99 protein-coding genes and 1 pseudogene are annotated in these 115343 nt (G+C 48.7%); 54 read left to right on the plus strand and 46 right to left on the minus strand.

What is annotated here, in order from left to right:
* Nucleotides 1-179: 179 nt before the first annotated feature.
* Nucleotides 180-728, plus strand: coding sequence for a cytochrome b (locus CWI73_RS10805; RefSeq protein WP_126752793.1), 549 nt, complete (start codon nt 180-182; stop codon nt 726-728).
* 2 nt (nt 729-730) lie between these two features.
* Nucleotides 731-1312 (plus strand): YceI family protein, encoded by a 582-nt coding sequence (locus CWI73_RS10810; protein WP_053953476.1) that lies wholly within the window; start codon nt 731-733, stop codon nt 1310-1312.
* A 15-nt stretch (nt 1313-1327) separates the two neighbouring features.
* Here CWI73_RS10810 and CWI73_RS10815 read toward each other — a convergent pair whose 3' ends face one another.
* Genes CWI73_RS10815 through hemC form a run of 3 tightly spaced genes read right to left on the minus strand, consistent with a single transcriptional unit; the run spans nt 1328 to nt 5305 of the window.
* A complete protein-coding gene (locus CWI73_RS10815) occupies nt 1328-2491 on the minus strand; it encodes a heme biosynthesis HemY N-terminal domain-containing protein (RefSeq protein ID WP_126752794.1) in 1164 nt (387 codons plus the stop codon).
* A complete protein-coding gene (locus CWI73_RS10820; protein ID WP_126752795.1) occupies nt 2488-4380 on the minus strand; it encodes a uroporphyrinogen-III C-methyltransferase in 1893 nt (630 codons plus the stop codon). The genes CWI73_RS10815 and CWI73_RS10820 overlap by 4 nt, the downstream gene beginning before the upstream one ends.
* Nucleotides 4367-5305: a hydroxymethylbilane synthase gene (hemC, locus tag CWI73_RS10825; protein WP_126752796.1), complete on the minus strand. Its 939-nt coding sequence runs from the start codon at nt 5303-5305 to the stop codon at nt 4367-4369. The genes CWI73_RS10820 and hemC overlap by 14 nt, the downstream gene beginning before the upstream one ends.
* A 90-nt stretch (nt 5306-5395) precedes the next feature.
* Between hemC and lptM the strand changes: the two genes are divergently transcribed.
* The 8 genes from lptM to CWI73_RS10860 all read left to right on the plus strand — a co-directional run bounded on the left by lptM (nt 5396) and on the right by CWI73_RS10860 (nt 12697).
* The gene (gene lptM, locus CWI73_RS12605) at nt 5396-5542 is read left to right on the plus strand and encodes an LPS translocon maturation chaperone LptM (RefSeq protein ID WP_420843943.1); all 147 of its coding nucleotides are present in this window, start codon (nt 5396-5398) and stop codon (nt 5540-5542) included.
* A complete protein-coding gene (gene lysA / locus CWI73_RS10830) occupies nt 5539-6801 on the plus strand; it encodes a diaminopimelate decarboxylase (RefSeq protein ID WP_126752797.1) in 1263 nt (420 codons plus the stop codon). The genes lptM and lysA overlap by 4 nt, the downstream gene beginning before the upstream one ends.
* A gap of 2 nt (nt 6802-6803) precedes the next feature.
* On the plus strand, nt 6804-7631 hold the full coding sequence (gene dapF / locus CWI73_RS10835; protein ID WP_126752798.1) for a diaminopimelate epimerase: 828 nt from the start codon (nt 6804-6806) through the stop codon (nt 7629-7631).
* Nucleotides 7628-8323 (plus strand): DUF484 family protein, encoded by a 696-nt coding sequence (locus CWI73_RS10840; protein WP_053953471.1) that lies wholly within the window; start codon nt 7628-7630, stop codon nt 8321-8323. Before dapF ends, CWI73_RS10840 begins: the two co-directional genes overlap by 4 nt.
* Nucleotides 8310-9206, plus strand: a complete 897-nt coding sequence (xerC, locus tag CWI73_RS10845; protein ID WP_053953470.1) for a tyrosine recombinase XerC — start codon at nt 8310-8312, stop codon at nt 9204-9206. The genes CWI73_RS10840 and xerC overlap by 14 nt, the downstream gene beginning before the upstream one ends.
* 18 nt (nt 9207-9224) lie before the next feature.
* Nucleotides 9225-9935, plus strand: coding sequence for an HAD-IA family hydrolase (locus tag CWI73_RS10850; protein WP_126752799.1), 711 nt, complete (start codon nt 9225-9227; stop codon nt 9933-9935).
* A 93-nt stretch (nt 9936-10028) separates the two neighbouring features.
* On the plus strand, nt 10029-12200 hold the full coding sequence (uvrD, locus tag CWI73_RS10855) for a DNA helicase II (RefSeq protein ID WP_126752800.1): 2172 nt from the start codon (nt 10029-10031) through the stop codon (nt 12198-12200).
* 74 nt (nt 12201-12274) lie between these two features.
* Nucleotides 12275-12697, plus strand: a complete 423-nt coding sequence (locus CWI73_RS10860) for an OsmC family protein (RefSeq protein ID WP_126752801.1) — start codon at nt 12275-12277, stop codon at nt 12695-12697.
* On the opposite strand, the gene rarD is transcribed toward CWI73_RS10860, so the two are convergent.
* On the minus strand, nt 12674-13606 hold the full coding sequence (gene rarD, locus CWI73_RS10865) for an EamA family transporter RarD (protein ID WP_126752802.1): 933 nt from the start codon (nt 13604-13606) through the stop codon (nt 12674-12676). The two genes, CWI73_RS10860 and rarD, sit on opposite strands and share 24 nt — an antisense overlap.
* Before the next feature lie 22 nt (nt 13607-13628).
* On the minus strand, nt 13629-14093 hold the full coding sequence (locus tag CWI73_RS10870; RefSeq protein WP_126752803.1) for a thioesterase family protein: 465 nt from the start codon (nt 14091-14093) through the stop codon (nt 13629-13631).
* Between the two features lie 68 nt (nt 14094-14161).
* On the opposite strand from CWI73_RS10870, the gene recQ reads away from it, so the two are divergent.
* Genes recQ through CWI73_RS10885 form a run of 3 tightly spaced genes read left to right on the plus strand, consistent with a single transcriptional unit; the run spans nt 14162 to nt 19044 of the window.
* Entirely contained in the window at nt 14162-16015 is a 1854-nt protein-coding gene (gene recQ, locus CWI73_RS10875) for a DNA helicase RecQ (RefSeq protein WP_053953490.1), read from the plus strand.
* Complete coding sequence (locus CWI73_RS10880; protein ID WP_241968892.1) at nt 15960-16280, plus strand: DUF3630 family protein; 321 nt, start codon at nt 15960-15962, stop codon at nt 16278-16280. The genes recQ and CWI73_RS10880 overlap by 56 nt, the downstream gene beginning before the upstream one ends.
* A complete protein-coding gene (locus CWI73_RS10885; protein ID WP_126752804.1) occupies nt 16264-19044 on the plus strand; it encodes an EAL domain-containing protein in 2781 nt (926 codons plus the stop codon). The genes CWI73_RS10880 and CWI73_RS10885 overlap by 17 nt, the downstream gene beginning before the upstream one ends.
* Nucleotides 19045-19085: 41 nt before the next feature.
* On the opposite strand, the gene CWI73_RS10890 is transcribed toward CWI73_RS10885, so the two are convergent.
* A complete protein-coding gene (locus CWI73_RS10890) occupies nt 19086-19559 on the minus strand; it encodes an Hsp20 family protein (protein ID WP_126752805.1) in 474 nt (157 codons plus the stop codon).
* 227 nt (nt 19560-19786) lie between these two features.
* Here CWI73_RS10890 and CWI73_RS10895 point away from each other — a divergent pair, with 227 nt between their 5' ends.
* Together CWI73_RS10895 and CWI73_RS10900 are read left to right on the plus strand one after the other, a co-directional pair.
* Complete coding sequence (locus CWI73_RS10895) at nt 19787-20794, plus strand: hypothetical protein (protein WP_126752806.1); 1008 nt, start codon at nt 19787-19789, stop codon at nt 20792-20794.
* 11 nt (nt 20795-20805) lie between these two features.
* The gene (locus CWI73_RS10900) at nt 20806-21624 is read left to right on the plus strand and encodes a mechanosensitive ion channel family protein (protein WP_126752807.1); all 819 of its coding nucleotides are present in this window, start codon (nt 20806-20808) and stop codon (nt 21622-21624) included.
* A gap of 2 nt (nt 21625-21626) precedes the next feature.
* Here the strand turns inward: CWI73_RS10900 and CWI73_RS10905 are convergent, their stop codons facing one another.
* The gene (locus CWI73_RS10905) at nt 21627-23459 is read right to left on the minus strand and encodes an ABC transporter ATP-binding protein (RefSeq protein WP_126752808.1); all 1833 of its coding nucleotides are present in this window, start codon (nt 23457-23459) and stop codon (nt 21627-21629) included.
* A gap of 114 nt (nt 23460-23573) precedes the next feature.
* On the opposite strand from CWI73_RS10905, the gene CWI73_RS10910 reads away from it, so the two are divergent.
* Nucleotides 23574-24005, plus strand: coding sequence for a DUF6746 family protein (locus tag CWI73_RS10910; protein ID WP_126752809.1), 432 nt, complete (start codon nt 23574-23576; stop codon nt 24003-24005).
* Here the strand turns inward: CWI73_RS10910 and CWI73_RS10915 are convergent.
* Together CWI73_RS10915 and CWI73_RS10920 are read right to left on the minus strand one after the other, a co-directional pair.
* Complete coding sequence (locus CWI73_RS10915) at nt 24002-25108, minus strand: threonine aldolase family protein (protein ID WP_126752810.1); 1107 nt, start codon at nt 25106-25108, stop codon at nt 24002-24004. The two genes, CWI73_RS10910 and CWI73_RS10915, sit on opposite strands and share 4 nt — an antisense overlap.
* A 7-nt stretch (nt 25109-25115) precedes the next feature.
* Nucleotides 25116-25367, minus strand: a complete 252-nt coding sequence (locus CWI73_RS10920; RefSeq protein WP_053953456.1) for a hypothetical protein — start codon at nt 25365-25367, stop codon at nt 25116-25118.
* 94 nt (nt 25368-25461) lie between these two features.
* On the opposite strand from CWI73_RS10920, the gene CWI73_RS10925 reads away from it, so the two are divergent.
* On the plus strand, nt 25462-27315 hold the full coding sequence (locus CWI73_RS10925; RefSeq protein ID WP_126752811.1) for a DUF885 domain-containing protein: 1854 nt from the start codon (nt 25462-25464) through the stop codon (nt 27313-27315).
* A 1-nt stretch (nt 27316) separates the two neighbouring features.
* On the opposite strand, the gene CWI73_RS10930 is transcribed toward CWI73_RS10925, so the two are convergent.
* Together CWI73_RS10930 and CWI73_RS10935 are read right to left on the minus strand one after the other, a co-directional pair.
* Nucleotides 27317-27967: a response regulator gene (locus tag CWI73_RS10930; protein ID WP_126752812.1), complete on the minus strand. Its 651-nt coding sequence runs from the start codon at nt 27965-27967 to the stop codon at nt 27317-27319.
* Entirely contained in the window at nt 27964-29109 is a 1146-nt protein-coding gene (locus tag CWI73_RS10935) for a sensor histidine kinase (RefSeq protein ID WP_126752813.1), read from the minus strand. The genes CWI73_RS10930 and CWI73_RS10935 overlap by 4 nt, the downstream gene beginning before the upstream one ends.
* A gap of 125 nt (nt 29110-29234) precedes the next feature.
* Here CWI73_RS10935 and CWI73_RS10940 point away from each other — a divergent pair, with 125 nt between their 5' ends.
* The gene (locus tag CWI73_RS10940; RefSeq protein WP_126752814.1) at nt 29235-29981 is read left to right on the plus strand and encodes a hypothetical protein; all 747 of its coding nucleotides are present in this window, start codon (nt 29235-29237) and stop codon (nt 29979-29981) included.
* Nucleotides 29978-30838: a tetratricopeptide repeat protein gene (locus CWI73_RS10945; RefSeq protein ID WP_126752815.1), complete on the plus strand. Its 861-nt coding sequence runs from the start codon at nt 29978-29980 to the stop codon at nt 30836-30838. The genes CWI73_RS10940 and CWI73_RS10945 overlap by 4 nt, the downstream gene beginning before the upstream one ends.
* A 2-nt stretch (nt 30839-30840) precedes the next feature.
* On the opposite strand, the gene CWI73_RS10950 is transcribed toward CWI73_RS10945, so the two are convergent.
* Complete coding sequence (locus CWI73_RS10950; RefSeq protein WP_126752816.1) at nt 30841-31950, minus strand: sensor domain-containing diguanylate cyclase; 1110 nt, start codon at nt 31948-31950, stop codon at nt 30841-30843.
* Between the two features lie 84 nt (nt 31951-32034).
* Nucleotides 32035-32649, minus strand: a complete 615-nt coding sequence (locus tag CWI73_RS10955; protein WP_126752817.1) for a LysE family translocator — start codon at nt 32647-32649, stop codon at nt 32035-32037.
* Nucleotides 32650-32756: 107 nt separating this feature from the next.
* Here CWI73_RS10955 and recC point away from each other — a divergent pair, with 107 nt between their 5' ends.
* The 5 genes from recC to CWI73_RS10980 all read left to right on the plus strand — a co-directional run bounded on the left by recC (nt 32757) and on the right by CWI73_RS10980 (nt 46188).
* Complete coding sequence (gene recC / locus CWI73_RS10960; protein ID WP_126752818.1) at nt 32757-36212, plus strand: exodeoxyribonuclease V subunit gamma; 3456 nt, start codon at nt 32757-32759, stop codon at nt 36210-36212.
* Entirely contained in the window at nt 36209-39898 is a 3690-nt protein-coding gene (recB, locus tag CWI73_RS10965) for an exodeoxyribonuclease V subunit beta (protein WP_126752819.1), read from the plus strand. The genes recC and recB overlap by 4 nt, the downstream gene beginning before the upstream one ends.
* On the plus strand, nt 39895-41811 hold the full coding sequence (gene recD, locus CWI73_RS10970; protein ID WP_126752820.1) for an exodeoxyribonuclease V subunit alpha: 1917 nt from the start codon (nt 39895-39897) through the stop codon (nt 41809-41811). Before recB ends, recD begins: the two co-directional genes overlap by 4 nt.
* Nucleotides 41804-44962 (plus strand): DUF3427 domain-containing protein, encoded by a 3159-nt coding sequence (locus CWI73_RS10975; protein ID WP_198675190.1) that lies wholly within the window; start codon nt 41804-41806, stop codon nt 44960-44962. Before recD ends, CWI73_RS10975 begins: the two co-directional genes overlap by 8 nt.
* An 86-nt stretch (nt 44963-45048) precedes the next feature.
* The gene (locus tag CWI73_RS10980; protein ID WP_126752821.1) at nt 45049-46188 is read left to right on the plus strand and encodes an alpha/beta hydrolase; all 1140 of its coding nucleotides are present in this window, start codon (nt 45049-45051) and stop codon (nt 46186-46188) included.
* A gap of 23 nt (nt 46189-46211) precedes the next feature.
* On the opposite strand, the gene CWI73_RS10985 is transcribed toward CWI73_RS10980, so the two are convergent.
* Nucleotides 46212-46877, minus strand: coding sequence for a hypothetical protein (locus CWI73_RS10985; RefSeq protein ID WP_126752822.1), 666 nt, complete (start codon nt 46875-46877; stop codon nt 46212-46214).
* 291 nt (nt 46878-47168) lie between these two features.
* Here CWI73_RS10985 and CWI73_RS10990 point away from each other — a divergent pair, with 291 nt between their 5' ends.
* The 3 genes from CWI73_RS10990 to CWI73_RS11000 all read left to right on the plus strand — a co-directional run bounded on the left by CWI73_RS10990 (nt 47169) and on the right by CWI73_RS11000 (nt 49710).
* Nucleotides 47169-47657: a DNA-binding protein gene (locus CWI73_RS10990; protein ID WP_126752823.1), complete on the plus strand. Its 489-nt coding sequence runs from the start codon at nt 47169-47171 to the stop codon at nt 47655-47657.
* A gap of 68 nt (nt 47658-47725) precedes the next feature.
* Nucleotides 47726-49006: an anti-phage deoxyguanosine triphosphatase gene (locus tag CWI73_RS10995; RefSeq protein WP_198675191.1), complete on the plus strand. Its 1281-nt coding sequence runs from the start codon at nt 47726-47728 to the stop codon at nt 49004-49006.
* Nucleotides 49003-49710, plus strand: a complete 708-nt coding sequence (locus tag CWI73_RS11000; protein ID WP_126752824.1) for a ZIP family metal transporter — start codon at nt 49003-49005, stop codon at nt 49708-49710. The genes CWI73_RS10995 and CWI73_RS11000 overlap by 4 nt, the downstream gene beginning before the upstream one ends.
* Before the next feature lie 60 nt (nt 49711-49770).
* On the opposite strand, the gene CWI73_RS11005 is transcribed toward CWI73_RS11000, so the two are convergent.
* A complete protein-coding gene (locus CWI73_RS11005) occupies nt 49771-51720 on the minus strand; it encodes a S8 family serine peptidase (RefSeq protein ID WP_126752825.1) in 1950 nt (649 codons plus the stop codon).
* A gap of 227 nt (nt 51721-51947) precedes the next feature.
* Here CWI73_RS11005 and CWI73_RS11010 point away from each other — a divergent pair, with 227 nt between their 5' ends.
* Both CWI73_RS11010 and CWI73_RS11015 read left to right on the plus strand, forming a co-directional pair.
* Nucleotides 51948-52424 carry a nucleoside deaminase gene (locus CWI73_RS11010; protein WP_241968893.1) on the plus strand — a complete coding sequence of 159 codons (477 nt, stop codon included), beginning with the start codon at nt 51948-51950 and terminating at the stop codon, nt 52422-52424.
* A gap of 69 nt (nt 52425-52493) precedes the next feature.
* Nucleotides 52494-53150 carry an epoxyqueuosine reductase QueH gene (locus CWI73_RS11015; protein ID WP_053953439.1) on the plus strand — a complete coding sequence of 219 codons (657 nt, stop codon included), beginning with the start codon at nt 52494-52496 and terminating at the stop codon, nt 53148-53150.
* Nucleotides 53151-53213: 63 nt separating this feature from the next.
* On the opposite strand, the gene CWI73_RS11020 is transcribed toward CWI73_RS11015, so the two are convergent.
* The 3 genes from CWI73_RS11020 to CWI73_RS11030 form a co-directional block, all read right to left on the minus strand.
* Nucleotides 53214-55367 (minus strand): TonB-dependent siderophore receptor, encoded by a 2154-nt coding sequence (locus CWI73_RS11020; RefSeq protein WP_126752826.1) that lies wholly within the window; start codon nt 55365-55367, stop codon nt 53214-53216.
* Nucleotides 55368-55437: 70 nt separating this feature from the next.
* The gene (locus tag CWI73_RS11025) at nt 55438-55908 is read right to left on the minus strand and encodes a hypothetical protein (RefSeq protein ID WP_126752827.1); all 471 of its coding nucleotides are present in this window, start codon (nt 55906-55908) and stop codon (nt 55438-55440) included.
* Nucleotides 55908-57053, minus strand: a complete 1146-nt coding sequence (locus CWI73_RS11030; protein ID WP_126752828.1) for a PepSY-associated TM helix domain-containing protein — start codon at nt 57051-57053, stop codon at nt 55908-55910. The genes CWI73_RS11025 and CWI73_RS11030 overlap by 1 nt, the downstream gene beginning before the upstream one ends.
* 147 nt (nt 57054-57200) lie before the next feature.
* On the opposite strand from CWI73_RS11030, the gene ctlX reads away from it, so the two are divergent.
* The 5 genes from ctlX to CWI73_RS11055 all read left to right on the plus strand — a co-directional run bounded on the left by ctlX (nt 57201) and on the right by CWI73_RS11055 (nt 60681).
* Complete coding sequence (gene ctlX / locus CWI73_RS11035; RefSeq protein WP_126752829.1) at nt 57201-58124, plus strand: citrulline utilization hydrolase CtlX; 924 nt, start codon at nt 57201-57203, stop codon at nt 58122-58124.
* A 33-nt stretch (nt 58125-58157) separates the two neighbouring features.
* Nucleotides 58158-58991, plus strand: coding sequence for a putative RNA methyltransferase (locus tag CWI73_RS11040; protein WP_126752830.1), 834 nt, complete (start codon nt 58158-58160; stop codon nt 58989-58991).
* Between the two features lie 96 nt (nt 58992-59087).
* A complete protein-coding gene (locus CWI73_RS11045; protein WP_126752831.1) occupies nt 59088-59324 on the plus strand; it encodes a DUF4160 domain-containing protein in 237 nt (78 codons plus the stop codon).
* Nucleotides 59305-59544, plus strand: a complete 240-nt coding sequence (locus CWI73_RS11050) for a DUF2442 domain-containing protein (protein WP_053953435.1) — start codon at nt 59305-59307, stop codon at nt 59542-59544. Before CWI73_RS11045 ends, CWI73_RS11050 begins: the two co-directional genes overlap by 20 nt.
* A gap of 3 nt (nt 59545-59547) precedes the next feature.
* Nucleotides 59548-60681 (plus strand): GNAT family N-acetyltransferase, encoded by a 1134-nt coding sequence (locus tag CWI73_RS11055; protein WP_126752832.1) that lies wholly within the window; start codon nt 59548-59550, stop codon nt 60679-60681.
* On the opposite strand, the gene CWI73_RS11060 is transcribed toward CWI73_RS11055, so the two are convergent.
* Nucleotides 60678-62453, minus strand: coding sequence for an SLC13 family permease (locus CWI73_RS11060; protein ID WP_126752833.1), 1776 nt, complete (start codon nt 62451-62453; stop codon nt 60678-60680). The two genes, CWI73_RS11055 and CWI73_RS11060, sit on opposite strands and share 4 nt — an antisense overlap.
* 170 nt (nt 62454-62623) lie before the next feature.
* On the opposite strand from CWI73_RS11060, the gene CWI73_RS11065 reads away from it, so the two are divergent.
* A complete protein-coding gene (locus tag CWI73_RS11065) occupies nt 62624-63649 on the plus strand; it encodes a Vgb family protein (RefSeq protein ID WP_126752834.1) in 1026 nt (341 codons plus the stop codon).
* Here the strand turns inward: CWI73_RS11065 and CWI73_RS11070 are convergent, their stop codons facing one another.
* Genes CWI73_RS11070 through CWI73_RS11080 form a run of 3 tightly spaced genes read right to left on the minus strand, consistent with a single transcriptional unit; the run spans nt 63650 to nt 67656 of the window.
* Entirely contained in the window at nt 63650-64480 is an 831-nt protein-coding gene (locus tag CWI73_RS11070; protein WP_126752835.1) for a DUF4198 domain-containing protein, read from the minus strand.
* 2 nt (nt 64481-64482) lie between these two features.
* A complete protein-coding gene (locus CWI73_RS11075; protein ID WP_126752836.1) occupies nt 64483-65553 on the minus strand; it encodes a PepSY-associated TM helix domain-containing protein in 1071 nt (356 codons plus the stop codon).
* A gap of 3 nt (nt 65554-65556) precedes the next feature.
* Complete coding sequence (locus tag CWI73_RS11080; protein WP_126752837.1) at nt 65557-67656, minus strand: TonB-dependent siderophore receptor; 2100 nt, start codon at nt 67654-67656, stop codon at nt 65557-65559.
* A gap of 118 nt (nt 67657-67774) precedes the next feature.
* Between CWI73_RS11080 and CWI73_RS11085 the strand changes: the two genes are divergently transcribed.
* Both CWI73_RS11085 and CWI73_RS11090 read left to right on the plus strand, forming a co-directional pair.
* The gene (locus CWI73_RS11085; RefSeq protein WP_126752838.1) at nt 67775-68557 is read left to right on the plus strand and encodes a ferredoxin--NADP reductase; all 783 of its coding nucleotides are present in this window, start codon (nt 67775-67777) and stop codon (nt 68555-68557) included.
* 14 nt (nt 68558-68571) lie between these two features.
* On the plus strand, nt 68572-69153 hold the full coding sequence (locus CWI73_RS11090) for a uracil-DNA glycosylase family protein (RefSeq protein ID WP_126752839.1): 582 nt from the start codon (nt 68572-68574) through the stop codon (nt 69151-69153).
* On the opposite strand, the gene CWI73_RS11095 is transcribed toward CWI73_RS11090, so the two are convergent.
* Complete coding sequence (locus CWI73_RS11095) at nt 69154-69615, minus strand: methyltransferase family protein (RefSeq protein ID WP_126752840.1); 462 nt, start codon at nt 69613-69615, stop codon at nt 69154-69156.
* A 30-nt stretch (nt 69616-69645) separates the two neighbouring features.
* Here CWI73_RS11095 and CWI73_RS11100 point away from each other — a divergent pair, with 30 nt between their 5' ends.
* From CWI73_RS11100 to CWI73_RS11110, 3 genes are read left to right on the plus strand one after another with little or no spacing between them, the layout of a single operon-like run.
* A complete protein-coding gene (locus CWI73_RS11100; RefSeq protein ID WP_126752841.1) occupies nt 69646-70185 on the plus strand; it encodes a DUF1415 domain-containing protein in 540 nt (179 codons plus the stop codon).
* A gap of 60 nt (nt 70186-70245) precedes the next feature.
* Nucleotides 70246-71634, plus strand: a complete 1389-nt coding sequence (locus CWI73_RS11105) for a sensor domain-containing diguanylate cyclase (protein WP_126752842.1) — start codon at nt 70246-70248, stop codon at nt 71632-71634.
* A 50-nt stretch (nt 71635-71684) separates the two neighbouring features.
* Complete coding sequence (locus tag CWI73_RS11110; protein ID WP_126752843.1) at nt 71685-72341, plus strand: SDR family oxidoreductase; 657 nt, start codon at nt 71685-71687, stop codon at nt 72339-72341.
* Here CWI73_RS11110 and CWI73_RS11115 read toward each other — a convergent pair.
* On the minus strand, nt 72315-73172 hold the full coding sequence (locus tag CWI73_RS11115; RefSeq protein WP_126752844.1) for a LysR family transcriptional regulator: 858 nt from the start codon (nt 73170-73172) through the stop codon (nt 72315-72317). The two genes, CWI73_RS11110 and CWI73_RS11115, sit on opposite strands and share 27 nt — an antisense overlap.
* A gap of 149 nt (nt 73173-73321) precedes the next feature.
* On the opposite strand from CWI73_RS11115, the gene CWI73_RS11120 reads away from it, so the two are divergent.
* A complete protein-coding gene (locus CWI73_RS11120) occupies nt 73322-75295 on the plus strand; it encodes a ligand-gated channel protein (protein WP_198675194.1) in 1974 nt (657 codons plus the stop codon).
* Nucleotides 75296-75298: 3 nt separating this feature from the next.
* On the opposite strand, the gene CWI73_RS11125 is transcribed toward CWI73_RS11120, so the two are convergent.
* Nucleotides 75299-76330, minus strand: a complete 1032-nt coding sequence (locus CWI73_RS11125) for a phospholipase A (protein WP_126752846.1) — start codon at nt 76328-76330, stop codon at nt 75299-75301.
* Between the two features lie 102 nt (nt 76331-76432).
* On the opposite strand from CWI73_RS11125, the gene CWI73_RS11130 reads away from it, so the two are divergent.
* Complete coding sequence (locus CWI73_RS11130) at nt 76433-79183, plus strand: EAL domain-containing protein (RefSeq protein WP_126752847.1); 2751 nt, start codon at nt 76433-76435, stop codon at nt 79181-79183.
* A gap of 54 nt (nt 79184-79237) precedes the next feature.
* Here CWI73_RS11130 and CWI73_RS11135 read toward each other — a convergent pair whose 3' ends face one another.
* The 13 genes and pseudogenes from CWI73_RS11135 to CWI73_RS11190 form a co-directional block, all read right to left on the minus strand.
* Nucleotides 79238-80419 carry a BaiN/RdsA family NAD(P)/FAD-dependent oxidoreductase gene (locus CWI73_RS11135; RefSeq protein ID WP_126752848.1) on the minus strand — a complete coding sequence of 394 codons (1182 nt, stop codon included), beginning with the start codon at nt 80417-80419 and terminating at the stop codon, nt 79238-79240.
* Nucleotides 80419-80910, minus strand: a complete 492-nt coding sequence (locus CWI73_RS11140; protein WP_126752849.1) for a peroxiredoxin — start codon at nt 80908-80910, stop codon at nt 80419-80421. The genes CWI73_RS11135 and CWI73_RS11140 overlap by 1 nt, the downstream gene beginning before the upstream one ends.
* Nucleotides 80894-81685, minus strand: coding sequence for a class I SAM-dependent methyltransferase (locus tag CWI73_RS11145; protein ID WP_126752850.1), 792 nt, complete (start codon nt 81683-81685; stop codon nt 80894-80896). The genes CWI73_RS11140 and CWI73_RS11145 overlap by 17 nt, the downstream gene beginning before the upstream one ends.
* The gene (locus tag CWI73_RS11150) at nt 81682-82134 is read right to left on the minus strand and encodes a GNAT family N-acetyltransferase (protein ID WP_126752851.1); all 453 of its coding nucleotides are present in this window, start codon (nt 82132-82134) and stop codon (nt 81682-81684) included. The genes CWI73_RS11145 and CWI73_RS11150 overlap by 4 nt, the downstream gene beginning before the upstream one ends.
* Complete coding sequence (locus CWI73_RS11155) at nt 82131-83003, minus strand: Dam family site-specific DNA-(adenine-N6)-methyltransferase (protein WP_126752852.1); 873 nt, start codon at nt 83001-83003, stop codon at nt 82131-82133. Before CWI73_RS11155 ends, CWI73_RS11150 begins: the two co-directional genes overlap by 4 nt.
* 69 nt (nt 83004-83072) lie before the next feature.
* Complete coding sequence (locus CWI73_RS11160; protein ID WP_126752853.1) at nt 83073-84644, minus strand: SPOR domain-containing protein; 1572 nt, start codon at nt 84642-84644, stop codon at nt 83073-83075.
* A 46-nt stretch (nt 84645-84690) separates the two neighbouring features.
* Nucleotides 84691-85764 (minus strand): 3-dehydroquinate synthase, encoded by a 1074-nt coding sequence (gene aroB, locus CWI73_RS11165; protein WP_126752854.1) that lies wholly within the window; start codon nt 85762-85764, stop codon nt 84691-84693.
* 18 nt (nt 85765-85782) lie between these two features.
* A complete protein-coding gene (gene aroK, locus CWI73_RS11170) occupies nt 85783-86316 on the minus strand; it encodes a shikimate kinase AroK (protein WP_126752855.1) in 534 nt (177 codons plus the stop codon).
* Between the two features lie 136 nt (nt 86317-86452).
* Nucleotides 86453-87457: pseudogene (pilQ, locus tag CWI73_RS11175) on the minus strand (type IV pilus secretin PilQ); the annotation flags it as partial.
* 15 nt (nt 87458-87472) lie between these two features.
* Nucleotides 87473-87724 carry a hypothetical protein gene (locus tag CWI73_RS12610; RefSeq protein ID WP_241968895.1) on the minus strand — a complete coding sequence of 84 codons (252 nt, stop codon included), beginning with the start codon at nt 87722-87724 and terminating at the stop codon, nt 87473-87475.
* Nucleotides 87721-88545, minus strand: a complete 825-nt coding sequence (locus CWI73_RS11180) for a hypothetical protein (protein ID WP_126752856.1) — start codon at nt 88543-88545, stop codon at nt 87721-87723. The genes CWI73_RS12610 and CWI73_RS11180 overlap by 4 nt, the downstream gene beginning before the upstream one ends.
* The gene (locus CWI73_RS11185) at nt 88542-89060 is read right to left on the minus strand and encodes a hypothetical protein (RefSeq protein WP_126752857.1); all 519 of its coding nucleotides are present in this window, start codon (nt 89058-89060) and stop codon (nt 88542-88544) included. Before CWI73_RS11185 ends, CWI73_RS11180 begins: the two co-directional genes overlap by 4 nt.
* Entirely contained in the window at nt 89048-89860 is an 813-nt protein-coding gene (locus CWI73_RS11190) for a hypothetical protein (RefSeq protein ID WP_053953396.1), read from the minus strand. Before CWI73_RS11190 ends, CWI73_RS11185 begins: the two co-directional genes overlap by 13 nt.
* Nucleotides 89861-90014: 154 nt before the next feature.
* Between CWI73_RS11190 and CWI73_RS11195 the strand changes: the two genes are divergently transcribed.
* Nucleotides 90015-92465, plus strand: coding sequence for a penicillin-binding protein 1A (locus CWI73_RS11195; RefSeq protein WP_126752858.1), 2451 nt, complete (start codon nt 90015-90017; stop codon nt 92463-92465).
* A 22-nt stretch (nt 92466-92487) separates the two neighbouring features.
* Here CWI73_RS11195 and CWI73_RS11200 read toward each other — a convergent pair whose 3' ends face one another.
* Complete coding sequence (locus CWI73_RS11200; protein WP_126752859.1) at nt 92488-94929, minus strand: bifunctional aspartate kinase/homoserine dehydrogenase II; 2442 nt, start codon at nt 94927-94929, stop codon at nt 92488-92490.
* Between the two features lie 187 nt (nt 94930-95116).
* On the opposite strand from CWI73_RS11200, the gene metJ reads away from it, so the two are divergent.
* Nucleotides 95117-95440, plus strand: coding sequence for a met regulon transcriptional regulator MetJ (gene metJ / locus CWI73_RS11205; RefSeq protein WP_053953393.1), 324 nt, complete (start codon nt 95117-95119; stop codon nt 95438-95440).
* Here metJ and CWI73_RS11210 read toward each other — a convergent pair.
* Complete coding sequence (locus CWI73_RS11210) at nt 95437-96681, minus strand: malic enzyme-like NAD(P)-binding protein (RefSeq protein WP_126752860.1); 1245 nt, start codon at nt 96679-96681, stop codon at nt 95437-95439. The two genes, metJ and CWI73_RS11210, sit on opposite strands and share 4 nt — an antisense overlap.
* 242 nt (nt 96682-96923) lie before the next feature.
* Entirely contained in the window at nt 96924-97136 is a 213-nt protein-coding gene (gene rpmE, locus CWI73_RS11215) for a 50S ribosomal protein L31 (protein WP_126752861.1), read from the minus strand.
* A gap of 167 nt (nt 97137-97303) precedes the next feature.
* Between rpmE and priA the strand changes: the two genes are divergently transcribed.
* From priA to hslU, 5 genes are all read left to right on the plus strand, one after another.
* Entirely contained in the window at nt 97304-99514 is a 2211-nt protein-coding gene (gene priA, locus CWI73_RS11220; RefSeq protein WP_126752862.1) for a primosomal protein N', read from the plus strand.
* A gap of 107 nt (nt 99515-99621) precedes the next feature.
* Nucleotides 99622-101364 (plus strand): arginine--tRNA ligase, encoded by a 1743-nt coding sequence (gene argS / locus CWI73_RS11225; protein WP_126752863.1) that lies wholly within the window; start codon nt 99622-99624, stop codon nt 101362-101364.
* Between the two features lie 6 nt (nt 101365-101370).
* Entirely contained in the window at nt 101371-101940 is a 570-nt protein-coding gene (locus tag CWI73_RS11230; protein ID WP_126752864.1) for an SPOR domain-containing protein, read from the plus strand.
* Nucleotides 101941-102032: 92 nt separating this feature from the next.
* On the plus strand, nt 102033-102590 hold the full coding sequence (gene hslV, locus CWI73_RS11235; protein WP_058578528.1) for an ATP-dependent protease subunit HslV: 558 nt from the start codon (nt 102033-102035) through the stop codon (nt 102588-102590).
* Nucleotide 102591: 1 nt separating this feature from the next.
* Entirely contained in the window at nt 102592-103944 is a 1353-nt protein-coding gene (gene hslU / locus CWI73_RS11240; RefSeq protein ID WP_126752865.1) for an ATP-dependent protease ATPase subunit HslU, read from the plus strand.
* A 15-nt stretch (nt 103945-103959) separates the two neighbouring features.
* Here the strand turns inward: hslU and CWI73_RS11245 are convergent, their stop codons facing one another.
* Complete coding sequence (locus CWI73_RS11245) at nt 103960-106029, minus strand: putative bifunctional diguanylate cyclase/phosphodiesterase (RefSeq protein WP_126752866.1); 2070 nt, start codon at nt 106027-106029, stop codon at nt 103960-103962.
* A 160-nt stretch (nt 106030-106189) separates the two neighbouring features.
* Here CWI73_RS11245 and rraA point away from each other — a divergent pair, with 160 nt between their 5' ends.
* Both rraA and CWI73_RS11255 read left to right on the plus strand, forming a co-directional pair.
* Nucleotides 106190-106675, plus strand: coding sequence for a ribonuclease E activity regulator RraA (gene rraA, locus CWI73_RS11250; protein ID WP_053953384.1), 486 nt, complete (start codon nt 106190-106192; stop codon nt 106673-106675).
* Nucleotides 106675-107721 carry a formimidoylglutamase gene (locus CWI73_RS11255; RefSeq protein WP_126752867.1) on the plus strand — a complete coding sequence of 349 codons (1047 nt, stop codon included), beginning with the start codon at nt 106675-106677 and terminating at the stop codon, nt 107719-107721. The genes rraA and CWI73_RS11255 overlap by 1 nt, the downstream gene beginning before the upstream one ends.
* Here the strand turns inward: CWI73_RS11255 and hutI are convergent.
* The gene (hutI, locus tag CWI73_RS11260) at nt 107672-108898 is read right to left on the minus strand and encodes an imidazolonepropionase (RefSeq protein WP_126752868.1); all 1227 of its coding nucleotides are present in this window, start codon (nt 108896-108898) and stop codon (nt 107672-107674) included. The two genes, CWI73_RS11255 and hutI, sit on opposite strands and share 50 nt — an antisense overlap.
* Before the next feature lie 113 nt (nt 108899-109011).
* Between hutI and hutC the strand changes: the two genes are divergently transcribed.
* Genes hutC through hutH form a run of 3 tightly spaced genes read left to right on the plus strand, consistent with a single transcriptional unit; the run spans nt 109012 to nt 112932 of the window.
* Nucleotides 109012-109713, plus strand: a complete 702-nt coding sequence (gene hutC, locus CWI73_RS11265; protein ID WP_100691270.1) for a histidine utilization repressor — start codon at nt 109012-109014, stop codon at nt 109711-109713.
* A gap of 3 nt (nt 109714-109716) precedes the next feature.
* The gene (gene hutU, locus CWI73_RS11270) at nt 109717-111393 is read left to right on the plus strand and encodes a urocanate hydratase (protein WP_126752869.1); all 1677 of its coding nucleotides are present in this window, start codon (nt 109717-109719) and stop codon (nt 111391-111393) included.
* Nucleotides 111394-111402: 9 nt separating this feature from the next.
* On the plus strand, nt 111403-112932 hold the full coding sequence (gene hutH, locus CWI73_RS11275) for a histidine ammonia-lyase (protein WP_126752870.1): 1530 nt from the start codon (nt 111403-111405) through the stop codon (nt 112930-112932).
* Nucleotides 112933-112948: 16 nt separating this feature from the next.
* On the opposite strand, the gene CWI73_RS11280 is transcribed toward hutH, so the two are convergent.
* The 3 genes from CWI73_RS11280 to CWI73_RS11290 are packed head-to-tail and all read right to left on the minus strand — an operon-like array spanning nt 112949 to nt 115204.
* Complete coding sequence (locus tag CWI73_RS11280) at nt 112949-113851, minus strand: bifunctional GNAT family N-acetyltransferase/hotdog fold thioesterase (protein WP_126752871.1); 903 nt, start codon at nt 113849-113851, stop codon at nt 112949-112951.
* Between the two features lie 4 nt (nt 113852-113855).
* Complete coding sequence (dtd, locus tag CWI73_RS11285; RefSeq protein ID WP_126752872.1) at nt 113856-114293, minus strand: D-aminoacyl-tRNA deacylase; 438 nt, start codon at nt 114291-114293, stop codon at nt 113856-113858.
* A gap of 56 nt (nt 114294-114349) precedes the next feature.
* On the minus strand, nt 114350-115204 hold the full coding sequence (locus CWI73_RS11290; RefSeq protein WP_088767245.1) for a virulence factor BrkB family protein: 855 nt from the start codon (nt 115202-115204) through the stop codon (nt 114350-114352).
* Between the last annotated feature and the right edge of the window lie 139 nt (nt 115205-115343).

A 115343-nucleotide genomic window follows, 5' to 3' on the forward strand; every position in this document is an offset into this window, starting at 1 on the left:
TCAGCTGATGCTGGGGGCTTTTTTTATGCCCGTATTCTGGGTGGGACTCCCATCACACCTGCTGCAATAGCATTCGGCTACTTCATTCTAATAAATCGAAGATCGCATCCCATTTATAATTAATTTCTAAAACGAAATATTGAACTAGACTATTTGTAAGTAAATAAGGAAAGGTTTCTATGTTTCGAAATACGTCAAAACGTTACGGACTAGTGTCTATTCTCATACACTGGCTATCTGCACTTATAGTTTTCGGGCTTTTTGCGCTTGGCTGGTGGATGTTGACGCTTACCTATTACGATCAGTGGTATCGTCTAGGGCCTTGGTGGCACAAGTCTTTTGGTATTTGCCTCCTTATTCTGACTGTTCTAAGGGTATTGTGGGTGATGGCAAATCCAAAACCAGCGGCTTTAGGTAATAAAATAGAAGTTATCGGCGTTAAATTGGGTCATGCCCTACTCTATCTACTGTTATTTACGGTCATGGTAAGCGGCTATTTAATTTCGACGGCTGATGGAAGCTCTATATCTGTATTTGACGTATTTTCTGTTCCGGCGACGTTAACGGACTTGCCAAGCCAAGAAGATACTGCCGGAGAAGTTCATTGGTACTCGGCATTGGCGTTAGTCATTTTAGCCGGAGGACATGGATTAGCCGCATTAAAACACCACTTTATAAACCGAGACACAACTTTAGTTCGTATGTTTGGAAAAACTGAGAGGAAATAGATATGAAAAAGACATTATTAGCAGCTGCAATTGCAGGTACAGCGATGTTTAGTACGTCAGCTTTAGCTGCGGATTATAAAATAGACACCGAAGGCCAACATGCCTTTATCGAGTTTAAAATTAGCCACTTGGGTTACAGCTGGCTCTATGGCCGTTTTAACGACTTCGAAGGCTCCTTTAGCTATGACGAAGACGCGCCTGAAAATGCGTCAGTCAATGTAACTATTGATACAGCAAGCGTCGATACTAATCACGCCGAGCGAGACAAGCATTTACGCGGTGAAGACTTCCTAAATGTGTCTGAGTTTCCACAAGCGACTTTTAAAAGCACCAAGTACGTGCCGGATAGCGACGATGACGGTGAAGGCACGTTGTACGGTAACTTTACGTTAAACGGCGTGACTAAAGAAATTGCTATTGAGATTGAGCATGTGGGTGCTGGTGAAGATCCTTGGGGCGGCTTCCGTCGTGGCTTTTCTGGCGAAGTCGACTTAACCTTAGCTGACTACAATATCGACTACAACCTTGGTCCGGCAGCTAAAGAAGTCGAGCTGGAGCTCTCGATTGAAGGCGTTCGCCAATAAGGAACGCCCTTTCAGTCAGTCTGCTAACGCTTGTTTATAAGCGTTAGCAGCTAATTGACTGTCTCCTAATGCATAATAAGCATCGCCCAGTAGGCGGTATGCTTTATCGTTCGGTTGAATATCGACGAGCTTCTTAAGCGCTCGTTGAGCCAGAGAATAGTCCTGATTATCTATTGCTATCAACGCAAAAGCGTATAAATAGTCTTTGTCATCTGGGTTTTGCTTCAACTTTTCTTGTACGAATTCCACAAGCTTTCCGTGCTTACCGTTGAACAACTTCAATGCGTTAACACCCGCCGGGTGTATATCTTCGCGCTTAAGCCCTTTTAATATTACTTTTGCAGACAGCTCTTGTTCACCTAGATGTTTTAAAGCTGCAGCATAAGCCAAACGAATGGTCGCATCGCTTCGTTGTTTGCTAGGTAACCCTTGCCAAGCATCCTTTAGCGTGTCGTTGCCATTACGGCCAACGGATACAAAGTAATCAAAGTAAACATCGTATTCCAGCCGCTCAAAATCAGCCGGACTTAACTCAGAGTGCTGTTTTAACTTGGGAAGCAGATCTTTTAGTGCTTTATAGTTTCCAGAGCCCTTAAACGCTGTTTTCGCTAAAAATGCAACATGGGCGGAGTCAGGGTGTTTGTTTAATAGGTCCTGGGCCGCTTTATCGGCATTATGAGGATCGTCGCTGACTTGCTGAGACACCTTAAGAATATTCAGCAATGTATCTGAGCCTTTAACAAAGCCTCCTGCTTCATCATGCCAGTACTGAGCTTTTCCTGTATCTTTGGCTAAACAGGCAGCTAAAGCGGCCATGGCTGCTGTTTCCGGAGCACCACGTTTTTTGTATGCAGCTGAAAACTTTAACGAGGCGTCTTCAGGGGAGTCATCCAGTAACAAACGAATACCTTCTTCGTAAAGCTGTTTGGCTTTTCTGTCTGAGCGATTCGAAAACCAAGCTGCGCCTTTTTGCGTTTTGTTCAATAGACGACGCAGGACAGATACGACCACGGTAGTAATTAAAGCGATAGCGACAAGGACAACGATAAGCCCTACAACAGTGGCTTCTATTGACCAACCTGCAAACTGGATGAGTACGTAACCGGCGTTACCAGACGCTGTAGGACCCAAAATAGCGCCAACAATTAGTAAAACAACGAGAGCAATTAACCACTTCATAGTGCATCCCCTTGCTCAATTGCCCGGCTTATAAAGTCTAACGACTCAAGCGAATCGACTGTTGAGCGTGTTTTCGGAGTCTGTTCAAGGCTCTTAAGTCTTTCGACCACATCGGAGGTTGCGGCATTGTCGCCTTTTACCAGCATAATTAACTGAGGCAACTGATTGACGTATCGTTTAAACAGCTCATTATTTCCTTTAAGGGCAGCATCTTGCGCTAACGTGAATGTCAGCGAGATACGTGCATTAATGGCCGCTCTGTGCGACTTGTTTAATAAGGGCTCTGGGTCTGCTTCGACAGGTTGAATGCGAATAAAGTTATCCAGAAAGTCATTCCAGTTCGACTCCAAATTGGCTTGCCAGTTTTTGCCAGTTGCCGAACTTTCGGAGTTTTCACCTTCAATACGGTATTCGTTGTTGATGTTGTCCGGTAATTTACTAATACGATCCTGCAAACCTATTAGCGTCATAACCACATCGGTGTTATCGACCGACGACAACGCACTGACTTTTTCGATATCTTTTGCAAGCAGTTCGCGGGTGCGCAAAGCCTCGCGGCTGTCCATACCTGAAAGCTGATTATCAGCTAAGCGAAGCAGTTTGCCGGCTAAATCGTAATCTTCCTGTATCCACAACATACGAGCCGCTGTTGCGAGCATTTGTTTTACTTCCAGCAGACGCCAGTGGGCTGCGCGATCTGCCGGACTTTGGCGCACTTCATCGCGCAGACTTTCTAAGTCAGAACGAAGTGCAACATAATCCTGGCGCAATTGTTGAGCTGAGTTAGATAGTTTGTTTAAGTCTTGAGAATTAGGCGTTTCCTGCAGCTGTTGTTCAAAACTGGCAAGCGACTGCTCCAGCTGTTGAAGCCTCGTTTCAAGTGGATCTTGCTTTTCTTCCGGTTCTGTCTTTGCCGGTTGCTGTTCAGACGACGTTACTTGTTGGTCATTGTCAGCTGAGAACAGTCCGGGGAAACGCGTATAGCCATAATAGGCCGCGGCGACAATCGCAATTAGTATAACAAGCCATAGCAACCGCTTGAAAAAGCGTCGGCTGCTTTTCTTAGCCGTGACGACCTCGTCTTTTTCCTGCTCTACCTGTGGCTCTACATTATTATCTTGTGTCGTTTCTTCGCTGTTCATGTGTGCGTTTCCGTTTGCTACAAGCGCATCTAGAATAATAGCATCCGATGCGCTTTCTGTGACTTCGATACTGTCTGATTGTTTAATAGGAATCAAACTTTTCAGGCGTTCACTGGGTACTATCCACTGGCAATTTTCCAGCCACGGGTTTGCGGACTCTGGTAATTCCGATAAAAAATGATTCAGTTGTTCAGCGCTGGTGACAACAATGGTATCGACAGAGGAAACCCAGTTATCCACAATGGAAGAGTCTGTCAGAGAAATAGGTTGCCGCTCGTATACTTCCCAATAGCTGACATCAGCGCCATTTTTTTTGAGGTGCTCAGCAAGTACTTCGCGGCCGCCTACGCCTCTTATTATTAACCATTTTTGTTCATGTACATTACTGAATTCTTCCAGTGCCAGCAGCCCTTCTGAACGGTGAGCAAAAGCCGGGCTGGTCACTGGCTCTTTTAGCGTATCGGCGGCGTATCTGGCAGTACCTGAACCAACAGCAAAGAAGCGACTCTTTTTCGGTTTGAAACCGTTATCCAATGCGTAATCAACAGCGGCCTTACTCACCAGGATAATACCGTCCCAGGTGGTTTCGTTAACGCGCTGCACCTCACTTTTATCCACTTGCTTGGGTGTTACCCGAACAAAACTGTGAATAAAGTGAGCTATACCCGCTTTTGTTAGCCCTTCAGATATGCGCTGCGCACGCTCTTCGGGACGTAACAATAAAACGGTCTTATTATTTTTCCGCATCGCTGTCATATACCGCTGACAAAATGTCACCTGCGCCTTTCTTAAGCAAGCGCTCAGCTAATTCGGTGCCAAGAGCTTCTGCGTCACTTGCAGGACCTTCTATTTCATCACGCAGTACTTGCTTTCCGTCAGGGTCTCCAACCAAGCCACGCAGATAAACATTGTCACCTTTAAGTTCCGCATAGGCACCAATAGGCACCTGGCAACCGCCTTCTAAACGACGGTTCATGGCTCGCTCTGCCAGCACGCGTGTACGTGTTTCCTGACACTGCAGAGGCTGAAGCAGTTGTTTCATGGCGTCATCGTCGCTACGACATTCAATACCTAAAGCGCCCTGTCCGTTTGCCGGCAATGACTGCTCTACGGGAATGAACGATGTAATGCGGTCACCAAGTTCCAGACGAATAAGCCCAGATGCAGCTAAAATAATGGCATCAAACTCACCGTCGTCGAGTTTGCGTAACCGTGTTTGTACGTTACCGCGTAAGTCCTTAATAACCAGGTGTGGAAACTGCTCCATAACCTGACAACGGCGGCGCAAACTACAAGTACCGACAACCGCCCCTTCCGGCATTTCATCTAAGTTGTTGTACTTACCTGAAACAAAGGCATCGCGCGGATCTTCACGTTCGCAAATAGTATGCAGCTCTAAACCGTCAGGAAACTCAACGGGTAAGTCTTTCATGCTGTGTACCGCAATATCGGCTCGACCCTCAAGCATGGCAACTTCCAGCTCTTTGACAAACAAGCCCTTGCCGCCAATTTTGGCTAATGGCGTATCGAGAATTACGTCGCCTTTTGTGGACATTGGTAAAAGCTCTACCGTGAGCCCCGGGTGTAGCTCTTCAAGACGCTGCTGAATGTGCTCAGCCTGCCATAACGCCAGCTTACTTTTACGTGTTGCAATTCTTACAGTTTGAGTCATGGTTTTCCTTACAACGCTTAATGACTTTTTCGGGCTCGGGTGCGATGATAGACACTATAGAACCCTTAAGAGAATAGTCATAGTTTAGCGATGTTTAGTCGAATTGTAATCAAGACGCTGGTATTAACCACGGTTTTTATGATTGTGGTCGGTTGTGGTCAAAAAGGGCCGCTTGAGCCAGCGCCAATGCCTGAAAAAAATGACGTGGAAACGATACCAACGGATACAGAAGAATGAGTGAGTCTATTTCTTACAAAAATAATCAGCTTCATGTTGAAGGTATCGGCTGCCAAAGCCTGGTCGAGCGATTCGGTTCACCTTTGTATGTGTACTCAAAATCTCAGCTGATGAATAACTGGCAGCAGTTTCAGCAACACTGGCCTAGCCCTCATAAACTGTGTTACGCGGTTAAAGCCAATAGTAACCTTGCGGTGCTGCAAGTCTTGGCTCACCAGGGGGCAGGGTTTGATATTGTGTCGGGCGGCGAGTTACAGCGTGTGCTGGCCGCCGGTGGTAAGCCGCAAAGCATTGTTTTCTCAGGCGTGGCTAAGTCAAAAGATGAAATTATATTGGCGTTGGAGACTGGCATTGGCTGCTTTAACGTAGAGTCTGAAGCTGAGTTGGAACGCATTCAGGATATTGCAGCGGCAATGAATAAGCAGGCACCGGTGTCGCTGCGCGTTAACCCAGATGTCGATGCGAAAACGCACCCATATATTGCGACTGGTATGAAAGCCAACAAATTCGGAATTGGCATGGCGCAATCAAAGGCGGTTTTCAAAAAGGCGGCTCAGCTGGTCAATATTCGCCTTATTGGTGCCGATTGCCACATTGGCTCACAAATTATGACGCCAGAGCCATTTTTAGACGCCGCCAAGCGCATGTTCGAGCTGCTCGTCGACCTTAAAAAAGACGGTATCGAACTGACACACTTAGATTTAGGCGGCGGTTTTGGTGTGTCTTATCAAAACGAGACGCCATTAGACAAAGCGCAGTACCTGACCGAACTGGTCGAAATGGCTAAAGACTTTCCCAACGTTACTCTAATGTTAGAGCCCGGCAGAGCCATAGCTGCGAATGCGGGGATACTTCTGACCTCTGTTGAATATATTAAACCGTCAGAAGATAAACGCTTTGTTCTGGTCGACGCTGGAATGAACGATATGTTGAGACCGTCGTTGTATCAAGCTTGGCATGACATTGTTCCGGTCAAAGAGAAAACTGACGATGCACCGCAAATTAGCGATATTGTCGGGCCTGTTTGTGAAACCGGTGACTTTCTGGGGCATGCGCGACATCTGAATGTTGCCCAAGACGATATTCTTGCGGTAAAACACGCCGGCGCTTATGGTTTCACTATGGCCTCCAATTATAATTCGCGTGGACGCCCTGCGGAGGTTATGGTCTCCGGGAGTGACGCACGTTTGGTCAGGGAACGTGAAAGCTTCGATGACCTTATTCGCGGCGAGCATTTGCTAGATAAGGATTACATCTAACTATGTTATTGCACTTTTCTAAAATGCACGGGCTCGGCAATGACTTTATGGTCGTCGACAATGTCACGCAGAATTTATACGTAAATCCTGATCAAATTCGCCAATGGGCAAGTCGCCATACCGGTGTGGGGTTTGATCAGCTGCTGTTGGTTGAGCCGCCATACGACCCGGATTTAGACTTTCATTACCGCATATTTAATGCCGATGGTAGCGAGGTGTCACAGTGTGGCAATGGCGCACGGTGCTTTGCGAAATTTGTGAAAGCTAAAGGCCTGAGTAACAAAAACCACCTTAAAGTCAGTACGAAAGCCGGGAAAATGGTTTTGCATTTGGAAAAAGACGGTCAAGTGACTGTCGATATGGGGGAGCCTTTATTTGAACCCGCGCAAGTGCCGTTTAAAGCGCAAAAAGCTGAGCAAACTTACGTGTTGCGCGTTAACGATGAAACCGTGATGTGTGGTGTTGTTGGTTTGGGTAACCCACATTGTGTTATCGCTGTTGATAGCGTTGATACAGCGCCAGTGGACACCCTAGGCGCAGCTGTCGCTGCGCATGAACGTTTTCCGGAGAGTGTCAATGTCGGTTTTATGCAGCAGCTGTCAGCCGATGAAATAAAACTTCGGGTATTTGAACGTGGCGTTGGTGAAACCCAGGCCTGTGGTAGTGGCGCTTGTGCCGCGGCTGTTGCAGGTATACAACAAGGCTTATTGAATGAGCGTGTAAAAGTATCGCTGCCAGGTGGTGACTTACTGATTCGCTGGCAACAAGGACAGCCTGTTAAAATGACGGGCCCGGCAGAGCTGATTTACGATGGACAAATGGTGTTATGAGTAACGAATTGAACTCGATGTTAAACGAAAAAATTGATGACAGCCTGATACGCGAGTATTTGCAGGAAAACCCGGACTTTTTCACGCGTAATGAGGACCTGTTAGCGCAGCTGCAATTTCGTCATAGCGAGAAAGGTGCCGTGTCGTTAATTGAAAGGCAGCAGCAAAAACTCAGACAGCGAGTTCAGCAGCTGGAAGAAGAAATTACTGAGTTGATGATTAATGCTCGCCGTAACGAGGCTATTTTTAACGCCTATAGCAACCTCTATGTTCAGTTACTGCGCTGCGACAGCCTGAGCGACGTGCTCTCACAATTGAAAAACACCTTTGAAAATGAACTCGATATGCCGGTGTTAACGCTCAAGTTTTTTGAAAGCCCGGTAGAGCTCGATGAACAATACACGTTTGCGTCTGATACTCATAAACAACTACTGAGTAAGCGTTTTAGTGACGAGTCGATCTACTTAGGACGGTTAACCGAGCAAGAACATAAGCTGCTGTTTAACGACGAAAGTATTCAGTCAGTAGCCCTGCTGTTACTGGGTGAAAACGGTGAGCTAGGCATGTTGGCCGTGGGAAGTAGCAGCGCGGGGCACTTTGAGCCGGCAATGGATAAGCTGCTTATAAAGCAGCTGCAAGCTCTGTTGGGTGCGGTTTTGCCAGAGCTTATTAAACGCCATGACGCTGCTTGAGTGGCAAGATAAGTGGCTACAGCAATTGCGCGGCGAGCGCGGTCTCGCCGAATTAACGCTTAAAAACTATCAACGGCTTATAGCGGCCGATCTTCAAGAGCTCGAGCAGCAAAAAATAACTGATGCTAAGCAACTGAGAGTGCCTGTCATAGAACGGTTGCTCGTCGGTTGGCGGCGTTCTGGTCTGGGCGAGCGCAGTATTGCGCTAAAATTGTCGGCGTGGCGCACATTCTGCCAGTTCCTTGTTGAGTCGGATGCTTTAGACGACAACCCCGCAAGTTCAGTTTCTGCACCGAAAGTGCCGAAAAGGCTACCTAAAAACCTTGATGTCGACAGTATCTCCCACTTACTGGATTTACCGGCTGACGACGAAATAGCCATTCGTGATGCGGCTATGATGGAGCTGTTATATGCCAGCGGTATTCGTTTGGCTGAGTTGGTGAGTCTGAACCGGGACGACATCGACCACCGTATGATGCAGTTAAGAGTGACCGGTAAAGGCAGTAAAACGCGTATAGTGCCTTTTGGTCGGTGTGCGGAGAAAGCACTGAAACAGTGGCTGAAAGTTCGCCAGGTGTGGCTTGCCGATAAACCCGAGTTGGCGCTATTTGTCAGTAAACGATTACAACGGATAAGCCCCAGAACGGTACAGCAACGGCTAAACTACTGGGGTAAGCAGCAGGGCATCGTCGGGGATTTACACCCTCATAAACTGCGTCACTCATTTGCATCGCACATGCTTGAAGCAAGCGGTGACTTACGTGCTGTGCAGGAAATGTTGGGCCATGCCAACTTATCCACAACTCAGGTGTATACGCACTTAGATTTTCAGCGACTGGCCAGCGTTTATGACAGTGCTCACCCCAGAGCCAGAAAGAAATAGTATTGGGAGTTTAACTTTATGCAGTTTTTCCGCCGTTGGCAGCCGCCTAAAATCATCAGCTTCGACCTGGATGACACGCTTTATGACAATGTACCGGTGATGCAAACTGCAGAGTATTCGGTGCAACAGTACATTGTGGACAAGTTTCCGGAAACCGCTGCGTGGGATGTCAGCCATTGGCGCCAGTTACGAGACAAAGTCAGTCAGAGTGACCCGGCGCTTGCCAGTGACATGACAGAGCTGCGCATTCGCACGTTACAGCATGGCTTAGAGCAGTTTGGTGTGGTGAATGCAGCGACCCATGCACACGACATTATGGATCATTTTCTACTTCACAGAAGTAACTTCGAGCCGCCAAAAGAAAGCCTTGAGCTATTGCAACAATTAGCCGAGCGATATGAGCTTATTGCGTTGAGTAATGGCAATGTGGATACGCGAAAAATAGGCTTGTCCGACTATTTCAGTTTAATCGTGCAGCCGGGAAATGGCGTTCGAGGTAAGCCATTGCCAGACATGTTTTTAAAGGCACAGCAACACTTCCCGGCGATTAAGCCAGAGGAGTTTCTCCATGTGGGTGACCACCCCTATTCCGATGTGCTTGGTGCGCAGCGGCATGGCTGGCAGTCAGTATGGCTGACCTCTGGTTTAGGGCGAGTACAACATCTGTCGATATTACCGACCGTCAAAATTGACCACTTAGCCCAGCTTACGTCGTTGCTGCTTTCGTAAAAGGTCCTGACACGACACTACTGGTTGCTTATACAGTGATTCGTTATTACACTGGCGGCAGATCTTTGAATTGAATACATCAGGTGAACGTTAATGAGTACACACCCTCTTCTGGCAGAACTGAATGAAAGGCAGCAGCAAGCTGTATCGGCACCCGACGGGCATATGCTGGTGCTGGCTGGCGCCGGAAGTGGTAAAACTCGGGTGCTGGTACACCGTATTGCCTGGCTCATTCAACAACAAAACTACTCTCCATTCAGTATCTTAGCGGTCACCTTTACCAACAAAGCGGCGGCGGAAATGCGTGGCCGGGTTGAGCAGCTAGTAGGCAGCTCCGTGCGAGGCATGTGGATTGGCACCTTCCATGGTTTAGCGCATAGGTTGTTAAGAGCGCACTATATGGATGTCGGGCTACCACAAAACTTTCAAATACTCGACAGTGATGACCAGCAGCGACTGATTAAACGCCTGATAAAAAGCCTCAACCTAGACGACAAGCGTTGGCCGGCAAAACAAGCGCAGTGGTACATCAACGGCAAGAAAGACGAAGGGTTACGAGCCGAGCATATCGAAACTTACGACCCAACCGAGCAGACACTGAAAGAAATTTACCAGCTGTACCAGGAAAGCTGTGACCGCGCTGGTTTGGTGGACTTTGCCGAGCTGCTGTTAAGGGCGCACGAGCTGCTGAGAAATAACCGTATTGTACGAGAGCATTACCAGAACCGCTTTCGTCATATTTTGGTGGACGAATTTCAGGATACCAACTCCATTCAGTATGCCTGGGTGAGGTTGTTAGCAGGCGCGCAGAACAGCGTGACTATTGTTGGTGATGACGACCAGTCTATTTACGGCTGGCGCGGCGCCAAAGTCGAAAATATTCATCAGTTCTTAGAAGACTTTGCCGGCGCACAAACCATTCGTCTGGAGCAGAACTACCGCTCAACCAGCACTATTTTGAAAGCAGCAAACTCAGTCATTTCTAATAACTCGGGCCGCCTGGGCAAAGACTTATGGACTGAAGGGAACGAGGGTGAGCCCATTAGCCTTTATGCGGGCTTTAACGAAATGGATGAAGCTCGTTATATAGTATCGCAAATCGAAGGCTGGCGAGATAATGGCAATTCGCTACAAGATGTCGCTATTTTGTATCGAAGTAACGCACAGTCGCGTATTTTAGAAGAAGCTTTGCTGCATGCAAGGCTGCCGTATCGTATTTATGGTGGTTTGCGCTTCTTCGAGCGTCAGGAAATTAAGGATGCGCTGGCTTACTTGAGAATTTTAGGTAACCGGGACGATGATGCTGCGCTTGAACGTGTCATTAATACCCCTGCCCGTGGCATTGGCGGACGCACCATGGACATTATTCGTCAGGCGTCACGGGAGCGCGCTGAGTCATTGTGGAACGCGGCTAAGTACATGGTGAACGAAAAACAGTTGGCCGGACGTGCACGAAACGCAGTAGGCAGCTTCCTCGACTTTATTGAAGAGCTTGATGATGAAACCGAAGAATTCAGCTTAGGCCGCTTAAGTGACGAAGTTATAAAGAAAAGCGGCTTAATGGCCATGTACGAGGCAGAAAAAGGCGAAAAAGCAGAAACACGGGTAGAAAACTTGAAAGAGCTGGTTACTGCGTGTGAGAACTTCACCCTGGATGACGCTGAAGAGGAAATGACGCCACTTAACGCGTTTCTGGCGCATGCAGCCTTAGAGGCGGGTGAAGAGCAAGCGGATGAGTATCAGGATGCTGTCCAGCTCATGACATTACACAGCGCAAAAGGTCTGGAATTTCCTTTGGTGTTCATGACGGGCGTTGAGGAAGGTATGTTTCCGTCGCAGCAGTCGATGGATGAACCGGGCAGACTCGAAGAAGAGCGCCGTCTTTGTTATGTAGGTATGACTCGGGCTATGCAAAAGTTAGTGCTTACTTACGCAGAGCAGCGTCGTATTTATGGTCAGGAGTTGTTTCACAGAATCAGCCGGTTTATTGCGGAAATCCCACCCGATACGCTACACGAAGTTCGTGCGCAAACCAGTGTTGAAAAGCCATCGAGTTACAGCCGCTTTAATAACGCGGCCAGCCACGAAGCTTTTGATCAGACCGGTTACACGCTGGGTCAGCGCGTTCGCCACCCGAAATTTGGGGAAGGCACCGTGCTCAATTATGAAGGTACCGGCCCGCAGTCACGTGTTCAAATTAACTTCGACAATGTGGGCAGCAAGTGGTTAGTTGTTGCCTACGCTCGGTTGGATCCTGTGTTCTAAGTGTAAAGTAGTGATCAAAAAGTGCATTTTTCAACTATGTTTATAGTACATACATGAAAATTTGGAGGTGCTTTATGAAACGCACTGCAAATGCACAGTGGAAAGGCAGTATTAAAGAAGGTTCAGGTGTTGTATCAACACAAAGTGGCATATTGGACAACACCCAATATTCGTTTAAAAGTCGCTTTGAAGACGGCAAAGGCACCAACCCCGAAGAGCTCATAGGTGCCGCTCATGCGGGCTGTTACGCCATGGCGTTTTCCTTAATGCTCGGAGAAGCGGGTTATGAGCCTGACAATATTGATGCAAAAGCAGAGGTCTCTCTGGTAGAACAAGACGGCGGCTTTGCGATTGATAAAATTCATCTAACGGTAAAAGCCAGTATTCCGGATATTAGCGAGGACAAGTTTCAGGAGTTGGCAAACAACGCCAAAGAAGGTTGTCCGGTCAGCAAGGTGCTAAACGCTGACATCTCAATGGATGCCAGCCTCAGCTGAAGCTAATTTCTTCGCTTTTCTATCTCGCTGGCGCTGTATAATAGAGTCAAAGCTATACAGTGCCAGTGCACTCCAGATAATAATAAATGTGACCAGCTTACTCTCATCCAGAGGCTCGCCGTAAATAGCGACCGCTAGTATGAACATAAGCGTTGGCGCAATGTACTGAAAAAAGCCTAAGGTCGCATAGCGGAGCCGTTGCGCGGCTGCGGTAAAGCAAAGCAGTGGAATGGTTGTCACTAAACCGGCTGCTACCAGTAATAAATTCAGCGTCCATGGGTTGGCCGTTAAGTCACTGGATGCCGAGCTGGCAAACCCGAACAAATAAATCAGCATAACCGGCAGTAATATGGCGGTTTCCAGCCACAATCCACTAATTGAGTCGACAGGCAAACGCTTACGAATAGCGCCGTAAGTGGCAAAGCTGGAGGCCAATGCCAAAGCAACCCAAGGCACCGAACCGAAGGTAATAACCTGAATAGCGACACCAACCACGGCTAAACCAATAGCAACCAGTTGCAGGCGACGCATACGCTCTGAGAAGAAAATCATGCCTATGGCCACATTCAGCAAGGGGTTGATGTAATAACCAAGGCTGGCGTCCAGCATGTGGTCGCTGTTAACTGCCCAAATAAACAAGAACCAGTTACCACCGAGCAGACAAGTGGCTAGAGTGAGCCGAATGACGAGCTTGCGGCTTTTTAAAATGGGGCGAATGCGGTCTAGTCGTTTCATAGCAACAATTAACACAAAGACCATCACAAAAGCCCAAATAATACGATGAGCGAGTATCTCAAAAGCCGGAACTTGCTTTACGAGTTTGAAGTAAACAGGAGCAACGCCCCAAAATGTGTAGGCAGCAAGTGCGAAGAAAACGCCCTGCCGGGCCCGAACAGCGTCATCGGACATACTGGCTTTCCTTAATCAGAGATTAACCGACCAGGTAGGTGCCGGTTCCAAAAGCGATGTGCGTGCCTTCCTCGTTATGCAGCTCCATACGAGCAACGGCCACTTTGTTTCCTGAACGAATAATAGTGGCACTGGCGATAAAGGTTTTACCTCGGCCTGGGCGAAGAAAATCAACACGCAAATCAATTGTACCACAACGGCTGAGACGCTCCATAAGGTAACTTTCGCTGGGGTCTTCTAAACGGTCAACCATGCCCGCTATCGCAACCAGGCCACCGGCGGTATCTAACGCTGTTGCAGTGACACCACCGTGCAAAATACGTTGTGGAACATTACCTAATAACTCGTCTTTCCATTGGAACTTTAGTTCGCCCCGGGCCGGGTTAAACTCCGTAATTTCGAAGCCAAGTAACTGTTGAAACGGCACCAGCGTGTTCATAAAGTCGGAAACTTTTGTCAGTATTGTTTGTGTATCCATTTTGGGCATGGTTATTAATGAACAGGACGCTTACAATAAGAGGATGTTACTTAATAAGTCAATAAACGATGCCGACCATGAGTAGTAGCGCAGTCAGCACTGCAGAACAACTGGCGCCAAATCCGCTTCAGTCCAAGCTTGAATCTGTCTTTGGCTATCACGAATTTCGTGAAGGTCAGGAGGCGATTATGCAGGCGGCACTGGAGGGGCGCGACTCGCTGGTGCTTATGCCAACGGGAGGTGGCAAGTCTTTATGTTACCAGCTGCCGGCTATTTGTAGCGACGGGGTTGCGGTGGTTATTTCTCCGCTATTGTCCCTGATGCAGGATCAGGTCGAGGCGTTAAACGCGCTGGATATAAAAGCAGCGACTTTGCATTCAGGCGTGTCAGCAGAACAATCGATGAGTACATTGCAGGCGTTGCAACGAGGCGACATTAAGCTGCTTTACGTCAGCCCCGAACGCATATTACAGCCGAGCTTTATTGAACGCTTACAAACGCTGAACCTGTCGTTTATCGCTGTTGACGAAGCGCATTGCATTAGCCAGTGGGGACATGACTTCCGGCCTGAGTACGGGCAGCTGGGTGTGTTACGCAGCTATTTGCCCAATACCCCTTTTATGGCGTTAACCGCCACAGCGGACTCTGCCACCCAGCACGACATTATTGAGCGATTGCATTTGAATGCGCCATTGGTTCATCGCAGCTCGTTTGATCGCCCCAATATTCGCTATGTTGTTCAGGAAAAGTATAAGCCGCTAAAACAGGTTAAAGACTACGTCAAAAAGCAAAAAGGCGCGGCCGGTATTATTTATTGCGGTAGCCGAAAGAAGACAGAGGAATTGGCGGAAAGCTTGCAGCAGTCCGGTGTTCGGGCGGCGCCGTACCATGCGGGCTTAGAGCATAAGCTTAAAGAGACAACGCTACGACAGTTCCTGCGTGACGATATTGATGTCGTTGTGGCGACTGTTGCGTTTGGTATGGGTATTAACAAGCCAAATATCCGTTTTGTCGTGCATTTCGACATTCCGCGCAGCGTCGAGTCTTACTATCAGGAAACTGGGCGTGCCGGGCGTGACGGTCTTCCTGCTGAAGCGATGATGCTTTACGATCCGCGAGATGCTCAGTGGATCCGGCGCATGATAGACGAGCACGATAATGAACAGCGCCGAGCGGTGGAAGCGCAGAAATTCTCAGCCATGCAGGCCATGGCGGAAGCTCAGACCTGCCGCCGCCTTGTTGTATTGAATTATTTTAACGAATATTCCGACAAAGAATGCGGAAACTGCGACTTGTGTCTGGATCCGCCCACTCGATACGACGCACTTGAAGACGCTCAGAAAGCGCTAAGCTGTGTGTACCGGGTCGGACAACAGTTTGGTATTAATCATGTCGTTGAGGTACTGCGCGGCTCAAAGGCTCAACGGATTATCGAGTTAGGCCATGACCAGTTAACAACCTACGGACTGGGGCGGTCAAAACCCCAAGAGCATTGGTTTTCGGTATTGCGGCAACTTATTCACCGCGGGCTTATTATTCAGGATATCCGCCGGTTTGCCGCCCTGCAGCTGACTGAGGCGGCACGACCTGTTTTAAAAGGTGAAGTGCCGTTAGAATTAGCCAAGCCAAGGCTAGAGCTGACCGCAACAAAAACCCGAATTACCGACCGTGGTGACTACAATAAAATACTGTTCAGGCGGTTGCGGAAACTACGCAAAGATATTGCTGACAAAGAGCAAGTGGCACCGTTTGTGGTATTCAGCGATGCTGCGTTAGTGGAAATGTGTGTACATTATCCGACCACGGCTGATGATATGCTCGATATAAACGGTGTTGGTGACGTGAAACTGGCTCGGTATGGTCAGGAATTTATGAGTGCAATTGAAGCGTTTTTGTCAGGAGCAAGTGAGCGGCAGCTATTTAATGGATGAAGCAAACGGCCATTCAGTCATTACTTTAAACAGTAAACCGGCAGAGCAAGAGCTCGATAGCTGGGTGGCTGCGTTATGCGACACATTGGATGCGCGTATTCGCGAAAAAGAAATTGCAGCTGATCAGTTTTGCTGGCGTCTGACTATTAATAATCAGCACTGGCTATTATTCTATTCAGACATTTGCGATGCGGTATGGTTGCAGGCTCTAGAAGAGATGAGCGAAGAGGTTATAACGAACTTACGACATGCAGACTATATTTAAACACGCGCTATGGCTGTTACTGTTGCTTCCGCTGCTGGCTGGTGCAGAAGTTCGCACGCCCGTTTCTGTGTCAGCTCAAACCTCTAAAGTTACGCTGAATCAGCATTTCAAATACCGTGTCGTCGATGCGTCAGTACCGGTTGATAGACTTGCCGTTAATGAACCGTCGCGTTGGTTAAGTCCCGCGGAGCTCAGTGAACATAATTATGCAGGTACCAAGCCCAATATATGGAGCAGTGTTCCGCTTTATAATCGGAGTAATCGGTCTCAAACCTTTTATGTGAAATTCAGTGACCCGTTTTTATCGTCGGTGAGTGTGTTTGTGCTCGACTCCAGTGGCACTCCCTTGAGTCAGTTATCTAATAGCTTTTCAACGCCATTGATGCAGCGTCCACACTTATCTCATGAGCACGTGTTGCCGGTTACCCTGCCTGCTAATCAAACCGTCTGGCTGGTGACTGCAGTGCAACAATGGCCGGAGCAAATGCCGACTATTAGTTTGTGGCAGTCGACCGAACTAGAGCTGCGCCAACAGCAACAACAAACCGCATTGGGTGTAAACGCTGGTATCCTTATTCTGCTGGCTTTGGCTGCTTTTGTCTCCGCACAGCTTTTCAAAAGCCGGCTATTGCTGACGTTTGGTTGTGTCAGTGCTGCATTTACCTTGTCTCTGCTACTTCACAGTGGTGTCTGGATAACTTATTTCTCTCCTTATTCTCCGGACTTGGCTGCAGCGTTAAAAACTTATGTCAGCCAATTGCTGGTACTGACACTTTGTTGGTTTATTTGGGAATGGGGGCGCTTTCGTTTCCGGTTGTCCCGTTTTAACCGTATTGGTTACGTGGTTTTGGCGGCTGCTCTGGGTTTCACTATTAGTTTACCGTGGCTGGATGACCGCTGGCAGAGCGCATTGCTTATTGCGCAGGTTAATGGTGTGTTGATATGGGCTGCGGTTGTTGTGCTTCGCAGTATCCAGAAACAGCCAATTTCCGGCTTTCGTTGGCAAACATTCTTGTTGGCGATAACGGTTATTGTTGCTTGGTTACTCATATCGCCACGTTATAACCCTATCTGGGAAGGTGTATCTGGCTTACTACTCTACAGTGCCATGACGATAACCACGATGATGTTTTTGCTGGCGCTGGAAAGACACCGATTGAACCGATTAATGCGCCGTATTGTCGGGCTTAAAAAGAATAGAAAGACGCTAAGAAGAAGGTTGTGGCAGTTGCTGCAACGTACGGGTGAGGGCTGGTTCCGACTTAATGACGATGGTTCGTTTAAACAGGTAAACCAGCAAATGTTAACGATTTTGGCGGCGCACTCGTTCGACCAGGTTAAAGCCCACTGGCCCAAAGGGTTTGTTATTGAGGGTAAGAGGCAGCTTACTTCTGTCGACCGGTTAGACGGTCGGAAAATTTGGCTCGATGTCGAATATTTTGGTGATAACACCGGCCGTATTTCTGATGTTACCAAGTGCATGGAAGCTGAAATTCACCTCGATTTTCTGGCTCACCATGATGCAGTAACCGGCTTATTAAATGTACGCGAGCTTAGGCGTTTATTGCAGTCTCGGCTCGACGCCCAAAAGGCGGCCTGCGTAACTATTATTAAGCTGTCTGGTTTGGAAGTTATTGCCGATCAGGCCGGTGCTGATGCCAAAGACCAAGCCATTTTGCAGCTTGCTATAAACCTGAAGAAAAAGGCGCCTAAGTACTCGCGCATTGCAAGGGTTAGCGAGCATGAGATTGCGCTGCTGAATACCGACGATGAGCAATCCGTTTTCGCACAGGCGCATCGGTTGGTGCAATATTGTAAAGAGTTTCGCTTCAACAGTGACAGACGTATTTATCAGATCACTGCCCATGCCGGTATTGCTTATTCGGACTCCTCTGAAGTGTCTGCCAGTACATTACTGCGGCAAGCTCGGGAGGCGTTAAAACTTGCTATGCAGCAAGGTGATTACAGAGTTCACTCATACAGTGAAGCTGACCAGAAACGCTTATTAGGCGAAGCCGAGTTAGAGTGGGAGCAGAAGCTTAAGCAAGCATTAAGAGAGGAAAACTGGACGCTCTATGTCCAGCCCATAGTCAGTGCGGCGCGTAACGCCGACAAACACTGTATCGAGTTACTGCTCCGCTTGCCCGACTCGAATACGGATGAGCCTATAGCACCCCAGCAATTTTTGCGTGCTGCGTTGCGGGCAGGCGTCATGGGCAAGGCTGATCGCTGGCTAGTGCGGGAGGCCGTCGAGCATTTCAATGAAAACCCATTTGAGGCAACCCGAACCTGGCGTTGTCACATTAATTTGTCGACTCAGAGTCTTGAAGATGACGGCTTTATTCAATTCATTGAAGCGGCGCTTAAAAACTCGGTTATCCAGCCTAACCAGTTGGTGTTTGAGGTGTCTGAGCCCGATGCTTTCAAACATTTCGACCAAACGTATCAGTTGTTTAAAAACTTAAAAGAGCTGGGTATTGGTACGGCAATAGATCAGTTTGGCAGCAGCTATAACTCGTTTCAATTATTAAGGCAGTTACCGTTAACGCAAATAAAAGTGAATCGGTTCTGGGTTCAGAATATGCTTATCGACACTATAGATGCTGAGCTTGTCGCAAGTTGCGTTCGCTTAGCCAAAGCGGCCAACGTGGAGGTTTGTGCCGTTGGTGTAGAGAGTGACGAAGTTCGAATTAAACTCACTCAGCTGGGCGTAGACTATATCCAGGGCTTTGTCTGTGGGCACCCAGTCGAGTGGCAACGTTAAAAAAGGGCGGTTATTCACCGCCCCTCATCCAGTGCATTAATTTACGCAGCACTTTCTTTGCTTTTAGAACGATCTTCCAGCAGATCTTTAGTCGAGCTGCCGATGCTAATGCGTTTTGGCTTCATGGCTTCGGGAATGTTCTTCACTAAGCCAATAGTCAACAGACCGTTTTTCAAAGCAGCGCCAGTGACTTCAATGTGTTCAGCTAAGCTGAACTTACGTTCGAAGGCACGGTTTGCAATGCCGCGATGCAGAAATTCACGTTTTTCGTTTTCTTCGGCTTTTTTACCGGTCACACGAAGAACGCCGTTTTCTACTTCAATTTCTAAGTCACTATCCTCGAAACCTGCAACCGCCAAGGTAATGGCGTATTGGTTCTCTGCTACCAATTCAATGTTGTAGGGAGGATACCCAGTTGCACCAGTATCTGAGCGTAGTGCCGAATCCAGCAAAGATGCCATACGGTCAAATCCTACACTGCTACGATATAGAGGGCTTAAGTCGATAGTTGCCATAGTCATTCTCCTTAGAAGCAATAACTGTTAAATGGTTAATAAATTGACACAGCGTGTGTCGTTACAAGGCGGCTCTCTTTGAGACACCAGCCTTACCCTTTAAATGTGTACTGGCAAAATGGCTTTCAAGAGGTTTTTTGAAATTTTTTGATTGGACTCTGCGCAAAGGCACTCTATTATCGACTGATAGGAAGTTATTTTCTGGCGAACATAACAGGGAAACAACTATGGCTGAAGCGCCTAAAAAAGCCTGGCAATGGGTAACAGTTAACGAGTTTGAACGCCCTGCGGTTCCAACCGTTATTACTGTAAAAAAATGGTGGCAGAATTTTACCCATTGGTTATCTCCAAAGTCAGAAAATGACGAACAAGACGAGCATGAAAACGCGTTCGAATTAAAGCTGGATGAGGCAATAAAGGAGTTAGATAGCGTATTTTCAGACTGGCTGAATGACAAGGATGATAACAGTTTGCGCTGGGTTATTGCGCCGCCTCGTTCGGGCGTTGCTGAAGCCGTTCAGCAGTGGGCGCAGCAGAACAATGTGTCGACCATGAAGCTGCCGGACAGAGACACACTGTGCCAACCGAGTGACCCACCCTCTCCTAAATTCACCAAAACCAAAGTGTGGCTAATGCCGCAATTGGCTCATACCTTTTTACGACAAACCAATGGCTTGCGCTGGACTCGCGAGTTTTTCGCAAAAGCTTTGTCGGGAGAGGCGGGTAAAGGCCTCATTGTTTGTGACAGCTGGGCATGGGCATTTTTAGAAAAAGTTTGGCCAGTGCCGGTTTCGGAACTGTGGACTTTGCAAGGGCTCGACGACCAGGCATTGGAACGAATAGGGCTGGCACGCGGCGAGGGGCGTTTACGCGCATTGGCAGCGCTCAGCCGAGGCAACCCGGGTATCGCCGCCGCATACTCTGATCGCTACCATCGCAATAGCGATAAGGCTTTTGAGCTGCCGCAGTTGCCACAAGTGGTGGAAGATGCCACTGCGTTCGTATGCTACGCCTTATTGGTTCATCATGGCCTAACCAGTAGTCAGCTTGCTCAAGTATTGCCTATCGTTTCAGCGAGCCAACTGCAGATACAGCTGCAAATTTTGCAACAGCAGTCACTTATCTCAAAGCAGGACACTGCCTCTAAGGACAGCCTTTGGTACATAACTGCGCGAGGGTATCCGGTTGTTAGAGACTTTTTGGCCTCTCGTGGTTTTTGGCTTGATAAATTCTAGGATGCTTAAAAATGGAAACTGAATCGGTCAAAAACGTTGCTGGCATATTTAAGTCGCTAGACACATTTGCCATTTTAGAAATTGTCATCGTTATCGCTGTAGCTGTCGGTTTAGTATGGCTAACGCAGAAGCTGATACCTTGGGTCGCGTCACATCTGCACGGCAAGCAAAGGCTTTACACACTGGCGCTGGTGCCTATGCTACGAATTGTGATTCTGGTATTAGCCCTGGTCATGATAGTCCCTCTGGTTATAGAGCCCACATTACAAAACATGGTAGCGGTGTTGGGTGCGGCAGGCCTAGCCATTGGTTTTGCATTAAAGGATTACGTCAGTAGCCTCATTGCCGGTATCGTGGCTATTCATGAAATGCCCTACAGACCCGGAGACTGGATAGAAGTCGATGGCAGTTATGGTGAGGTTGTACACATAGGCATGCGTACGGTTGAGCTGGTGACCAACGATGACACGGTTATTTGGGTGCCTCACCTGAAGTTGTGGGATAACCTAATACACAACGCCAATAACGGCGGCCCAAGTTTAATGTGCATTGCCGAGTTTTACACCCAGCCAGAGGCAGATGCTTATCAAATTCGCGACGCGCTGGAAGAAGTTGCTTTAACCAGCCCTTACCTGCAACTTGGTAAACCTATGGCGGTAACGGCCGCTGAACAGCCCTGGGGTACCAAGTACCGCTTAAAAGCCTACCCAATTGACCCCAGGCAGCAGTTTCAGTTTATTACAGATATGACGGCCAGAGGTAAACGACGGTTACTTGAGCTAAACGTAAAATTTGCAAAGGTAGAGTCAGGGGAAGCACTGGAAATATAAACTTAAGTCTCTTCTGCTAAAAATCCGCCAGACTGGTGGCGCCACAACTTCGCGTATAAACCATCCTGGGCAAGCAGCTGTTCGTGGCTGCCTTGCTCAATAATTGCCCCCTGATCCATCACTACCAGTCTGTCCATTGCGGCAATGGTCGACAAACGGTGAGCAATAGCTATAACGGTTTTGCCCTGCATTAGTTGGTACAGGTTTTCCTGAATGGCGTTTTCCACTTCGGAGTCGAGCGCTGACGTAGCTTCATCTAAAATGAGAATGGGTGCGTCTTTAAGCATCACACGAGCTATGGCAATGCGCTGGCGTTGTCCGCCAGACAGTTTTACGCCCCGCTCACCGACATGAGCATCCAGCCCTTTACGCCCCTTGCTGTCACTTAACTCTGCAATGAACTCTTCACAATGGGCGCGGCGCACTGCGTTCATTAAGTCTTCTTCGGTCGCATCCGGGCGGCCGTATAAGATGTTGTCACGTACAGAGCGGTGTAACAGAGAGGTATCCTGGGTGACCATTCCAATATTGGCGCGCAGACTGTCCTGCTGTACTTTGTGAATGGCTTGACCATCAATACGAATTTCGCCGCTTTCAACATCGTAAAAGCGCAACAATAGGTTCACCAGGGTCGATTTACCCGCACCTGAGCGTCCCACAATACCGACCTTTTCGCCTGGCTTTATGTGTAAGTTGAAGTCGTCCATAACCCCATGGCCTTTGCCATAATGGAACTGCACGTGGTCGAAGTGAATATCGCCTCGTGACACCTTAAGCGCTGGTGCGTTAGGTTCGTCAACAATACGCTGAGGAACCGCTATTGAGCCTATACCATCTTGTACAGTACCGATGCTTTCAAACAGCGTCGACATTTGCCACATAACCATTTGCGACATACCAAACAAACGAAGAACCAGACCAATAACGACCGCAACAGCACCTAAAGTAACGGCATTATCCATCCACAAAATAATAGCGGTTGCTGCTGAACCAAATAGCAGCGCACAATTAATAAAGTAAAGGAATCCGTAAAGTTGAGTGACTAGCCTCATTTGTTTATGGACTGTACCTAGAAAGGTGTCCATACCGTCATGGGCGAACGCTGCTTCGCGCTGAGAATGCGAAAACAGCTTAACGGTCTGTATATTAGTGTAAGAGTCGACAATGCGGCCGGTCATGATAGAGCGGGCGTCGGCCTGCTCTGCTGATACCTTGCCTAGCTTGGGTACAAAATAACGCAGCAGTAGCGCATAAAGTACGAGCCAGCAGGCAAGCGGCAGCATCATTCGCCAGTCGGCGCTGCCAATAATGACAAACATTCCCAGGAAGTAGACAACCACATAGTTTACAATTTCAATGAAAGTCATAATGCACTGGCGCAATGCCAGAGCTGTTTGCATGAGCTTGGTTGCAACTCGGCCGGCAAATTCATCTTGATAATAGCTCATCGATTGCTTCATGAGGTACCGGTGACCTAACCACCGGATACGCATAGGAAAGTTACCCAGCAGCGTTTGGTGTGTCAGTAACGAGTGAAACCAAACGAGTAGTGGTAAACCAATGAGAACCAGTGAACTCATACCAACAAGTGGCCAGAATTGGTCACTCAGGAATGTTTCCCTATTTTGAGCGGCGAGCCAGTCAACAATTTGCCCGAGAAAGCCAAATAACCAAACTTCAGCAATGGCTATAGCAGCCATGAGTATGGCAGTAACGGCAATAAAGGGAGTCGACCCTTTCGTGTAATGCCAGCAGAAGGCAAAAAAGCCGGTGGGTGCTTGTGTCGGCTCTTCCGTTGGGAAAGGGTTTAGTCGGCGCTCAAACCAGGAAAACATTGCGGCACTCCTTGATATGTATCAAGCTAAGAATATCAGATTCATACGTATTCGGCTTGTAAAAAAGAGACGAAAGAACAATAATGAGAACCATTAACAATCAATGGGGTTTTTATGAAAGCGTTAACAATGATTTTAGCAGGTGCGGCGTTGCTGTTTAATGTTGCGGCTGTTGCCGACGATGATGACCAGCGTTATCAGCATTTTAAGCCAGAGCCTTCTGACAACTTGCATCAGGCAATTATGAACCTGACAAAATACAATGCGAAACTGCAGGAAATTATTGAAGGAGATATGCCACCCAAAGATATGGCAAAAGTGCATGAACTGACATATACCCTGGAAGTTGCCCTAGCACGTCTGAGTAAAGAGCTCGACGTTGCAGCAAATTCGCTGGAAGAAGTGCATTTAGGCTCTGAGGCAATGAACAAACAACGTGTTGAAGGCTTTGGTAAAAGCTACCTTGAAACACTGAATCATGTGTTAGGTAAGCATGCTGAGCACCATGAAAACGGGCATGACGAAGAGCACGAGAATCACCATTAAAGTGTTTCTATAAACGCTTTAAAATGTCGTAGCCAGAAACTGTGGGGCTGCGACATTGCATTTCTCCCAATCGGTATTTCACAAATCGCTTCGCCGTTTATTTCGGCTCGTGGCAGCGGCAAAATAACTACACCGGTGTTGTTGACGTAATCAATGATTTTTTTACTCAAGTCTTCTGCGTTTATAGCGAAGTGTAAGTGAAACATGGCGGTTTGCGGTTTTTCCGGGTTGACCCGAATTCCATTCAGCTCATTGAGCGCATCACCTAACGCCCGAGAGTAACTCACAGCATCACCCATAAGCGGAAGGTTTTCTCGTAAGCCACGGCGTGCAGAGATTATCTGCGGATACTGAGTAATAACATTGCCGCCGGCTCGACGAGCCCAGACTTTAGCTTGTTCAATAAAAGCTTCAGAGCCCGCAAGTACAGCGCCAGAAATAGCACCTAAGTCTTTGTAAAAACTGACGTAAACAGAGTCAAACAGCTCACAGACTTCGGCTAGCGAACAGTCATAAGCTGCCGGCACTTGCCAAAGTCGGGCGCCGTCTAAATGCATGGCAATATCATTAGCTCTTGCCCACTCCGATTGCGAAACTAAGTCGTCCCAATTTGGCAGTTGACCGCCAATTTCGCGCATTGGCAGCTCTGACAGCACACTACCAAGGTCGGCAGTTTGAACGTTTTTCAAGTCTTCTGATGTGATTGGACTGCCTGCTTCACCTGTTGTTGTACCGTTGAGTCCCCACAGTGCTTCAAAACCCATTTGCTCGTGCAGCATTAAATGCGAGGTCGGATGCAGAGCAACGCCATTGCGTTGGCGTTGGTCTGCATGAATACGTAACGCCAGTGGCTGAGCTAAGGTCCCGGTCGGTAAAAATAACGCAGCAGGCTTACCCAACAGCCGAGCAACTTCATCTTCAAAGTCATTAATAAGCGCGCCACTGCCGTAGACATCGCGTTTTTCGTTTTGCTCGACCTCATCGGCTAATAAGTGCAGTTCATCCGCCATACTCCGTTGTGGCTGACGCAGCAGAGACGAGCTTGCTTGCTCGGCCACTCGAGAATACGCGTGTTTAGTTTTTTCGGTAATAGAAACTGTCATTAGTTGCCTACTTTGAGTGAACTTTGCCGCCAATAATTTTGTAGGCAGGGGTGCCGCGAATCATGGTCTCGCGTGCAAACTCCTGCCCACAACCAGGACAATGGCACGGTTTGGTGGTGTGGTCTTCAACAATACGCTCAATAAAGCATTTTACTAAAGCGCCTTTACCACCCTTGCGGTATTTAAATATGGGCGTTTTGCACTGCAGACAAGAAATCTGCACGGTGCGAACCGGCCCTTTCTTGTTAGGTTTTGCCATAAAATAGTCGGTTACAATTTAAGCATTTCCATTAGTGTAACAAGCACGCTATAGTTTTTCTTCCTGCATCAAAAGAAGAATAAAGGACATTGCTATGCGTTATTCCATTGTCGCCCTGGCTGTTTTGGGCTTATTAACGGCCTGCGGACAACCCCAGCAAAACAATTCTGAACAAAATTCACAAACGGCGGTTGAGCAAACCGCGCAGTCGGAAACCGAGCGCCTGAACCAGTGGTTTGAAGAAAAATACGAAGAACAGCTTCAACAAAGCCCCATTCAAATGACCTTTTTGGGTCGCAAAGACCGCTACGGTGACATAGATGACATGACCGTGGCCGCTGAAAAGAAGCAGCTTCAGTGGCTGGAAAATAGCGTTGAAGAGCTGAAAGCGAACTTTGACTACGACAAGCTGAACCTTGAAGCTCAGACATCGTATGATGTTTGGGTTTACCAATACGAACAAGCCAAGCGTAATGCGGAATTCCGTGGCATGGACTATGTATTTGATCAAATGCGTGGCGCACACACCTTCTTACCGCAGTTTTTAATCAATTTCCATCGGGTGGATGACGCGGAAGATATGGAAGCCTATATTTCTCGTATCAAGGGCGGTGCAACGGCCATTGAGCAGCTATTGCAGCGTGCGAAAGCGCAAGTTGAGAATGGCGTTCGTGCCCCACGTTTTGCTTACGAGGAAGTTATTGAAGAAGCTAAAGGGCTTATTTCAGGCGCGCCGTTTGATGAAGATGGCGACTCAAGCTTATTGGAAGATGCTAAAAACAAGCTCAGCGCCCTTCAGGAAAGTGATGCGATCTCCGCTGAACAAGCTGACAAATACGAAAAAGAAGTGCGTAAAGCCTTATTGGAGCGTTTCCGACCAAGTTACGAAGCGCTTATTAGCTTTCTTGAAAGTGATATTGAAAATACCGACGAAGTAGCAACTGGTGTGCATCGCCTGGAAAACGGTAAAGCCTACTACAACGCCTTACTGAAGAATTATACGACGACCGACCTGACCGCAGACGAGATCCACCAAATTGGTTTAAATGAAGTGGAACGACTGACTCAGGAAATGATAGCGATTAAAGATAAAGTGGGATTTGAAGGTGATTTGCAGGAGTTTTTCACCTTTATCCGCACTGACGAGCAGTTCTTCTATCCGAACAACGACGAAGGCGCGGAAATGTATCTGGAAGACTCTCGTGAGTACTTAGCGTACATTAACGAAAAGCTGCCTGAATATTTTGGTATTTTGCCAAAAGCCGACTTGGTGGTGAAACGGGTTGAGCCTTTCCGTGAACAAGATGGCGCCGCCCAGCATTATTACCCTGGTTCGCCTGACGGTGAGCGTCCGGGTATTTACTACGCGCATTTGTCGGACATGAGCTCTATGCCGAAAAATGAGATGGAAGCCATTGCCTATCACGAAGGTAATCCGGGTCACCATATGCAAATTTCTATCGCTCAGGAGCTGGAGTCCGTACCAGAGTTTCGCACTCAGGCTGGCTTTACGGTTTACAGTGAAGGTTGGGGCTTATATGCAGAACAGTTAGCGAAAGAAATGGGTGCTTATGAAGACCCTTACTCTGACTTTGGTCGCTTAACTACTGAAATCTGGCGCGCGGTGCGCTTGGTTGTGGATACCGGCATGCATGCTAAAGGCTGGACTGAAGAGGAAGCGGTTAAGTACTTCCAGGAGCACACCCCAATTGCTGAAGGCGCGGTGCGTTCAGAAGTTCGTCGCTACCTGGTCATGCCGGGCCAGGCAACGGCCTATAAAATTGGCATGATCCGCATTCTGGAACTGCGTGAAGAAGCCAAAGAAGCATTAGGCGATAAGTTTGATATCCGTGGCTTCCACGACACCATTCTGGGCGGTGGCGCATTACCGCTGCATATTCTGGAACGTCGTGTCGACCAATGGGTTGAAAAGCAGAAGAACGCCTGACTTACAATAAACCTAAATCAATGGCCTTTAACACAGCTCGGGTGCGGTCTCGCACCCCGAGCTTGGCCATAAGTGACGACACCTGATTCTTAACGGTTCCTGTCGATTTAAATAAGCTTTCCGCTATTTCATTATTGCTAAGCCCCGCTGCTATTAACCGTAAAACGGCAATTTCTTTATCTGTCAGCGGCTCAACCAGAGTCTGTTCATTATCACCTTCAGGAGCTTTGCTTTCTTTTAGGCCTTGCACGATACGCTCAGTGATAGCGGGCTGAAGCCAAGTTTTACCCTCGGCTAAAGCTTCAATGGCGTCAACCAACACCTCCAGCGACACATCTTTTAATAAGTAGCCTTCGGAGCCGGCTTGAATGGCTTTCATTATAGATTCGTGGTCATCAAAGGTTGTCAGCATTAAAACCGGTGTGTGGAAGCCTTTTTCTCGTAAAAGCCCGACGGCTTCAATACCATTCAAGTCAGGCATGCGAATATCCATGAGAATTACATCAGGTTCACTCTCCGTCGTTAGCCTAACCGCCTCTCTGCCAGAGCATGCTTGCGCAACCACCTCTATTTTTTCAGACAAAGACAACAGCGAGTTGAGACCTTCCCGAACCAGTGTTTGATCATCAACGAGCATGACCTTTATGCTCATAATTCATCCTGTATGGTTAACTGAATACTAAAGCCGTCAGCTTGTGTCTGTATCTTTAGGTCTGCGCCGACTGTATCTGCCCGTTCTTTTATGCCAAGCAGGCCATTTCCGGTTTTAATTGATCGGACCTTGCCGTTGTCGTTAATTGCCAAGCTAAGCAAGTGACCCTGACGAGATACGACTAAGGTTTGCTTACTTCCATTGGAATGCTTCAAGAAATTAGTGACGGCTTCTTGCGAGACACGCAGTATCGTGTCGGCAATATCCACTCTTTGTATATTAAGATTGTCATCGCACAGTACATGAATGGTTTTGTCACCCGACGATCCGGAAAGAGCCTCTAAGGCTTCTTTTATATTCAGCACTGCAGAGTCACGTAAATCGGAAACCGCTTCACGAACATCGGAGAGCAATAACTTGGTAATACTCTGGCTCTTTTCTAACGTCGGCTTTAGGTCATCGCTGGCTTTTCGGGAAGCCACCTGCAAGTTAATAGAAAGTGCCGTTAAGTGATGGCCTATTAAATCATGAATATTACGAGCAATTCTCGTACGTTCGTTTTGTTTACTGGCTTCTTCCAGCAACATTTGTGTTGCGCGAAGTTCCCGGTTTATTGCCTGCTCTCGTTCAAGTGCCTCTGTTTCTCTCAGCCGGGTGCCCATGGTCACAATCGAAAACAAATTAAATGCCCAGAACAAAAGAGCGGATATCCACGCATAGTTTTCGTCCCAGACAAATTGATAAATCAGCCAAAGTGGCAATGACAGCGGAACAGCAAGTAAAACGGCGTTGCGCATAGATGTGTAATATGGCAACTGAGCCACATAAATGGTCATCAATATGGCGACAAAGCTGTATGGCACTAAATAATAAAGGCTATAAATAGCCACAAGTTGCATAACCATAAGGGCAAGACGCAGCCATGGCTCGTTCTTGTAAGGTTTTTCACGGGTAGCAATAGTCCAGCTGACAATGAAGCCTAAAAAGGCCGCTGCGGACATTATCCAATGTGCGCTAAAGAAAGGGCTTGAGGCTCTTTGCCCTAAAAGGTACAAGCAAAATGACGCTAAGAGTGCCCAAGTGAGCACCGCTATCCACTGTTCTTTATCGATATATTCTTTAACTAATGACTTTATATTCATGGTCTTAGTATGACCGACCCGATTCTTTTCGCAATAGGCCAAAAGTCACGTTTCATAAAGTGACTTCTTGCACTAACTGACGCTGTTGAACCGCTCTAACCTGTATAAAAACAGGAGGGCTTTTTATGTTGACGCTACACAGCTTTTTACTCTATTTACATATCGTGTTTGGGGCCATAGCAATGGCACTATTTTGGGTGCCGGTAGTGACAAAAAAGGGAGGTTTGAATCATCGCCGCTTCGGCAAGGCGTATGTCTGGATCATGAATACGGTTGCTGTTTCGGCTATCGTCATGTCAGTAATGGTTCTGGTGGCTCCTGCTTATTTTAAAGCGGACATCATTGCCAATAGCCAAAGACCTGACGCCGTTACAGAGGGGATTCGGTTCTTTTGGACTTTACTGTTGTTCTTGTCTGTATTTACCTTTGCCTCGGTTCGGAACGCAGTGGTAGTTTTGCGGTCGAAACGAAGTCGCGATAACTTGCGTACATTCCGCTATTTATCGATGATTGGGTGTTTAGCGGTGATGTCTCTGGTGCTGTTATGGCAGAGCATGAATACGCCTGCTATTCAGTTTGTCAGCCCTTGGTTACACATTATTTTTGGCATTTTAGGGTTAGTAAACGTGTATCAAATGTTGCGTTTTGCATTTTCGCCCTCAGTTAAGAAGAATGCCTGGCTGATAGAGCATTTAAGTTCAATGTGTGGTTCAGGTATAGCAGTTTATACAGCGTTTTTTGCTTTTGGCGCGCGGCATGTGCTGGCTCATTTAGGGCATTGGCAATTGTTATTCTGGGTAGTGCCGGGTGTTGTAGGTACGGTGCTTATATTTTTATGGTCACAAAAATACGAACAAGGAGAACTCTCGTGAGGTGGCTTTTATTCTTACTTACAACATTAATTTTTGCGCCCGGCGTTTATGCCGAAGTGGAAACTAAGCAGGTCATTCAGCAGCAGTTGGCTGATGGCTCACTCGATAGTGCTGAAGACAGCGTTGAAGAGTGGGTGAAAAAAGAACCGGAAAACGCGGAAGCCTGGCATACCCGTGGGGTGGTGATGGCGCAACAGGCGCAGAACGCCTTTTTCAGTGCGATGAGCTACGCCGGTAAGTCGGTGGATTCTTTTGAGAAAGCGGTTGAGCTAGAGCCTGATAGTATTAAATACCGTAGAGCTCTTATGCAGTTTTACCTAATGGCGCCTTCTATTGCCGGCGGTGACGACGAAAAAGCATTAGCTCAAATTGAGAAAATGATGGCGTTAGACCCGGCACAAGGTTCGCTCGCGAAAGTCGGTTATTTTCGTAAACATGAAAAAATGGCTGAAGCAGAGTCGCTGCTGGAAGAAACCATAGCAGCACACCCTGATAATTCGGATGTTTTGCTTTATGCTGGCCTACAGAAACAGCGCGCAGAAGAGTTTGATACGGCTCTCAAGCTGTTTGACAGAGCGGTAAATGGCGTCTCAGATGACGGTTCTGCAGTCAGTATGGCGTTGTATCAGATAGGAAAGACTGCCGTTTTAGCCGAGAGTCATATTGATGCAGGCATTACTGCTCTCAATAACTATTTGGAGAAAGCGTCGTTAGAGAACTTGCCTGAACCTCACTGGGCACAGTTCAGAAAAGCACAGTTATTGGCGTTAAAGGGCGATACAGAAACGTCAGAACAACTGTTGGCAGAACTTAAAGGTGTTGATGATAAAGAGTTGCAAAAACAGTTAGCACAATAACGCTAGTCGTCTAAATACCCTTTATTTCGACCATTGGATTTGGCGCGATAAAGTGCTGAGTCTGCTTTTGCTATCATTGTATCGGTTAGAGAGTCAATGTTGTCACCAGTTTTGGGTGTGTGAATAAAGCCACCCACGCTGACGGTTAAGTAAGGTGCAATGTCAGAGTGTTCGTGGGGTATTTGCAGTGCACGAACCGACTCTAGTAAATGATTAATGCTAGCTTCCGTTTTTTCTTTATCCGTTGCTGAAATGACGGAGACAAACTCTTCTCCACCATAACGAGCAACAAAGTCGGTGTTGCGCTGGAATAAATCGAACATTGCGTTAGCAACAGACTTTAGTGCTTGATCACCTTGTAGGTGACCGTAGTGATCGTTGTATGATTTAAAATGGTCGATATCGATAATCAGTAAGCTTAACGGCGACTGCTCTCGCATTGAACGCTGTATCTCGTTATGAATACGTTCGTCAAAAGCACGGCGGTTGGCAATGCCGGTTAAGCCGTCCTGAGAGACTTGGGCATGAAGAAGGCGGTTGGCTTTTTCCAGTTCACGCTGAGTATGAATAAGCTCTGCGTAGGTGCGTTGCCGCTCTAGCGTATTGGCAATAATATTGGCGACCAATTTTAAACAGCGAACTTCTTCTGGTGTCCAGCTGTGTTTTTCCTGGACTCTGTCACAGCCGACAAAACCAAGTAATTGGTGCTTAGCTACTATGCCCACACAGATAACAGACTTAATTTTTTCGCGCTGAAACTCTTGTTTTTCAGCCTTGGCTTCAGGTGGCAGTATATCGACGTCATTAACAATGAATATTTGGTGAGTTTTGATTTCATTAAAAAACCATGGGAGGTCGTTAATGCCAACAGACTGAAGGTCGTTAATGTGTGCTTCAAAGCCATCGCGAACCCACTCATGAGTGTTTGTCATGTTAGCAACGGCGTCGTCAAACTCAAACACATAGCATCGATCGGCTCCGGCGTAGCTGCCAAATGCTTCTATTACTTCTTCTATACACTCGTAGGTTTCAGCCGGTTCGCTGTTAATTAAACGAGACGAAAGCTCTGATATTAACTGATTAAAGGTAACTTGCGTGTCTATGGCGTTCATATGTCCTTCCGACTGTGTACAGTTTCAGTTAAGCACAGACTTCGCATTAGGTAAATGTTATTTTTGTGTTATTTGAAGAGTTGTTCAGTCTGTGTAAAACGTCCAGATATCAAATACGACCGGTAATACTGAAAAGACCAACAGGAGAGCCATTGAAACATTAAAGATGCGCTGTGCTGTATGGTTGGTCAGTAGTTGACGCAAGCCGGCACCGGCAACCAGCCATACGCCAACACAGGGAAAAGCAACTGCTAAAAACGCCGCCGTAATTTCAAAAACTTCTAGCCAAAGAGAACCTGCGACTGTAGTAAAAGCGGCCACGGCACCCGTTGCCATAACCCAGGCTTTTCCATTTACCCACTGGAACAGAACTGCCTGCCAAAACGTCAGTGGTTTACGATCGCCCTTTTCTATTGCTTTGGGCGTTTGCGAACCAATAACCCAGGCGAGCCAAAGCAAATAGAGTGTCCCGGCAACTTTAATCATTTGGTGCAGCAACGGGAATTGTTCCAGTACGGAACCAAAACCCATACCGACTACCAGCACCATAGCCGGGAAGCCAAAGCAAATGCCGAGAAAGTGCGGCAAACTCGACTTTACGCCGTAGTTAACACCAGAGGACATGATCATTATATTGTTTGGGCCTGGCGTAATAGTGGTCGAAAACGCAAAGAAAAATACCGCGATAAAAATGTCCATACTCGTCCTTTTACGACATAAATTGACGCATGACGTCTTATACTGGTGTCTGTAAAAAGATACGATACCATGGAATTTCATGGAAACCATTTTAAGGAGAGCAGCGAGTGAGTGAATTAACCCCCGGCTTTATTGTCGCGCACGGACACCGTTTGGAAGACTTAACGGATGTGGCTGTCAAATTCACTCAAAATTATCCGTTGGCGCCGCTAGAACAGGAAACGGTACTGGTTCAAAGTAACGGTATTGCGCAGTGGCTTAAAATTAACTTAGCGCAAGCCAGCGGCATTGCTGCCATGGTCGATGTGACCTTGCCCGCGCGCTTTCAGTGGCAAGCCTATCGAGCCGTGTTGGGCGACGATATCCCGAAAACCTCGCCATTCGATAAAGACCGTCTGACCTGGCGGTTAATGCGTTTATTACCCGAGCTTATTGCCGAAAACCCACACTTTGCGCCGCTGAAGCACTACACTTCGGACGATAACGACGGGCGTAAGCTCTATCAGCTCAGTGGGCGTTTAGCCGATTTGTTTGACCAATACGCGGTGTATCGCGCTGACTGGCTCGACAACTGGGTTAAAGGTCATGACGTTTTGGAAAACAATGAGCCGCTTGAAGCCGAGCAATTGTGGCAGCCGGAACTCTGGCGCGCTATCAGTAACGACATTGGCATTGATGACTACTGGAACAACCGGGCTGAGCTGCACCAGCGTTTTATTGATACTGCAAAGGCATTGCAGAGCCGCCCTGCAGGCTTGCCGCCCAGAGTGGTTGTGTTCGGTATATCGTCGCTGCCGCAGCAAATGTTGCAAGTGCTGGATGCCATAAAAGGCTACACGCAGATTTTGTTATGTGTGCACAACCCGTCGCAATTTCACTGGGCCGACATTGTTGACGGCAAAGAAGCGCTGCGAGAGGCGGTTAAAGCTTCTTCTCGACTTAAACATAAGCCTGATCTGCCTGAGCAGCCAGACGATGATGAATTGCATCAGCTGGCGCACCCGCTACTAGCGTCCTGGGGCAAGCAAGGTCGAGACTATATTCGTCTGCTCGATTTATACGACGAAACGCTCGCCAAGCAGGAAGCCTTTAATACCGTAAAGCTGGAATTATTCGAGCCTCACGACACTCATCACCTGTTAGGTCAGTTACAAGACGATATCTTAAATCTGCGACCAGTTCAGGAAACGCGGGAGCACTGGTCGACACCGGCTAAAACGGACAAGTCGTTGCAGTTTCATGTCTGCCATAGCCCACAGCGAGAGCTCGAAGTACTGCATGACCAGCTACTGGATGCATTTGCGAACGATCCGGATTTAAAGCCCCGTGACGTTATGGTGATGCTGCCTGATGTGAACACCTACGCACCTTACATTGACGCGGTATTTGGACGCTATCATCAACGCCCGGGCGAACGTGATCCGCGCGCCATTCCTTATACCATCGCCGACCAGGGGGAGCGCCATCAGCGACCATTAATGATAGCGCTGGAATTGTTGTTGCAGGCGGACCAGCTGCGCTTTACCCAAACGGATTTGTTCAATTTATTGTCGGTGCCCGCTGTACAGCAGCGCTTCGACATTCATGACGACGACCTGCCGCAGTTGAAACGCTGGGTCAGAGAGGCCGGTGCGCGATGGGGCCTGAACAGTCAGCAGCGTGAACAGTTTTATATGCCTCCGGCGGAGGAAAGAAACAGCTGGTGGTTTGCGCTTAAACGCATGATTGCAGGCTATGCCATTGGCGAGCTTGAAGCAGATCATTCATCTCCCTGGGCTGAGGTTGAGCCCTATCCGGAAGTATCGGGCCTGAGCGCTGCTCTCGTTGGTTGTCTGGCCGATGTTGCGCGCGCGCTCGAGTCATGGTGGCAGCGTACCCAAACTGCGCAGCCATTGACGGACTGGGTGCTGCATGGCGAGTGGCTGTTACAGCAATTCTTCGAGACCGACGACGATAGTGATCACTTACTGTTAGCCAAGCTTAGTGACGAGCTGTATCAGTTACGGGATATTGGTGTTGAAGCCGACAATGAGTCATTGTTGCGGTTACCGATATTTAAAGATGCGTGGCTCGAACGCGTTGACCAGCAAAACCTTAACCAGCGGTTTTTAGCCGGTGCAGTGAACTTCGCCACGCTCATGCCCATGCGTGCCATTCCTTTTAAATACGTTTGTGTGTTGGGAATGAACGAAAGTGACTACCCGCGCTCGGTGCCGCGCGTGGACTTTGATTTGATGACGGATCGTTATCGTCCGGGCGATCGCTCCCGCCGTGACGATGATCGTTATCTGTTTTTGGAAGCAATGCTGTCGGCGCGGGACTGCTTTTATTTGAGCTGGGTGGGTTACAGTGCCAAAGATAACAGCGAGCGCACTCCGTCAGTATTAGTCGCACAGTTGCGCGACCATATCCAGCAAGGCTGGGGTGTTGACGTTAACAACCTGACCGTAGAACATAAGCTGCAACCCTTTAACACGTCTTACTTTAGCCAGGAGCAGCCGGGGTATTTCACTTACGCCAGTGAGTGGGCTTTGGCGCATGGTGGTGCACAAAAGAATCATCGGGCGGTACAGCAAGAAAAGTCGCAAAACGCTGAACGAACCCTCAGCATTAATGACATTAAACGCTTTATCGAGGAGCCCGCAAGGCTTTATTTTAACTGGCATCTCGATACCTATTTTGGCAGCGAAAGCGAAGATCTGGACGACAGCGAAGCCTTCGTGATGGATAACCTGCAAAGCTGGACGCTCATTACGCGTTTGGTGGACTGTGGTAAGCGTGCCTTGTTGCAAGGCGGGGGCACGGAAGCGGCCTTGTTAAAAGAGCTGAATCGAATCAACCGCGAGGGCGCCTTGGGTATTGGCGCTATCGCCGAGCAAAATGGTCTGGAGTTGCTTGAACAAGCCGACAAAATACTGGGCTCTTATCAGCAGGGTATTACCGGTTACAGCCAGTTTAACGAGTTCCCCATTGAGGTAGGCTTCGAGCATAACGGCCTGATTATCGACGACACCATTACCGGCTTACACACCAATGAACAGGGCGAGCGGCTGTGGGTGGTAACTTCAGCGAGTAAAATCGCAAAAAATACTAAAAAGGGCGGTGTTGAAGACGGTGGCTGGAAACATATCAGTGCGTATTACATCGGCTTAATGCTGCTGAATTTGCAGCAACCCACCCGTTTACTCATAGTTTCCAAAGGGGGGTGTCAGTTGCCGGTAGCCGCTATACCGGCAGAGTTGGCGCTGCAACAACTCGAGCAACTGCTTGAACTGGTGGCATTGTCGGTGCAGCAACCACAACCCATGCATTTGGATATTGCCTTAACCTGGCTGAACGCCCTGGATAAAAAAGACAACGACGAAGCGTTGGCGCACGAGGCAGCCCGGCAGAAATACGAAGAAGATCAGCATAAAAGACCGGCCATAGTGACAAAAAGTGATTACTGCGGCCGGGTTGCCGACACTTACGAGGCCATTATGACGTCGCCTCATTTCCGCCGGTTTTTGAATGAACTCTACGACCCGCTGCGTTTAACCATGGTGCCGGAGGATAAGTCATGAGCCAATCGACAACGCATATTTTGGAGAACCCGCTCGACTTTCCGCTGAATAGCAGCCGCTTGATTGAAGCGAGCGCCGGTACCGGTAAAACCTACACCATTGCTGCACTTTATGTGCGTTTGGTCATTGGTCACGGCACGCAGGACACCGCCTTTGAGCGCGAGCTTGTGCCCAAAAATATTCTGGTCATGACTTTTACCAAAGCAGCGACAGAAGAGCTGAGCGACCGTATTCGCGAACGCTTAGCCGAAGCCGCGGCTTATTTTCGTGATCCGGACTCGGTCGACAGTGACCCGTTCTTAGCCAGTTTGCGCGAAGACTGCGTAGCGAAAGAACAGAACTTAAAACACTTAGCGCGATTACTGGATTTAGCGTCCCAGTCGATGGACGAAGCGGCGGTTAAGACCATCCATGGTTGGTGTCAGTCGATGCTAAAAGAGCACGCTTTTGCCAGCGGCAGTTTATTCAGTCAGGACGTCGAAACCGACAATGAAGAACTACGTTTGCAGGCTGCTGAGGACTATTTCCGCCGGTTTATTTATCCGGCCGATGCCGAGTTGAGTGAAAAATTGCTGGCAGACTTTACCTCGCCTGAAGCCTTATTAGGTTTGACCTACAGCTTAAGTAAAAGCGGGCAGGCACCGGTTGAGGGAAACCTGCAAACTCTATTAATTGAGGCGGAAAATGGGCATAAGCAACGAATAGCCGCGATAAAGCAAGAAGTTGCGCCTATTTTCAACGAATTGGTTGATAAGACATCGCAAGCCAAAGGCACTGCTACCAAACTTAAGCAATTTCAGAAATTTGCCGACTGGTGCGCGGATGCTGAGTTGGTTGAACCGGACGTCACGGCAGCAAACTGGAAAAACATCCGTACAGATGAGTTACAAAAGTTTGCTGAGAGTAAGCTGGGCGGCATGCCGGACAGTTGGAACGTCTTAGGTCAGTTGCAGGAGCGCCTAAAACAAAGCAAAGTCCAGCAAACGCAAGAACTGGCAAAGGTAAAACAACACGCTGCATTTTGGGTGAATAAACGCTTTGCCGAGCTGCAAAACCAGCGTGCAGAAATGGGGCATGACGACATGCTGACACGCTTACGCGATGCGTTAAAAGGTCCCAGTGGCGAAGCGTTGGCGGCCGCTATTCGTAAGCAATACCCCATCGCCATGGTGGACGAGTTTCAGGACACCGACCCGGTGCAGTATGAGATATTCAACCGCATTTATAATCTGGCAGAGCCGCATACCGGCACCGGCATTTTCCTGATTGGTGACCCAAAGCAGGCCATATACAGCTTCCGAAATGCCGACATTTATACCTATTTAAAAGCCCGGCGAGACACTGAAGGGCGGCACTATAACCTGGCGAAAAACTTCCGTTCGTCACAGGCGATGGTGGACAGCGTCAATGCGCTGTTTGAGCGCGCGGAAGAGCTACCGCGCGGCGCGTTTTTGTTTAAAACCGAAGACGACAACCAACTGCCTTTTAACCGCGTGGCTGCCAATGGGCTGAAGCGTACGTTCAAACACTGCTTGTTATCCAGCAATGTAAAAACCGCTCCGGCGCTTCTGTGGTCGGTATCGAGTAAAGAAAAACGCAATAAAGATACCGTATTCAGGGCAGCAGCGAACCATCATGCCAACCTAATAGCGTCGTTACTGAATGATCCGCAAGCCGGTTATTACAATGAAGACGACGTGCTGGAGCAGCGCGTGAAAACCAGCGACATTGCCGTGCTGGTGAATAACTTCAGCGAAGCCAATGCCATAAAAAAAGCACTGAATGACCGTGGCCTTAAAAGCGTTTATTTGTCAGACCGAGAGTCGGTATTTGCACAGCGTGTAGCTAAAGACTTGCTGGCACTGGTCAGCGCTTGTGCGGAACCACGTGACCCGTCGCTTATTCGCAGCGCCCTTGCAACAAGGCTGTTAGGGCTGCCGTTTGCTGAACTGGAGCATATTCACAGTAACGAACAAGCCTGGGAAGCGCGTGTCGAGCAGTTTTTAAGTTATCACGACCAATGGCTGCGCCAGGGCGTATTGGCTATGCTGCACAATGTGTTGCACGACCATCAGGTACCAGCGACGTTGCTGGAAGACCGCATTCATGGCGAACGACAGCTGTCAGACGTGCTTCATATTGCCGAATTACTGCAACAACAAAGTCTGGTTTTAGACGGTATTCCGGCGTTAGTGAACCATTTCGCCGAGCAGGTGAATGAACGCCACGGCTTTGGTAGCAACAGCCGCACGCAAAGTGACGAGCAGCAGCTACGCCTGGAAAGTGACGATGAACTGATAAAAATTATCACCATTCATAAGTCTAAAGGTTTGCAGTATCCGCTGGTGTTCATGCCCTTTGTGGCTTACACCCAGTCGGAGACCCACCGCATAAAGCCACCAGCGGTATATCATGATGAAAATGGCGAGCTGCAAGTGCTCTGGTCCAAAGACGATGACAATAAACAGCGTTTAAGCGACGAAATTCTCGCAGAAGATTTACGCAAAATGTACGTCGCAGTGACCCGGGCTCAGTACGCTACCTTCATTGCGCTGGAGGCTATGAGCGAGCACCGAAATAATCCGCTGTTTTACTTATTGAACGGCGGTGAGGCGTTGTCTGACGAGCTTTACAAGGTCGTTAATGAGCGCTGGCAGCAGAGCGCGCATACGCAGGTGACACGCCTGGAAGAGGATGAACCCCTGGTCCGCGCGCTTGAGCAGGAGCAAAAAACACCTAAGTTGACGCCTAAAACGATGCTGGCTGGCCGAAAACTTGAACGTTGGTGGGTGGCCAGCTACAGCGCGCTTAAGTATGAGGGCGCGGTCACGAAAAGTGCAGAGGCACCGCAGTCGCCCGACGAAATGAACCTGCTGGATGAGCGAGAAGACGAAGAAGAGCAAGTCGCCAGTGTCGCAGAGCCGAGTGTGGACAGCATTCACCACTTGCCTAAAGGCGCTGGTCCGGGCACCTTTTTGCATAACTTACTGGAAGAGTCGGCGAATCGGGGTTTTGAGGTAATCGCTCACGACGCCACCGAGCGCACTGAGCTGGTACAGCGCTTTTGTGTCAGCCCTTTGTGGCAGGAGCATGAGCAGAGTATTGAGCGTTGGTTAAATGCCTACTTGCAGACAGAGTTTGTGATTAATGGGGACGGGGAGACTGTCAGCCTGGGTCAGTTGCATCACTATAAAGCGGAGCCGGAGTTTTGGTTTGGTGCCAGTGGCGTTAACGCACAAAGACTGGATAGCCTGGTACAACAACACACATTACCCGGTTACGAGCGCCCTGCACTAGAGCCTAACTTGCTGAATGGCATGTTAAAGGGCTTTATCGACTTGGTCTTTGAGCATAACGGAAAGTATTACGTAGCAGACTACAAGTCCAATTGGCTGGGTGAAGACGACCATGCCTACAGCGAGGAGACCATGCGCGAGAAAATACTGCACAGCCGTTATGACCTGCAATACGTGATTTATACGCTGGCATTGCACCGTCTGCTAAAAGCACGGCTGGGCGATGAATACGATTACGATACCCACGTTGGCGGCGCAGTTTATCTCTTTTTACGCGGGCACAGAGCCGACACTGGCGGCGCATTTTGTGACAGACCACCGAAAGAGCTGATAGAGCAGCTGGACAGCCTATTTGCCGGAGAAAGCGTCAAAGACAAGGAGTCAGTATGAGCAATGTAACTACCCACACCCTGTTCGAAGCTCTGAGTCAGTGGCGGGATGCCGGCTGGATACGCTCTATTGATTTGGCGTTTGTCGAGTTTCTGCAGCAAGCGGGCGAGCGTAGCGATGCGGTGTTACTGGCCGCCTGCTGCGTGTCGCATCAAGCCGGGCGTGGGCATACGCAAGTTGATCTAAAGGCTTTGATGGATACCCCGGAAACGCTGCTGAACCTGCCACCGGAGAACCGTCATGCCGCGGACTGCGCCTTACCAAGTGAGCTTTTTAAGCAATACGGATTAGACCTGACCGACGCACTGGCAGCCAGTCAATGCGTCGATGTGAACGGTCACGGAACCGAGCCGTTGGTGCTCAGCGAACACACCTTGTATTTACGCCGCTATTGGCAGTACGAAACCTTTATTGAGCAAAGTGTTCAGGCGCGCATGCAAGACCGGCCGGTTATTAACGACGAGCTACTAAAGAGTACGCTGGCTAAGCTGTTTGCGCCGACCGAAAACGGCGATATTAACTGGCAGCGGGTAGCCTGCGCCAATACCGTGCGTAACCGCTTTAGTGTCATTACTGGCGGGCCCGGAACCGGTAAAACCTATACCGTGGTGCGCTTGTTGACGGCATTGCAGCATCAGGCGTTGACGCTCGGTTTGCCACCGCTGCGGGTGTCACTGGCGGCGCCCACCGGTAAGGCAGCGGCGCGCCTGACTGAGTCCATTGAAAATGAGCTGGAGCAATTGGTTCAGAATGAAAAACTCTCCAGTCTGAAGGACGCATTACTTTCGATTCAGCCCGAAGGGAAAACGCTGCATCGACTATTGGGTGTGAAACCCAATTCCCGCGCCTTTAAACACAATGCGGAAAACCCGCTGCGAACGGATGTAGTGATTGTCGATGAAGCCTCGATGATAGACATTGAAATGATGACCGCATTGCTAAAAGCAACACCGAAACACGCTCGGTTGGTACTCATTGGCGACAAAGACCAGCTAGCATCGGTCGAAGCTGGCGCCGTGCTCGGTAACTTATGCGCCGGCGCCGACGAAGGGCATTACCACAGCGACACTGCTAAGTGGCTGCAGGACATTGCTGACACACCAACATTTCCGTCAGAGCTTATCAATGACAATGGCGGGCAGCGCCTGCAACACGTGGTTAAATTCCGCAAAAGCTATCGCTTTAAAGGCCCTATTGCCGACCTGGCAAACGCTATTAACCGTCAGGATGATGCCGCCACACAACAGGAAATTGAAAAAGCCAAAGCCGCTGAAAGCGAGCATCCGGTCAGTGTTTACGAAGTCGACAGTTTAGACGACCCAGCCTTCGAGGCTCTTATCAGGGGTAGCCTGACGTTACACGTCAGGAGCAATGAAGCCGTCAACGACAATGCTACTACAAACATCGACGCTGGTTCCGCCGACAAACTCGCCCTGGAAGCCCTGCAAAACCTAAGCAACTTCCAAATCCTAACCGCCCTGCGCGAAGGCCCCTGGGGCATGAAAGCCGTTAACCAAAAAGTGGGTGACATACTCGGCGTAAACGCCAACAGCTGGTACGAAGGCCGCCCCGTTATGGTCACCAAAAACGACTACGGATTAAAGCTCAACAACGGCGACATTGGCATCGCCCTAAAAGACCCTGAACACGGACACCTGCGCGTTGCCTTTCCCGACCAGGAGCACGGCGTACGCTGGATACTCCCGAGCCGCCTCACCCACATAGAAACCGTCTACGCCATGACCGTACACAAGTCACAGGGCTCGGAGTTCAAACACACCGTCATGGTACTACCCGACCACGACAGCCCAGTGATGAGTAAAGAGCTGCTGTATACCGGTATCACCAGGGCTAAAGAGCGGTTGAGTTTGGTGGGGAATAAACTGTTCAGTCAGGGAGGCAAGCGTGTCTAACTTGCACAGAGGCCTCTATGATTTGCTGCAAACCTCAGCAGTTCAACAAGAGCTTTCAATGCAGGATGAAAGTCTCGTTGCTGAGCTAGAAAACCTAAATGTTGAAAGTAGTCATGAACGATTAGTAGATGCGTTAACCGAGCAGTTATCTCAGTTACTAGCAGCCGTTGGTGAGGGTGAAAAGCTTTCAGATAACGATAGGCTTTTGGCTCAAGTCGAATTATTGAATAATCTACTCAAGCACGCGCGGCAGCAGCTAAAAGAGAATACAGCAGAAGCACTTATCGACGAAATCGCTGCACCACCAAAGGTGCTACGCTCGATTTATCGGCAAGGTGAGCAGCCCGAGTTACCTCAAATTGGCTTATCGCAACCGTGGCTATTTACTGCGGGTAAAGACTCACCAGCGTTACTCAACGAATTAATCTCAGAGCTCTCTAGCTGTGATCACGTCGACATTTTAGTGAGTTTTATCACGGTTTCTGGTGTTCGGAAAATTTACGACATACTAAAGCAAATTACCGCAGCCGATGCTGATGGCCATAGTAAAACATCCATTCGAGTGCTGACGACAACCTACATTGGCGCAACAGAGAAAAATGCGTTGGATATGCTAGCCCGACTCCCGAATTGTGAGGTGCGCGTATCGTTAGATGGGCGTCGAACGCGACTGCACGCGAAAGCTTGGATGTTTGAGCGAAAAACCGGGTTCGGCAGTGCTTATGTTGGTAGTGCAAATTTATCGGGTGCCGCTTTAATGGGAGGCTTAGAGTGGACGGTTAAGTTCACCGAACACGGACAACAAAACTTGTATGCGCGTGCCAAAGCACATTTTGAAACGCTATGGGAAGACGGTGAGTTCCAGCCGTATGATCCGAACGACAGTCAACATGTCGCAGCATTGAGAGATGCGCTAAGCAGGGAATCTGGCGGGAAAACTTTACCTGAGCATGTCACCACAACCTTCTTCGATATTACACCCAAACCGTTCCAGGCGGATATTCTTGAACAGCTAGATAATGAGCGTGCCCACGGACGCTTTAAAAATTTACTGGTAGCGGCAACGGGCACAGGGAAAACCGTTATGGCAGCCTTTGACTACCGACGTATTTGTGAGCGGGAAAAAGGACAGCCGCGAGTACTTTTTATCGCACATCGCGAGGAAATTTTAAGTCAGTCGCTGAATACATATCGACAGATTCTAAAAGACGCAAACTTTGGTGACTTGCTGACAGGGCGTCACGAACCGAAGCAATATGATCATGTGTTTGCGACGGTGCAGAGTGTTCGTTCGCAAAAGTTGTTAGAGCGTTACCCGGCAAATCATTGGCAAGTTGTGGTAGTTGATGAATGCCACCACATAGCGGCGCAAAGTTTTGATGAGGTTGTTTCACGTGCAGAGCCTAAATATTTGCTGGGTCTGACGGCCACACCTGAACGATCAGATAATAAAAACATTCTAGCCTATTTTGACACTCGCCCCGATGGTTCGCCATCGGTACAAATGCGTTTATGGAATGCGCTTGATCAGCAGCTACTTGCACCATTTGAATACTATGCGTGTGACGACGGCCAAGATTACCGGAACGTTAACTGGAAAAATGGCGATGGTCGGAGCGATCTTCACGACATTCTCTCTGCGAATGATGCTCGTGCACGTAACGTGGTGAGGGCTTGGGATGAAGTCGTTAACAATATAAAAGAATCTCGCGCACTGGCTTTCTGTGTCGATGTTGATCACGCGCGTTTTATGACCAAAAAGTTTAACGAAGCGAATATTCCAGCGGCATTGATTTACGGAGAAAGCTCACGTGAGGAACGGGAGTCTCTGCCGAGAAAATTAGCGAATAAAGAAATTAACGTGCTAGTTACGGTCGATTTATACAACGAAGGTGTTGATTTGCCTTTTGTCGACACACTGTTGCTATTAAGACCAACGCAAAGCGTTACGCTGTTTCAGCAACAAATTGGTCGAGGTCTGCGCCTACATCCAGAAAAGGAAAGTTGTTTAGTACTCGACTTTATCGGCCAACATCGAGCAGGGTTTCGTTTTGATGTGCTGTACAGTGCAATAACAGGATTAACCCGTAAAGAAGTTTACGACGGTGTGAATAATGGTTTTGGCAAGTTACCGAGTGGTTGCTACTTGCAGCTTCAAAAGGAAGCGCGTGAATCGATATTGGGAAGTCTGCGTCAGGCGATCAATCAGCGTTGGGATCAACTACGCAATGAGTTGAACCACTTCGCTCGAATAAAAGGTAACAATAACGTCTCGTTATCAGAGTTTATCAGTGAACAGCAGCTGGAACTGACGGATGTTTACCGTGGAAAAGGTAATAAAACCGGCTGGACCAATTTAAAGCGTGCAGCTCAATTGATTGCTGGCGATGCGACGGAGCAGGAAACCTACCTAAGCAAACGCTTTACGAGCCTACTGCATATTGATGATTCTGATTATCTGCAACTCATTCAAAAAGCGACAAGTGGCGATTTAAGTGACGCTTGGACGAGTATCGATAAGCAATACGCGCAAATGTTGGCTTATCAAATTGATCACCAGAACGAGCGCGTGGGTAGCGGTGTTGAGTTTATTGAAGCCTTGAAGCAGGAACCTGAAGCTCTCACTGAGCTCAATGAACTTGCGCGTTTATTAGATGCTAAAACAAACTATGTTTTTGAGCCTTTGCCTGGGCTCGAAGATACACCTTTGAAACTTCATGCGTCTTATCAAATACGTGAAATTTTGACTGCAGTTGGCTTTTTGAATGAGCAGGAACGTCGAGTATTTCGAGAGGGCGTACTCCGTTTTCAAGATAAAAAGCTTGAGTTGTTGTTCGTGACGCTGGATAAAGCTGACGCAGTACACGAAGGTGTTGCCTACAATGACTACGCGATCAGTCGAGAGAAGTTCCATTGGCAGTCACAGAATACGGCTTCTCCAAATACGCCGACCGGGCGTCGCTATATCGAGAGCAACACCAATGGTTGGCAGTTCCAGCTTTTTGTTAGAGAAAACAAGCAATCAGCTTATAAAGCCTGCGGGCCAGTGACTTTTATTAGCAGCCATGGGGAGCGCCCTATGAATGTGACTTGGAAACTCGAGAACAAATTGCCTACTAGGCTTTATCAGTCGTTTAATATTTTGCGATAAGGTTGAGTGAAAGAAGACCAGAGGGTTAGCTTTAGTATTTAAAATGGTGCTAAAATTTCCACAATACTTCATAACCCTCTGATCTAATGCCCATTTATCTGAAAGCCCTCAGCTTCTTATGTGTCTTTTTATTCTGCACCTCAACCCAAGCCGCAGAAACCTTCCAGGTCGATTCAAAACTCATTAACGAAACCGTCACTGCCCGCATAGTACTCCCAGAAAGCTATCACCATTCCGACAGCTTCGAGTATCCGGTAATGCTGGTCATGGATGGCTCGACGCAGTTTGAGCACATTGCGGGTAACGTTAATTTCTTAAGCACCTTTTCGATAGTGCCTGAAATGATTGTGGTTGGGGTGAGTGCGAAAAGTCGCATAAAGCACTTTACTCACACCGAGTTAGCGGGTTACGAGGGGCGTTCGGGTGGTGCTCAGCATTACACTCGGTTTTTGCAAGAAGAGCTGCTGCCTGAGCTAAAAAAGCAGTATCGGGTTTCGCCTTATACTCTGGTTACCGGGCACTCTCTGTCGGGGCTTTATACCAGCTACCTGGCGACTCATCATGCGGATTTTATCAATGCGTCAATATCGGTGAGCCCAAGTTTATGGTGGGATAATTTTGCGCTTATCAACGACATAAAGGCGGCGAAACAACAAGCAGAAAAGTCGCCGGTGCGCTGGTTTGTCAGTATGGCGAATGAGCCTAATGAAATGGCTGATGGTTATCAGCGTTTAATGAATGTGCTAGCGGAAAAATCCGAAAGCGTTTTTGATTGGGAGTCTCAGCAGTTTCCTGAGGAAACCCACGACAGCACGCCATTGATTGCTAACGTTGAAGGGCTTAAATCAATTTTTCGCGGCTACAACGCTGTGCCGAATATCGAAATTAAGTCGCTGGAGCAGTTACAGGCTTACTACGGCAATTATGCAAAGACGATGGGTTACAACTTCCCCATGTCGGTGCATCAATACAATGTTTATGGTTTGAAAGCGGCCTACGAAGGTGAGTTGGAATGGGGCACCGAGATTCTTGAGAAAGGTGTCGAGGTGTTCGGTCAGTCCGAAATCCTCTGGGATAGCCTGGCTACCGTGTATTCAATGAATGATGACTCGGGAAGTGCCCTTCAGGCATCGAATAAGGCTTTAAAGCTGGCTCGTCAGCATCAGTCAAAATACCTCAGTGAGATAGAAGCACAGAATGGTGAGCTGACCAATCGTAATAAATAACACTTCAATCGAAAGTCTATTGATCAAACCCGCCGCAGTACATCCAGTATCACCTGGTCTCGGGCTTTTTGATCGGCGGGTACGTTAAAGTATTCGTTAGCTTTTACCCGCTCTTCCCAAACTTTTACAAAGTCCATGGGCTCGCTGGGGTCTACTTGTTGTGACTCGGGGGTATGGGTTTTATAGAGATGTGTTTTCACGAACTGAAAGCTCATGCGGCTGCGCTGTTCCCATGATATTACGCCTGCTTCGTGGAGGTCTTTTGCCAACAAACTCATGTCATCGGGGGAGATAGCCCGAGGGTCATATTTATTGGCGATTTCCGTGGGAATACCATTGCTGGTAACGGAGGGCTGACTTGAATTACCTTCCTCAGCCTGACGGCGCATGGCTTCCTCAAACAATTGATCACGGGCTTTAATCAGGCTTTCAAGCTTGTCTTTTTCGTCTTTTGTCAGGCTCGACTTACTCTCCAGCTCTTCAATTTTCTGCTCTATTTCTTCAAGTTGTTCGGTATCCACACCCATGCGGTTAAGCACCAAGCTGCGGTAGGCTTTATCGATAAAGGTTTCATCATTGCCTGGTGTCGCTTGTTTCGCCTCGGGTGCTGGCGGCTGCTCGGTCTGACGGCTCTGTTGCGAAGAACCTGCCTGGCTCGTTGCTATATTAAGTAATGTGCTGACGTTCATATCCCCTCCTAGTCCTTTAGCGGCAAAAAACGGCAATGGCTTGCCGAAATTCTCGGGCATTAGGTAAATATGTGTTAACTCAGCAAGAGGTGTGCCAGTTAGTATTGCCGTAGGCACGTAAATTTATGTAAGCGAATGATAGCCTTGAGCCTGATATCTTGTTTTATCCCTCATAATAATGCTTAAACATGATTTTAGTTGTCATTTGACAACTTTGTTGTATTGGTTTATTTTTATTCGTGTTGGGGGAGCAATGAGTAGGCCGAAACACCGGGCTAGGAGGTAACGACAATGAATGATTATGACTTCACCTTAAAATTTGTCGTGCCTGTTACTATCTCTTCTGACGAAATTACCGACAGTCTATATGGTGGCGGTTGCGACGATGCGATTATAGGCGTGGGTGTACCAGGACGATTGGCGCTCAACTTCATGCGCGAAGCGGCTTCCGCTAGAGATGCTATTAAAAGTGCAATTTCCGATGTGCAAAAGTCACTTCCTCAAGCGGTTTTGGTTGAGATAGGGCCGGATTTAGTTGGACTGTCTGATGCCGGCGAGCAACTTAAGATGAGTCGCCAGTATCTGCGCAAAGTTCGCGACAAAGAATTAGCCAAATTTCCCCTGCCAATGCATGAGGGTAACCCGTCTTTGTGGCATTTGTATCATTTGTTGGAGTATTTTAAGCAGGAAAAACGCAAGGCTATTTCGGAAAACGACATGGAAGTGGCAAAAGCGGCTATGTTATTAAACTACGAGCACCAAAAGCAGCGGGTTTACTAATCTTTCACTGGGCAAACGGCTGAAAATTTGTTTTGCTGTGGGGTAGTTATTAGCAACTGACTGCCAACATGAATAAAACCATGCTTCAACGACGCTCAGGTGAAAGCAAACCGTTTAATGCCGCAACGCCAGACAGTGATGCGCAGCGCGATCGTGCGCGAATCATACACTCTTCGGCGTTCCGCAGGCTGCAGTCGAAAACCCAGGTGCTGGGTGTAGGCGACAATGACTTTTATCGTACGCGGCTGACCCACTCGATGGAGGTTGCTCAGATTGGCTCAGGTATTTGTGAGCATTTAAAGCGAACTTATGATGATAATGACGATATTTCGCAGCAGATACCGTCGTTTTTTCAAATTGAAGCCACTTGTTTGGCGCATGATTTGGGACATCCGCCGTTCGGTCATGGCGGCGAGGTTGCGCTTAACTATCACATGCTGGGTCACGGCGGCTTTGAGGGTAACGGACAGACGTTACGCATTTTAAGCGAGTTGGGCGAGTATTCTGAACAGCATGGTCTGGACGTAACCCGCCGCACCTTGTTGGGTGTTTTGAAATATCCGGTGCTGCACAGCGAGGTACAGCCAACCGATTTAACTGAGGATTCTCCGCTAAACGCATTTAAACCGCCCAAATCGATTCATGATGACGAAGAAGACGTTCTACATTGGGTTTTAGAAGAGTTTTCGCAGCACGATCGCGACAAGTTCAGAACAAAAACGGAAAAAAACGGCAAGCGACGCTCGCAATTCAAAGCCTTCGATACCTCAATTATGGAACTAGCCGACGACATTTCTTACGGCGTTCACGATTTAGAGGATGCGCTGGCGCTGGGCTTAGTAACAGAACGTCAGTGGCGCGAAGATGTGCTGCAAAACGCACTTGACGACAGCCCGCTGATCGCCAAAGCTGACTTCTACCACGACAAACTGTTTTCCCCCGATAGCCGCGACCGTAAACATGCTATTAGCAAGCTCATTGGCTATCTAGTACCGCAAATTACCGTTGAGAGGCAACAGCAATTTGAACACCCGCAACTGGATTTACAGGCAACACTACCTGCAGAAGCGGAGCATACGCTGGAATTACTCAAGCGTTTCGTTTTCAAGCACGTCATTCGGAGTGCAGAGGTAAAAGCCATGGAGTTTAAAGGCCAGCGCATCATTATGGCGTTGTTCGAAGCGTTAGCAGATGCCCCGGAACAATTACTGCAACCGTCTACATTGCAAAAGTACCAGCAGGCGACGAACCCAAAACGCGTCATCTGTGACTATATTTCCGGAATGACAGACCACTATGCTCGTAAGCAATACAGCCAACTTTTTAGTAACGGGAGTGAGCAAGCATGACAATCTATTGGATGTTATTACTCGCTTGGGGGGCGGGCTTGATGGCCTTCCTGGGTGGGACAATCGCTTACCTTGAGGGCTCAGCAAACACCGTTACTAAACGTGAATTTGTACATGGAATAACAGCTTTTGGTGGCGGTATTCTGATGGCCGCGGTTGCTTTCGCACTGGTTCCCGAAGGCATGAAAGAATTGAATGCGTGGCAGTTAGCGCTTTTATTTGCGCTCGGTGGGGTGAGCTTTGCGATTGTTGATGCTTGGCTAGCCAAACATGGCGGCAATGTCGCTCAGTTTATGGCGATGCTGCTCGACTTTCTGCCAGAAGCCATCTCTTTGGGCGCACTCTTTGCGGTCAGCCCAAACACCGCTATTTTACTCGCCGTATTTATTGCGGCTCAAAACTTACCGGAAGGCTTTAACGCGTATCGCGAATTGCGGTTTGCACAGCTAAGCAGCAAAATCGCTTTGGCAGGCTTATTCGGCGTATCGTTATTTGGGCCGGTTGCCGCTTTGATGGGCTACTGGTGGCTGCGCGATGCACCGGAAATTACGGCTATGATAATGAGCTTTGCAGCAGGTGGCATTCTTTATTTGGTGTTTCAGGATATCGCCCCCCAAGCGCGTATGCGCCGACATTGGACACCATCGCTTGGCGCTGTCTTCGGATTTATCGTTGGAATGCTGAGTAAACAGTTGTTGGGATAAAAAAGGCGCCAAATTGGCGCCTTTTTAGTTCAAGGAGTTGTTTTAGCTCGTGAAAAAACCTTATTCCCATTCGACGAATAAGTCGACGCCAGAATAGGTTCTGTACCCTTTTAAGCTGATGTACCAGCGATCTTCAGCTGGGTTATCAATGCTACAAGACTCGTCATTACCTGAGCGGTATGGACGGCACTCGTAGTTTGACTCAGTTGGCTGAGAGCCTTGGCGAACGTATAGATCAGCGTCGCCTGAACCGCCGGACATGGTTACATTAAGCGCTGACATGCCCGCAGGAATATCGACGTAGTAGTGTGACCACTCACCGCTGGCACCTGATAAGTCAGTTGCTGAAGCTGAGCCGCCATCACCTCCACCAGTGCTTGGTTCAGTGAATGAACCGGTTAAATTCACACCAGAGAAGCTTGAGTATGCGTTCAGCATAACGTGGTAAGTACCGGCTTGTACGTTCGAAATAGTACAAGTTTCGGTATTACCGCTTTGATACGGACGGCAGTCATAGCTTGACTGAGTTGGCTGAGAGCCAAAGCGCACGTATAAATCGGCGTCGCCTGAACCTCCGTTAATGTTGAAGCTTAGGTCAGTTGCACCGGCTGGAACATTTAAGGTGTAGTACAGCGAATCACCCGTGGTCGCTGACAAGTTACTGACCGTTTGGCCATTGCTCAGTTCGTTGTTTGTTGGTGGTTCTTCACCGCCGCCACCGCCTGAGCCGTCACAGCCGTTCGCGTCAATGTAATCAATAGCGTCTTTAGATTGTGCTAAGCCGTACCCGTATTTCACGTCGCGACCGGAGGCACCCAGATCTTCTGCAGTAACGTTTAATACGTTACGAATTTCCTGAGCGCTACAGGTTGGGTGATGCGACCAAACCAAAGCAGCAACACCGGCAACGTGAGGTGACGCCATAGAAGTACCGCTCATGGTGCCATAATTACCTTGGCCACCAGTACCTTCTGGATAAGTCGATAGAACGCTGACGCCCGGGCCAGAAATTTCAACTTGGCTGTTTTTCTGCGAGAAAGATGCCAGGTTTTTGCTGCTATCGACAGCCGCAACGGACATAACCGCGTTGTAAGACGCAGGGTAAGACATTGGGTCAGTTGAGCTGTAAGCAGAACCGTCGTTACCCGCTGCCGCGACCAATAAAACACCTTGGTTATACAGGTTTTGCATCGCGTTGGCTTCAGTCTGGCTTGAGCCACCACCGCCAAGACTCATGTTAACAACGTCAGCACCATTGTCGGCACAAGTTTCAATAGCAGAAACCAATGAAGACGAATAATCCCAACCACTGGAATTGAAGACTTTGACAATATGCAGGTTAGGATCGCTACCAATAACGCCACGAACGCCAAAACCGTTATCTAGCGCAGCAATAGTACCGGCAACGTGCGTTCCGTGAGGGCCGCCATTGTCGTACCAGTTGCCTGTGCCGCTATCATTCGTGCCGTTAATAGTACCGCCTAAAGTACCCATGTCTTCGTGTGGTAGCTCTAAGCCTGAATCGATAACACAGACTTTTTTACCACCTGCGGCCGCAGAAGCAACGCTGTCATCGACCTGATCAGCCTGTACCTGGCTAATGCCGTAAGGCACGTCTTGCGCCATAAAACGACGGATACGGTCAACTTCAACGTATTCAATGTTTGGGTTTTTCTCAAGACGCTTTCTCTGCTTTTCAGTCAGCTCGGCGGCTACCGCCAAGTTGTGGCGCATGCTAAGTTTTACCTTACCGCCAGCTTTTCTGACCACGTTGTTTGCTCGGGAAATGGCCAATTCAGAACGTCCTCTGTTGCCCATTTTGTTGACCGCGTTACCATTATTTTTAAATTTAATGATGTAACGCTGAGGTGCTGAGCTGTCCACTTGCGCTTGAATTTGAGCCTGCTCTTTTACCAGCGGCTGCGCTTGTGAATGGTCAGGAGGTTTAGCAAAAGCCGATGAAACTGATACTGCTAAAGCAGTCAGTGTAAGATATTGAATTTTTCTCATATCTAATTTGTCTCTTATTTTTTTAATGAGTGGCTGTAAGAAGCCATGAATGAAAGCAGCAGGGGATACGACGTTTGGCTGCCTAAAAATGACGTCGTTTGACATCATTTGCAACATTTAATAACAAAAAATGAACAACTTAAAGCGTGAGAACGTAAAGATTGTTTAAATTTTTAACAAAAATGACACATAAGTCGATTTTTTAACCGGGTGTGGAGGAGGTAGCGTTGGCTGAAATAAATCAATATTTAATGCGCTGCATTGAGTTAGCAGAAGAGGCCTTGGCTGCGGGAGATGCCCCTTTTGGTTCGGTATTAGTCGATTCTGAAGGAGCGATATTAAAAGAAGACCGCAATAGAGTGAATACGGTTGATAAAACCTACCACCCTGAAATTGAGCTGGCGCGTTGGGCTGCGAAAAACCTCACTTTGGAACAGCGCCGGAACACAACCATGTACACATCAGGAGAGCATTGCCCGATGTGTTCTGCTGCACATGGCTGGGCGGAACTGGGAAAAGTCGTTTACATTCACTCTACTGAACAACTGACAAAATGGCATAACGAGTTTGGTATTAATGGCTCCCCTGTCAGTCAGCTGCCTATTCAGCAAGTTGCGCCAGGGGTTATGGTTGAAGGGCCGGTTGATAACCTAGTGCCTATTATGTACGAACTACATAAGGCATATGTAGAAAAGAGTGTTTAACTAACGGTAGCCTAGTTTTTGCATTCATTTCCGCTATACTCTGCTTAAATTCAGTAGTGCAGAAAAGTTATGTCCAAGAAAAAACAAGAGTCGATTGTACTCGAAACCCCAACAGGCTCCGACCACGTTCTGCTCCACTCCTGCTGTGCGCCGTGCTCTGGGGAAGTTATGGAACGTATGGCTGAAGCGGGCATCAAGTTTACGATTTTCTTCTATAACCCGAATATTCATCCCGAAAAAGAGTATTTGCTGCGTAAAGAAGAGAATATTCGTTTTGCTGAGAAGCTTGGCGTGGACTTTATTGACTGTGACTACGACACTAAGAACTGGTTTGAAAGAGTAAAAGGTCTGGAATGGGAACCGGAACGAGGTGAGCGCTGCACGGTTTGTTTTGATATGCGCTTTGAGCGCACAGCGTTATATGCGTATGAAAACGGCTTTGACACCATTACCAGTTGCTTAGGCATTTCACGCTGGAAAAATATGCAGCAAATAAATGACTGTGGTCAGCGTGCGGTTGCACGTTATCCCGGATTGCATTACTGGACGTTTAACTGGCGTAAAAAAGGCGGCTCTGCCCGTATGGTGGAAATAGCCAAGCGAGAACGTTTTTATCAGCAGGAGTATTGTGGTTGTGTTTATTCGCTTCGCGATACCAACCGCTGGCGCCTGCAGAACGGGCGGGATCGCATTAAAATTGGTGTGGAATATTATTCCGCCGACTAAAAAAGCCCCAGACGCTGGGAAGAGAGACGTCCGGGGCTACACGTGAAAGCGTTAATTTATGCTTTAGAAGTTGTAACGGAAATTCGCCATAATTGTGCGCTGTTGACCGTAAAAGCAGTCACCGCGAGCGAGACATGACGTTAAGACCGTTTTGTCGGTTAGGTTGTCGACATCTAGGCTGACGCTGTAGTTGTCCCAGTCGTAACCGATCATTGCGTCGAATACGGTGTAACTTGGAGTTTCTAGCGGGTCATTAAGTACTACACCGTTTTGCTCAACGTAAGCACTGCCATCGGACGTATTACCTACGTAGCGAACGCCTGCACCAATTTTAAAACCGCTCCAGTTTTCGGGGCGATAGGTTGCCCAAACAGATGCTTGTTGATCTGGAGTCGCAGAGAGTGTTGCCCCTTCTTCTCCAATAGTATTACTTTCACTGATGATAGCATCGGTGTATGCGTAGCTGGCGTAAACGTCCAGAGAATCCCAGGCTAGCTGAGCTTCCAGCTCAATACCTTCAATTTCCACTTCGCCAGTTTGTACCCGGCCATTAGGGTCAATAATGTCTGGGTTTGCCGCTTGTTCCGCGTTAACACTGGTCGTACGGTTTTCTTCAGTAATTTTATATACAGACGCGGTTAATAAATGCTCTGTTCCTTTTGGCTGGTATTTAACGCCAGCTTCCCATTGTTTACCTTCGCTAGGAACAAAAGCTTTACCAAAAGCGTCAGTACCTAATATCGGAGAAAATGACTCGCTATAGCTAATGTAAGGAGAAACGCCACCGTCCATTAAATACATAAAGCCTAAACGACCGGTGGTGGCGTATTGATCCGTTGAGTCTGACATTTCAGGATTCGTTGTTGCGCGATCTCTACGCATGGCAGCGGAGACGAGCCATTTCTCTGCTATGCGCATGTTGTCCTGAACATAAACGCCAAGCTGATAGGTTGTGCTTGAAGGCGCGTCTGAGAGATCGGCCTCTGTGGGTAAGCCTGTTGCCTGACCGTACACAGGGTTATATAAATCGAGTGTATTCATTTCGCCAGAGGCTCTATCATTATCCGTATAGGCGTCCTGGAAGTCGATACCGAAAACTAAGTCGTGTTCTATGGCACCTGTGATTAAGGAACCATGCAATTGTAAGTCTGTTGTCCATGCTCTGGCATCAGCTCGAGACAAGGACGATACACGATTGACCGTGCGGTTGTCTTCGGCAAAAACAGGCGGCCAACCGTACATTGTATTGTAGTCAGCGTGACTGTCACTGTATCGGGTTGCTAAACGCAGACTCCAGTCCAGATTAATATCATGCTCAACGATAGCCGTTAGCGCGTCTTGTTCTGTATCGTATTTATCAAAACCTGGCTCTGACACAAAAGTGGAGCTATCAATTTGGCCAAATTCGTTTGGTAATAAGGTTCCTTGCCATGGAAAAAACTGGGTGCTGGAACCAGATTCATTTCTCTGGATGTTTCCAATTAAGGTGATTTTCGTATCTTCTGACGCATGCCAACTCAGAGATGGGTTCAAAACCAAGCTGTTGTCAGGGACATAATCCGTTTGCGTATCACTGTCCCTGTATAAACCGATAAAGCGGCCCGTTAGGGAAGCGTCCTGGTTTAAAGCCCCGGTTATGTCGCCCGCAACTTGCTTGCGGGAGTAATTACCAAGCTGAGCCCAAAATTCCCCCTGAGTCTCGGCTTGAGGACGCTTGCTGACTAGGTTAATAATGCCGCCGGTTGAGCCTTGCCCATATAAGACAGAGCTTGGTCCTTTAAGAATTTCAATTTGTCCAAGTGAGTAGGGGTTTACTCGAACGTTATTGTAATAGCCAAACAGTGATTTAAGGCCATCTAGGTACTGAACGGGTGCTACTCCGCGAATTTGAGCCCAATCGCCACGAGTATCAACGCCATAGGGACCATTGTACAAGCCAGCTACGTAACCGATAGCGTCTTGAACAGTAACGGCACCTAAGTCTTCTATACGTGTTTCCGTTAACACAGAGACGGATAAAGGCGTTTCAATTATGGGAGTGTCTGACTTTGAGCCGGTCGCACTGACGTAAGAGATCAAACCACGAGAGCTTACCTCGATGGTTTCCATCATTTCTTCTTTTTCTTTTCGGGTTTGCTGAGGCTCTTCAGCCAAAGCTGCTGTGCTGGTTAGAGCGGCCAAAACGCTGACCGCTAATAGAGACTTCTGGATTTTCATAACTCCCCTCAAAATCACAAGCGTTTATGTTGAGGTGGATCCTAAATGAAAATGATTCGTATTTAAAGTGTTATTTTAGCCAATTTTCGGGAATCTTCCATGAAGCCTTGTGGACACTGCCATCCCAGGTCTGCAAAGTGACCCAAACGCGGTGCTCTGGCTTGTAGTTTTGTGGCGCAATAGCGTGTACATGCTGCAGGAGTTCGCTGCCATGCAAAATGCCAACGTCGTCACTTTCAAGCGTGTCTAGGGGTACGGGCTCTTCACCAATATTCACATACCCCTGACGAATGTCGCTGACGTTGCCCTCATTAACATAAGCGGAAAAGTCCTTTACCCAGTCTTCGTGGTGGGCGTACGGCGCTTCGTTATTTAACGGCTGTATTGCAACCTCGAAAGGCCCTACCGATTTTTCTTCCCATACGTTCGGGAATTCCGGCGGTTGGAGTTGCTCGTACAAAAAGTAAAAAGGCAGAATGAGAATTAAGCCACTCAGCTTAAACTTATTACGATTCCAAAATGTATTCTTACGGCGCGCCATTAGTTTGCTCCCTCACTTTGCAGAGACTCTCGCAGTGGTGTCTTCTTTTCTTTTGCGGCTTTTACGGTTCGCGAGCCCCAAATCAAGAAACCGGTAATGGACATGCCGGACAGTATCAGCCCGAAAATGAACCAAATGGCTTTAGTCCAAATACCACCAATAGTCCCGTAGTGAAGTGGGTCAACAATATGCTGAATGGTCTGTAATGCACCCATGGTTTCGGGGGTCGTTTCGCTTGCTATCTCGCCGGTCCATGGGTTTATGTTGACGCGGTAAGAGTAGTCATCGAAGAACACTGTGTCGCCGCCGCCGATAATTTTGAACATGTCGCGATTATGCTCCGGCATCATAATGTAGCTTGGGCGGAACTCCGGAAAACGCTCTTCGGTTGTTTTCATAGCGTCAGCAAAGGTTACTGGCGGTTCAGCTTTCTCGCCAAGTGGTATGTCAGAAGTTTCCACTAACGGCGGATGAGCCTCAATATCTATGTCGGCGTGCCACATAACCTGCTGAGTAAAGTACCAAAGGCCGGTTAGGCTCATGACAATAAGGAACCAAATTGACCATGCTCCGCCGTGTTTGTGCAAGTCGGTAAGCAATGTCTTTTTGCCTTGTTTCGCACGGATCTTCGGTTGTGTATAAGCGCGCCAAAAGCGCTTATAAATAACAAGCCCAGTAACCAAAGCGCCAATCATTACAAATGACATGGCGGAAACTAGGTAGTAACCCACGCTGTAGCTGCTTTGCCATGGGAATAACAGCCAACCGTGCAGTGAACGCATGAAGTTAATAAAGGTAATGCCTTGGTTAACTTCCTGAATCTCACCAGTGTATTGGTTTACATAAGCAATGCCCGATGGAATGGTCTCGGTCGAAAAAATAACGGCATTAATGAGATAAGGCTCAAAGGTCATGACCGTTGTAATGTTGGCTGACGGATATGCGTTCTGCACCGTCGCAACTAACTCAGAAATAGGCTGAGCGGCTAAGTCATTCGGGTTAACCGCGCGCGCATTTTCGTTAAATAGCCAGGTTAATTCGTGGCTGAATACCGCTATGGTTCCTGTAATGCAGATAAAACAAAACAGGATCCAAATAGGTAATGAGCACCATCCGTGCAGTTTGAACCATTGCCGTTGAGTCATTCTTTTCTACTCTCTAAAAAACTTTCCGCAAATGATATTGCTAATAGGAACTATTATCAAATGCATTTTTATTTGAGCGTTTAATGGTTTGCTAAGACATCGGCAAATTGCTATAAATGCGCGCAAATTTTCTATGAACCCAGCTATATGAGTCAGTCTTCGAATATCGTTGTTATGGTGCGCCCGCATCACTTTGCATCGAACCCGGAAACTATGGGTGACAATGCGTTTCAGTCGCTAGCGAAAGACGGCGTTAACGTTGCTGAAGCGGCTTACAACGAAGTGACTGAAGCGGTCAGTAAGCTGCGTGAGTATGGTGTTCAGGCGCACTTATTCGAGGATGAAACCACAGAAACACCTGACTCGGTATTTCCCAACAACTGGTTCAGTACTCATGCCTCCGGCGAGCTGGTTTTATACCCTATGTATTGTGAAAACCGTCGCAAAGAGCGTCGTCCGGACATTATTGAATTTCTTCGTAATGAATATGGCTATCAACAGCTTATTGATTTAAGCGCGCAGGAAAATGACGGTGTGTTTCTGGAAGGCACAGGGTCTATTGTGTTCGACCATGAACATAAGCTAGCTTATGCCGCCCGATCTAAGCGTATGCACGAAAGTGCGCTGAAAGCGCTTTGCCTAAAACTGAATTACGAACCTGTGGCGTTCAATGCCACCAGCCGAGACGGCAAGCCGGTGTATCACACCAATGTGCTTATGGCCGTTGGTAGTGAGTTTGTCATGGCATCCGCTGAGATGATTCGTGATGACAAAGAGCGGCGCCGGTTTATGGATACGGTTGCAGCAAGTGGTAAAGAGCTGGTGCAGTTAACTGAAGATCAAATAGAGCACTTTGCAGGTAATACTCTGGAGTTAGAGGCAGATGAGCGCAAATTACTGGTTATTTCTGCAACCGCTTATAACGCTTTAAGTGCCGATCAGATCCAAAAACTGGAGAAATGGGCGACGTTAGTGCCCATCAAAGTACCGACCATCGAGCTGGGCGGCGGTTCTATTCGGTGTATGTTAGCGCAGGTTTTTGTGCCTGAATTTTGTCGCGAAACCCCGTAAACTTAAGCTTTAAAATTAATAAGAGCTTCCGCCGTGATACAACCGTTTGACCAACTCATTTGTCCCTTAGATAAACAGCCTTTGCAGCTGAATGAGCGTACGTGGTGCTGCGACAATGGTCATAGCTTTGATATTGCGAAGCAAGGTTACGTCAACTTGTTGCCGGTACAGAATAAACGCTCGAAAGACCCCGGTGACAGCAAAGCGATGGTGCAGGCAAGGCGGGAATACTTGAATAAAGGTTACTACCAGCCGCTGGCGCAGGCATTAGCTGATACAGTGTTAGCAATGGGCTCACAGGCTTTACTCGATGCGGGCTGCGGTGAAGGGTATTACTTGCGCTATCTCGTTGAACAGGCCGAGCAACAAGGTGCAGAGTTAAGTGTGGCCGCTTTGGATATTTCAAAATGGGCGGTACAGACAGCCGCAAAGCAAGATAAGCGCTTGAGCTGGATGGTAGCATCTAATAACGCGATTCCGTTGGCAGACAATAGCGTCGATACTATTTTGTGCGTGTTTGGCTTCCCTGTTGAAGCTGAGTTTAAACGGGTTTTAGAACCTGGTGGTCGATTAATTATGGTTGATCCGGCTTCTGAGCATTTAATCGAACTCAAACGAATAATTTACCCAGAAATAAAAGCAAAATCCGAACACTTACCAGTCTCTGAAAAAGGTTGGGTTTTGTCATCAGAAGAGAGAATCAGCTTTAAAGTTGAGTTGCCTGATACTGAAGCCGTACATGACCTACTCACCATGACACCACACCTCTACCGCGCCAGTAAAGAAGGCAGAGAACGGGCAGAAAAGCTACAATGCTTGACCATAACAGCTGATGTATGGGTACGTGTTTTTAGTTTAACGTCTTAGAGTCGGTAATCGACTATAAAACGTTACGCTATTCGCTGACGATATTTAGCGGCTGACTTTATATGCTTTCCTATTTTTACAGAGGGAAGCTGATGCATGCCAACAGTGCTAAGGATTGGTGCTTACCGTTTTTTCTTTTATAGTAATGAAAGTGGCGAGCCGGCGCATATTCATGTGCAACGCGAGAGTAAACTTGCGAAGTTTTGGCTTAAGCCCGTTTTGATGAGTAGCTCGGTTGGCTTTTCATCTTTTGAGCTTAGGCGAATACAGAAAATTGTCGTTCAACATAAAAAAGAGCTTCTGGAGGCTTGGGATGAATACTTTAGAAATTGATCGCCACCCTGTTGCAGTGAATGTATCTGTTACCGAAGCTGCGCTCGAAGTTGAACTGGCTGACGGACGTAAAATTTCGGCTCCCATTGTTTGGTTTCCTCGCTTGGAAGCTGCCACGGAAGAAGAACGTAATGATTGGCAATTATTAGGCAACGGCCAGGGCATCCATTGGCCACGTTTGGACGAAGATATCAGTGTGCTTGGGCTTTTAAGCACCTAACCCATGTGCGCTGTTGTTCATTCTACAATAACGTCAATACCTAAGGCGGACTGGAACGGGTTGTTCAACAGTGACTATCCGTTTACGCAATATGATTTCCTGTTGGCGCTTGAGCAGGGGGGTAGTCTTGGGCCGCAGCGTGGCTGGTTGCCCCAGTATGTTGCGGTACATGATAACAGTGACAAACTGGTCGCCATTATGCCGTGGTTTAAAAAGACGCATTCCTATGGTGAATATTTGTTTGACTGGGCGTTTGCTGAAGCCTACGAGCGTTATGGTTTTCAGTATTACCCAAAACTTATCAACGCCATACCTTTTACCCCGTGTCAGGGACCTCGTTTGGCTACTGCCGAGAGCGTTAATGCTGCTGATGTTCTACCGGTTATTGAATCGGCGTTGATGCAGGAGCACGATGTCAGCAATTTGCAATGTCTGTACGTTGAGCCGAATGTAAGCGAGGCACTGGCAGAAGAGGGCTGGTGGCAGCGCTTTGATATCCAATTCCTCTGGCAGAACCGGGGTTATAGTTCCTTTGACGACTTTCTCGGGGCTTTAGTGTCACGCAAGCGCAAGTCCATACGCAAAGAGCGGCAGAAAGTGTCGGAGCAAAATGTCGAAATGCGAACCTTGCATGGCAACGAATTAACTGCAGATTTCTGGCATCAGTTCATTGTGTTCTATCAGCGAACTTACTTAAAACGCTCAGGTCATGGTGGTTATTTAACTCCGGCGACATTTGAGCTTTGGGGTAAGTTATTGGCGGAACATATTGTCGTGTTTGCGGCTTACCGAAATGATGAAATGCTCGCAGCGTCACTGTGCTTCAAAAGTGAAAACACACTTTATGGACGCTGCTGGGGCTGTCAGGAGGAGCTTGAATTTCTGCATTTTGAGGCCTGTTATTATCGGGGCATTGACTACTGCATTAACCATAACCTTAGCTACTTTGACGCTGGCGCACAGGGCGAACATAAGCTGCACCGAGGCTTTGAGCCGGTGCTTCGTGAAGGCTTTTACCGGTTTATGCCGTCCCCTCTTAACGACGCTATTGAACAGTACTGCCGGGATGAAAGCACCGCGTTACGCGAACATCTAAAAACATTACGAACCTATTTGCCTTATAAAGACCGCGGTTAATACAGCGGCCACACCAGCAATATCATGACTAGAGCCACGGCGGCGACAATCAACGACAAGGGCAGGCCAAGTCGCCAGTAGTCACTGAAGTTATAACCGCCCGGTCCCATTACTAAAATGTTCGACTGGTGGCCTATTGGCGTCAGGAATGGAACGGCAGCACCTATAGCGACGGCCATTAAAAAGGGATCGATACTGGCGGCGAAGCTGTTCGCCATGCTTATGCCGATAGGTGCCATAAGTACGGCGGCAGCAGCGTTATTAACGATATTCGACAGCAACATGGTAACAACCAGCAGCAAGCCAACGGCAACAAATTCAGGCGCGCCAGAACTGATATAAAGCACCCCGTTGGCAATGGTATCGGCAGCACCGCTGCGCTCTAACGCTGAACCCAGCGGTATGGTTGCGCCCAGCAGCACAATAATAGGCCAGTCGATAGCGTCATATAGCTCTCGCAGGGGCAGAATATTGGTAACAACCATAAGCCCGGCGGCGAGCGAGAAGGCGACGGGCACCGAGAGTAACCCAAAGGCGGCTGATAAAATCGTTGCGGCAAAAATACCCAGTGGCAACATCAGTTGCTTAGAAGAGCCAATGCGCAGGCTTCGCTGAGCCAACGGGAAACAGCCAAAGCGCTGAAATACGTCATTCAATATTTCGGCGTCGCCCTGAAGTAACAGCACGTCTCCCGGTTTGAAACGAATGTTACCGAGCGCTGTCCCCAGTTTTTGACCTTCCCGCGCTACCCCAAGCACATTGATGCCGTAGCGGCTACGCAGTTTAATGTCAGCGGCCGAGCGTCCTATCAGGCGTGAGTCGTGACCAACAATACCTTCAATAACGGTAATGTCGTCTGACTTCAAAAAGCGCTCATCAATTTTCTCTTCAGCGTTGAGCTCTAAACCGGTTCCGTCAATAACGTGCTGAATGGTTTCAGCGTTAGCCTCGACAATTAACACGTCTTCCGCTCTGAGTCTTAAATACCGAGCCGGAGCCGACCATCTCTTTTCACCACGCTGCAAGGCTGCAATGACAAAGTCGTCCTCGCTGCGGTTCTCCAGCTCGTAGAGCGTTTCGCCAATAAACCCAGACTCCTTCGGAACATACAATTCGGTAAGATAACTGCTGACATCATAAAGCGATGCTGATTTCGATTTACCACTTTTCTCAGGAACCAGCCAGTGGCTTAGAAACCACATAAACAATAGGCCGGCAACGGCAATACTCAAGCCCACAGGGGTAAACTCGAAAATGCCAAAGGACTCGCCCATGGCTTCGCGTCGAATGTCCGCAATAATGATATTGGGCGGTGTACCGACCATGGTTATGGTCCCGCCGAGTAGCGAACCAAACGCCATTGGCATGAGCAGTTTAGAGGGGTTATTGCCGCTGGCACGGGCCAGTTGCAGTGCGACGGGAATCATTATGGCCATGGTACCGGTATTACTGATAAACGCTGAACAGACGGTCGTGACAGATGTGAGCGCTATCATTTGAATCCAGCGTTTGTCGCCAACTTTTTTCATGCCGGCCGCAAGAGCATCGACAACACCGGAGCGCCATAGCGCATGACTGATAATAAGAACGGCGGCGACGGTAATAACCGCAGCATTGCCGAAACCGCTGAAAACCTCAGCCGCCGGAACTAGGCCGAGAACGGCGGCCGACAGAAGCGCCATCATGGCAACCAGGTCATAACGCCATTTATCAATGACAAATAAAGCCAGCATTGCCAGCAAGATAATACCAATGAGCCATTGATCCAGCATACAAAGCCCGCCGTTTACTATTTATACAGTGAACATTGCATAAGATACGATCGGGTGCAATATTTAGATGATACGGTGGTAGCCTGATGCTATTGCATCAGGTGAGAGCTACCTTTTTAAAGTGGCACCTGACGCAATAGCGTCGGGCTACACGAGATGGAGGCATAACGATGAAGTACCTTAGTTTAGCAAGTGCAGTAGTCGTTGGCCTGGCGGGATTAAGCAGTGCGCTGGCAAACAGTGATGATCATAAAGAAACTGGATTGGCAAACGCTGACATCCAGGAATGGCAGGTGCCGTGGGAGGACTCCCGGCCTCGTGACCCTTGGGTGCATGACGGCACGGTCTGGTTTGTTGGTCAGGGAAGCCACTACGTAGCAACCTTTAATCCGGAAACAGAGGAATTCAAACGCTACGACTTGCCTGACGGTGCAGGGCCTCACACCGTTATTGTCGATGACAGGGGCGCCTGGTACGCCGGGAACCTAAAAGAACACATAGGCCTTATTGATCCAGGCACTGGCGATATTAAGCAATTTGAATTACCAGGTAGCGGCCCTAAAGACAGCCACACAATGGACTTCACCGCAGCTGGCGACATTTGGTTTACGGTTCAGGGCGGTAATCAAATCGGCTTTTTAGAGACGACTGGCGGCGAAATGATGCTGTGGGATGTACCGACAGACTCTGCAAGACCTTATGGCCTCATTGTTGAAAATGACCGACCCTGGGCGACGTTGTTTGGTACGAATAAACTCGCAACCGTCGAGAATGGCAAATTAAAAGAGTTTGAACTGGATAGAGAAAAGTCGCGACCTCGTCGCCTGGGTATGACCGATGACGGAACGCTTTGGTATGTCGATTATAACCAGGGGTATGTCGGTAGCTACGATCCGGTAACTGGCGACAACAAAGACTGGCGTGCACCTGCTGCCGGTAATTCTCGTCCATACGGTATGGCAGTTGACAAGCGCAATGACGTTTGGTTTGTCGAAACGGGTGTGCAGCCGAACCGCTTAGTGGGTTTTGACACAGAAACCCACGAATTTTCAGAGCCTATCGAGCTAGAAAGTGGCGGCGGTACCGTTCGTCACATGTTCTATGACGAAAGCACCGATTCCATTTGGTTTGGTACCGACGCCAATACGCTGGGCGTGGTCCGCTTAAGCGAACCCCCCGTTGTTACAGCCGATTAATTACATCGGCAACACTTCTAAAACGGCAACATAAGAGCCCTGGCGTTTGGTCGCTGGGGCTTTTCCGTTGTTATCCGCGTACTCAGCTTCTAACCAATACATGCCAGCTTCATCAACAGAGAAAGTGACTTCGCCTTTTTCGTTGGTTGTCAGCTTGGTTGGCTCTGAACGATCGCGATACCGTTCACCACCTTTCACCAAGACTAGCTCAGTACCTGCAGCGGCTTTGCCGTCCATCGTGAATTTAAAGGTAATGTTTTCGCCGGTGTATAAATCGTTAGGGTGCGTTACTGGCTCCAACTCTAAGCCTTTACCGGTTGGACCCAAAGTGTCATAGGTCGGCGCGCCTGACGTTACAAAAGCTTCAACTCGATGTGAGCGTTCACTGACTTCTAAGTCTTTGGCGTTCTGAGGAACTTCTTTATAGAAATCATCATTGGTTTTGCGGGAGCCACGTGGCGGCCAGTATTGACGTTCGCCGTTGTCGTCTACCCAGCGAGCCGATAATCCTGAACTGGCTGAGTACACGGTGTAAGTGCCTTCTTTTTCGAGCTCTATGTCAAAGACAGAGCGTAGTTTGCCTTTGTAACCGTTCTCTAAAGTCACTGCAGACCCGTCCGGCGCCATCGCTTCCACTCGGTCTAAGCTCAATGGGTAGTGGTCGGGATAAAAAATGCCATTTGCAATAGCCGCGTCAAAGGTGACCCATTCAGAGTCGCCGGAGACAACGGTAGCACTTGGCTTAATCCATACACGGTGTGCTTCACTGCTGGCGCTGGCGAACAGTGTTAGTACGGCAAGACTTGTCGTTATTACAGAAGATAATTTCATGCTTAAGGCTCCAGTTTTAGGGACACACGGCCAAGCTCGTGCTCACCGCGGTCTGTTATGGATATTGGGTTGTTAAGGGGTAAAGACAATGGCAGACGTAGCATTTCACGGCCGCCAAGCTCGCGGGCGGCTTCTACGTATAGGTAATATTTGCCATCACTAAGCTCAGGTAATTTACTCAGCATGGGGGTAAGGTCGACCCGCTGAATGCCTGGGCGGCGGGTTGCGCCCGAGACTCCATCTATAGGCATGTCGGTCATACGACCACTGCGGCGCCACCATTGACGCATGTCTTTCAGCCACTTTTCTCCTTCGTTATTTTCAAGGTTTACGTCATACCACACGGCAATATCGACAACACGCTGATGACGCTCGTTGGCCAGCCAAACGGCAACATAAGGTACGTGATATTCGGCAACAGACAGACGCGGAATTTCCACAGTGAGTTCATTTTCAGCGGCGTGAGCCGAACCAATAACGGCGAAAAATGGAATGATGAATCCGGCCAGGACCAGTGGCCAGGTTGATTTGCGGCCCTTACTGTATTTTTTCAAAAGCAATAACCCCGTAATAGTGAAAACAATGCTCGCGATAGCAAACACATCAATAAACAAACTCCATAAGAATCCGGTGTTCCGCGCCTTGTGCAGATCATTAAAGTAAGCGATCCAGCCGCGATCAGTGTTTTCGGAATAAAAAGCACCGCTGGCTAAATCGACACTGAACCAGCTGTCCCCGCCAGGTCGGGGCATAGCGACGTACACTTCGTAATCGCTCCACTCTATTTGGGCATTTGAACTGATGCTGTTATGTGTCTTTGTTTCGTACCAGCGGTGAAAGGAAGTTGGCAGAACGTCATTCCCTGACGCATTCACCAACCGTTCCAAGTCCTTTTGAGGGAGAGACCCTTCGTAACTTTCGATGCTAGGTGCAGACTCTATCCACCCCGCATGATTCAACGTAATACCAGTGACAGAGAACAGCAGCATGCCAATAAGACACACCGCCGAACTTATCCAGTGCCAGTCCTTTAATGACCAGCCGCGTTTGCGCGATGCGTAACGACGCGCCATGGCTTAAAACTTCACGTTGGCCGCTAAACGAAAGTTAGCGCCCTCACCAACGGTTACATTATTCATGCCTCCACCGGCCAGGTAATCGGTATCGAGCGCGTTCTCGACATTAAAACGAAATTTCACTTTGGTGTTGGCGATACGCATTTTGTACGTAGCCCCTAAGTCCACTCGTGCGTAGCTGTCTTTCACAACCTCGTTGTTGCTGTCAGCAAAGCGGTCTCCTTCGTAAAATACACCAGCGTTTACCGCAAATTGCTTATTGAACTCGTAACGAGACCATACTGACGCTGACCATTGAGGTGCGTCGCTGGGGCGCTTACCTTGCAAGTGTTCATCGCGTTCGTAGTTCGCGTCCAAATACATGGCTGAAGCCATCACAAAGAACCGATCAGTGACGGCACCCTGTGCCATCAATTCGGCACCTTTATGACGCTGTTCACCAATTTGACGGGTAATGGTTTCGTAGTCACCGAACTGCGGGTGGTCTGCGGGTAAGCTTTCAGATACCAAGGTACCTTCTTTGCTGATGTCGAATAACGCACCGGACAGCATCAAACGGTTATCGAACAGCTCCCACTTGGCGCCAATCTCCACTTGTTCAGAGGTTGTAGCATCTAACCGCATGCCATCGTTTACATCCAGCTCGTTTTGCAGACGTTCACTGCGTTGCGGTTCAAAGCCTTCCGAGTAGCTGGCGTACAGAGTAGCCCCGTGAGTAGGGTGGTAAAGCACGCCTAACTTAGGCGCGAACGATTCGCTGTTCGCGTTTTCACGATTCTGTTTGTCGTAGCGACCACCAAACGACAGCTGCCATTGCGGATTAAAGGTGACAAGGTCTTGAATATACACACCGTAATAATCGTAGTCGGAGGTTCGCATTGACGTCGCGCGGTGGTACGACAGGTCAGGACGTACGGGTTCTGCGTCACCCGGTGTATAGTTAATAGTGTCACCGCGTTCAATCAGCTGACCGTAGTAATAGTCCAAACCGTTTGCGCCAATCAGTAAACGGTGATCAACACCCAGTGCTTGAAATTCGCCGATAAAGTCGATGAACGCGGTTTTAAACTGCCAGTCGTCGTGACGATCGTAAGGTTTTGAGGCATAGCTGTCGCCTAAGACATAGTCGTCGGGCTTACGCGGTGAGGATTCAAAGCGCTGACGTTCAAAGGTTTGCTCGTTGTACGCCAGGTTCATACGCCAATGGTTGTTGAGCTGTGTTTGTATGTCTACACCCACATTTTCAACGGTAATATCGGTAAACGCCCAGGAAAAATCGTAAATGGTTTTGTCGCTGCCAATTACTTCACCGTTTTGATCCAGCCACGCACCGGTGTCCAGCCCTGCTTTATCGTTGGTTCTGTCGTAATGCACGCGTATAAGTGTGTCATCCGTCAAATCGTAATCGACAACAAGCGAGCCCAGCGCACGGTCCCGTTCACGATCGCCGTCATTCGGGTAATCACGCCAGAAATTGACGTCTTGTTTAACCAGTACTGTACGGGCTCGGAGACTTTCATCGTCAGTTAATGCGCCACTGGCGTCGGCTAAGAAGCGAGTGCTGCCACGATGATCGACATCGGCGCCAAGCATAAAGCGTGTTTTATAAGTTGGCTTTTTAGTGACCATGTTGACCAATCCACCGGGGCCCGATTGCCCGTACAAGATACTGGATGGGCCTTTGACAACCTCTACACGCTCTAGCAACTCGATGGGCTGCTGATAGTGCGACCAGTGTTGATGGCCGTCACGTAAATAACCGGTGGACGAGCTGAGTGAAAACCCGCGCAAGTTAAAGGTTTCGCGGTTACGTTGTTTAGAACCGGCGGTTAAGGAGGCATCGTTGGTGAGCACTTCACCCAGAGTGGTGGTGAGCTGTTCATCCATAATGGTTTTGGGGATCACGGTGATGGTTTGTGGCACCTCGAGCAGCGACGTGTCCATGCGGTTAGCGCCACTGGCGTCACCTGTTTTGTAATCATTAAAGTACGTTCCTTTGACCTGGATTCGCTCCATTGCTTTGTCTGAATGCTCATCAGCGAGTACCATTTGACTGGTTAGTGCAATTGCAACGGCAGAGGCCGCCAGAGAATACTTCATTTTCGTAATCCTTTTTTTGGTTTCCAATTCAATTTGCGGTATTCTATATGAAAATTATTCGCATTCGCAATTTAAGTTAAGTTAACAAAGTTTTCAGTTTTTGTTTTCAGGAGCAGTTATGAGAAGTACTATTGCCGAAACCGTCACTCAGGTACGCCACTGGAATGACACCCTATTCAGTTTTAGAACCACCCGTAAGCCAAGTTTCACTTTCGAAAATGGTCAGTTCGTAATGATGGGACTGCAACTTGAAGACAAGCCGTTGCTGCGCGCTTATTCAATTGCCAGCGCCAACTATGAAGAAGAGCTGGAATTTTTCAGTATAAAAGTGCCCGATGGCGCATTAACGTCACGTTTGCAGCATATTCAGGTTGGCGATGAAGTGGTGCTGTCGACGCGCCCTACTGGCACCCTTGTTCCCGGGCATCTACTACCGGGTAAAAACCTGTATTTGCTGAGTACCGGTACCGGACTAGCGCCGTTCATGAGTGTGATTAAAGATCCGGATATCTACGAGCAGTACGATAAGGTGATTCTTGTCCACGGTGTACGTTATGTCTCTGAATTGGCCTATCAAAAAGAAATCGGTGAAGACTTACCGAATAACGAGTTTTTTGGTGACTGGGTAAAAGAGAAGCTGATTTACTATCCAACGGTAACGCGTGAGCCATTCAGAGATGAAGCACACCAGCAGCGAATTACAGACTTACTGACCTCAGGTATACTGACGCGCACCATTGGCATGCCCGATTTGAACCCCGAGCAGGACCGTTTTATGCTGTGTGGTAACGACGCTATGCTGCAAGACTTAATGGCTATACTGAATGAGCGAGGCTTTACAAAAGCCACCTCGCGCAAACAAGGCGATTACGTTATAGAGCAGGCATTTATTGAGAAATAATCAATGAGGTAATCATGAGCTCCTGGCAAAATTTGCTGACAGAGGTTCGTCAATGCACGCTATGCGAACCTGAACTGCCAATGGGAGCTCGGCCGGTTGTCCAGTTACACCCTAATGCGAAGATTTTAGTGGCAGGCCAAGCGCCTGGTCGGCGTGTCCATGCGTCAGGCAAGCCGTTCGACGACCCCAGTGGCGACCGGCTGCGCCAGTGGATGGGCATTGATAAAGCCACTTTTTATGACGCTGAAAAGCTGGCCATTATACCAATGGGTTTGTGTTACCCGGGAACCGGCAAGTCCGGCGACTTACCACCAAGGCCAGAATGTGCTCCGGCATGGCGGCAGAAACTATTACAGCAGCTGCCAAATTTAGAATTGACGTTGGCCATTGGACAGTACGCACAAAGCTGGCACATTGACGAACCAAAACAAACACTCACCGAGCGAGTAAAAAACTGGGAACATTATTGGCCTGACGTGTTGCCGTTGCCGCATCCCAGCCCACGTAATAATTTGTGGTTAAAGCGTAACCCCTGGTTTGAAGACAGCATTATTCCGATGCTGCAAGAAAGAGTCGCAAGGCTCCTTAATGCCTGACTACCACCACCGGCCGGTTTCCCGACAGTAGTTCTTGTAGGCTTCTCCAAAGGTTTTTGTGAGAATGCGCTCTTCCGGCTGAATTTGAAACTTACTCATGTATGCAACGTATAGCACCAGCCCCCATAACGACAGAATACTGCCTAAAAACACGCCCCAGGCCATTAACATAAAGAAAAAGCCGAGATACATTGGGTTTCGGGTGCGCTGGTAAATGCCTGTTGTGACAAGCTCGGTGCTTTTGTTCGGGTCTCGCGGGTCGACCGTTGTTTTCGCGCGGCGAAAGCTCATAACACCGAGTAAAGGCAGTAATACACCCAGTACCAGCAAGAAAATAGCCGCAGCGCGCTGGCCAACGTAGAAAGCGTTTAACTCTGCGGTATAATGCGCCGTTAACCACATAAGTCCTGCTACTATGGCAACAACAATGACGGGTGGAACTTTGAGCTCTAAAGACTTCATAGAAAGAAGCCTCCTTTTGGTGATACGAAAATGACAGCCGAGATACCTACGATTATTGAGCAAACCCAGCGTTGGGTGCAACAGCTTATTGTGAAATACAATATCTGCCCGTTTGCGCGCCGCGAAGTTGAGCGCAAAAGTATTCGCTACGTTGTTGCAGAGCAACCGGACATAGCTTCAGTGTTACAACAGTTGCTGGATGAAGCGAAGTACTTAGACGAAACACCTGAAACTGAGACCACGCTTTTTATTCTTCCCCAGGGTTTCGAAGGCTTTCATGGCTTTTTAGACTTGGTCGACATGGCCGACGCACTGCTTATTGAGGAAGGCTATGAAGGCGTTTATCAACTAGCGCACTTTCACCCGGACTACTGTTTTGACGGGGAGTCCCAGGACGACCCGGCGAACTATACCAACCGCTCTCCATTTCCGACGTTGCACTTATTAAGGGAAGCGAGCTTAGAGAAAGCGATTGAGCAGCATGACGACCCCGAGTCGATACCTGATCGCAATATTGAGTTTTGCCGTCGTAAGGGTGCTGAGTTTTTTGTAAAGATTTTAAACGGTTAGCTTGGGCTGACGAATTGAATGGCGTAGGCTATGCTGTAGTTATAAACAAAGGTGATTGTCATGCCAGAGCGTCAGTTGTCGAATAAAATTCTGGAAAAGTTACCCACGATGGTCGCGTTCATCGATGAAAAGCGGCGCTATCGTTATGCCAACAAAGCCTATTGCCAGTTCCTTAACCTGAAAAAAACCGACATTCTGGGTCGGTTCGTTTCCGATGTTCTTGATGATGAGCTTTACGCGAGGATGGAGCTTCGGCATGACAAAGTATTTGAAAGCGGCAAGGTCAGTTCCTTTTCGGAAGCGGTTACATTTAGGGATGGCCGCAAGTGCTTTTTGGATATCCGCTACATTCCTGAGCTGGATGAAAGCAAAAAAATGGTCGGTCTGTATGCTGTGATGGAAGACGTGACCGAGTACTATGCTTCGGTCGATTTAATGCGCACCATTCATGACATTATTCATAAGCGCGGCCGGCGTATTGATCCTGTATCAATTGATGAACTTTTGAAGTTTGGTGTCGACTATTTAGACGTGGATATTGGCACCGCAAGCTCCATCATTGATGGCGTATACACCATTGAGTGGATACAAACGGCAAAGTTAGACCTGAAAGCAGGCACTCAGCTGCCTTTAGAGACAACCTATTGCTCGGTTGTGTTAGCAGAGAACGAGTTGGTGCATACCAACGAAGCTGACAAAGACGAACGCTTTAAAGACCATAAGTCCTTCCAAACTTATGGCCTGCAGTCGTATATCGGTACGCCGCTAGTTATTAATGACGTTGTTTGGGGCGTGCTTGGTTTCGCCAGAAAAACAGCACGTCGGGAAGACTTCAGTGAGTTAGAAATTGAAATGGTTCGTATGATGGGTACGGCCGTTGAAACCGTTATTGCTGAGCAAGCTGTGCGATCAGATCTTATGCGTCAACGCGATGACATGGCGTTAATTGCTTACACTGACTCCCTTACAGGCTTAAAAAACCGCTCGGCAGGCATGCAAATGCTTGAGCAAGGGCTGGCAGCCCATTACCAGGACAGTTGTTGCGTGGTGGCGGTTATCGACTTTGACCACTTTAAGTCCATTAATGACACCTACGGTCACGACGTTGGGGACCAGGTGCTCATCGCTGGCGCTAACGCCATGAACGACAGCTTAAGAGGTAGCGACACGGTGATTCGGGTGGGCGGTGAAGAGTTTATGATTATTTTACCTCACACCGATAAAGAAAATGCTTCAATAGTACTTGAGCGCGTACGAGAAGCCGTGGAGACAACGGTTGTCACGCTGGAATCAGGCGACGTCATTAATCCCACTGTCAGCATTGGCGCTACCGCTAGTGAAACTAATGACGACGTGTCCAGTATTTACCGCCGCGCCGACCAAGCGCTCTATAAAGCCAAGCGCGCGGGACGAAACTGTATTGTTTGGTCAGACAATGCAGCGATCTAATCCGTCACCTCTGAACGTATGATCAGATATAGAAATTATGGAGGTGAATTATGAATGTTGCCGTTATTGGTGCGAATGGAAAAATTGGTCAACATCTTGTCGAACAATTGCAAAACGATGACAAACACAAGGTTGTTGCTGTAGTACGGAAGCAGGAACAAAAACAATCGTGGGAAGAGAAAGGTGTTGAAGCCAGGTTAGCCGACTTAGAAGGCTCCGTTGACGACTTGCAGACTGCTCTTAACGGCGCAGATGCGGTGGTATTCACAGCAGGATCCGGGGCTAACACGGGTGATGACAAAACGCTTTTAGTGGATTTAGACGGCGCCGTGAAAACCGTTGAAGCTGCTGAGAATACTGGCGTGAAACGTTTTATTATGGTCAGCGCATGGCAAGCGAATAACCGCGAGAATTGGGCGGAACAGCTACTGCCTTACTACGCGGCGAAGCATTACGCTGACAAAGAGTTAATGCGTAGCAGTCTCAATTGGACGATAGTGCGTCCCGGCGCATTAACGGATGATCCTGCCAGCGGTAAAGTGGTTGTCGGAGAATCATTGGCTCCAGGCTCGGTGCCTCGTGAAGATGTCGCGAACGTGTTACATCGCTGCCTTGACGAATCAGGAACAGAACGCAAAGCCTTTGATTTAATGTCGGGCGAGAGTGACGTTCAGCAGTCCCTACAAGCGATGAAAGAACTCGCTTAACACCTCAACAGTCCGTTCAGTTTTTGCGGGAATATTGTCTTTAACCGGCAATATTGCGTGAACACTGTACGGGCTGCCTGTCCATTCAGGTAGTAATCGAAGTAAGTGACCACTTTCAATGTAGTGTTTGACTTCAGGCTCCGGCAGTAACGCGTAACCCACCCCGTCTAATGTCAGTTGCACCACGGTTTGCATATTATTGAGCATGATTTTGGGTTGCGGGAACTCAAGCTCTGACGAATTCGACATATGCCCAATAAAGCAGTCTTGGGGAAGGTCGTTAAAACAACTGATAGGCTTCTGAGCAGCCGGGTGCGAAGCAGCAATACAAGGAATCATGTTCCAATCTACTAAGTGCCTTGCATAAAGCGATGAGTCGGCAAGAGGGGCAATCCGAATGGCCAAGTCGGCGCCGGCGGTAATTAAATCAATGGGCTCGTCCGTCATGTGCAGCTGAAAATGAACGTTTTTAAACTCTTGCTGCAGCTGTTTTAACGGTTCGCTGAGCAACCCGCCACCAAAACCAACAGGCGCTATCATTTTAATTTGCCCTTGCGGCGTTTTGGTCAACGCCTCCCATTGCTCTTGGTTACGCGAAGCAATATTGAGCATGTCTAAGCATGATTGGTAAAACACTTTTCCGGCTTCGGTCAACGTCAGCGTCCGCGTGTTCCTGTGAAACAGCGCAATACCGTTATCTTTTTCCAAGCGCTGTAATTGTTGGCTAACCGCAGACACTGTCATGTGCAGTTCCTTTGCTGCCCCACTCATACTGTTCAGCTCAACCGTTCGGGTAAAAGCCTTCATTGACCGAATCATTTTTGGGTTCATGGTTTAGTTCCGCTTAAAACCTATTTCAGAATTTCGACGTTGATGAATTCATCTTAACATTTATGATCGCCAATGAAAATTATTCTCATTTAATAGAGGGGCGATTTGTGAACGTTTTTAAGAATGGCTTGAAACTGGGTGTACTTTCAATGGCTATTTTTTCTGCCTTGGGTACCGCTTATGCACAGGATGGTGCAAACGACGATCGTGAAAAGCGGCGTCATAAACACAAAGACATGGAAGTGATGGTGGTGACGGCCTCTGGTGTCGCCCAGCATATAAAAAAGGCACCGGCTTCTATTTCCGTTATCGATAAAGACGAGTTGTCACAGCGCTTCTACAAAGACTTAACCGACGCCATGACGGATGTGCCTGGGGTTGTAGTCACCGGCGGTGGTGACCGTCAGGATATCAGTCTGCGGGGGATGGGAGCCGACTACACCTTAATTTTGGTGGACGGTCAGCGCCAGAGCTCTCGTGAAACCCGCCCAAATAGCGACGGGCCGGGTGTGGAAGGTGCGTGGACGCCGCCGTTGGCTGCCATCGATCGCATTGAAATAATTCGTGGGCCTATGTCGTCACTTTACGGGTCGGACGCAATAGGTGGCGTTATTAATATCATTACACGTAAAACTCCGGACGAATGGCGCTCTGAAATTCGCGTTGACGGCACGTTACAGGAACGCTCGGAGTCAGGTAACAGCTATCAGACAAATTTTTTTACGGCAGGCTCACTCATAAAAGATACTTTAGGGCTTCAGCTATCAGCAGGCTATACGCGTCGGCTAGAAGATGAAATTGTCGAAGGCTTTCGTGATAAAACGGCGCAAGATGCGGACATGAAATTGGCGTATACGCCAAACCGGGATCATGAAATTCTGTTTGAGATAGGTACCGCTAAACAGACAATAGATGCGTCTTTGGGAAAAACGGTTGAGCCGCTGGCGCCGGGTGAAGAATGTGGTCGCCGCGGGTGTCCTGAGTCTTCAAGCACTGTGTACGATAGTCAGTCCGTATCGATTGCCCACAATGGTCAATGGGGCTTAGTGGGTGCACGCAGCTACTTAAAACGCGACGAGTATGAAAACGAAGCGCGCTTAATGACCATTACCAATACCGACTTTCAAAGTCACTGGAATTTACCGCTATTTGATGACAATTCAGTCAATACCGGGGTTTCCTACTTTAAGGAAGAGCTGGAAGACTTAACCAGCAATCAAATCAGTGATCGTACGCGAGTTGAAGGCTCTCAATGGTCGGTATTTGCAGAAACGGCCTGGCCATTGTTTAAAGGGTTCGACTTAACCACAGGCGTTCGTTATGACGACGATGACATTTTCGGCGGCCATTGGAGCCCTCGCGTTTACGGTGTTTATACTTTGAGTCGCGCAACAACCATAAAAGGTGGTGTTTCAACGGGGTTCCGAGCTCCAGGCTTACGTGAAACCACACCCGATTGGGGCCAGGTCAGCCGTGGTGGTGATGTTTATGGTAACCCAAATTTAGAAGCAGAAACGTCGACCAACTATGAGTTGGGTTTGTATACCGACTGGAGTCGTCATACATCGACCTCTGCAACCGTCTTTTATAACCAGTTTGACGATAAAATTACTCGTGTCGCCTGCCCTGCAACGATTTGTGACGCTGGGCCTAACCAGTTTGGCTCAATGCCAACGACACGTGTGAATATTGATGAAGCGGTTACCAGAGGTGTGGAACTGACATTTAATTCACGATTAAGCCGCCATTGGTCAGTTAAAGGCAATTATACCTATACCGACTCTGAGCAAAAGTCGGGCGAATATGCAGGCGACCCTTTAAACCAATTGCCTAAGCATTTAATACAAACATCGTTAAACTGGAAGCCGAATAAACGATGGAACAGTTGGTTACGTGTGCATTATCGTGGTGAGGAGAGTCAGCCAACAACAGGCCCTTCGCAGGACGTATTGGTTGCTCCGTCTTACACATTGGCGGACTTGGGTGTTAATTACTATGTCACGAGAGACATTAAGTTGGCGGCAGGTATATATAACCTACTAGACAAAGAAATTGGCGTAGAAGAATACGGTTATGTCGAAGACGGCCGACGTCTTTGGTTGTCAGCCGCCTACAGCTTTTAATCGTTAAAGTACGTTATTTAACGCAATACCGATACCGAAGCGAGTTTGCTTGTGGTTGTAGTCAATCAAGCTCTCTCCGTATCCGGTGAAAATTGACGTATAACCAATAAACTTACCGCCGAGTGGAAACGTCCAGTTAAGCTCGGCGGAGCCTCTGCCGGTGTCTATGGCGTGGTTAAGCTTTAAAATGTACTCGAAATCGCCGTCGCTGTATGCGGTAGTGAATTCGTAGTTGCCAACATAGTCCGTAATATTTGGGTTGTCGTCACCACTGGACTGAAGCGGGTCGGTTTTTGCGTCTTCTTGTAGGCGAACCCACGGCTTAAGCGAAAACACAAAACGGCCTTTTTCAACGACAAACTGAGCGTAGAAGCGATTCCAACTGCGCGACAGTGGTTGGCTGCGACCATTCGACAAATGTTCAGCCCCAAACACTAAGGCCGTATTGGTACCAAACGGATGCCATCCGGTTGGCGTTGCGTAGAAAAACTCAGGCATGTAGTTAGTTTCGCGGAACGGCTTAGAAATATTGTCCGAATAAACTTGCCACCACGACTGCACAGTGAAGCCAAAGAAAAACTGGTCATCTTCGAACAACAAGCTTTCTTTATTGAGCGGTACTTTAAAGCTTAGCTGAAACTTTGACTCGTATTCTTCCAGGTTTTGCTCATAACCTTCTATGTCAGCGTACTGAATGCGGTTGATATTGTTCGTCGTGAGCACGGGAAGCATATAGTTGCGGCGGTGTGGGGTAAGAACGTAAGGGTCAAACTGAGTGACCTTTTCACTTTTCATTCTGTTGGTGAGCACACCTGGCTCTTCCACGGCATCGACTTCAACCACTTCCTCGTCTTCAGCACTGCGGAGTTGTTGTTCACACTGGCTGCGAATATCGGCAATAGTGGTTTGTTCCGCTTTGGTCGTATTCATTTTATCCAGCAGGCACTGCTGCATTTCGGACAGCTGCTGTGCGTGAGCCACTGTAAAAAGAAATAGACAAGAGGCTGTTACACTAAGACGAATCCATGTTTTCATAAAGGTACGACTCCAAACGGTAAGCTTCTGTGTACTATAGCGGAATTAACAATTTTAGATCACTCATTCAGGTTTATTTTGTTATACACTTACAAAAAGTAAGTGTATAACGCTTATCGAGATGAGCAAAGGAGAACAGGTATTTCATACCGCGCGCTCGAATTATTCGACAAACTGCCACTTTCTTACCGTTTTGCAGCGGCGTTGCTATTACCCGTTATCGCAATTATTTGGATGTCTGGGTCTAATATTATAGAGCTGCGGCAATCGGTAAATAGGCTAGATGCGCTGAATGATAATATCACGCTGGTGACAGCGGCCGGTCAGCTTGTCGGCACATTGCAACGTGAGCGTGGCTTGAGTGTGCTCATTACAGACACCGGCACTGAGCGTTTGCGTTCGCGGTTAATGCAAAGCCGTGAGAGAACGAACCAGCAGCTGATAAACCTAAAGCAAAAGCTGGGTTCAGTAGATATTACGTCGGAAACCAAAGCGCTTCACCAAGGCTTAAAGCTAGCGACTGACGCACTGGGTCAGCTACCGGTTATGCGGGAGCGTGTCGATAATGAGCAAGCGATCCCTGATGAAATACTTCAGTTTTATACGACAATTATTCGGCAAGCTAATAGTCAGTTAAATGAGTTGGCTAGTGACTTATCAATAGCAAGCCTCTCGCGGGAAGTGAATGCTTACTTTATTTTAAACCGACTGCGAGAATTACTGGGACAAGAACGTGTTATTGTCGGTAAAGCGCTGTTAAATGGCAAAATGAGCCAAGAAGACATTCGTCAACTGGCTTATAACGCCGGCCGCCAGCGCAGCTTGCTTATTGGTTTTGAAAGTCAAACCACGGTGGAGCCTGGCGGTGAGTTGTCCGCGTTAACAACGGAGTTTCGGCAAAAGCTACTCGCAACACGAACGCCTAATGAGTTACTTCAGGGCATGGACGCTGACGTGTGGATAGCTCAGCAGACACAGCTTATTGCGACCGTTCAGGACGTTGAGCAACGGTTAATCACGAGCATTAAAGAAACGGCGACGAGCTATTATGAATCGTCCCTCAACGAGCTCTGGCGTTACGTCATTATTTCACCATTGGTGTTGCTGACGGCACTGTTCCTAAGCTGGCTCATTCTGCGCTATGTGCGTCGCCAAATAATGTTGGCAGACTCCGTTTTTCAATATACGCAAGACCGCATTACTATCACGGATGCCGATGGCCGAATTCTGGACGTAAACCCGGCCTTTACGCGCATTACCGGCTATAAAAAACGCGAAGTGCTGGGTAAAAACCCCCGGTTCTTAAAGTCCGGGCGTCAGGGGAAATCGTTTTATCGCTCTATGTTTCAGCAGCTAATAAAAGACGGCTTCTGGCAAGGTGAGCTGTGGAACCGTCGTAAGAACGGCGAGTTTTATGCTGAGCTGGCGTCCATGAGCGCTATTAAGAATAAGCGCGGCGAAGTACAAAACTTTGTCGGCATTAGTTCGGACGTAACAGAACGAGCGTTTGCCCATAAGGAGGAATTAGAATTCAGAACCTACCACGACGCTCTGACCGGGCTTCCTAATATCTTACTTGTACGAGACCGCCTGGAACACGCATTGAGCATTGCTGGTCGTAAAGGCGACATGGTCGTGGTCGCGTCTATCGACGTCGATAATTTCAAAAATATCAACGCTCAGTTTGGCCATGCGGTGGGTGATAAAGTCATAGAGCAGCTTGCCCGGCGGCTCAACGCCACCATACGCGATGGCGATACGGTCGGAAGGCTCAGCGGCGATGAATTTTTATTGGTCATTGAAGGTGGAGAGAGTGAACTGCAGGTGAATGAGGTTCTCGAGCGAATAAAGTCCGAGCTCTCCGAAACCATCACCGTTGGCTCTTACACCATGGATATTACCGTCAGTATGGGTGTTACTGCGTATCCGCAGGACAACAACGATGCCGATACCCTCATTCGCCACTCCAGCCAGTCACTGCATCAGTCTAAGCGCAACGGCCGTGACCGCATAACGTGGTTTGATACGCATCGCGAGCAAGAGCAGGCGAAGTTGACCGAGCTTATTAAGCGTATGGAGCTGGCTATTAGTCATGATGAGCTGGAGCTTTTTTACCAACCCAAAGTGAATATGGAAACCTGTGAGGTCATAGGCGTTGAGGCGCTACTGCGCTGGCGCGACCCTGAGCGCGGGTTGGTACCACCGGGTGACTTTTTGCCATTTATAGAAGAACATCCGTTCTCTATTACGATTGGTAACTGGGTGCTCAATGAAGCACTGAAGCAAGTGAGTGAATGGCGTTCACAAGGCGTTGAGTTGCCCGTTAGTGTGAATATCAATGCCTTGCAGTTACTCGACAATCAGTTCTTAGATTCGGTCAGCACGCACCTCGGCCATTACACCAATGTGTCACCGAAATATTTAGAGATAGAAGTGCTGGAAAGCGCCGCCATTGGTGAAATTCATAAGGCGGCTGACGTGTTGGCGAAATGCAAAAAAATGGGTATTCCTGTGTCTCTGGATGACTTTGGCACCGGCTATGCCGCACTCGATTACCTGAAGCGTTTACCGGCACAAACGCTCAAAATAGACCAAAGCTTTGTCCGTGACATGCTGACAGACGAAGGTGATTTGGCCATTGTGAAAGGCATTATTGGTTTGGCCGATGCCTTTGACTTCAACATTATTGCCGAAGGCGTCGAAACCGAGCCACAGGGTAAAACACTGGTTGAGCTAGGCTGCGTTCTGGGTCAAGGGTATGGCATTGCGAAACCGATGCCGGCAAACGACGTACTGCCATGGCTTAAAAACTGGAAATACCCTGACGGTTGGGGTGGGTATGAGAGTTTGTGAGATAGAAATGTGGCTTTCCGCTAATGGCACTTAACAGCCATCCGTAGTGCCCATTTACAACTCAGACCCACAAGCAAAACCACTACTCCACGCCCATTGAAAATTAAAGCCTCCTAGCCAGCCTGTTACGTCCAGCACTTCGCCAATGAAGTACAGACCCGGTTGCTTTTGGCTTTCCATGGTTTTGGAGCTGACTTCGTCGACGTTCACGCCGCCTAGGGTGACTTCGGCGGTGCGATAGCCTTCGGTGCCGTTGGGTTTGAGCTGCCAGCGGTTCAAGTTATCGGCTATGGTCTGGAACTGTGCGTTCGACGTATCAGCCAGTTTATTGCTTAATGGCCACTGGTGGTGCTCGGCCAGTGCGGTCACCACGCGTTTCGGGAAGTGCGCTTGCAGAATCGTATTAAGTTGAGTTTTCGGTTGCTGGCGCTGCTGGTCTTTCAGCCATTCGTAAGCGTCTACGTCGGGCAGCAGGTTAATGGTCACGGCTTCGCCGGGCTGCCAGTAGGACGACACCTGCAAAATAGCGGGACCGCTGACGCCTCGGTGCGTAAACAACATGGCTTCACGGAAATAGCCGTCGTTAGCCTCTGCGGTCACTGGTACCGCAACGCCGGAAAGCTCGGCAAAGCGTTCTTTGTCGTCTTCTTGCAGGGTAAATGGGACTAAGCCCGCGCGTACGGGCACAATGGAGTGCCCAAACTGTTCGGCAATTTGATAACCCAGGGGGGTAGCGCCGAGTTTCGGCATGGAAAGCCCGCCACAGGCAACCACCAGTTTATCGCTGCGGTATTCACCACGGCTGGTGTCTAGGCAATACTCGTCGTCAAAGTCGACCGACACAATGTCAGTACGTAACTGTACCCGCGCGCCGTAGCGGTCGCACTCGCTCATGAGCATGCGCACAATGTCTTTGGCGGAGTCGTCGCAAAACAACTGGCCTAAGGTTTTCTCATGGTAAGGAATGCCGTATTCAGCTACTAACCCAATGAAGTCCCATTGGGTATAGCGGCTAAGCGCAGACTTACAAAAGTGCGGGTTAGATGACAAAAAGTTATCGGGACCGGCGTACATATTGGTAAAATTACAGCGGCCGCCGCCCGATATCAGTATTTTCTTGCCCGCCTGCTTGGCGTGATCAAGCACTAATACCGACTTACCGCGTTTAGCAGCATGGGCAGCGCAGTGAAGCCCTGCCGCCCCGGCACCGATAACAATGACATCCCAGTTCGACATTATTGTTGCAACTGCTCCAGAATGTATTCCGCTTTGCTGACTTCAAAGGCTTTTTCGTCTTCAACGTATAAGCCTTTTACAGTGCCGTCGGTAATGACCATGGCATAGCGTTTTGAGCGAATACCGCCAAAGTTGCCCGTGTCCATTGCCAGGCCGAGCATTTGGTTATAGGCGCCGTTACCGTCAGACAATAACCGAACGTTTTCTCCGATCCCAAGCGACTCGCCCCAGGCTTTCATCACAAAGGCGTCATTAACGGCTACGCAGTTAATGCTTAAAACACCAGCTTCTTCAAATGCTTCCGCGTGTTCGACATAACCGGGCAAGTGTTTTTCCGAACAGGTCGGAGTAAAAGCGCCGGGTACGGAGAACAATATGTGGGTGCCCTTAGCAAATATCTCTGCTGGGTCGTAATTTTGAATGCCAAGTTCACCTTTGCTGGTCAGTGAACCGGATGGAATTTTATCGCCTTCTTTAATTTGCTGACTCATTGAAACCTCGTTTTATGTAAACATCAAAGCGATGTTTTTTACTCTTAATTTGGCTGTTTGGTTCACGCTCTGCCAGAAAAGGTGCGCTGTTCGGGCGCTTAACCACCACTCGGAATTTAGCATGGGCAAGTGCAGGCTCCAGTAGCGAATTAGCGTCGTTGTCGCTGCCGACCAACTGCTGAAAAATTTGCATGTCCTTTTTCACCTGCGCTTTTTGCTTGCCGGTTTTTGGGTACATTGGGTCTAAATACACCACGTCGGGCTCGTGGGTGAAGCCTTTGCCGGTGTATAAGTTGTCAGTGCCTATTAGGTGCATTCGCTGACAGGCTTCGCCAATATCGTCGGCTTCTAACTGAGCTCTGTGCAGGCCGTTATCGAGCAGCGCAGCGACCACCGGGTGACGTTCTATAAGCTGCACACTACAGCCTAACCCGGCCAGTACAAAGGCGTCTCGGCCAAGGCCGGCAGTGCCGTCAACGACCAACGGTTTGAACTGCCCGGTGACACCCACTGCCTTGGCTATGGCTTCGTTTTTTAATTGCGTATTCTGCGCACGGTACGCGGCTTTTCCCTGATGAAAGTCGACCACTAGCGGTGACATTTTCTGTGGGCTTTGCAGCCAGTGCAGGGCTAACACACCGTCATTCAGCCACAGCTGAAAAGCGTCATCGTTTCTGGCTTCCGACGGCAGCCCCCAACGTTCGGCAATAGTTTTTGCGGCAACGATGTCAGCATCGCTGCTTGCAAGCACCGGAACCCGAGCTGTGACGGTCACTGAGCCGCCTTACGTTGCATATCAATGTGTGGAATATCGTCTTCCAGATATTCTTCGCTGATAGGCTCAAAGCCGAAGCTTTTATAAAAGTCGAGTAGATAAACCTGAGCACCCACGCGAATAGGCGCCTGCGGTGCGTACTTCTCAAGATAGTCGATGCTGCGTTGCATAAGCTCAATGCCAAGCTTTTGGCGACGTACTTTCTCATGAGTCAGCACGCGGCCAATACGCGAGTAGCCAGTGTCTGCGGTGGCAAGGTAAAGACGCGCGTAGGCGACCATTTCATCGGCGGTGTTGCGTGCGTATAAATGCAGTGCGTGTTCATCGGCGCCGTCGGCATCGAGGTACGGACAGGTTTGCTCGACAACGAACACCTCCTGGCGAACTTTCAGTAAGTCGTAGAGATCGTGCAGTGAAAGGTCGTTAAATGCTTTTAAATGCCAGTTCATGTGCCTACTTTCTTCAGTTTTTTATTAATAGATACGACATTGCTTGCGGCTGAATCCGTATTATAGAGCGCAAGCAGTTCGGTAACGGGTTTACGGCCGTCACCCTTTTGACTAATACTGCGCGACACCGACAAGCTGCTAATATCCGCTTGCTTGTAGAGGGCCCGCGTTAGTTCAGTATCGTGATTGCTAATAAGCACCGGTATATCTCTTTTCTTGGCCACTTGTGCTGCCCGGCGTGCGAGCTCGTGTTGGTCGGTTAGACCAAAGCCACCAGTCGCGTAGCTGGTGAAGTTAGACGCTTGTACTAATGGCGCATACGGTGGGTCGCAATAAATGACGTCGCCCTGACGTGCGCGGCGAAAAACTTGCTCAAACGGCCGGCAAATAAACTTGGCTTTGCGGGCTTTTTCGGCAAAATGCTCGAGCTCTTTTTCCGGGAAATAGGGTTTTCGATAGTCGCCAAAAGGAACGTTAAAAATGCCTTTGCTGTTGTAGCGGCATAAGCCGTTATAACCATGTCGGTTCATATACAAGAACAGCAAAGAGCGGTAGTACGGGTCGCTGCTGGCGTTAAACTCTGCCCGTAGCGCGTAGTAAGCGTCGGGCTGGTTATTACGGTCAATGAAAAGCTTGCGGGCGTCCTGAATAAAGGTTTTAGGACGACGCTTCACGAACTGATACAGGGTTATTAAGTCCTGGTTAATGTCGTTCAGCAGGTAACTGTCGTAGTCCGTATTCAGAAACACAGAGCCGGCACCAACAAAGGGCTCAATGAGCTTTTTACCTTGCGGCAAGCGTGCTGATATTGGCTCGATAAGTGAGTACTTACCGCCTGCCCATTTTAAAAATGCCCGATTCTTCTTCATGCGCCGGCCGTTGGTTGATCCTCAACGGATTGTAACCCAAAGGCCGGGGGATGAAAATTGCTGTGAGTATTAACGTCCCTGAATGTCGGTATGAACGCTGGCAAATGACTTAGCCCAGGGCTCCATTTGCTGAACCGCCTGAGGCAGTTCGCTAGCGGCATTGCGTGCCTGTTCAATACTATTGTAGCTACCAAAAATAATGACATAGCGGTTATCTTCGCGCTGATACACCTGCGTATTGTCAGTTAAGCCGTAGTCCTGGCGGAAATCTGACAGCAGCTGCGTGTCGCTGATAATACTAATTTGTAAGGTGTAACTGTCAATCGGCTGGCTCAGTGCCCATTCGGTGTTAAACGGTAATTCCTGAGTCTGTGCCGTTTGACTTGTCGCTGGTTCTGCTTGGGCGGGCTGGTTGGCTGCTGTTTCTGCTGGCGCTTCATTGCTTTCACCAGACTCAGCAACCACGGTGCCTACCGGTTCAGCCTCTTTCGGTTGTTGCTCTTTAATGAAGCCAACGCTGATATCACCTTCTGTTATCTCCGCTGCGGCTTTGTTATTTAGAGTACCCAAAGAAGCTCGATAAGACGATGCCAACTCTTCAGGAACAAGTTCCAGTGAGCGCTCGTTAATAGGTTCAAAGGTTGGTAACTCGGTTGTTTGTGGCTCTTCTGCCTGAGCCGGAGCAGGCTCGCCCTCACCCTCGCTTGCTTGTGTGGATGTTGCGTCAGTTGCTTCTGGCGACGGCTTCTCTTGAACTGAGCCATTGAACTGCTCCCATAACGGCAGTAACTGGTCTTTATTCAGATAGCCAGCGACCGCGGTGCTGATAAGTGCAGCAATTAAAATAAGAGGCCACAGCTTCATTTTTGAGGGTGTCTTCTTAGCGTCTGACTCGGACGCACTTGCCGGCGCACTTTGCTCTTGTTCTGCCGGTGAGGTGTCACGATAGCGCGCCGCCTGAGTCGCTAAAGCCAGTTGCAGGCGTTGTTGTATTTCCCCCGGGTAGCCGTTAATCGAGTTTAAAAACTGCTGAATGCGCTCTAAATTCCAGAAACTGCGTTGTTTTTCAGGCAACAACGCCTGCACGAAGCGAATTTGCTCTTCGTGGCTGAATGGCTGAACTTCGACCAATGCGGGGCCTTGCACGCGAAGGTGTGGTGCCGGGCGTTGCTGCTGTGCCCAACGCGAACTACCGGCAACGATAATGCTGGTGCGTTGGCCAATGGCGCTGAGTTGTGAAACTGTTGATATGCACTCGGCCAGAAAACTTTCAGACAGGTATTCGCCGTTGTCTATCACAATAATGGCGTGGTTCAGGGGGCGTTGGCGCTGAATTTGGCGGCTGAGTGACTCGTCACTAATGCTGATAGTACCAAACAGCTGATTCAGGATTTGCGCCCGCAGACGGTCGTTGGTTGAACGCTCGTTGGCTGAAATGAAAGCGACTTCCGCATAGTCCGACGCTTGCTCCAGAAAAAGTTCTGCAATGGTCGTTTTACCGCTACCTTCAGCGCCGTGCAGCATAATTAAAGACACACTTTGCTGGCATTGTTGATGGAGTTGATCAATTGCCTGCTGCTGGCTCGGTTTATTTTTTACCGGTGCGGCAACAATGTGTTGTGTGGTCGCAAGTGCTTGCATCGTTTCGTTCCTGTCTGTTTAGCCGAATAGAGATAACGCAGGTGCGTTAGCAACATTCAGTGATCACAGCAGCAACGGTGGTGTGCTCTATATCTTTGACAACGTCTGCCTGACCAATGGCGGTAGGCAATACAAAATGCAGCTGGCCGTCTTTGACCTTTTTGTCACGCTGCATGTACTCCAACCAAGACTCCCAAGTCATTTCTGGCGCTTTAGTCGGCAGTTCAAACGCTGTCAGCAGCTCTTTAATTCGTCGAAAATCTGACGCCGATAGCCGCTGAGTCACTTCTGACAGCTTAGATGCAATTATAATGCCAGCAGAAACGGCTTCGCCATGCGTCCATTCGCCGTAGGTTGTGGCAGCCTCAATAGCATGTCCAAAGGTGTGACCGAGGTTCAAAAGCGCTCGTAAGCCTTTTTCGCGCTCATCTTTAGCCACGACTTCGGCTTTTATTTCGCAGCTGCGCTTTAAGGCATAGGTTAAAGCGTCAGGATCTTGCTGCTTTAACTCTGCCGCGTGGTGCTCCAGCCAATGGAAAAATTCGGCGTCATAAATAATGCCGTACTTAACGATTTCTGCCAGGCCACTGCGAAAGTCTCGTTCGGTTAAGGTTTGCAGGCAGTCGATATCGATAGTGACCGACTTAGGTTGGTAAAACGCACCAATAAGGTTTTTACCGTGAGGATGGTTAACCGCGGTTTTCCCACCCACCGAAGAGTCCACTTGTGACAACAAGGTTGTCGGTATTTGATAAAAATCGACGCCACGTTGAAAAGTCGCGGCCACAAAGCCTGCTAAGTCGCCAACCACACCTCCGCCTAAGGCAATAATGCCGCAGTCGCGGTTGTAGCCTTTACTGATTAACCGGTCCATTATTTCAGCGTAACTGTCGAGGTTCTTAAACTGCTCGCCGTCGCGCATTTCAAAAAAGTCGACTTGGTGGTCGGTTAGCACGTTCAGCAAGGGTTTTAGATAGTACTGGCTCACCGTCGGATTGGTGATAATAAACAGCTGTTTATTGAGTTTATGGGCGTTGGTCGTGCGGAAGTTGGCAAGTTGTTCATTGCCAATATGGATAGTGTAGCTGCGTTCGCCTAATGAGACTTGAACCTCGGCCATGAACGCAGCTCCTTTGTTTTATCCCAGCCCGTTAATGGTATCGAGCTGATCAATAATGTCATTGACGACAAATTTTGCACTTTGGTCGTCAGTTTGAACCGTAATGTCCGCAATTTCTTCGTACAGCGGATTACGTACTTCGGCAAGCTCTTCTAATACTTCACGTGGGTCGTCGGCTTCTGCAATAAGAGGACGACGTTTATCACGCTGGGTACGTGCTAATTGCTTCTCAATAGGGGTTTTTAGATAAACCACAATACCCCGGGCTGATAGGCGGTTACGACTTTCTTTGCTCATTACCGAGCCACCACCGGTCGCAAGCACTATGCCCATTTTCTCAGTGAGTTCTTCTATGACTTTCTCTTCACGTGCGCGGAAGCCTTCTTCACCTTCCAGCTCAAACACCCAGCTGATATCCGCACCGGTACGGCGCTCTATCTCTGAATCAGAGTCATAAAAGTCTAAATGTAATTGTCTGGCGATTTGACGGCCAATCGTACTTTTGCCAGCCCCCATGGGCCCAACAAGAAAAATATTACGTTTCTCAGCCATATTCCTGCTTACATCATTGGTTAAAATTAGCTGTAACTCACGAATCCGGAGTGTCTGGAGAATCTCCCAACCCAACGAAAAGAAGCGGGATTATCTCAACTCGGAGTCACTTTAGCAATAGCCATTGGTAGCCGTGTTAGTTTTGCTGCAGAATCGTTGGTGTGACGAATATCATCAACTCACGTTTCTCTTTGCGTTGCTGCTCATGTGAGAACAGGCTGCCTAACACTGGAACAGACCCTAAGATGGGGACGCGACTGTCATCATTCAAGCTATGTTCCTGAAATATTCCGCCAAGTACGATGGTTTCTCCATTACGAGCCAGCACCCGAGTGGACATTTCCTGGGTATCTATGGCGACAGCCGGGCCGGTGGGCGTTGCGACGGTATCGCCTCGCGTGTTTTGGGTAATGGTTAAGTCCATCAGTACATGATTGTTAGGTGTGATAAGCGGCGTCACGCTAAGGCCCATAACCGCTTTTTTAAACTGTACGGCGGTGGCGCCGTGCGCTGCGGTTTCAACATAAGGAATCTCCGTGCCTTGCTCAATGTAGGCCGCTTGCTGGTTCGAGGTAAATATCTTCGGGCTGGTAATAATTTCGGCTTTATTTTCTTGCTCCAGTGCGGTGAGCTCTAAGTCGAGCAGAATGTCGTCGCTAAGCCGGGCCAGGTTGGCTGAAAAGGTGCCAGCCGGGTTGGTGACAGGTAAGTCGACGTGCATACCTTTAATAAAACCGGCTCCTTCTTCCGGCACCGACAAACCATAGTTAGAAGCACCCCAGCGTACGCCCAGAGCTTTACTCACGTTGGCTTTAACGGTAACCATGCGGGCTTCAATGAGTACCTGTTGCACCGGAATATCTAGTTTTTCAATGACGCGACGAACCGACTCGATTTGCTCGGGCGTGTCGCGAATAATTAAGGTATTGGTGCGTTCGTCGACGCTAACGGCACCGCCTTCCGATAAAAAGCTTTGCTGGTCGTTTTTCAGTAACGCCGCCAAGTCTGAGGCTTTGGCAAAGTTAATGCGCAAAAGAGTAGAAGTGCGCTTGTCATTGTCTTCGTGCTCCTGAGGCTCGGTGGTTATCCACAACAAATCGCCCTGCCGTTTTAAATACAGGCCATGTGTACTGACGACACTTTGAAAGGCATCTTGTCAGGCGACACCTTTAAACTTTAAAGTCGATTCTCCGCTTATGTCGTTACCGATAAGAATGTTCAGCTGGTGTTGATCAGCAAGCAGTTGCAGCAACTGTCGAAGCGGCAGGCCGTCGGTAGACAACGAAACAGGCTCATTTAGCTGCTGTTCAGACAAAAGTAGCGTCCAGTCTAAGCGACTCGCGCTTACCGAAGATGTGTGGAATATAAATAAAGAGGCCAGTAGGCAGGTCGTTATAAAATGCTTCATGAAGCGTCACTTTCCTTGTTGATGCGCAGTTGTTCAGAGTGTTTATGCCAGCAGTCTCCGGACTGTTGCCAGTGAGAAAGGATTAAGCTGTCTGAATGAATTGTGTCGAGTTGGGTGTGTTGTCCTAACCAGTCGCCCTCTAAAGCCGTTACCCACTCCTGGTTTTGGCTTTTAAAAATAGCTTTGCGGTTGGGAACGGTTTGTATGGCGGTTAACCTTGCATCAGACATTTGGGACGCAACAAACTGAGGCTGTGCGCCGCTAAATGGTTTGTCATAACAGGACAAGGTCGGCACATTAATAGGCTTAAAATGGTTAGCGTATATGGGCTTTTCTAATTGGTTGATGCTGTGCTCGGTTTGCCACCGAAATTGCCACTGGAGTACGCCGTAAACATCACTGTTGTTAGCGCCCAGAGCTTCCCAACTCAGGCTTTCTGTCTCCGGAAAGTGTGAATAGCGTTTGTACTGAGAGCCGGTAACCTCAGCAACAAACCGCATTGCTTGTTGTGGCTCTGCTTCGATAGTGATCAGCCAGGTGCTGTCTGCAGAGCCTGAGCGTTGGTAGTGCAGGTTAATCGGATAACGTTGGGCAATGGTTGATAACAGCTCGTCCACTGGTGATGAAGGCAGCAGCTCAGTAAGCTCTCTGGGCAACGGCGGCACTGGGGTCGCTAACTGATCAGCATTCTCTGAAATAAGCCGACGTAGCTGATGCGATTGGTGTGCAGTAAAGAAATACGCCGCTACAGTGCAAAGAATGCAGATAGCAACAAATAAGGTCGACCAGAAACCTATAGCTTTTGTGACCGAGCTTTTCATGACGATGACCTTTCGAGTACAAACAGCACGCGCTTTTCAGGCAGGAGCTGCTGATGAAAAGACTCCGCAATGCTTTGGCTTTTCCAGTCAGTGTTTAACCAGGTTTTGAGTTTTTCCGTTTGGGGAATCTCCTCATACAAAGCAGTCACTTCCAGTCGACTGCTATTCAGTCTGATACTGATATCGCTAAATTTGATGTGTATTTGCTTTAGTAACGCAGCAAATGCATTAATTTCATCACTGACACTTTGTTGCCTATCCAAAAAGGCGTCTCTTGTAGCCAGAGCTTGTCGCCGCTGTTTGTAAATGTGTTGTTTTTGTTCGCGGCTTTCTAACTGTCGAGACTGCTGAAGGACTATTTCATTCGCGTTATCTATAACTGGCTGGTAACTGAGAATAAATCGCACCGCTACGGCAATAGCACCCAGACACAAGCTGACACCAATAAAGCTCAGCGCTGGATGCTTAAGAATATGAGAGCGGTTGTCTTTGGTAACCAGGTTTAACGATGCCATTGACTGAACCCTCTGAGAGCTAAGCCAACAAGGGCAATTTCGTTGTCTAAAGCGGACACAGTGGGCGCGGGCTCGTCAGCAAACAGCGGTGCGGTAGATAAAGCAATGTGCTTGCTGAAAGACTGGCTCTCACACGTTGTGCGCAATGCGGATTGCGCGACCTTATCGCCAAAGCTGAATAGCCAGTAGTCATCCATATCAGAGACCCGTTGCAGCAACTCAGCAGTGGCCAGTTTCTCGAACCGTTGAAAGCGGCCACTTTCACAATAAATGAGTGTCGACACCTTTTGGCGCAACTCAGCAATAATCCATTTCATGTTCGAGGAAAAGCGAGCACCTTCCGGCCATAAATACGGAATGAGTGTATTGGTGGCGCGAATTATCGAATGGTAAATAGGCTCAATGACTTTGACCGGAATGTTAAGAGGCGCCAAGTCCGATATTAACTGTTGCAGTGCACGCTCCGAACTTATCGCTGCCTCGATTTGACCGCTGTCATGCTGAATAAAGTCGTAAGAAAAACCGGCTTCGTTGTCCATAGTTGAGGGCAGCTGCTGTAAAATACTTTCCTCAACACTGACGGTAGAAGATTCGTTAGACAGCTGCTGGTAATGCACGGCTTGATAGTCTAACGCTGATATTAAGCCACAGCGTTTGAACCGCTGGGTGGTTAATTGGGCGGTCAGTTCGTGGGCAAAGTTCTGAACGGTAAAGCGTCCGTGGCTTCTGTTCAGCTGCAAAATTTTACAATTTTCTTGCTGAATACAGACCGCAATGGGCGTTTGCTCGAGCAACGACATGAAACAATATCCTTATTGTGTAAAAGCCAGATGCAATCGTAGTGTTCTGAACAAAAATCCGCCATAATATGGGGGTAGGATTTAAGCGGTACGTAGTGTCGGAAAATGCTTATTTTGCCGATAGTTACATTTTAAGTGGTTATGGAGCAGGTCATTGAAGTGGTTTAAACGGCTACTCTACACAATGCTAATTTGTGTGGTTCTTGGTGGTGCAACAGTTGGTGGGCTTTATTTATACGTCAAACCGGAGTTACCCAGCGTCGAAACGCTGCGTGACGTTCGTTGGCAGACCCCAATGCAGGTGTTTACCGCCGACGGGCAGCTTATCTCACAATTTGGTGAGAAGCGCCGCATTCCTATTAAACTCGAAGATGTCCCACAGCCACTGATTGATGCCTTCTTGGCAACCGAAGACAGCCGCTTTTATCAGCATTTTGGTGTTGACCCTATTGGCGTGATGCGGGCGTTTAGCGTGCTCATAATAACCGGCGAAGTGCAGCAAGGGGCCAGTACCATCACCATGCAGCTGGCGCGGAACTTCTTTTTGACGTTTGAACGCGCGCTCATGCGTAAAATTAAAGAGTCTTTTATTGCGGTTCACATCGAACAGCAACTGAGTAAAGACGAAATTCTGGAGCTTTACTTAAATAAAATCACCTTTGGCCACCGGGCGCATGGTATTGGTGCGGCCGCGCAAGTGTATTACGGCAAGGAGCTGCATGAATTAACGCTGGCACAAATGGCGACCTTAGCAGGCTTGCCAAAAGCACCGTCTAATTTAAACCCAATCTCTAATCCGCAAGCGTCAAAAGAGCGTCGCAGAGTCGTGCTGTTGCGCATGCTGGATGAAAACAAAATTACCCGTCAACAATTCGAGGAAGCCGCGAGTGCGCCGGTGACGGCGCGTCGTCATGGTGCGGAAGTGACCGTAAGCGCTCCTTATCTTGCTGAGATGGTGCGTCAGGAAATGGTCGATCGCTACGGCGAAGAGGAAGCCTACACTGGCGGGTACAACGTTTATACAACGGTAAAAAGTGATGTTCAGTTGGCGGCTCGGCAGGCGGTGTGGGATAACCTGCACAGCTACGACGAGCGTCATGGTTATCGCGGGCCTATTAGTATTCTGTGGTCTGAAGAAGACGGGCGTAGTGCGTTATCCGCTGAGGAAATTGAGCAGTATTTAGAGCAACTCAAGCGCATTGGCGATGTCACACCCGCTGTTGTGACTGAGATCGAAGAAAAGACGGCAACGGTCATGGTAAAAGACAAGGGCGTTGTGACCCTGCCCTGGGAGTCGATGCATTGGGCCCGCGAATATTTGAATGAAGAGCGTCAGGGCGAGCCGCCGGAAAAGGCCTCTGACATTATACAACCGGGCCACGTTATTTGGCTGCGTACCGTTAATGAGCAGTGGCGCTTAGCGCAAATACCGGAGCCGAGTTCGGCCATTGCGTCGTTAAGGCCCGATGACGGTGCCGTGGCCGCTGTTGTCGGTGGTTACAGCTTTACTCTGAGTCAATACAACCGAGCCTTGCAGGCTGAGCGTCAGGTGGGTTCGAACATTAAACCACTGATTTATTCAGCCGCTTTTGATAAAGGACTGACGTTAGCGACGCTGGTGAATGATGCCCCCATTAACCAATGGAATCCGGGATCGGGTGTTGCCTGGCGTCCTAAAAACTCTCCGGAAGTTTACGAGGGGCCTATCCGTTTACGAAAAGGCCTGGCGAAGTCGAAAAACGTGGTATCAGTACGCTTGATTCGCGAGGTTGGCGTTGAGCAGGTGGCTGACCATATTGCCAAGTTTGGTTTAAACAGAGATACCATTCCTGAAAACGAGTCATTGTCTCTGGGCTCGATGTCAATGACACCAATGGAAATGACGCGAGCTTACGCGGTGTTCGCCAACGGAGGCTTTTTGATCGAGCCTTATTTCATTTCAAAAATTGAAAATTTAGGCGGCGACGTCGTTTATGAAGCGGAGCCTGTACGAGCGTGTTATGACTGTGAGAACCCAGCCCCGCAAATTATCAGTGAGCAAAATGCCTTCTTGGTTGAGCAGGCAATGAACTCTGCCGTTTGGGGTGGTGGTAGCTGGCCAAATGGTACGGGCTGGAATGGTACGTCATGGCGTATTCAGCGGTCGAAGCCAATTACCCGGGAAGTGGGCCGCAATATTGCCGGTAAAACCGGTACCACCAATGACGTGCGAGACACTTGGTTCTCGGGCTTCACTTCAGGCTTAGTGACGACCACCTGGGTTGGTTTTGATGACGTTTCAAGAAAGCTGGGGCGCACCAGTAAGCACCCTGAAGTTGACTCTAGCCAACAAGCGATAACAGGCGGTGAAGCGGGCGCAAAAACAGCTTTACCGGGCTGGATACTCTTTATGGAAAAAGCGATTCCTGAATACCCGGCGCGAGAATTCAGCATTCCGCCAGGCGTCGTGAATGTTCGTATCGATTTAGAAACGGGCAAACTGTCGCGTAAAAACGACTACACCTCACGGTTTGAGTACTTTATTAAAGGTACAGAGCCTACGGAGTACGTTCGCGGCGACAGTAACAACGACGATATATTCGAGGATGAAGGCGGGCTGTTTTAACGCCCGCCTATTGAGACAAGAATTATTGTCCGACAGACAGCTTCCCAAGTAGCTGGTTAAGGTCTGACTGCACACCGCCGGCTGTGACGTGCTTGCCGGCTCCCGGGCCGCTAATTACTAATGGCATTTCGGAATACCAGTCTGTGTAAATCACGAAGATATTCTCGCCTGGAATAAGGTTCGCCAGCATATCGCCCTCTGGTATGTATTCAATACCAATGCTTGCCGTGACTTTATTGTCCTGGCTTACCGAAAAGCTGGCCAGTAAGCGCGGGACTTTTCCGTCTTTCGCCGCTTCTTCCAGCATTTGGTTCATGGGTTCATCCATGTCCGTTACTTTATCCATAAACTCAGCCGCAGAAATGTCCCGCAAATGCTCTGGCACCAAGGACTGAACCTGTATGTCCTGCCAGTCAAGTTTTAAGCCAATTTCGCGTGCAAGAATAAGCAGTTTTCGGACTAAGTCCTGACAGGAGAGATCTTCGCGTGGATCCGGCTCGGTGTAACCTCGGGTCTTGGCTTCTTTGACTAAGTCACTAAAGTTGACGCCTTTGGTGAAATTTTCGAACAACCAGGACATTGTGCCGGAGAATATGCCCGAAATACTGCGAATTTCATCGCCTGAGTTACGCAGATCGTTAATGGCATAGTTAAGCGGAAGCCCGGCGCCAACTGTGGTGTTGTAAAGCCATTCACGTTTGTACTCGTGTTGAATGGTGCGTATTTCGCGGTACAAAGCTTCATCGGCCGAGCCTGCGCGCTTGTTGGCGCTAATAATGTGCAGGCCGTTGGCAAACAAGCTTGGGTACAGTTGCGCAACCTGCTTGGCGTCGGTTAAATCAATAACGACAAGTTCGTCATAAGGCGCGTTAGGTAGCTCTCTCAACAGTTCGGTTAACACATAAGGGCGTGCCAGACGGTCAAAGTCGTTGGCCCATTCACCTAAATCGACCCCGTTGTAGTCCAGCCAAAGCTGGCGCGAGTTAGCAATGCCAATAACCCGTACGTCCATGACTTGGTTAATACGGTCACGCTGCTGGCGGAACAACTCCAGCCAGGCACTGCCAATATTGCCGCGGCCAATGACTAAAACGCCCAAACTGCGGCGATAGTTAAAGAGCTGGCTGTGCAGACGGTTAAGCAGTCGGCTGTCGAGTGACTGCTCTAAAATGGCAACGGCGGAATCGCCTTTTTCACTGAGTACGAAGCGACGTACTTTTTGCTCAGACAGTTGCAGTTTGAAGGTCGAAAACTGATCGGTTTCCTGAATGCGATTGCCCACAATGGCCAACATTGAGTAGCCGCGAATTTGTGTAATGGCATCGTTGGCATCGACCTTGTCGAGCCACTCGTTAAGGTAGTCAGCATGGTTTTGATGAAAGACTAAATATTGAGTGTGATTCTCCGGCTCGACCCAGCTGACTAGTGGCGTTAAGTCCAGCTCGTCGAGTTTTTTAACAAGCGCTTTGTCGTGCAGCTGTACTTTAAACAGCAACACTTCAGAAAGCGACGTGAACACTTTGCCGCGAGGCTCGGTGTCGTGGAACTGCCCAATGCGGGTTTTCTGGTTTTCCACTTTCAAACTGGAGCGAACGGAAATGACCATGCGGTTACGGTCGACCGGCTGAAAGGTTCTGGGGTGCAGAACCGGACTGCCCAGGCGTGCTAATTCTTCCGCTTCTGTCCAGTCGAGCGTAGGCAAGCTGACAACACGTTCAACTTTACGCGGGTCTGCGGAATAAACGCCGGCAACGTCTTTCCAAATAGTCACTTGTTTTACGTCAAGCAGGCTGCCAACCAAAGTCGCTGAATAGTCGCTGCCGTTACGGCCCAATGTCAGGCTTTCACCATTTAAACCGCGTGCGATAAAGCCAGTGACAATAAAGCGAGTACCCGAGTGCGGGGCAACACGCTTGAGCAAATTCTCGCGTGATTTTTCGACCTGAATAACGGGTTCAGGGGCATCGGCGGCTAATAAGAAGTCACGGGCATCGATGTAGTCAGCGCGCGTACCTTGCTTTTGCAGTAAAGCCGCCAATAAGCGGGCAGACCAGAACTCACCGTAAGATAAAAGCTCTGCGTTGTGCTTTATTATTTCTTCGCCGGCCAGCCATTGACGCCAACGGGCAAAGTCTTTGCGTGACTGCTCAAGCAAACGTTCAGCCAAATCACCGCTTAATAACTCTGTAATAAGCCCCTGCTGAAACTGTTCGAGTTGGTCGAGTAAAATAGACGCCGTGTCGCCTGGATTGTCTTTGGCGTTAATAATGGCAAGTATGCGGTTGGTGGTGTCGCCAGCCGCCGAAACCACAACGAGATCACTGGCGCCGGCGTATTCTGTTACAATACGCGCAACGCGGCGGTAACAGAATGCGTCTGCTAAGCTGCTGCCGCCAAATTTATGTACTTGCACGCTGTCAGCCACGTTTTGTTTTTCTGCGTCAGTGATCGGTACGTCTGTCATCCCATTTTCCTTAATAACTCTGCGTCTACTGTGGCTTTGGAAAGCGCTATTTCCTTAAGGCTAAAATATTGTGACGCAAATGTCAGCAATTTTTAGCCATCTAGACGGATAAAAATTGACGGGGCGGCTCAGTTGGGTACAATTCAATATAACTTATGTGGTTTTGTTATAACGCAGGGCAAAAATAATGAAGTGGAACGGTGAATACATCTACCCATACGCTGAACATGGTCGTAAGAGCCAACAGGTAAAAAAAGTGACGGTGTCTATTCCGACCCGCGTACTGAAAGTTCTTACGGATGAGCGAACTCGCCGTCAGGTGAACAATTTGCGCCATGCTACCAACAGCGAACTACTGTGTGAGGCCTTTTTACACGCTTTTACAGGCCAGCCGTTACCCACAGACGATGACTTGAAAAAAACGAACCCTGAGAAAATACCAAAAGCGGTGCGAGATGAGCTGGAAAAACGTGGTTTGCCCATCCCCACCGACGACGAATTGGACGATTAATCCATCATATAATTGTCCGGCATATCGATTTTGGCGACGCCGGACTTCACTGCGGCCTCCGCAACTGCGCGGGCGACACGTTGACACAAACGCGGATCAATAGGCTTAGGGATAATGTAATCTCTGCCGAAGGTGAGCGACTTTTCACCCGCACCTTTTAGGACTGACTCAGGTACCTCTTCTTTGGCGAGTTGGCGAATGGCTTCCACTGCCGCCACTTTCATTTCGTCATTAATAGCCGTTGCTCGTACGTCTAACGCCCCACGGAACATAAACGGGAAGCAAAGTACGTTATTCACCTGATTTGGGTAGTCAGAGCGGCCTGTCCCCATAATAAGGTCATCTCGTGCAGCCATTGCTACTTCAGGTTTAATTTCCGGGTCAGGGTTAGAACAGGCAAATATCACCGGGTTTGGTGCCATGAGTTTTAACTCTTCCGGGCTTAATAAGTCGGGGCCCGACACGCCAACGAAAATATCCGCACCGTCAATAACGTCCTTTAATGTGCGCTTGTCGGTGTTGTTTGCAAATAATTGCTTGTACTCATTTAAGTCGTCGCGGCGTGTATGAATAACGCCTTTTGAGTCGAGCATATAAATGTGCTCGCGCTGAGCGCCGCATTTAATCAGCAGCTCCATACAAGCAATAGCGGCAGCGCCGGCACCTAAACAAACAATGCGTGAGTCAGCCAGTTTTTTACCCTGAATTTCCAGTGCGTTGAGCATACCGGCCGCAGTAACAATGGCGGTACCGTGCTGATCATCGTGAAAAACCGGGACATTACAGCGTTCAATCAGCGCTTGTTCAATTTCGAAGCACTCGGGCGCTTTAATATCTTCTAAGTTAATACCACCGAAGGTATCGGCAATGTTAGCGACCGTATTGATAAAGTCCTGTGTGGTGCGGTGACTCACCTCAATGTCTATTGAGTCCAGCCCGGCGAAGCGCTTGAATAACAGCGCTTTACCTTCCATAACCGGCTTAGAGGCTAACGGACCTAAATTACCTAAACCAAGAATAGCGGTGCCGTTGGAAATAACCGCGACCATATTGCCTTTTGCGGTGTAACGATAGGCATTGTCCGGGTCTTGCGCTATTTCTCGCACGGGCTCGGCAACACCTGGGCTGTATGCCAATGCTAAGTCTTTACTGGTTTCAGCAGGGGTGGTGAGCTCAACCGATATTTTTCCGGGGGATGGGTATTCGTGGTAGTCCAGTGCCTGTTGGCGAAAGTCAGTCATGAGGTACGTTGCCCAATTTGCGTTACTGAGAATAATGACAGTCTATCGCTTCTCAGTGAAGAAACAAATCATACCTCCCGTAAGTTAGCTGGCAGTAAACTTTTAGGGTGGTTAAAAGTACACCGGTTAACTTTTCTTTAACAATAGGCTTTTCAGCGGTGCGGGAAATAAAAAAGGCGCTGTTTAGCGCCTTTTCTAATAAATCTACTCTAAAGTAGCGTTTTCTATAGCTTTTCTTAGGCTTATTTCTTGCCCAGAGAGCCGAAACGCTTCTTAAATTTGTCAACACGACCACCAGTGTCCATTACACGTTGCTTACCAGTGTAGAATGGGTGGCACTCTGAACATACGTCAACCAGCAAGTCTTCAGTGCGAGTTGAACGAGTTTCAAATTTATTACCGCAAGAGCAAGTTACAGTAATTGCTTCGTACTTAGGATGGATACCTTGTTTCATGGGGTTACCTCAGTTATGGGCCGCATCGCCATTCGATCCAAAGCCGAACACCATGCGCAAAAAAACATCAATGATTTAAGAGCCGCGCATTTTATGCGATCCACGGCTTGTGATCAAGCATAATCTATTGCCTTGTATTATCGGTGTCCGCGTTTCAAAATAGAGCCATGACGCAAGCCAATACCAGTGGTGAGCGGCGCTATAAAATTGCGTTGCCACTGCCTCTTCGACAAACTTATGACTACCTGTGCAACAGCCCTGAGCCATTGCCGCAGGGCGTAAGAGTGCGCGTACCTTTCGGACAACGTCAGCTGGTTGGCTATGTTGTCAGTGAAGCAAATGATCCTGCGCCTGAATTTGAGCTGAAATACGTAAAAAACGTGCTCGACGCTAAGCGGTTATGGCCAGAGGATGTCTGGCAGCTCGTTAACTGGGCGGCCGATTACTACCACCATTCGTTGGGAGACGCGGCGGCAAACAGTTTGCCGGTGCTGTTGCGAAAGGGCGATGCACCCGAATATTTAACCGAAACCTTTTACGCGTTAACCGACTTGGGGCTGGCACAGTCCATTAACGATTTGAAAGGGGCAACACGACAACAGCAGGTGTTGGCCGCTCTGAAGCACCAACCGCTGCGGCGCAGTGACTTAAGTGATATTGGCGTAAGCTCGGCGGTGCTCAGGACCCTTCAGGATAAAGGTTGGATAACCGTTCAGGAGCGGGCGCCGGAGAAGCCGAAAGACTGGCGCAATCAGCAGACGGTACTGCGTGAGGAAGGTCATTCGCTGAATACCGAGCAGGCAGTGGCGGTATCGACCATTAACCAGCAGAGCAAGCATAGTACGTTGTTGCTGGAGGGGGTTACCGGCAGTGGTAAAACAGAAGTGTATTTACAAGCCATGCAGCCAGTGCTGGAACGTGGTGAGCAAGTGTTGGTATTAGTGCCGGAAATTGGTCTGACACCGCAGACCCTGCAGCGCTTTAAAGAGCGCTTCGATGTGCCTGTGGTGATGCTGCACTCTGCCATGAGTGACCGCGAGCGCTTAAATACCTGGCTGGATGCAAAGCACGGCCATGCTGCCATTGTTATTGGCACCCGTTCGGCAGTGTTTACCCCCTGCCAGAAGCTGGGTCTTATTGTTGTGGATGAAGAGCATGACTTGTCTTACAAACAGCAGGACGGCTTTCGGTATCATGCGCGGGACTTAGCTACAAAGCGCGCGGCGCTTTTAGACATACCACTAGTATTGGGCAGTGCGACAGCTTCGTTAGAAACATTAAATAACGCGGTGAGTAAACGCTTCCACTGGCTTCAGCTGGGGCAGCGTGCCGGCGGCGCAAAAATGGTCAAGCACGAGCTTATTGACTTGAAACAGCAGCCGGTAAAAGCGGGTATTTCAAAAGCGTTGCAGGAGCAAATTCAAACCGAAATTGAGCGCGGCAATCAGGTGTTACTGTTTTTAAACCGCCGTGGCTTTGCACCGGCTTTGATGTGTCATGAGTGCGGCTGGCTGGCACAATGTCACCGTTGTGACGCTTATTACACCGTGCATAAGACTCACCAGCAACTGCAGTGTCACCATTGTGGTAGCCAGCAACGAATACCGCGACAATGCGGTTCGTGTGGTTCGCCGCAGCTTATTTCGCACGGGGTCGGCACCGAGCAGCTGGAACACACATTAAAAGAAATGTTCCCGGGGCGAGGTGTGCTGCGCATAGACCGAGACTCTACACGTCGTAAAGGTCAGCTGGACGAATACCTGCAAAAAGCGACTAATAACGAGTACCCGCTGTTGGTTGGTACGCAAATGCTGGCAAAAGGGCACCATTTTCCCAATGTCACTCTGGTCGCTTTACTGGATGTCGACGGCGCGCTTTACAGTGCCGACTTTCGCGCTGCGGAACGCCTGGGGCAGCTGTATACCCAGGTTGCGGGACGCGCCGGGCGAGAACATAAAGCGGGTAAAGTGGTACTGCAGACTCACCATCCTGAACATGAACTTATTCAGGATTTGCTTAATAATGGGTATTCGCATTTTGCGTTAACCGCCCTTGCTGAACGTCAGCAAAGTGAGTTACCGCCATTTTCATATTTGGCACTGTTTCGGGCAGAAGCAACCGACCGCGACGCGGTCATACAGGCAATGACTCAAATTCAGCAGTTAATGCCCGACGTAGAAGGGGCTTTTTTATTAGGCCCAATGCCGGCCCTGATGGAACGTAAAGCCGGTCGTTACCGGTATCAATTGCTGTTACATTGCTCATCAAGGAAGCTGCGGTTTCAGCTTATTGAGCACTTGCTGCCGCAAATTAACGCCTTGCCGTTATTGAAAAAAGTACGTTGGTCGCTGGATATCGACCCACAAGACTTTAGCTGATTAACGCTTAAGCGGTTTTTTTTATCGGGCGTAGCGATTAAACTATACGCTTTGGATTTGAACGTCTTGAATTTCCTCTTCGATTTTTCATACAGGTAGTCGCATTAATGAAAGAACAACTTGAACAGTTACTGGCCGAAGCGATTGGTCAACTTAAAGCACAGGGCACATTGCCTGATGATCTCCCAGTAAATATTAAGTTGGACCGTCCCCGAGACAAATCGCACGGTGATTTCGCGACGAACCTCGCGCTGATGTTAGCGAAGCCTGCTAAGTCAAACCCGCGTCAGTTAGCAGAAGCCATTATTGAGGCAATTCCAGAAAATACGTTGCTGGCAAAAACTGATATTGCCGGGCCGGGTTTTATTAATTTCACGATTTCACAAGACCAGTTGAAAGATCAGCTAGGCGCTATGTTCAGTAGTGACCGCCTGAACGTTGATGTTGCGGATAACAGTGAGACCATCGTTATTGATTACTCGTCACCAAACCTGGCGAAAGAGATGCACGTAGGCCACTTGCGCTCGGCTATTATCGGCGATGCGGTGTCCCGCGTGAGTGAATTTTTAGGTCACAAAGTCATTCGTCAGAACCATGTGGGCGACTGGGGCACACAGTTCGGTATGCTGTTGGCGTATATGGAAGCGCTGGATAATCAGTCGGCTGAATACGAACTGAGTAACCTGGAAACCTTCTACAAAGCGGCGAAACAACGCTTCGATGAAAGTGAAGAGTTTGCTGATCGCGCACGTCAATTGGTGGTGAAGCTGCAGTCTGGCGACGAGTATTGTTTGAAACTGTGGAATCAGTTTATTGATGTGTCACTCAGTCATTGCCAGGACGTTTACGACCGTTTAGGTGTTAAGTTAACGCGCGACGACGTCATGGCAGAAAGCGCTTACAACGATAAGCTGCCGGGCGTTATTGAGCACCTTCGTGAAAAAGGGCTGTTAACGGAAGACCAGGGCGCACAGTGTGTTTTCTTAGACGAGTTTAAAGGCAAAGAAGACGAGCCTCTGCCAATTATTGTTCAGAAAAAAGGCGGCGGTTACTTGTATGCAACCACTGACTTAGCAGCTATTGAATATCGCCAAAAAGTCTTAGGCGGTGACCACCTCATGTACTTTGTCGATGCGCGTCAGTCATTGCACTTTGACCAGATTTTTACACTGGCTCGCAAAGCCGGTTTTGTCGAAGGTGATATCAAACTTGACCATTACGGTTTCGGTACGGTTATGGGCAAAGACGGTAAGCCATACAAGAGTCGAGACGGTGGTGTGACTAAGTTGGCCGACTTGCTGGACGAAGCGGAGCGCCGCGCACTGGAGTTGCTGCAACAAAAAACAACGGACCTAACCGAAGACGAGCAAAAACGTGTTGCTGAAGTGGTTGGCATTAGCTCGGTGAAATACGCCGACTTATCGAAAAACCGCACCAGCGACTACATTTTCGACTGGGATCACATGCTGACGTTTGAAGGGAATACGGCACCGTATTTGTTGTACGCCTTTACCCGTGTGAACAGTATTTTTTATCGTCTGGGTGAGACCGGCTTTGATGAAAGCGCCGACTTCATTCTAGACGACGAGCGTGAACTTGCGCTGGCAAACCAACTGGTTCGTTTCAACGAGGTGTTGGTTCAGGTGCAGAATAAAGCCATGCCGCACTTCTTATGCGGTTACTTGTTTGATTTGGCGGGGCGTTTCTCGAGCTTCTACGAAGCCTGCCCAATTTTGAATCAGGAAGATGAAGCACTGCGCAATAGTCGTTTGAAGCTGGCAAGGTTAACGGCCAATGTCTTGAAACAGGGCTTAGATTTACTGGGTATTCCAACGCTGGAGAAAATGTAGTTGAGTATGGATTACGCGAATCGTAAGCCGAAGCAAAACAAACGCAAGCCGTCGAAGAAAAAAGGCAACAATAAGAAAACTCAGCGTGGTGCAAAGCCGGTTCATGACAGACAGCCTGTACCCTGGGTTATTGTGATTATTGCGATCGCAATTATTGCTGGCTTTGTCTATTTTCTGGTGTCTATTAGCGGCAAGTCGGAGGAGCAGGCCAACCAACCTGAAGTTCAGGCACCGCCGGCGGATCTGCTTCCGGAGAAGTCAGCTGAGCGCTGGCGCTATATTGAAGAGCTGGAAAGCAAAGAAGTGGAAGTCGACGTGCCTGAACGCGAAGTGGGACCGCCTAAGCTTATGCAGTGCGGCTCATTCCGTCAGCAGTCAGACGCTGAACGTTTGCGCGCCCAAATTGCTATGGCGGGGTTAGAGTCACAAGTTCGCGCCACCGAAGGTAGTAACGGCTTGTGGTATCGCGTTATCCTGGGGCCTTATGAAACCAAGCGTGATGCCGAGCGTGATCGCCATAAGTTGCAGCGTAATCAGGTATTTGGTTGCGCTATCTGGAACTGGAACATCGATTAGTCCTAACTCACCATTGAAAAATTCTCAAAGGACCCTCAGATACTGGTCATCGTTGTCAGAAATTGACGCAAAGACAAAAAGAGGGTCCAGATTTGACTACTATCGTATCAGTACGCCGCGGTGACAAAGTTGTCATTGGTGGTGACGGCCAAGTATCTCTTGGCAACACTGTAATGAAAGGCAATGCTCGCAAGGTTCGCCGTCTTTATAATGACCAGGTGTTGGCTGGTTTTGCCGGCGGTACAGCGGACGCTTTTACCTTATTCGAACGTTTTGAAGCTAAGCTCGAACAGCACCAGGGCAACCTTATGCGTGCTGCCGTCGAGTTGGCGAAAGACTGGCGTACCGACAGAGCGCTGAGACGTCTGGAAGCGTTATTGGCGGTTGCCGACAAAGAGTCCTCATTGATCATTACCGGGAACGGCGACGTCGTACAGCCAGAAAATGACCTTATTGCTATTGGCTCGGGCGGGCCGTTTGCCCAATCCGCCGCTCGCGCTTTATTAGAGAATACTGAACTAAACGCCCGCGATATTGTGGAAAAATCACTGACCATAGCGGGTGATATCTGCGTTTACACCAACGGCAATCAGACCATCGAAGAGCAAGAGTCGATTGTCGAAGACAAGATAACTAAGGGGAAAAGTTAAGATGTCGGAGATGACCCCAAGAGAAATCGTTGATGAATTGAACCGCCACATTATTGGCCAGGATAAGGCTAAAAAAGCCGTGGCGGTGGCGTTAAGAAACCGCTGGCGCCGTATGCAGCTCGATGATGACCTGCGTCAGGAAGTGACGCCTAAAAACATTTTGATGATTGGCCCAACCGGTGTGGGTAAAACTGAAATTGCCCGCCGCTTAGCGAAGTTGGCAAAGGCGCCTTTTATTAAAGTTGAAGCGACCAAATTCACCGAAGTGGGTTACGTCGGTAAAGAGATTGAGTCCATTATTAAAGATCTGACCGACGTAGCGGTGAAGCAAACGCGCGAAGAAATGATGCAGCGTGTGCGCTACCGTGCGGAAGAAGCGGCAGAAGAACGTATTCTGGATGTGCTGTTGCCGCCGGCTAAAACCGCGAATCAATCGGGTTGGGCGCAGCAGGAAGAAAAGACTGAAAGCGAAGAGCAGCGCGGTACGCGCCAGGTATTTCGCAAGAAACTGCGCGAAGGTCAGTTGGATGACAAAGAAATTGAAATTGATTTAGCCATGCCGCAAATGGGTGTTGAGATTATGGCACCACCGGGTATGGAAGAAATGACGTCGCAGCTACAAAACATGTTCCAGAACATGGGCAGCGACAAGACCAAAGCACGCAAAATGCGTATTAAAGACGCCTATAAACAGCTGGTTGAAGAAGAAGCGGCCAAGCTGCTAAACCCCGATGACGTTAAAGAAGCGGCCATTGAGTCGGTTGAACAGAACGGCATTGTCTTCTTAGATGAAATTGACAAAATCTGTAAGCGTGGCGACACCAGTGGTCCGGATGTTTCCCGTGAAGGTGTGCAGCGTGACCTGCTGCCATTGGTTGAAGGCACGACGGTGAACACTAAGCACGGTATGATTAAAACCGACCATATCCTGTTTATTGCTTCTGGTGCTTTCCAGATGAGTAAGCCGTCGGACTTAATCCCTGAATTACAGGGGCGCTTGCCTATTCGTGTTGAACTGGAAGCGTTAACCAGTGGTGACTTTGTGCGCATTCTGACAGAGCCAAGTGCCTCGCTAACAACGCAGTATCATGCGTTATTAAACACCGAGGGTGTTGAGGTGAACTTTACCGAAGACGGTATTCAACGCATTGCGGAAGTGGCTTTCCACGTGAACGAAACGACCGAAAACATCGGTGCACGTCGTTTACACACGGTGCTGGAGCGTTTAATGGAAGAAATTTCATTCAATGCAACCGACCACAGTGGTGAGAAATTGACGGTCGATGCGGCCTACGTAGATGAACACGTTGGGCAGCTGTCACAAGATGAAGACTTGAGTCGCTTCATCCTGTAACACCATTTAAGTGAGTTAATAAGCCGCTACTGCCTCGGGTCGTAGCGGTTTTTTATTGCTTTGAATTTGGCGTTCAATAAATTGCTCGGCAAATTGTTGACGCATCGGCGGCGAGTAGAAGTAGCCCTGCATCATGTCACAGCCAAGCTTTTGCAAAATATCCTGCTGCTCTTCGGTCTCAATGCCTTCAGCAATGACTCGCTTGCCCAAACCGTGAGCCAAACGAATCATGGCTTTTAGAATAGTGACATCGTTATTGCTGTGTTGCAGCTCGCTAATAAAACTGCGATCAATTTTAATTTTATTAATAGGCAGTGAACGTAAATACGCCAGCGAAGAGTGGCCCGTGCCAAAGTCATCTATCGCGATACCGTAACCCATTTCACGTAACCGTTGAATCACGCTCATGCCGTTATGTAAGTCTGACATGGCAACATTTTCAGTAATTTCCAGCTCTAGCCATTCTGGTTCAATACCAAACTCCTGCTGCAGGCGTTCCATTTTCTCAATAAGCTGGAAATGCTGGAATTGGGGCGCCGATAAATTCACTGCAATAGGCCAGCACATACCAAACAGACGTTTCCAGTGCATAAGAATGTTCGCTGCCTCATTAAGCACCCAATCATCAAGCTCAGCCGACAACCCTAACTGGTCAATGTAGGGCAGGAACTCGACCGGACTCAGTAGGCCTCGCTCTGGGTGCTGCCAGCGAATAAGAGCTTCAAAGCCACAAAGCTGTTGATGATCAAAATCGAACTGCGGCTGCAGGTACAGCTGGAATTCGTTGTCGTTCATTGCTTTACGCAGTACCGGCTCCATATCCACCAGGTGTGAATACATCTCGTCCATACCCCTTTCGTAAAAGGTGACTATGGGTTGGTGGGACTCTTTGGACTGCGTGAGTGCGATAGTTGCCTTGTTGATAAGCACTTCTGAACGCGTTCCGTGTTGCGGATACCGTGAAATGCCCACACCAGCAACGATATTGACAGTTTCATCGTTAACTTCAATGGGCTCAGCAATGCGGTTTTGTATTTCCACGGCCAGGTCTTTAATACGGTCGCGGCTTTTCAAATGGTCAAAGGCAACGGCAAATACGTCACCACTAATGCGGGCAACAGTCAGCGGTTGCTTATAGAAATTTTGCAGACGTCTGGCGACTTCTTTGAGGACCTGGTCGCCACCGCGAATACCCATGTTTTCATTAACCACTTTAAAACGGCTAATACCGACTAACATGACCGTTAAATGACGGTTATTACTGCGAGAGTACTCAATGAACAGCGGGATTTTACTGACTAACTGATCGCGGTTAGACACGCCGGTCAGTGCGTCATGAGTATGCAGATACTCGGCGCGCTGAATAGCGCGAACGGCGGTATTTCGCTCGGACTCTAACAACCAAATAATGATCCCGACCATAATGGCGGCAATAATTATAACGGTGACTAACGCCTGGAAGCTAAGTAGCCAGTCCAGTGAATTACCGGTAATGGCATACAGCCCATAAAGTACGATGAAGTTCTTTATACCAATGCTGAGAAAGCCCGCAGAAACTAACTTAGGGCCAACGCCTGAGCCCAAACGCCGCCACATGAAAACACCGATAATGAATAAAGCCAGGCCAGTAACCAGAAAGTGCATAAAGCCTGAATTTGGGCTACTCGATGTGTAGCTAATGGAAGGCTCTAGCCAGAAATAAGAAATAATGCCGCCAAACAATGACGCGGCATAAGCAACGTATAGCCAGTATTGCTTCGGCTTATTATTAAAAACAGCACAGCTGGCGCCCAGACCAATAAAGGCTATAGCTAAATATTGCAGGGTCAGCGCAATACCTTGTAAGCCACTGGACCAGCCCAGGGTTGATTCCGGATCGACCATGGCGCTGCCGGCTAATAGTGCCCGAATAAGTTCACTGGGGCCAAAAGCGAAACAGGCAAACGACCAGTAACGCAGATAATCTCGGCGGTAGAAGCTATAGTAATACAGGAGTAGGGCTGCGAAACCCAGCAAAAACAACGCTTGTATTGAATGCGTAAAGGTTTCTATGGCCAGACTGGTGATCAGATCGAGCTGAGGCATTAAGATTTAATCTGCTTTTATTATTCTTATAGTTACCTAGATTAAACGGGTTTTTATTCTATAATTCAAGAGGTTCGTTCACTGCTATTGAATCCTTTAGTAATAAGAGGATAGCAGGTATACTCCTAGCCCTAGCCAACAGCGACTTTAGGATACGCTCATGGAATACAATACTTCAGAACTTTGTGACCTATATCCCGACATGGTGGATGTGGTAGAACCCATGTTTGAATCCTACGGCGGACGACCGTCTTTCGGTGGGCGCTTAGTGATTGTTAAATGTCACGAAGACAAAGGCATTATTGAAGAAACAGTCGCCGAAGACGGTGGGGGTAAAGTGCTCTTAGTCGATGGCGGTGGCTCCTCACGTCGTGCACTCATTGATGCGGCCATTGCTGAACAAGCTATGGACAACGACTGGGAAGGCATTGTTTGTTACGGCTCGGTCCGCGATGTTGATGCGCTGGAAGAGTTGGATATTGGTATTCTTGGCGTCGCTTCAATTCCGGTTGCTGCAATGAGCGACGGTATTGGCGAATTTAACGTGCCGGTGAACTTCGGCGGCGTTACCTTCCTGCCTGACGATCACCTATACGTTGACACTACAGGCGTTATCTTGTCACCAGAACCACTTGATATTGAGTAATGAGTGATATTTCTTTTCTGGAACTGACGGACCCGGCGAAATGGGTCAATGTCAGAGAGCATGAAACGAAAATAGGTCAGGCAATACGGGTTCTTTCAGAAGAAGGTACCTACGAAGAGAGTTTAAAAAGTGCCTGGGAAGACGGTCAGCGCGTTGCTTTAGTCGGTATTCCGGAAAGCATTGGTGTGCGAGGAAACCTAGGACGCGCAGGCGCAGAAGACGGTTGGCAGGCGTTCTTAAAAAGCTTTCTGAACCTACAAAAAACTGGTTTATTATCCACCCACGAATTGCTGTTAGTTGGTGCCGTAAATTGTGCCGACTTGATGGATACAGCAGCAGATTTAGACGCGAAAAACCCACACGACTTAGCGGAATTAAGAGAGCTTTGCGCGCAAGTGGATGCGCGCGTTCGCGCCGTTGTAACCCCGCTGTTTGCACAAGGTTTTGAAGTTATTGTTATAGGCGGTGGCCATAATAATGCCTACCCGCTTTTGAAAAGCTTGTCGGAAGCCTCTGAAGAGGCTTGCGGCTCCGTCAACTTAGACCCCCATGCAGACTTTCGTCCAAGAGAAGGCCGTCATTCTGGTAATGGCTTTAGTTATGCTTACATGGAAGGCGCGTTAGAATATTACCATGTGGTTGGCCTGCACCAGGGGAAAAACTCAGCCGAAAGCTTACGACAGCTGCAACACGCTGGTATGCGTTATCACACCTTACACCGACTGTACGAACGCCCATTTTATGAAGTGATGGATGAAGTGGTTGCCAAAGCAGATTCCTGGCAACGTCCGTTAGGTATTGAAGTGGATGTCGATGCACTAAATGCGGTGCCAGCCAGCGCTGTTAACTATGCAGGGTTGAGTTTGGCGCAGGGTTTTCAGTATGTAAAACGCTTGTCTGAAGTTAATGAAACCCGCTATTTGCACTTAGCAGAAGCGGCGCCGTCGCTGTGCAGCGCCGGTTTTGAAGAAGGTATGAAAATATGTGGTCAGCTGCTTAGCGAGCTGACCACGGCTTACTTACACGGTCGTGAGCGACGCCGTTAAACCACAATGTTTGCAGTGGGTTAACCCCGGTTTGGTAGGTTAGCTCTGCTGCGTCCTGACATTTCCATAATGCTAAGTCAGCGTAATTTCCTTCAGCGATAACGCCTCGTTTATTTTCTCCCAGAGCTTTAGCCGCGTTGACCGTAACGCCCCGCAAGCATTCCTCGGGTGTTAAATGAAAGAAGGTTGCCGCCATTTGTAGCATCAGCGGTAAATTATGGATGGGCGACGAGCCCGGATTAGCATCGGTTGCTACCGCCATAGGCACTTTATATTTTCTTAATAACTCAACGGGGGGCTTTTGAGTATCGCGCAGGAAGTAGAAAGCGCCGGGTAGCAATACGGCCACAGTACCGTTCTCGGCCATTGCTTTAACACTGTCCTCGTCTAACTGCTCTAAATGGTCAGCCGACAGCGCTTGATACTCAGCCGCCAGTTTTGCGCCTTGTTGGTTGGTAATTTGCTCGGCGTGCAGCTTCACAGGCAGGCCAAGGGCTTTGGCCTTTTCAAATACGCGACGAGTTTGTTCAATGCTAAAACCAATGCTTTCACAAAAGGCATCAACCGCATCGACAAGGCCTTCCTGAGCTAACGTCGGCAGAATGCTGCTGACAATGTCATCAACGTAACCGTCGGCGTTATCTTTATATTCAGGTGGTACGGCATGCGCAGCAAGTAAGGTGGTCTTCACGTTTAGGGGCAGTTTTTCGGCCAACTGACGAGCGACCTTTAACTGTTTTCGCTCGTTTTCCAAATCGAGACCATAACCAGACTTCACTTCCAGCGTAGTGACGCCTTGTGACATGAGCGTTTCTGCACGCTCTAATGCAAGTGCCAATAACTCTTCTTCGCTGGCTTCACGAGTGGCTTTGACGGTACTTTTAATACCACCGCCCTGCTCGGCAATTTCCTGATAACTGATGCCATGCAGGCGCTGTGCAAATTCATTAGCGCGAGACCCGGCCCAGACTAAATGTGTGTGGCAATCGATAAGTCCCGGTGTCAGCAAACCACCTTGACCGTCAACAACGTCTGCTGTTGGCGTTGCCGGGGCATCATAAGCAGGCCCCACAAACTCAATTTTACCGTCGTTAATAATAACCACGGCGTCGTGTATGAGCCCATAACCGGCGTCATCAGACATGGTAGCGGCGGTAATATTCTCGATGCGCTGCATAATTATCCTTCCTTATTTGCGATAGAAAAATAATAGCAAAACAATCTTGTATATACAATTATTCTCCACTAAACTTTCTCACCACAACTGCCTGTTTAGCGGTGAGGAATGCAGTGAATAAATTTACGAAAATTAAAGAGCACATTTACCACAAAATTGAGTCTGGCGAGTGGCCTGAAAACCACCCTGTTAGCTCGGAGAATGCCCTTTGTAAACAGTTCTCTGTGAGTCGAATGACAGCGCGCAGAGCATTACAGGAGCTGGCTGACGAAGGGTTAGTGATACGCACTCAGGGCTCTGGCACTTATGTAGCGCCTATCAAGTCGCAAACGTCATTTATGGCCATTCGCAACATTGCCGACGAAGTACGATCGCGTGGTCATGACTACCGCGCTAAAGTGCACCTGCTGAAAGAGCAGCCGGCCTCGGCACAAATTGCCGAAGCGTTAGAGTTAGAGGAAGGTGCTCCTGTGTATCATTCGCTGATAACTCACTACGAAAATGACCAGCCGGTGCAGCTAGAAGAGCGCTTCGTTAACCCGACGCTGGTGCCTGACTATCTCAAACAGGACTACAGCAAAGTGACACCGCACGAATATCTCTGTGTGGTGAGCCCACTGACCGAAGCCAGTCACCAAATTGAAGCTATTTTACCGGTTCATTCGGTGTGCCAGTACTTAAGCATAGACCGTCATGAGCCTTGTTTACGAATTTTTCGCCGCACCTGGAGCTCTGGTGGCGTGGTCACTTTTGCCACGCTGACGCATCCGGGCTCTCGTTTTAAATTAGGCGGCCACCTAACGTTTAAGGAGTAACGTATGTCATTCACCCGTTTGGATAAAAGTCGCAAAATAAGCGCACCTCACGGCACCGAGCTAACCACTTGTAACTGGCAGGTAGAAGCGGCCAAGCGCATGCTCATGAACAACCTGGATGACGAAGTGGCGGAGCATCCGCAAGCTTTGGTTGTTTATGGTGGTATTGGCCGAGCTGCGCGCAGCTGGGAATGCTATGACAAAATTGTAGAGACGTTAGAGCGTTTGAAACCAAACGAGTCATTATTGATTCAGTCAGGTAAACCAGTGGGCGTATTCCCAACGCATGAAGACGCGCCACGTGTGCTTATTGCAAACTCTAACCTGGTGCCCGAATGGGCGAACTGGGACCACTTTAACGAGCTCGATAAGAAAGGTCTGATGATGTATGGCCAGATGACCGCCGGCTCGTGGATTTACATTGGCTCGCAGGGCATTGTTCAGGGTACTTACGAAACCTTTGGTGCGGTGTCACGTCAGCATTTCGACGGTAATGCAAAAGGTAAGTGGGTACTTACTGGCGGTCTTGGTGGCATGGGCGGCGCTCAACCGCTGGCCGCGACTATGGCTGGCTTTTGTATGCTTGCCGTTGAGTGTGATGAAACCCGCATCGATTTTCGTTTGCGTACCCGTTATGTCGACCACAAAGCCACCAGCCTCGATGAGGCTATGCAACTGATTAACGATGCTAAAGCCAAAGGCGAAGCAATTTCTGTGGGTTTATTGGGCAATGCGGCAGATGTCTATGCAGAGCTTCAAAAACGCGGCGTAACGCCAGATGTTGTGACCGACCAAACGTCAGCGCACGACCCGCTGCATGGTTATTTACCTCAGGGTTGGACACTGGATGACTACAAAGCGAAGCAGGAAAGCGACCCCAGCGGCACCGTAGCGGCCGCGAAAGAGTCGATGGCAGTGCAGGTGCGCGCTATGCTGCACTTCCAGAAAGAAGGCGCTGCGGTACTGGATTACGGCAATAACATTCGTCAAATGGCTAAGGACGTTGGCGTTGATAACGCCTTTGATTTCCCGGGTTTTGTACCGGCATACATTCGTCCGCTGTTCTGCGAAGGCATTGGCCCATTCCGCTGGGTCGCGCTTTCGGGTGACCCGGAAGATATTTACAAAACTGACCAGAAAGTCAAAGAGCTCATTCCGGACAACGAGCACTTACACAACTGGCTGGATATGGCAAAAGAGCGTATTAGCTTCCAGGGCTTGCCGTCACGCATTTGCTGGATAGGTCTGAAAGACCGTGCCCGCATTGCTCGCGCGTTTAATGACATGGTTAAAAATGGCGAATTAAAAGCGCCAATCGTAATTGGTCGAGATCACTTAGACTCAGGCTCCGTAGCCAGCCCTAATCGCGAAACAGAAGCCATGCAGGACGGTTCAGACGCAGTTTCCGACTGGCCATTGCTGAATGCGTTGTTGAATACAGCTGGCGGCGCGACCTGGGTGAGCCTGCACCATGGTGGTGGCGTAGGTATGGGTTATTCTCAGCACGCGGGTGTGGTGATTGTAGCCGACGGTACAGAAGCAGCGGATAAACGCTTAAGCCGCGTACTGTGGAATGACCCGGGTACGGGCGTTATGCGCCATGCCGACGCTGGTTACGACATTGCGAAAAACTGCGCCCGTGAACAAGGGCTTGATTTACCCATGCTGGATACGAAGTAAGGAGGTTGCATGAGTCATTTTGAATTACAGCCAGGAAAGCTGCAGCTAAGCGATTTGCGCAGCTGGTTTTACGAGCATCAGACGCTGAAGCTGTCTGATGAAGCAAACGACAATATTGCTACTTCCGCAAAAACTGTTGCTGATGTTCTGGAGCAGGGACGCGTGGTTTATGGTATTAACACAGGCTTTGGCTTGCTTGCGAATACTCGTATTCCACCTGAGCGTTTGACTGACCTTCAGCGCCGAATTGTATTGTCGCACGCCGCCGGCACTGGCGACTTAATGGAAGATGCCGTTGTACGTTTAATGCTGCTATTAAAAGTAAACTCGCTGTCCCGCGGTTTTTCCGGCGTACGCCCGGTTGTCATTGATGCGCTCATTAAGTTGTTGAATGCAGAAGTGTATCCCTGCGTTCCTGAAAAGGGCTCAGTGGGTGCTTCAGGCGATTTGGCGCCATTGGCACACATGGTATTACCGCTGCTGGGCGAAGGCACGGTGCGCTATAAAGGTGAGGTGTATGAGTCAAAAGAGGGAATTAAGCATGCAGGACTTGAGCCTCTGGAATTAGCACCGAAAGAAGGTCTGGCCTTACTGAACGGAACTCAGGCATCGACAGCATTGGCCTTGGCGGGTCTGTTCCGAATTGAGCGTAACTATCACGCGGCGATTTTGGTGGGCGCCACATCGGTAGAAGCTGCTATGGGCTCTCGAGCGCCATTCGATGAGCGTGTTCATGCTGTGCGTGGTCAGCCCGGCCAAATTAAAGCAGCCGAAATGTTCCGCCATGTGCTGACAGAAACGTCAGAAATAGCCAAAGATCACGAAGATTGTGAAAAAGTGCAGGACCCTTATTCATTGCGCTGCCAACCTCAGGTTATGGGCGCAGTTCTTGATCAAATGGAGCATGCTTCAGCGATTTTAGAGCGTGAAGCTAATGGTGTCACCGATAACCCGTTGGTATTCAGTGAAGAGCAGGATATTATTTCAGGCGGTAATTTCCACGCTGAGCCTGTTGCTATGGCAGCCGATATTCTGGCTATCGCTGCCAGTGAAATTGGAGCTTTGTCAGAACGCCGCAGTGCGCTACTTATCGACAGCAACCTAAGCAAGTTGCCAGCATTTTTGGTCAACGATGGTGGGGTCAACTCAGGCTTCATGCTGGCGCAGGTGACCGCAGCAGCATTGGCTTCTGAGAATAAAACCTTGGCGCACCCGGCTTCTGTCGACAGTATGCCAACCTCTGCTAACCAGGAAGATCATGTTTCGATGGCGACATTTGCAGCGCGCCGGTTGACCGATATTGCTAAAAATGTCAGTGACATTATTGCTATTGAATGGCTTGAAGCGGCACAGGGTTTGGACTTCCGTCGCCCGCTGAAAGCTTCGGCAGCGGTTGAAACCGCCTTTAATTGCTTACGTGAACAGGTGGCTTACTACGACCAGGACCGCTATTTTGCCCCGGACATTAAGGCAGCCAGTGACTTGATTCAGAAGGGTGAGTTAGCGGCAGTAGTGAAACTACCGCATATTTTTTCGTAAGTTTTGGTTCTAAGCGTTAGTCGCGCTTAGCTAATACAACGAAGCGGCCGGTAAACTCAGCGACCGGTCGCTCTTCATCCAAAATTTGCGCCTTCATCATTAAACGCGCATTTTTACCTTCTTTGAGTGCTGAGAAGTCCCCCGTGACATCGCTTAACCGGGCGACTGCCCGCGGCTCTTGCGTGACCGGCTTATGATAATGAATATTGCCGTCACCTAAAACAACTGAGCCTTCCAGCTCTCGTTCGAGCAGTTGCAAGTGCAGTAAACCCCAGCACGTCAATGTGCCTAATGAATAGATACTGCCGGCAAACATGGTGCCATGCACATTGATGTTACGTGATAACTGCGCGCGGGTTTCAAAGACACGGCCGGTATACTGATGAATTTTAATACCCATGGCGTCGGAGATAGGAATGTCGTCCTGCCAGGTCTTTTGCAATTCTGCACACCAGTCCGGACGGTAAATGATACGGTTGTAGTCGTTAAATGACTTGCGTAGCTGGTGTTCAGCCATGGGGTTGTTGACAGTATCCGCTTCTTCAACAACGTCGTAGCCGCATTTTTTATAAAAACCGATGGTGTTATCGCGCGAGTTTATGACAACGTGGGTTGCGCCCTCTTGGCGTGCGGCTATTTCTAACGCATAAATAATAGCAACACCATGCCCCTCGCCGCGGTACTCTGGTGCAACCGCCATAAAGCGAATTTGTGCTTCTTCCGGGCTGTTAAAGTGAAGCCGACCAACAGCAACGGCCTCATCGGCTTCATTTACCACCATGCGATGGTGACCAACTTGATCGTATTCATCCTGCTCAGAGCCTAGTGGGCGCTGAAAAGGCTCCCGCAGTACCCGCCAGCGGAGGTAATAATAACGTTCAAGTTCGGTGTCGGTTTGCGGTGTTATAACGCGATACATGGCATTACACCCTTAACTCAAACGTAACGGGGCCGTCATTGACCAGTTCAACCTGCATATCGGCAGCGAACTGACCGGTTTCGACAGGTAAGCCCTGTTTGTTCATAGCCTCGCAGAACCTTAAATATAGCGCGTTCGCCTGGTCAGGCGTTGCTGCTGACGAAAAGCTGGGGCGGCGGCCTTTGCGTGTATCTGCTGCCAGTGTGAACTGTGACACTACCAGCACAGAGCCTGACTCATCAATAACGCTGTTATTCATCTTGCCTTTGCTGTCTGTGAAAACACGGTAATTAGCAATGCGTTGAGCCAACTTGTCAGCGGCTGCTTCGTCGTCTGCGTGCTCAACACCCAGTAATATGAGCAACCCTTTATCAATAGCGCCGACTATCTGGTCGTCGACTGTAACTTTCGCTCGCGATACGCGCTGAATCAGTCCTATCATGTTAACCTGAGTCTGTTAAAACGAACCTGTTATGGTCTTTTAAAAAGGGGGCAAGGTCAATCAGAAGTCGGTTCTTCCGGTAACTGTTGGTATTCCTCCAAACTGACCGTTAACACTGCACCGGTCAGTACAATCATCCAGGACAGGTAAACCCAAATAATGAGAATGGGTACCGTAGCGAGCGCACCGTAAATAGCCTGGTAAGTCGGAAATGAAGTGATATACAACGAAAACAGCTGTTTGCTGAGCTCGAATAAAATTGCTGCAATAACGGCGCCAAACGCGGCATAGCGCAACTTAACCTGACGGTTCGGCACCAGTTGATACATTAACGTGAAAAAGATAAATGACGTGGCTACCGGCACCATCCATAACGTAAAACTGCGTGCACCAGAAATATATTCATCAGCGAACTGACTTAATGAAATAAGGTATGACGTTGCTGCGAGGCCAGAGCCAATCAGTAAAGGTCCCAGAGTTAATAGCATCCAGTATACTGCGAAAGAGACCAGCCAGTGGCGCTTATTTACGTCTCGCCAGATATTATTTAACGCCTTATCAATAGCTGACATAAGCGTAATGGCGACAATAAACAAAAAGCCGACACCAACAGCTGTCATTTTTGAGGCGTTAGCAACAAACTCATTAATGTATTCCTGCAGCTGCTCGCCGGAGGTGGGTAACAAATTCGCGAACAACGCCTGTTCCAGGTTACCTTTTAGCTCTTCAAAGACCGGAAATGCTGAAAAAATGGTAAACATAACAACCAGCAGCGGCACTAGTGAGAGTAGGCTAACATAGGTTAAATGCCCTGCCGTCACGTTGATGCTGTCGCTGTTAAACCGGCGCCCGAAATAGGTTAAAAATCGCCAAGTCTCTCCCGCGTAATGTTTCCAGTCTGTTTGTTTCATGCGATTGAGCCGCTTACCTGTCCGTTGCGTATTTATTAAAGACTATCATGATTGAGGATAAGCGAAATGGCAATGGTGATATTGGGCGCCGGCGGTGTGATAGTACAGAGCTGCCTTATTAACATGGCTATAATTGATC

Source organism: Idiomarina piscisalsi (assembly GCF_003987095.1).
Classification (GTDB): Bacteria; Pseudomonadota; Gammaproteobacteria; order Enterobacterales; family Alteromonadaceae; genus Idiomarina; species Idiomarina piscisalsi.

What these genes read in the sequence shown, in the direction of transcription:
- CWI73_RS10805 (WP_126752793.1), top strand. Translation starts at nt 180, where the DNA reads ATGTTTCGAAATACGTCAAAACGTTACGGACTAGTGTCTATTCTCATA.
- CWI73_RS10810 (WP_053953476.1), top strand. Translation starts at nt 731, where the DNA reads ATGAAAAAGACATTATTAGCAGCTGCAATTGCAGGTACAGCGATGTTT.
- CWI73_RS10815 (WP_126752794.1), bottom strand. Translation starts at nt 2,491, where the DNA reads ATGAAGTGGTTAATTGCTCTCGTTGTTTTACTAATTGTTGGCGCTATT.
- CWI73_RS10820 (WP_126752795.1), bottom strand. Translation starts at nt 4,380, where the DNA reads ATGCGGAAAAATAATAAGACCGTTTTATTGTTACGTCCCGAAGAGCGT.
- hemC (WP_126752796.1), bottom strand. Translation starts at nt 5,305, where the DNA reads ATGACTCAAACTGTAAGAATTGCAACACGTAAAAGTAAGCTGGCGTTA.
- lptM (WP_420843943.1), top strand. Translation starts at nt 5,396, where the DNA reads ATGTTTAGTCGAATTGTAATCAAGACGCTGGTATTAACCACGGTTTTT.
- lysA (WP_126752797.1), top strand. Translation starts at nt 5,539, where the DNA reads ATGAGTGAGTCTATTTCTTACAAAAATAATCAGCTTCATGTTGAAGGT.
- dapF (WP_126752798.1), top strand. Translation starts at nt 6,804, where the DNA reads ATGTTATTGCACTTTTCTAAAATGCACGGGCTCGGCAATGACTTTATG.
- CWI73_RS10840 (WP_053953471.1), top strand. Translation starts at nt 7,628, where the DNA reads ATGAGTAACGAATTGAACTCGATGTTAAACGAAAAAATTGATGACAGC.
- xerC (WP_053953470.1), top strand. Translation starts at nt 8,310, where the DNA reads ATGACGCTGCTTGAGTGGCAAGATAAGTGGCTACAGCAATTGCGCGGC.
- CWI73_RS10850 (WP_126752799.1), top strand. Translation starts at nt 9,225, where the DNA reads ATGCAGTTTTTCCGCCGTTGGCAGCCGCCTAAAATCATCAGCTTCGAC.
- uvrD (WP_126752800.1), top strand. Translation starts at nt 10,029, where the DNA reads ATGAGTACACACCCTCTTCTGGCAGAACTGAATGAAAGGCAGCAGCAA.
- CWI73_RS10860 (WP_126752801.1), top strand. Translation starts at nt 12,275, where the DNA reads ATGAAACGCACTGCAAATGCACAGTGGAAAGGCAGTATTAAAGAAGGT.
- rarD (WP_126752802.1), bottom strand. Translation starts at nt 13,606, where the DNA reads ATGTCCGATGACGCTGTTCGGGCCCGGCAGGGCGTTTTCTTCGCACTT.
- CWI73_RS10870 (WP_126752803.1), bottom strand. Translation starts at nt 14,093, where the DNA reads ATGCCCAAAATGGATACACAAACAATACTGACAAAAGTTTCCGACTTT.
- recQ (WP_053953490.1), top strand. Translation starts at nt 14,162, where the DNA reads ATGAGTAGTAGCGCAGTCAGCACTGCAGAACAACTGGCGCCAAATCCG.
- CWI73_RS10885 (WP_126752804.1), top strand. Translation starts at nt 16,264, where the DNA reads ATGCAGACTATATTTAAACACGCGCTATGGCTGTTACTGTTGCTTCCG.
- CWI73_RS10890 (WP_126752805.1), bottom strand. Translation starts at nt 19,559, where the DNA reads ATGGCAACTATCGACTTAAGCCCTCTATATCGTAGCAGTGTAGGATTT.
- CWI73_RS10895 (WP_126752806.1), top strand. Translation starts at nt 19,787, where the DNA reads ATGGCTGAAGCGCCTAAAAAAGCCTGGCAATGGGTAACAGTTAACGAG.
- CWI73_RS10900 (WP_126752807.1), top strand. Translation starts at nt 20,806, where the DNA reads ATGGAAACTGAATCGGTCAAAAACGTTGCTGGCATATTTAAGTCGCTA.
- CWI73_RS10905 (WP_126752808.1), bottom strand. Translation starts at nt 23,459, where the DNA reads ATGTTTTCCTGGTTTGAGCGCCGACTAAACCCTTTCCCAACGGAAGAG.
- CWI73_RS10910 (WP_126752809.1), top strand. Translation starts at nt 23,574, where the DNA reads ATGAAAGCGTTAACAATGATTTTAGCAGGTGCGGCGTTGCTGTTTAAT.
- CWI73_RS10915 (WP_126752810.1), bottom strand. Translation starts at nt 25,108, where the DNA reads ATGACAGTTTCTATTACCGAAAAAACTAAACACGCGTATTCTCGAGTG.
- CWI73_RS10920 (WP_053953456.1), bottom strand. Translation starts at nt 25,367, where the DNA reads ATGGCAAAACCTAACAAGAAAGGGCCGGTTCGCACCGTGCAGATTTCT.
- CWI73_RS10925 (WP_126752811.1), top strand. Translation starts at nt 25,462, where the DNA reads ATGCGTTATTCCATTGTCGCCCTGGCTGTTTTGGGCTTATTAACGGCC.
- CWI73_RS10930 (WP_126752812.1), bottom strand. Translation starts at nt 27,967, where the DNA reads ATGAGCATAAAGGTCATGCTCGTTGATGATCAAACACTGGTTCGGGAA.
- CWI73_RS10935 (WP_126752813.1), bottom strand. Translation starts at nt 29,109, where the DNA reads ATGAATATAAAGTCATTAGTTAAAGAATATATCGATAAAGAACAGTGG.
- CWI73_RS10940 (WP_126752814.1), top strand. Translation starts at nt 29,235, where the DNA reads ATGTTGACGCTACACAGCTTTTTACTCTATTTACATATCGTGTTTGGG.
- CWI73_RS10950 (WP_126752816.1), bottom strand. Translation starts at nt 31,950, where the DNA reads ATGAACGCCATAGACACGCAAGTTACCTTTAATCAGTTAATATCAGAG.
- CWI73_RS10955 (WP_126752817.1), bottom strand. Translation starts at nt 32,649, where the DNA reads ATGGACATTTTTATCGCGGTATTTTTCTTTGCGTTTTCGACCACTATT.
- recB (WP_126752819.1), top strand. Translation starts at nt 36,209, where the DNA reads ATGAGCCAATCGACAACGCATATTTTGGAGAACCCGCTCGACTTTCCG.
- recD (WP_126752820.1), top strand. Translation starts at nt 39,895, where the DNA reads ATGAGCAATGTAACTACCCACACCCTGTTCGAAGCTCTGAGTCAGTGG.
- CWI73_RS10980 (WP_126752821.1), top strand. Translation starts at nt 45,049, where the DNA reads ATGCCCATTTATCTGAAAGCCCTCAGCTTCTTATGTGTCTTTTTATTC.
- CWI73_RS10985 (WP_126752822.1), bottom strand. Translation starts at nt 46,877, where the DNA reads ATGAACGTCAGCACATTACTTAATATAGCAACGAGCCAGGCAGGTTCT.
- CWI73_RS10990 (WP_126752823.1), top strand. Translation starts at nt 47,169, where the DNA reads ATGAATGATTATGACTTCACCTTAAAATTTGTCGTGCCTGTTACTATC.
- CWI73_RS10995 (WP_198675191.1), top strand. Translation starts at nt 47,726, where the DNA reads ATGAATAAAACCATGCTTCAACGACGCTCAGGTGAAAGCAAACCGTTT.
- CWI73_RS11000 (WP_126752824.1), top strand. Translation starts at nt 49,003, where the DNA reads ATGACAATCTATTGGATGTTATTACTCGCTTGGGGGGCGGGCTTGATG.
- CWI73_RS11005 (WP_126752825.1), bottom strand. Translation starts at nt 51,720, where the DNA reads ATGAGAAAAATTCAATATCTTACACTGACTGCTTTAGCAGTATCAGTT.
- CWI73_RS11015 (WP_053953439.1), top strand. Translation starts at nt 52,494, where the DNA reads ATGTCCAAGAAAAAACAAGAGTCGATTGTACTCGAAACCCCAACAGGC.
- CWI73_RS11020 (WP_126752826.1), bottom strand. Translation starts at nt 55,367, where the DNA reads ATGAAAATCCAGAAGTCTCTATTAGCGGTCAGCGTTTTGGCCGCTCTA.
- CWI73_RS11025 (WP_126752827.1), bottom strand. Translation starts at nt 55,908, where the DNA reads ATGGCGCGCCGTAAGAATACATTTTGGAATCGTAATAAGTTTAAGCTG.
- CWI73_RS11030 (WP_126752828.1), bottom strand. Translation starts at nt 57,053, where the DNA reads ATGACTCAACGGCAATGGTTCAAACTGCACGGATGGTGCTCATTACCT.
- ctlX (WP_126752829.1), top strand. Translation starts at nt 57,201, where the DNA reads ATGAGTCAGTCTTCGAATATCGTTGTTATGGTGCGCCCGCATCACTTT.
- CWI73_RS11045 (WP_126752831.1), top strand. Translation starts at nt 59,088, where the DNA reads ATGCCAACAGTGCTAAGGATTGGTGCTTACCGTTTTTTCTTTTATAGT.
- CWI73_RS11050 (WP_053953435.1), top strand. Translation starts at nt 59,305, where the DNA reads ATGAATACTTTAGAAATTGATCGCCACCCTGTTGCAGTGAATGTATCT.
- CWI73_RS11055 (WP_126752832.1), top strand. Translation starts at nt 59,548, where the DNA reads ATGTGCGCTGTTGTTCATTCTACAATAACGTCAATACCTAAGGCGGAC.
- CWI73_RS11060 (WP_126752833.1), bottom strand. Translation starts at nt 62,453, where the DNA reads ATGCTGGATCAATGGCTCATTGGTATTATCTTGCTGGCAATGCTGGCT.
- CWI73_RS11065 (WP_126752834.1), top strand. Translation starts at nt 62,624, where the DNA reads ATGAAGTACCTTAGTTTAGCAAGTGCAGTAGTCGTTGGCCTGGCGGGA.
- CWI73_RS11070 (WP_126752835.1), bottom strand. Translation starts at nt 64,480, where the DNA reads ATGAAATTATCTTCTGTAATAACGACAAGTCTTGCCGTACTAACACTG.
- CWI73_RS11075 (WP_126752836.1), bottom strand. Translation starts at nt 65,553, where the DNA reads ATGGCGCGTCGTTACGCATCGCGCAAACGCGGCTGGTCATTAAAGGAC.
- CWI73_RS11080 (WP_126752837.1), bottom strand. Translation starts at nt 67,656, where the DNA reads ATGAAGTATTCTCTGGCGGCCTCTGCCGTTGCAATTGCACTAACCAGT.
- CWI73_RS11085 (WP_126752838.1), top strand. Translation starts at nt 67,775, where the DNA reads ATGAGAAGTACTATTGCCGAAACCGTCACTCAGGTACGCCACTGGAAT.
- CWI73_RS11090 (WP_126752839.1), top strand. Translation starts at nt 68,572, where the DNA reads ATGAGCTCCTGGCAAAATTTGCTGACAGAGGTTCGTCAATGCACGCTA.
- CWI73_RS11095 (WP_126752840.1), bottom strand. Translation starts at nt 69,615, where the DNA reads ATGAAGTCTTTAGAGCTCAAAGTTCCACCCGTCATTGTTGTTGCCATA.
- CWI73_RS11100 (WP_126752841.1), top strand. Translation starts at nt 69,646, where the DNA reads ATGACAGCCGAGATACCTACGATTATTGAGCAAACCCAGCGTTGGGTG.
- CWI73_RS11105 (WP_126752842.1), top strand. Translation starts at nt 70,246, where the DNA reads ATGCCAGAGCGTCAGTTGTCGAATAAAATTCTGGAAAAGTTACCCACG.
- CWI73_RS11110 (WP_126752843.1), top strand. Translation starts at nt 71,685, where the DNA reads ATGAATGTTGCCGTTATTGGTGCGAATGGAAAAATTGGTCAACATCTT.
- CWI73_RS11115 (WP_126752844.1), bottom strand. Translation starts at nt 73,172, where the DNA reads ATGAACCCAAAAATGATTCGGTCAATGAAGGCTTTTACCCGAACGGTT.
- CWI73_RS11120 (WP_198675194.1), top strand. Translation starts at nt 73,322, where the DNA reads ATGGCTATTTTTTCTGCCTTGGGTACCGCTTATGCACAGGATGGTGCA.
- CWI73_RS11125 (WP_126752846.1), bottom strand. Translation starts at nt 76,330, where the DNA reads ATGAAAACATGGATTCGTCTTAGTGTAACAGCCTCTTGTCTATTTCTT.
- CWI73_RS11135 (WP_126752848.1), bottom strand. Translation starts at nt 80,419, where the DNA reads ATGTCGAACTGGGATGTCATTGTTATCGGTGCCGGGGCGGCAGGGCTT.
- CWI73_RS11140 (WP_126752849.1), bottom strand. Translation starts at nt 80,910, where the DNA reads ATGAGTCAGCAAATTAAAGAAGGCGATAAAATTCCATCCGGTTCACTG.
- CWI73_RS11150 (WP_126752851.1), bottom strand. Translation starts at nt 82,134, where the DNA reads ATGAACTGGCATTTAAAAGCATTTAACGACCTTTCACTGCACGATCTC.
- CWI73_RS11155 (WP_126752852.1), bottom strand. Translation starts at nt 83,003, where the DNA reads ATGAAGAAGAATCGGGCATTTTTAAAATGGGCAGGCGGTAAGTACTCA.
- CWI73_RS11160 (WP_126752853.1), bottom strand. Translation starts at nt 84,644, where the DNA reads ATGCAAGCACTTGCGACCACACAACACATTGTTGCCGCACCGGTAAAA.
- aroB (WP_126752854.1), bottom strand. Translation starts at nt 85,764, where the DNA reads ATGGCCGAGGTTCAAGTCTCATTAGGCGAACGCAGCTACACTATCCAT.
- aroK (WP_126752855.1), bottom strand. Translation starts at nt 86,316, where the DNA reads ATGGCTGAGAAACGTAATATTTTTCTTGTTGGGCCCATGGGGGCTGGC.
- CWI73_RS12610 (WP_241968895.1), bottom strand. Translation starts at nt 87,724, where the DNA reads ATGAAGCATTTTATAACGACCTGCCTACTGGCCTCTTTATTTATATTC.
- CWI73_RS11180 (WP_126752856.1), bottom strand. Translation starts at nt 88,545, where the DNA reads ATGAAAAGCTCGGTCACAAAAGCTATAGGTTTCTGGTCGACCTTATTT.
- CWI73_RS11185 (WP_126752857.1), bottom strand. Translation starts at nt 89,060, where the DNA reads ATGGCATCGTTAAACCTGGTTACCAAAGACAACCGCTCTCATATTCTT.
- CWI73_RS11190 (WP_053953396.1), bottom strand. Translation starts at nt 89,860, where the DNA reads ATGTCGTTGCTCGAGCAAACGCCCATTGCGGTCTGTATTCAGCAAGAA.
- CWI73_RS11200 (WP_126752859.1), bottom strand. Translation starts at nt 94,929, where the DNA reads ATGACAGACGTACCGATCACTGACGCAGAAAAACAAAACGTGGCTGAC.
- metJ (WP_053953393.1), top strand. Translation starts at nt 95,117, where the DNA reads ATGAAGTGGAACGGTGAATACATCTACCCATACGCTGAACATGGTCGT.
- CWI73_RS11210 (WP_126752860.1), bottom strand. Translation starts at nt 96,681, where the DNA reads ATGACTGACTTTCGCCAACAGGCACTGGACTACCACGAATACCCATCC.
- rpmE (WP_126752861.1), bottom strand. Translation starts at nt 97,136, where the DNA reads ATGAAACAAGGTATCCATCCTAAGTACGAAGCAATTACTGTAACTTGC.
- priA (WP_126752862.1), top strand. Translation starts at nt 97,304, where the DNA reads ATGACGCAAGCCAATACCAGTGGTGAGCGGCGCTATAAAATTGCGTTG.
- argS (WP_126752863.1), top strand. Translation starts at nt 99,622, where the DNA reads ATGAAAGAACAACTTGAACAGTTACTGGCCGAAGCGATTGGTCAACTT.
- CWI73_RS11230 (WP_126752864.1), top strand. Translation starts at nt 101,371, where the DNA reads ATGGATTACGCGAATCGTAAGCCGAAGCAAAACAAACGCAAGCCGTCG.
- hslU (WP_126752865.1), top strand. Translation starts at nt 102,592, where the DNA reads ATGTCGGAGATGACCCCAAGAGAAATCGTTGATGAATTGAACCGCCAC.
- CWI73_RS11245 (WP_126752866.1), bottom strand. Translation starts at nt 106,029, where the DNA reads ATGCCTCAGCTCGATCTGATCACCAGTCTGGCCATAGAAACCTTTACG.
- rraA (WP_053953384.1), top strand. Translation starts at nt 106,190, where the DNA reads ATGGAATACAATACTTCAGAACTTTGTGACCTATATCCCGACATGGTG.
- CWI73_RS11255 (WP_126752867.1), top strand. Translation starts at nt 106,675, where the DNA reads ATGAGTGATATTTCTTTTCTGGAACTGACGGACCCGGCGAAATGGGTC.
- hutI (WP_126752868.1), bottom strand. Translation starts at nt 108,898, where the DNA reads ATGCAGCGCATCGAGAATATTACCGCCGCTACCATGTCTGATGACGCC.
- hutU (WP_126752869.1), top strand. Translation starts at nt 109,717, where the DNA reads ATGTCATTCACCCGTTTGGATAAAAGTCGCAAAATAAGCGCACCTCAC.
- hutH (WP_126752870.1), top strand. Translation starts at nt 111,403, where the DNA reads ATGAGTCATTTTGAATTACAGCCAGGAAAGCTGCAGCTAAGCGATTTG.
- CWI73_RS11280 (WP_126752871.1), bottom strand. Translation starts at nt 113,851, where the DNA reads ATGTATCGCGTTATAACACCGCAAACCGACACCGAACTTGAACGTTAT.
- dtd (WP_126752872.1), bottom strand. Translation starts at nt 114,293, where the DNA reads ATGATAGGACTGATTCAGCGCGTATCGCGAGCGAAAGTTACAGTCGAC.
- CWI73_RS11290 (WP_088767245.1), bottom strand. Translation starts at nt 115,204, where the DNA reads ATGAAACAAACAGACTGGAAACATTACGCGGGAGAGACTTGGCGATTT.